General features: G+C 38.6%; 100 protein-coding genes (1 of these 100 running past the window's edge). 50 read left to right on the forward strand and 50 right to left on the reverse strand.

Going from position 1 to position 115,343, the window contains the following annotated elements; translation table 11 throughout:
- The first annotated feature begins 622 nt into the window (after positions 1 to 622).
- The 4 genes from LOS73_RS02230 to LOS73_RS02245 are packed head-to-tail and all read left to right on the forward strand — an operon-like array spanning position 623 to position 5,256.
- On the forward strand, positions 623 to 1,627 hold the full coding sequence (locus tag LOS73_RS02230; RefSeq protein ID WP_033015947.1) for an extracellular solute-binding protein: 1,005 nt from the start codon (positions 623 to 625) through the stop codon (positions 1,625 to 1,627).
- Positions 1,627 to 3,258, forward strand: coding sequence for an ABC transporter permease (locus tag LOS73_RS02235; RefSeq protein ID WP_033023849.1), 1,632 nt, complete (start codon positions 1,627 to 1,629; stop codon positions 3,256 to 3,258). Before LOS73_RS02230 ends, LOS73_RS02235 begins: the two co-directional genes overlap by 1 nt.
- Positions 3,259 to 4,308, forward strand: a complete 1,050-nt coding sequence (locus tag LOS73_RS02240; RefSeq protein ID WP_457934404.1) for an ABC transporter ATP-binding protein — start codon at positions 3,259 to 3,261, stop codon at positions 4,306 to 4,308. It abuts the gene before it with no gap.
- Positions 4,309 to 4,356: 48 nt separating this feature from the next.
- Entirely contained in the window at positions 4,357 to 5,256 is a 900-nt protein-coding gene (locus tag LOS73_RS02245; RefSeq protein ID WP_007378732.1) for a Dyp-type peroxidase, read from the forward strand.
- A gap of 13 nt (positions 5,257 to 5,269) precedes the next feature.
- Here the strand turns inward: LOS73_RS02245 and argR are convergent, their stop codons facing one another.
- On the reverse strand, positions 5,270 to 5,737 hold the full coding sequence (gene argR / locus LOS73_RS02250; protein WP_006794541.1) for a transcriptional regulator ArgR: 468 nt from the start codon (positions 5,735 to 5,737) through the stop codon (positions 5,270 to 5,272).
- Positions 5,738 to 5,962: 225 nt separating this feature from the next.
- On the opposite strand from argR, the gene mdh reads away from it, so the two are divergent.
- On the forward strand, positions 5,963 to 6,895 hold the full coding sequence (gene mdh, locus LOS73_RS02255; RefSeq protein WP_457934405.1) for a malate dehydrogenase: 933 nt from the start codon (positions 5,963 to 5,965) through the stop codon (positions 6,893 to 6,895).
- Between the two features lie 85 nt (positions 6,896 to 6,980).
- Here the strand turns inward: mdh and ispB are convergent, their stop codons facing one another.
- Complete coding sequence (gene ispB, locus LOS73_RS02260) at positions 6,981 to 7,952, reverse strand: octaprenyl diphosphate synthase (protein WP_033038669.1); 972 nt, start codon at positions 7,950 to 7,952, stop codon at positions 6,981 to 6,983.
- A 422-nt stretch (positions 7,953 to 8,374) separates the two neighbouring features.
- On the opposite strand from ispB, the gene rplU reads away from it, so the two are divergent.
- From rplU to LOS73_RS02285, 5 genes are all read left to right on the forward strand, one after another.
- A complete protein-coding gene (gene rplU, locus LOS73_RS02265; RefSeq protein ID WP_002957748.1) occupies positions 8,375 to 8,686 on the forward strand; it encodes a 50S ribosomal protein L21 in 312 nt (103 codons plus the stop codon).
- 16 nt (positions 8,687 to 8,702) lie between these two features.
- On the forward strand, positions 8,703 to 8,960 hold the full coding sequence (rpmA, locus tag LOS73_RS02270; protein WP_002957747.1) for a 50S ribosomal protein L27: 258 nt from the start codon (positions 8,703 to 8,705) through the stop codon (positions 8,958 to 8,960).
- Positions 8,961 to 9,101: 141 nt separating this feature from the next.
- On the forward strand, positions 9,102 to 10,259 hold the full coding sequence (cgtA, locus tag LOS73_RS02275) for an Obg family GTPase CgtA (protein ID WP_007378734.1): 1,158 nt from the start codon (positions 9,102 to 9,104) through the stop codon (positions 10,257 to 10,259).
- A gap of 72 nt (positions 10,260 to 10,331) precedes the next feature.
- Positions 10,332 to 10,823 (forward strand): type 3 dihydrofolate reductase, encoded by a 492-nt coding sequence (folA, locus tag LOS73_RS02280; RefSeq protein ID WP_007378735.1) that lies wholly within the window; start codon positions 10,332 to 10,334, stop codon positions 10,821 to 10,823.
- A gap of 78 nt (positions 10,824 to 10,901) precedes the next feature.
- Entirely contained in the window at positions 10,902 to 11,276 is a 375-nt protein-coding gene (locus LOS73_RS02285) for a DUF3718 domain-containing protein (protein WP_007378736.1), read from the forward strand.
- A gap of 342 nt (positions 11,277 to 11,618) precedes the next feature.
- On the opposite strand, the gene LOS73_RS02290 is transcribed toward LOS73_RS02285, so the two are convergent.
- The 3 genes from LOS73_RS02290 to coaBC form a co-directional block, all read right to left on the reverse strand.
- Complete coding sequence (locus LOS73_RS02290; protein ID WP_457934406.1) at positions 11,619 to 14,387, reverse strand: S9 family peptidase; 2,769 nt, start codon at positions 14,385 to 14,387, stop codon at positions 11,619 to 11,621.
- A 140-nt stretch (positions 14,388 to 14,527) separates the two neighbouring features.
- Entirely contained in the window at positions 14,528 to 15,115 is a 588-nt protein-coding gene (gene slmA / locus LOS73_RS02295; RefSeq protein ID WP_007378613.1) for a nucleoid occlusion factor SlmA, read from the reverse strand.
- Positions 15,116 to 15,226: 111 nt separating this feature from the next.
- Positions 15,227 to 16,420 carry a bifunctional phosphopantothenoylcysteine decarboxylase/phosphopantothenate--cysteine ligase CoaBC gene (gene coaBC / locus LOS73_RS02300; protein ID WP_033040877.1) on the reverse strand — a complete coding sequence of 398 codons (1,194 nt, stop codon included), beginning with the start codon at positions 16,418 to 16,420 and terminating at the stop codon, positions 15,227 to 15,229.
- Between the two features lie 142 nt (positions 16,421 to 16,562).
- On the opposite strand from coaBC, the gene radC reads away from it, so the two are divergent.
- The 3 genes from radC to rpmG all read left to right on the forward strand — a co-directional run bounded on the left by radC (position 16,563) and on the right by rpmG (position 17,912).
- A complete protein-coding gene (radC, locus tag LOS73_RS02305; RefSeq protein WP_457934407.1) occupies positions 16,563 to 17,237 on the forward strand; it encodes a RadC family protein in 675 nt (224 codons plus the stop codon).
- Positions 17,238 to 17,508: 271 nt separating this feature from the next.
- Positions 17,509 to 17,745: a 50S ribosomal protein L28 gene (gene rpmB / locus LOS73_RS02310; RefSeq protein ID WP_004335549.1), complete on the forward strand. Its 237-nt coding sequence runs from the start codon at positions 17,509 to 17,511 to the stop codon at positions 17,743 to 17,745.
- An 11-nt stretch (positions 17,746 to 17,756) separates the two neighbouring features.
- Positions 17,757 to 17,912, forward strand: coding sequence for a 50S ribosomal protein L33 (rpmG, locus tag LOS73_RS02315; RefSeq protein WP_004335545.1), 156 nt, complete (start codon positions 17,757 to 17,759; stop codon positions 17,910 to 17,912).
- 932 nt (positions 17,913 to 18,844) lie between these two features.
- On the opposite strand, the gene LOS73_RS02320 is transcribed toward rpmG, so the two are convergent.
- The gene (locus tag LOS73_RS02320) at positions 18,845 to 20,635 is read right to left on the reverse strand and encodes a S8 family peptidase (RefSeq protein WP_008138088.1); all 1,791 of its coding nucleotides are present in this window, start codon (positions 20,633 to 20,635) and stop codon (positions 18,845 to 18,847) included.
- A 308-nt stretch (positions 20,636 to 20,943) separates the two neighbouring features.
- On the opposite strand from LOS73_RS02320, the gene LOS73_RS02325 reads away from it, so the two are divergent.
- Positions 20,944 to 22,128 carry a BaiN/RdsA family NAD(P)/FAD-dependent oxidoreductase gene (locus tag LOS73_RS02325; RefSeq protein ID WP_008138090.1) on the forward strand — a complete coding sequence of 395 codons (1,185 nt, stop codon included), beginning with the start codon at positions 20,944 to 20,946 and terminating at the stop codon, positions 22,126 to 22,128.
- Positions 22,129 to 22,267: 139 nt separating this feature from the next.
- On the opposite strand, the gene LOS73_RS02330 is transcribed toward LOS73_RS02325, so the two are convergent.
- The 11 genes from LOS73_RS02330 to LOS73_RS02380 all read right to left on the reverse strand — a co-directional run bounded on the left by LOS73_RS02330 (position 22,268) and on the right by LOS73_RS02380 (position 33,151).
- Positions 22,268 to 22,579: a hypothetical protein gene (locus LOS73_RS02330; protein WP_457934408.1), complete on the reverse strand. Its 312-nt coding sequence runs from the start codon at positions 22,577 to 22,579 to the stop codon at positions 22,268 to 22,270.
- Between the two features lie 163 nt (positions 22,580 to 22,742).
- Positions 22,743 to 23,303, reverse strand: coding sequence for a hypothetical protein (locus LOS73_RS02335; RefSeq protein ID WP_457934409.1), 561 nt, complete (start codon positions 23,301 to 23,303; stop codon positions 22,743 to 22,745).
- 1 nt (position 23,304) lies between these two features.
- Positions 23,305 to 24,273 (reverse strand): AIR synthase related protein, encoded by a 969-nt coding sequence (locus LOS73_RS02340; protein WP_457934410.1) that lies wholly within the window; start codon positions 24,271 to 24,273, stop codon positions 23,305 to 23,307.
- A complete protein-coding gene (locus LOS73_RS02345; protein ID WP_457934411.1) occupies positions 24,274 to 25,155 on the reverse strand; it encodes a hypothetical protein in 882 nt (293 codons plus the stop codon).
- Position 25,156: 1 nt separating this feature from the next.
- The gene (locus LOS73_RS02350; RefSeq protein ID WP_457934412.1) at positions 25,157 to 26,053 is read right to left on the reverse strand and encodes an HTH domain-containing protein; all 897 of its coding nucleotides are present in this window, start codon (positions 26,051 to 26,053) and stop codon (positions 25,157 to 25,159) included.
- A 10-nt stretch (positions 26,054 to 26,063) separates the two neighbouring features.
- The gene (locus LOS73_RS02355; protein ID WP_457934413.1) at positions 26,064 to 27,020 is read right to left on the reverse strand and encodes a hypothetical protein; all 957 of its coding nucleotides are present in this window, start codon (positions 27,018 to 27,020) and stop codon (positions 26,064 to 26,066) included.
- Positions 27,013 to 29,133 carry a hypothetical protein gene (locus tag LOS73_RS02360; protein WP_457934414.1) on the reverse strand — a complete coding sequence of 707 codons (2,121 nt, stop codon included), beginning with the start codon at positions 29,131 to 29,133 and terminating at the stop codon, positions 27,013 to 27,015. Before LOS73_RS02360 ends, LOS73_RS02355 begins: the two co-directional genes overlap by 8 nt.
- Positions 29,134 to 29,253: 120 nt before the next feature.
- Entirely contained in the window at positions 29,254 to 29,637 is a 384-nt protein-coding gene (locus tag LOS73_RS02365; RefSeq protein WP_457934415.1) for an N-6 DNA methylase, read from the reverse strand.
- Between the two features lie 22 nt (positions 29,638 to 29,659).
- Entirely contained in the window at positions 29,660 to 30,859 is a 1,200-nt protein-coding gene (locus LOS73_RS02370) for an AGE family epimerase/isomerase (RefSeq protein WP_008135356.1), read from the reverse strand.
- Positions 30,856 to 31,833 carry a carbohydrate kinase family protein gene (locus LOS73_RS02375; protein ID WP_457934416.1) on the reverse strand — a complete coding sequence of 326 codons (978 nt, stop codon included), beginning with the start codon at positions 31,831 to 31,833 and terminating at the stop codon, positions 30,856 to 30,858. The genes LOS73_RS02370 and LOS73_RS02375 overlap by 4 nt, the downstream gene beginning before the upstream one ends.
- Positions 31,834 to 31,849: 16 nt before the next feature.
- Complete coding sequence (locus LOS73_RS02380; protein ID WP_008135360.1) at positions 31,850 to 33,151, reverse strand: MGH1-like glycoside hydrolase domain-containing protein; 1,302 nt, start codon at positions 33,149 to 33,151, stop codon at positions 31,850 to 31,852.
- A gap of 196 nt (positions 33,152 to 33,347) precedes the next feature.
- Between LOS73_RS02380 and LOS73_RS02385 the strand changes: the two genes are divergently transcribed.
- The 4 genes from LOS73_RS02385 to LOS73_RS02400 all read left to right on the forward strand — a co-directional run bounded on the left by LOS73_RS02385 (position 33,348) and on the right by LOS73_RS02400 (position 40,051).
- A complete protein-coding gene (locus tag LOS73_RS02385) occupies positions 33,348 to 35,789 on the forward strand; it encodes a TonB-dependent receptor (protein ID WP_457934417.1) in 2,442 nt (813 codons plus the stop codon).
- A 197-nt stretch (positions 35,790 to 35,986) separates the two neighbouring features.
- Positions 35,987 to 37,567 carry a sodium:solute symporter gene (locus tag LOS73_RS02390; protein ID WP_457934418.1) on the forward strand — a complete coding sequence of 527 codons (1,581 nt, stop codon included), beginning with the start codon at positions 35,987 to 35,989 and terminating at the stop codon, positions 37,565 to 37,567.
- Between the two features lie 10 nt (positions 37,568 to 37,577).
- Entirely contained in the window at positions 37,578 to 38,819 is a 1,242-nt protein-coding gene (locus LOS73_RS02395; protein WP_007378626.1) for a glycerate kinase type-2 family protein, read from the forward strand.
- A 74-nt stretch (positions 38,820 to 38,893) separates the two neighbouring features.
- Positions 38,894 to 40,051, forward strand: a complete 1,158-nt coding sequence (locus LOS73_RS02400) for an ROK family transcriptional regulator (RefSeq protein ID WP_002957728.1) — start codon at positions 38,894 to 38,896, stop codon at positions 40,049 to 40,051.
- A 294-nt stretch (positions 40,052 to 40,345) separates the two neighbouring features.
- Here the strand turns inward: LOS73_RS02400 and LOS73_RS02405 are convergent, their stop codons facing one another.
- Positions 40,346 to 41,272, reverse strand: a complete 927-nt coding sequence (locus LOS73_RS02405; protein WP_007376559.1) for a manganese-dependent inorganic pyrophosphatase — start codon at positions 41,270 to 41,272, stop codon at positions 40,346 to 40,348.
- A 119-nt stretch (positions 41,273 to 41,391) separates the two neighbouring features.
- Between LOS73_RS02405 and LOS73_RS02410 the strand changes: the two genes are divergently transcribed.
- A complete protein-coding gene (locus tag LOS73_RS02410; protein WP_096793796.1) occupies positions 41,392 to 41,907 on the forward strand; it encodes a hypothetical protein in 516 nt (171 codons plus the stop codon).
- Positions 41,907 to 42,716: a bifunctional DNA-formamidopyrimidine glycosylase/DNA-(apurinic or apyrimidinic site) lyase gene (mutM, locus tag LOS73_RS02415; protein ID WP_457934419.1), complete on the forward strand. Its 810-nt coding sequence runs from the start codon at positions 41,907 to 41,909 to the stop codon at positions 42,714 to 42,716. The genes LOS73_RS02410 and mutM overlap by 1 nt, the downstream gene beginning before the upstream one ends.
- A 311-nt stretch (positions 42,717 to 43,027) precedes the next feature.
- Here the strand turns inward: mutM and LOS73_RS02420 are convergent, their stop codons facing one another.
- The 7 genes from LOS73_RS02420 to lptD all read right to left on the reverse strand — a co-directional run bounded on the left by LOS73_RS02420 (position 43,028) and on the right by lptD (position 51,768).
- Positions 43,028 to 45,043 carry a methyl-accepting chemotaxis protein gene (locus LOS73_RS02420; RefSeq protein WP_033038973.1) on the reverse strand — a complete coding sequence of 672 codons (2,016 nt, stop codon included), beginning with the start codon at positions 45,041 to 45,043 and terminating at the stop codon, positions 43,028 to 43,030.
- Positions 45,044 to 45,180: 137 nt separating this feature from the next.
- Positions 45,181 to 45,999 carry a symmetrical bis(5'-nucleosyl)-tetraphosphatase gene (locus LOS73_RS02425; RefSeq protein WP_033038971.1) on the reverse strand — a complete coding sequence of 273 codons (819 nt, stop codon included), beginning with the start codon at positions 45,997 to 45,999 and terminating at the stop codon, positions 45,181 to 45,183.
- 16 nt (positions 46,000 to 46,015) lie between these two features.
- Complete coding sequence (gene apaG, locus LOS73_RS02430) at positions 46,016 to 46,405, reverse strand: Co2+/Mg2+ efflux protein ApaG (RefSeq protein ID WP_007376554.1); 390 nt, start codon at positions 46,403 to 46,405, stop codon at positions 46,016 to 46,018.
- Complete coding sequence (rsmA, locus tag LOS73_RS02435; RefSeq protein ID WP_007376553.1) at positions 46,389 to 47,195, reverse strand: 16S rRNA (adenine(1518)-N(6)/adenine(1519)-N(6))-dimethyltransferase RsmA; 807 nt, start codon at positions 47,193 to 47,195, stop codon at positions 46,389 to 46,391. Before rsmA ends, apaG begins: the two co-directional genes overlap by 17 nt.
- Entirely contained in the window at positions 47,192 to 48,184 is a 993-nt protein-coding gene (gene pdxA / locus LOS73_RS02440; RefSeq protein ID WP_033038969.1) for a 4-hydroxythreonine-4-phosphate dehydrogenase PdxA, read from the reverse strand. The genes rsmA and pdxA overlap by 4 nt, the downstream gene beginning before the upstream one ends.
- Before the next feature lie 2 nt (positions 48,185 to 48,186).
- Entirely contained in the window at positions 48,187 to 49,482 is a 1,296-nt protein-coding gene (gene surA, locus LOS73_RS02445; protein ID WP_457934420.1) for a peptidylprolyl isomerase SurA, read from the reverse strand.
- Positions 49,483 to 49,521: 39 nt separating this feature from the next.
- The gene (gene lptD / locus LOS73_RS02450) at positions 49,522 to 51,768 is read right to left on the reverse strand and encodes an LPS assembly protein LptD (protein WP_096793794.1); all 2,247 of its coding nucleotides are present in this window, start codon (positions 51,766 to 51,768) and stop codon (positions 49,522 to 49,524) included.
- Positions 51,769 to 51,880: 112 nt separating this feature from the next.
- Here lptD and LOS73_RS02455 point away from each other — a divergent pair, with 112 nt between their 5' ends.
- Genes LOS73_RS02455 through djlA form a run of 3 tightly spaced genes read left to right on the forward strand, consistent with a single transcriptional unit; the run spans position 51,881 to position 54,434 of the window.
- Positions 51,881 to 52,882 (forward strand): aminoglycoside phosphotransferase family protein, encoded by a 1,002-nt coding sequence (locus tag LOS73_RS02455; protein ID WP_033028346.1) that lies wholly within the window; start codon positions 51,881 to 51,883, stop codon positions 52,880 to 52,882.
- On the forward strand, positions 52,879 to 53,538 hold the full coding sequence (murU, locus tag LOS73_RS02460; RefSeq protein WP_457934421.1) for an N-acetylmuramate alpha-1-phosphate uridylyltransferase MurU: 660 nt from the start codon (positions 52,879 to 52,881) through the stop codon (positions 53,536 to 53,538). The genes LOS73_RS02455 and murU overlap by 4 nt, the downstream gene beginning before the upstream one ends.
- Positions 53,539 to 53,567: 29 nt before the next feature.
- Entirely contained in the window at positions 53,568 to 54,434 is an 867-nt protein-coding gene (gene djlA, locus LOS73_RS02465; protein WP_033028344.1) for a co-chaperone DjlA, read from the forward strand.
- Here the strand turns inward: djlA and LOS73_RS02470 are convergent.
- Together LOS73_RS02470 and rluA are read right to left on the reverse strand one after the other, a co-directional pair.
- Positions 54,417 to 55,352: a DUF3530 family protein gene (locus tag LOS73_RS02470; RefSeq protein ID WP_457934422.1), complete on the reverse strand. Its 936-nt coding sequence runs from the start codon at positions 55,350 to 55,352 to the stop codon at positions 54,417 to 54,419. The two genes, djlA and LOS73_RS02470, sit on opposite strands and share 18 nt — an antisense overlap.
- A gap of 88 nt (positions 55,353 to 55,440) precedes the next feature.
- Positions 55,441 to 56,094 (reverse strand): bifunctional tRNA pseudouridine(32) synthase/23S rRNA pseudouridine(746) synthase RluA, encoded by a 654-nt coding sequence (gene rluA, locus LOS73_RS02475; RefSeq protein ID WP_008136599.1) that lies wholly within the window; start codon positions 56,092 to 56,094, stop codon positions 55,441 to 55,443.
- Positions 56,095 to 56,224: 130 nt separating this feature from the next.
- On the opposite strand from rluA, the gene LOS73_RS02480 reads away from it, so the two are divergent.
- Genes LOS73_RS02480 through LOS73_RS02490 form a run of 3 tightly spaced genes read left to right on the forward strand, consistent with a single transcriptional unit; the run spans position 56,225 to position 57,595 of the window.
- Positions 56,225 to 56,452, forward strand: coding sequence for a ribbon-helix-helix domain-containing protein (locus LOS73_RS02480; RefSeq protein ID WP_457934423.1), 228 nt, complete (start codon positions 56,225 to 56,227; stop codon positions 56,450 to 56,452).
- Positions 56,452 to 56,739, forward strand: a complete 288-nt coding sequence (locus tag LOS73_RS02485) for a type II toxin-antitoxin system RelE/ParE family toxin (RefSeq protein ID WP_008136603.1) — start codon at positions 56,452 to 56,454, stop codon at positions 56,737 to 56,739. The genes LOS73_RS02480 and LOS73_RS02485 overlap by 1 nt, the downstream gene beginning before the upstream one ends.
- A 34-nt stretch (positions 56,740 to 56,773) precedes the next feature.
- Positions 56,774 to 57,595, forward strand: coding sequence for a hypothetical protein (locus LOS73_RS02490; protein ID WP_457934424.1), 822 nt, complete (start codon positions 56,774 to 56,776; stop codon positions 57,593 to 57,595).
- Between the two features lie 128 nt (positions 57,596 to 57,723).
- On the opposite strand, the gene rapA is transcribed toward LOS73_RS02490, so the two are convergent.
- Positions 57,724 to 60,618, reverse strand: a complete 2,895-nt coding sequence (rapA, locus tag LOS73_RS02495) for an RNA polymerase-associated protein RapA (RefSeq protein ID WP_457934425.1) — start codon at positions 60,616 to 60,618, stop codon at positions 57,724 to 57,726.
- Positions 60,619 to 60,923: 305 nt separating this feature from the next.
- Here rapA and LOS73_RS02500 point away from each other — a divergent pair, with 305 nt between their 5' ends.
- The 3 genes from LOS73_RS02500 to LOS73_RS02510 all read left to right on the forward strand — a co-directional run bounded on the left by LOS73_RS02500 (position 60,924) and on the right by LOS73_RS02510 (position 67,065).
- Entirely contained in the window at positions 60,924 to 62,321 is a 1,398-nt protein-coding gene (locus LOS73_RS02500) for a PhoH family protein (protein ID WP_007376543.1), read from the forward strand.
- Between the two features lie 66 nt (positions 62,322 to 62,387).
- Positions 62,388 to 66,182, forward strand: a complete 3,795-nt coding sequence (locus LOS73_RS02505) for an ATP-binding protein (protein ID WP_457934426.1) — start codon at positions 62,388 to 62,390, stop codon at positions 66,180 to 66,182.
- The gene (locus tag LOS73_RS02510; protein ID WP_007376541.1) at positions 66,166 to 67,065 is read left to right on the forward strand and encodes a diguanylate cyclase; all 900 of its coding nucleotides are present in this window, start codon (positions 66,166 to 66,168) and stop codon (positions 67,063 to 67,065) included. The genes LOS73_RS02505 and LOS73_RS02510 overlap by 17 nt, the downstream gene beginning before the upstream one ends.
- 363 nt (positions 67,066 to 67,428) lie before the next feature.
- Here the strand turns inward: LOS73_RS02510 and LOS73_RS02515 are convergent, their stop codons facing one another.
- A complete protein-coding gene (locus LOS73_RS02515; RefSeq protein ID WP_007376540.1) occupies positions 67,429 to 67,809 on the reverse strand; it encodes a DUF3192 domain-containing protein in 381 nt (126 codons plus the stop codon).
- 185 nt (positions 67,810 to 67,994) lie between these two features.
- Positions 67,995 to 68,939: a D-2-hydroxyacid dehydrogenase gene (locus LOS73_RS02520; protein WP_007376539.1), complete on the reverse strand. Its 945-nt coding sequence runs from the start codon at positions 68,937 to 68,939 to the stop codon at positions 67,995 to 67,997.
- Positions 68,940 to 69,328: 389 nt separating this feature from the next.
- Between LOS73_RS02520 and LOS73_RS02525 the strand changes: the two genes are divergently transcribed.
- The 5 genes from LOS73_RS02525 (at position 69,329) to LOS73_RS02545 (ending at position 76,715) form a co-directional block, all read left to right on the forward strand.
- Positions 69,329 to 70,462, forward strand: a complete 1,134-nt coding sequence (locus tag LOS73_RS02525) for a 1-acyl-sn-glycerol-3-phosphate acyltransferase (RefSeq protein WP_342865441.1) — start codon at positions 69,329 to 69,331, stop codon at positions 70,460 to 70,462.
- Positions 70,463 to 70,731: 269 nt separating this feature from the next.
- On the forward strand, positions 70,732 to 70,977 hold the full coding sequence (locus tag LOS73_RS02530) for a DUF1289 domain-containing protein (RefSeq protein ID WP_033028336.1): 246 nt from the start codon (positions 70,732 to 70,734) through the stop codon (positions 70,975 to 70,977).
- 605 nt (positions 70,978 to 71,582) lie between these two features.
- The gene (locus LOS73_RS02535; RefSeq protein ID WP_033023391.1) at positions 71,583 to 71,786 is read left to right on the forward strand and encodes a DUF3283 family protein; all 204 of its coding nucleotides are present in this window, start codon (positions 71,583 to 71,585) and stop codon (positions 71,784 to 71,786) included.
- Between the two features lie 2 nt (positions 71,787 to 71,788).
- Complete coding sequence (locus tag LOS73_RS02540) at positions 71,789 to 72,190, forward strand: GNAT family N-acetyltransferase (protein WP_149614631.1); 402 nt, start codon at positions 71,789 to 71,791, stop codon at positions 72,188 to 72,190.
- 22 nt (positions 72,191 to 72,212) lie between these two features.
- On the forward strand, positions 72,213 to 76,715 hold the full coding sequence (locus tag LOS73_RS02545; RefSeq protein WP_457934427.1) for an EAL domain-containing protein: 4,503 nt from the start codon (positions 72,213 to 72,215) through the stop codon (positions 76,713 to 76,715).
- A gap of 15 nt (positions 76,716 to 76,730) precedes the next feature.
- Here LOS73_RS02545 and LOS73_RS02550 read toward each other — a convergent pair whose 3' ends face one another.
- Positions 76,731 to 77,684, reverse strand: a complete 954-nt coding sequence (locus LOS73_RS02550) for an ion transporter (RefSeq protein ID WP_033015870.1) — start codon at positions 77,682 to 77,684, stop codon at positions 76,731 to 76,733.
- Positions 77,684 to 80,353 carry a bifunctional acetate--CoA ligase family protein/GNAT family N-acetyltransferase gene (locus LOS73_RS02555; RefSeq protein ID WP_457934429.1) on the reverse strand — a complete coding sequence of 890 codons (2,670 nt, stop codon included), beginning with the start codon at positions 80,351 to 80,353 and terminating at the stop codon, positions 77,684 to 77,686. Before LOS73_RS02555 ends, LOS73_RS02550 begins: the two co-directional genes overlap by 1 nt.
- A gap of 114 nt (positions 80,354 to 80,467) precedes the next feature.
- Between LOS73_RS02555 and LOS73_RS02560 the strand changes: the two genes are divergently transcribed.
- Complete coding sequence (locus LOS73_RS02560) at positions 80,468 to 81,184, forward strand: SIMPL domain-containing protein (RefSeq protein ID WP_457934430.1); 717 nt, start codon at positions 80,468 to 80,470, stop codon at positions 81,182 to 81,184.
- On the opposite strand, the gene LOS73_RS02565 is transcribed toward LOS73_RS02560, so the two are convergent.
- From LOS73_RS02565 to LOS73_RS02600, 8 genes are all read right to left on the reverse strand, one after another.
- The gene (locus tag LOS73_RS02565) at positions 81,181 to 81,849 is read right to left on the reverse strand and encodes a hypothetical protein (protein ID WP_007376530.1); all 669 of its coding nucleotides are present in this window, start codon (positions 81,847 to 81,849) and stop codon (positions 81,181 to 81,183) included. The two genes, LOS73_RS02560 and LOS73_RS02565, sit on opposite strands and share 4 nt — an antisense overlap.
- An 89-nt stretch (positions 81,850 to 81,938) precedes the next feature.
- Complete coding sequence (locus LOS73_RS02570; RefSeq protein WP_007376529.1) at positions 81,939 to 83,774, reverse strand: DUF885 domain-containing protein; 1,836 nt, start codon at positions 83,772 to 83,774, stop codon at positions 81,939 to 81,941.
- Positions 83,775 to 83,853: 79 nt separating this feature from the next.
- Positions 83,854 to 84,990: a radical SAM family heme chaperone HemW gene (hemW, locus tag LOS73_RS02575; RefSeq protein WP_457934431.1), complete on the reverse strand. Its 1,137-nt coding sequence runs from the start codon at positions 84,988 to 84,990 to the stop codon at positions 83,854 to 83,856.
- Positions 84,987 to 85,586, reverse strand: a complete 600-nt coding sequence (locus LOS73_RS02580; RefSeq protein ID WP_033028329.1) for an XTP/dITP diphosphatase — start codon at positions 85,584 to 85,586, stop codon at positions 84,987 to 84,989. The genes hemW and LOS73_RS02580 overlap by 4 nt, the downstream gene beginning before the upstream one ends.
- A gap of 4 nt (positions 85,587 to 85,590) precedes the next feature.
- Positions 85,591 to 86,034, reverse strand: coding sequence for a DUF4426 domain-containing protein (locus LOS73_RS02585; protein WP_457934433.1), 444 nt, complete (start codon positions 86,032 to 86,034; stop codon positions 85,591 to 85,593).
- A 60-nt stretch (positions 86,035 to 86,094) separates the two neighbouring features.
- A complete protein-coding gene (locus LOS73_RS02590) occupies positions 86,095 to 86,628 on the reverse strand; it encodes a YggT family protein (RefSeq protein ID WP_002962568.1) in 534 nt (177 codons plus the stop codon).
- A 27-nt stretch (positions 86,629 to 86,655) separates the two neighbouring features.
- On the reverse strand, positions 86,656 to 87,477 hold the full coding sequence (gene proC, locus LOS73_RS02595) for a pyrroline-5-carboxylate reductase (RefSeq protein WP_457934434.1): 822 nt from the start codon (positions 87,475 to 87,477) through the stop codon (positions 86,656 to 86,658).
- 17 nt (positions 87,478 to 87,494) lie between these two features.
- A complete protein-coding gene (locus LOS73_RS02600) occupies positions 87,495 to 88,208 on the reverse strand; it encodes a YggS family pyridoxal phosphate-dependent enzyme (protein WP_149614638.1) in 714 nt (237 codons plus the stop codon).
- A 2-nt stretch (positions 88,209 to 88,210) separates the two neighbouring features.
- Between LOS73_RS02600 and LOS73_RS02605 the strand changes: the two genes are divergently transcribed.
- Together LOS73_RS02605 and LOS73_RS02610 are read left to right on the forward strand one after the other, a co-directional pair.
- Complete coding sequence (locus LOS73_RS02605; protein ID WP_008136622.1) at positions 88,211 to 89,251, forward strand: type IV pilus twitching motility protein PilT; 1,041 nt, start codon at positions 88,211 to 88,213, stop codon at positions 89,249 to 89,251.
- 9 nt (positions 89,252 to 89,260) lie between these two features.
- Complete coding sequence (locus tag LOS73_RS02610) at positions 89,261 to 90,397, forward strand: PilT/PilU family type 4a pilus ATPase (protein WP_033040501.1); 1,137 nt, start codon at positions 89,261 to 89,263, stop codon at positions 90,395 to 90,397.
- 59 nt (positions 90,398 to 90,456) lie between these two features.
- Here the strand turns inward: LOS73_RS02610 and ruvX are convergent, their stop codons facing one another.
- The 6 genes from ruvX to LOS73_RS02640 all read right to left on the reverse strand — a co-directional run bounded on the left by ruvX (position 90,457) and on the right by LOS73_RS02640 (position 95,111).
- A complete protein-coding gene (ruvX, locus tag LOS73_RS02615; protein WP_457934435.1) occupies positions 90,457 to 90,906 on the reverse strand; it encodes a Holliday junction resolvase RuvX in 450 nt (149 codons plus the stop codon).
- A 35-nt stretch (positions 90,907 to 90,941) separates the two neighbouring features.
- The gene (locus tag LOS73_RS02620) at positions 90,942 to 91,499 is read right to left on the reverse strand and encodes a YqgE/AlgH family protein (RefSeq protein WP_007376520.1); all 558 of its coding nucleotides are present in this window, start codon (positions 91,497 to 91,499) and stop codon (positions 90,942 to 90,944) included.
- 155 nt (positions 91,500 to 91,654) lie between these two features.
- Positions 91,655 to 92,605 carry a glutathione synthase gene (gene gshB / locus LOS73_RS02625; protein ID WP_007376519.1) on the reverse strand — a complete coding sequence of 317 codons (951 nt, stop codon included), beginning with the start codon at positions 92,603 to 92,605 and terminating at the stop codon, positions 91,655 to 91,657.
- 54 nt (positions 92,606 to 92,659) lie between these two features.
- On the reverse strand, positions 92,660 to 93,394 hold the full coding sequence (gene rsmE / locus LOS73_RS02630) for a 16S rRNA (uracil(1498)-N(3))-methyltransferase (protein WP_457934436.1): 735 nt from the start codon (positions 93,392 to 93,394) through the stop codon (positions 92,660 to 92,662).
- A 76-nt stretch (positions 93,395 to 93,470) separates the two neighbouring features.
- Positions 93,471 to 93,947 carry a hypothetical protein gene (locus LOS73_RS02635; RefSeq protein ID WP_007376517.1) on the reverse strand — a complete coding sequence of 159 codons (477 nt, stop codon included), beginning with the start codon at positions 93,945 to 93,947 and terminating at the stop codon, positions 93,471 to 93,473.
- A 270-nt stretch (positions 93,948 to 94,217) separates the two neighbouring features.
- Positions 94,218 to 95,111: a DUF350 domain-containing protein gene (locus tag LOS73_RS02640; RefSeq protein WP_457934437.1), complete on the reverse strand. Its 894-nt coding sequence runs from the start codon at positions 95,109 to 95,111 to the stop codon at positions 94,218 to 94,220.
- A 78-nt stretch (positions 95,112 to 95,189) separates the two neighbouring features.
- Between LOS73_RS02640 and glnE the strand changes: the two genes are divergently transcribed.
- The gene (gene glnE / locus LOS73_RS02645) at positions 95,190 to 97,985 is read left to right on the forward strand and encodes a bifunctional [glutamate--ammonia ligase]-adenylyl-L-tyrosine phosphorylase/[glutamate--ammonia-ligase] adenylyltransferase (RefSeq protein ID WP_457934438.1); all 2,796 of its coding nucleotides are present in this window, start codon (positions 95,190 to 95,192) and stop codon (positions 97,983 to 97,985) included.
- Positions 97,986 to 98,028: 43 nt separating this feature from the next.
- Here the strand turns inward: glnE and LOS73_RS02650 are convergent, their stop codons facing one another.
- The 3 genes from LOS73_RS02650 to tolC form a co-directional block, all read right to left on the reverse strand.
- Complete coding sequence (locus tag LOS73_RS02650) at positions 98,029 to 98,601, reverse strand: toxin co-regulated pilus biosynthesis Q family protein (RefSeq protein WP_007376514.1); 573 nt, start codon at positions 98,599 to 98,601, stop codon at positions 98,029 to 98,031.
- A 39-nt stretch (positions 98,602 to 98,640) separates the two neighbouring features.
- Entirely contained in the window at positions 98,641 to 99,570 is a 930-nt protein-coding gene (lpxL, locus tag LOS73_RS02655) for an LpxL/LpxP family Kdo(2)-lipid IV(A) lauroyl/palmitoleoyl acyltransferase (protein WP_007376513.1), read from the reverse strand.
- A gap of 108 nt (positions 99,571 to 99,678) precedes the next feature.
- Positions 99,679 to 101,034, reverse strand: a complete 1,356-nt coding sequence (gene tolC, locus LOS73_RS02660; protein ID WP_033031395.1) for an outer membrane channel protein TolC — start codon at positions 101,032 to 101,034, stop codon at positions 99,679 to 99,681.
- A 149-nt stretch (positions 101,035 to 101,183) separates the two neighbouring features.
- Between tolC and LOS73_RS02665 the strand changes: the two genes are divergently transcribed.
- The 10 genes from LOS73_RS02665 (at position 101,184) to LOS73_RS02710 (ending at position 112,815) form a co-directional block, all read left to right on the forward strand.
- Positions 101,184 to 101,810 (forward strand): NUDIX domain-containing protein, encoded by a 627-nt coding sequence (locus LOS73_RS02665; RefSeq protein WP_033040848.1) that lies wholly within the window; start codon positions 101,184 to 101,186, stop codon positions 101,808 to 101,810.
- Positions 101,811 to 101,836: 26 nt separating this feature from the next.
- Positions 101,837 to 102,295 (forward strand): DUF1249 domain-containing protein, encoded by a 459-nt coding sequence (locus LOS73_RS02670; protein ID WP_007376510.1) that lies wholly within the window; start codon positions 101,837 to 101,839, stop codon positions 102,293 to 102,295.
- Positions 102,282 to 103,067: a metallophosphoesterase gene (locus LOS73_RS02675; RefSeq protein WP_149606888.1), complete on the forward strand. Its 786-nt coding sequence runs from the start codon at positions 102,282 to 102,284 to the stop codon at positions 103,065 to 103,067. The genes LOS73_RS02670 and LOS73_RS02675 overlap by 14 nt, the downstream gene beginning before the upstream one ends.
- Entirely contained in the window at positions 103,052 to 103,612 is a 561-nt protein-coding gene (locus LOS73_RS02680) for a YqiA/YcfP family alpha/beta fold hydrolase (RefSeq protein WP_457934439.1), read from the forward strand. Before LOS73_RS02675 ends, LOS73_RS02680 begins: the two co-directional genes overlap by 16 nt.
- A gap of 42 nt (positions 103,613 to 103,654) precedes the next feature.
- Positions 103,655 to 105,544 carry a DNA topoisomerase IV subunit B gene (gene parE / locus LOS73_RS02685; protein WP_008136372.1) on the forward strand — a complete coding sequence of 630 codons (1,890 nt, stop codon included), beginning with the start codon at positions 103,655 to 103,657 and terminating at the stop codon, positions 105,542 to 105,544.
- Positions 105,545 to 105,573: 29 nt separating this feature from the next.
- The gene (locus tag LOS73_RS02690) at positions 105,574 to 106,668 is read left to right on the forward strand and encodes a PQQ-dependent sugar dehydrogenase (RefSeq protein ID WP_033031388.1); all 1,095 of its coding nucleotides are present in this window, start codon (positions 105,574 to 105,576) and stop codon (positions 106,666 to 106,668) included.
- Between the two features lie 10 nt (positions 106,669 to 106,678).
- Positions 106,679 to 108,973 carry a DNA topoisomerase IV subunit A gene (parC, locus tag LOS73_RS02695; protein ID WP_007376505.1) on the forward strand — a complete coding sequence of 765 codons (2,295 nt, stop codon included), beginning with the start codon at positions 106,679 to 106,681 and terminating at the stop codon, positions 108,971 to 108,973.
- A 162-nt stretch (positions 108,974 to 109,135) separates the two neighbouring features.
- On the forward strand, positions 109,136 to 109,849 hold the full coding sequence (locus LOS73_RS02700; protein ID WP_007376504.1) for a 1-acylglycerol-3-phosphate O-acyltransferase: 714 nt from the start codon (positions 109,136 to 109,138) through the stop codon (positions 109,847 to 109,849).
- Entirely contained in the window at positions 109,849 to 110,184 is a 336-nt protein-coding gene (gene rraB, locus LOS73_RS02705; protein ID WP_007376503.1) for a ribonuclease E inhibitor RraB, read from the forward strand. The genes LOS73_RS02700 and rraB overlap by 1 nt, the downstream gene beginning before the upstream one ends.
- Before the next feature lie 1,446 nt (positions 110,185 to 111,630).
- Entirely contained in the window at positions 111,631 to 112,815 is a 1,185-nt protein-coding gene (locus tag LOS73_RS02710; RefSeq protein WP_033031384.1) for a polysaccharide lyase family 7 protein, read from the forward strand.
- 76 nt (positions 112,816 to 112,891) lie between these two features.
- Here LOS73_RS02710 and LOS73_RS02715 read toward each other — a convergent pair whose 3' ends face one another.
- Positions 112,892 to 113,863: a zinc transporter ZntB gene (locus tag LOS73_RS02715; RefSeq protein WP_033015796.1), complete on the reverse strand. Its 972-nt coding sequence runs from the start codon at positions 113,861 to 113,863 to the stop codon at positions 112,892 to 112,894.
- 291 nt (positions 113,864 to 114,154) lie between these two features.
- On the opposite strand from LOS73_RS02715, the gene LOS73_RS02720 reads away from it, so the two are divergent.
- Positions 114,155 to 114,577, forward strand: coding sequence for an ATP-dependent zinc protease family protein (locus LOS73_RS02720; protein ID WP_007376500.1), 423 nt, complete (start codon positions 114,155 to 114,157; stop codon positions 114,575 to 114,577).
- 71 nt (positions 114,578 to 114,648) lie between these two features.
- Positions 114,649 to 115,343, forward strand: the 5' portion of a protein-coding gene (rimK, locus tag LOS73_RS02725; RefSeq protein ID WP_033040841.1) for a 30S ribosomal protein S6--L-glutamate ligase. Its footprint extends 211 nt past the window's final position; 695 of the gene's 906 nt are visible here — the first part of the coding sequence; it begins with the start codon at positions 114,649 to 114,651; the stop codon falls past the right edge of the window.

Consider the following 115,343-nt stretch of genomic DNA (forward strand, 5'->3'; position numbering starts at 1 on the left):
CTATCCGGGCCTGTCTCCTTTAATTCCTGAACATCCTGTAAGGTAAATACTATTACCAAATCCTTCCATTGCACTTCCTAGTGCATCCGTGTATTAATCAATCCATTGTGTTGCCTAAAAGGCCTGTCCATCTATTCCTTAAACATCCTGTCAAACAACTTAAACCCTTGTTGTTATCCCTTTCGCACCTTCCTGATGCTATCCATTTTTACAACATTCCATTGTGTTACTCATACTGAGCCTGTCCTAAAATCCGTATTTCCTTGGTAACCTAATCATTGGTTGGTCGAATAAATAATTTGCTTGTATTTAATCGATAAGCATCACTGCTTGGTTGATGAGTAAATTATAGGTGAATGGAGCAACTTAAATAGGGCTGAAACTATATTTAATTAGTATTTATGCAATAGCTAAAGTTTATTAATTCTTTATTTTCAATTGGTTATTTAATTAATGCTTGTTTTATATGTTGCTTTTTACTCATTGGCTGTCACATCCGTGAGAGATGTCTTACATGACATTTCTGTTTTAGACACCTTTTACCTACTTACAGCTATTTAAGGTGTGCACTTTTTAACTGTTCACGGTAGAATTATTTGATAATAATTATTATTTAGGTGGAATAATGAAGACACTCGCTATCACTTTAGGATTAATAGTATCGGCGCCAGCCTTTGCAAACGACGTCGTTAATATTTACTCTTTTCGCCAACCGTTTTTAATACAGCCAATTTTGGATGATTTTACAAAACAAACCGGCATCCAAACGAATGTTGTTTTTGCTAAAAAAGGATTAATTGAACGTGTTAAGCGCGAGGGAAAACATAGCAAAGCCGACTTAGTACTAACTTCTAACTTTAGTGCACTTATTCAATTAGAAGATTTAAAGTTAACGCAAACTATTAAAAGTGACAGCGTAAATAATAATGTGCCTGCAGCATTTCGTGATGGCGAAGGCCAGTGGGTTGCGCTAACAAAGCGTGTGCGTAATGTTTATTCATCAAAAGAGCGAGTAGGTGCGTTACCAAACCTAACTTATGAAGAGTTGGCTGATCCTAAATATAAAGGTCAAATTTGCACTCGTTCGGGTAAGCATCCTTATAATTTGGGGCTTGTTGCATCAATGATAGCTCACCATGGTAAGGCTGATACTAAAACATGGCTTGAAGGCGTCAAAGCTAATTTAGCGCGCAAACCCCAAGGTAACGACCGTGCTCAAGTTAAAGCTGTTAAAGAAGGTTTGTGCAATTTAGCGTTAGGTAATAGTTATTACCTTGGAAAAATGTTGCAAGATAAAGAACAAAAAGGTTGGGCGGAAGCGGTAAATATTAATTTCCCGAACCAAATTAATCGTGGCTCGCACATAAATGTATCGGGTGCGGTTATTACTAAGTTCGCTAAAAATCCTGAAAATGCCTTGAAACTCATAGAGTATATGACCGACAATAAAGCACAAAACATGTATGCCTCACTAAATATGGAGTATCCAGTTAAGCCAGGTGTGCAATTATCCAGTTTGGTTGCGTCTTGGGGGAGCTTTAAGGAAGACAGCTTGCCACTCGATGAGATCAGTAAATATCGTCCGTTAGCGCTTAAGCTGATTGATGAGGTGAAGTTCGATCTTTAATGACTTATAAATTTAAGCTGTCTAAATGGCAGCTCTTTGCGTGGTCGACGGGTTTGATTCTGTCGGCCCCGTTGTTTTTTCTTCTTTTTGAATCTCTGCAAGGTAACTCTGAGGTGTTTTCTCATCTTTGGGATACAGTGCTTTGGGATTACATTACTAATACTGTGTTGCTGGTTTTAGGCGTTTGTGTGCTTAGCTGTGCTATTGCGCTGCCACTCGGTTGGCTTACTGCTTACTGTAGTTTTCCTGGTAAAAAGCAGTTTGAATGGGCACTTATGCTGCCCCTTGCTATGCCTACCTATATTATTGCCTATGTATACACTGATTTATTAGACTATGCGGGCCCTGTGCAAATAGCACTTAGAAAATGGTTTGGCTGGCAATCACCTAGTGACTATTGGTTTTTTGATATACGTACACTACCTGGCGCTATCGTTATGATTGCCTTGGTACTTTACCCGTATTTATTTTTAATTTTTAAAACAGCCCTTCGCGAACAGTCATTCAAATTAGTACAAGCTAGTCAATTAATGGGGCTATCTCCTAAACAAAGTTTTTTTAAAGTAAGTTTAGTGCTCTCTCGCGGCGCAATTGTTGCGGCTCTTGCACTCATTAGTATGGAAACTATGGCTGACTTTGCAACCGTCAGCTATTTTGCCGTGAGCACATTAACGACCGCCGTATATGACACATGGTTTGGTTATTATTCGCTTACAGCGGCCGCTAAAATATCGGGTGTAATGCTCTTACTTTTATTTTTGGCATTAATGGCAGAACGCTTTAGCCGCCGTAACCAAGCGGTATTTGAGCGCCAATCAAGTGTAAATAGCGAATCTCTCTATGTATTAAAAGGAAAGTCGGCTTGGCTAGCAACTGCATTTTGTGGCTTTATTTTACTTATCGCTTTTTTAATTCCCATTGCAGTACTCGTAAACTACGCAATTACCTACTTTGATAAAGCGTGGAACATTGAGTTTTTTAGCTATGCTTGGCAAAGTTTAAAAGTAGCAGGGATAGTGAGTGTAATAACCATTACGTTGAGTATTTTTGTGGTTTTTTATCAGCGTGTTGCAAAGCAAACGTATCCGCTTATTCCTGGGCGTTTAGCCAGTACGGGCTATGCATTGCCTGGTACAGTGCTCGCTATTGCTGTTTTATTACCACTTACATTATTAGAAAACACCATCAATGAAGCGCTCGAACCATATAATTTAGATATAGGTTTACTGCTTACAGGCAGTATTCTTACTATTATTATTGCTTACATTGTTAGGTTTTATGCCATCGCACACGGAGCGATAGAATCGAGTTTTTTACGCATTAGCCCATCACTCGATATGGCAAGTCAATCAATGGGTAAAAGCCAAGGGCAAACATTGCGTTTAATACATCTACCTTTATTACGCCGTGGACTACTTACGGCGGCATTACTGGTGTTTATTGAGTGCATGAAAGAGCTACCTGCGGCGTTATTGCTCAGACCGTTTAATTTTGAAAGCTTAGCAACTCATGTATTTCAGTATGTGAGTGACGAGCAGTTAGAGCTTGCTTCAATTTCGGCATTATTTATTGTTATTGTCGGGTTTATTCCTTTGTATTTTATTAATCGTTCTATGGAGCAACGTAGTTAAATGAGTAGTTTAATTTTACAAGGCGTGAGCTATCACTATAACGGTACAAAGGTTATTCATGATTTAGATTTAACAGTGGGCAAAGATGAAATTGTTTGTCTGCTCGGTGCAAGTGGTTGCGGTAAAACAACCACATTAAAAGCCATTGCAGGTTTAATTGAAGCCAAGCAAGGGTCTATTTTTATAGACGGTAAATTAGTGAGTGATGAGCAATCTTTTGTCTCACCTGAGCATCGTAACATCGGCATGATGTTTCAAGACTATGCATTGTTTCCGCATTTAACGGTGGCAAATAATATCGCATTTGGGCTTAGTAAAATGAGTAAAGCCCAAAAGCAGCAACGTGTTGATGAAATGCTTAAGCTTGTTCATTTAATTGGCTGTGCCGATAGATTTCCTCATCAGTTATCGGGTGGCCAACAGCAACGCGTCGCTATCGCTCGTGCATTAGCTTATAAACCTAGTTTGTTATTGCTTGATGAGCCTTTTTCAAACATCGACACACAAGTACGCTTTGAATTAATTGCCGATATACGTCGAATTATTAAGGCAACACAAGTCTCTGCTGTATTTGTTACGCACTCAAAAGAAGAGGCATTTGCCTTTTCCGATACACTTGCCATTATGCATCGCGGTAAAATTGCGCAACAAGGCACGCCAGAACAGCTTTTTGCAGCCCCAAGCTCAAAGGAGGTTGCAGAGTTTCTGGGTCAAGGCATATACTTAGAGGCAGAAGTATTAACGACAACTGAATATAATACACCGTTTGGCTTAGTTAAATCATATATTGGACATGAGCATAGAGCGAGTGTAGGGAAAATATATGTTCGTCCTCACCAGATTGAATTGGTAAGTGATAATCTATGTGACAGACACTGTGAACGAGCTACAATATTAAGTAGTCGCTTTATTGGTTCAGCGTATGTTTACACTGTCGTTATTGCTGAGCAAGAAGTTGAAGTTGCTGCACAATATGACCAATCATTTGAAAAAAATGAGCAGGTTATAATAAAAATAAAACCTCACACGGTGAACTTTTTCGAATCATAATTAATTTGTTATTCGCTGTGTTTTTATCTATAAAACTAAGGAATAACAATGGCGCAAGCGCAATCAGGGATTTGTGCTGAAGCAAACTTACACGGTTTGCACTTATTTTTTAATGTGTTTGATGGTCAAGATGAATCGTTACGCGTAAAACTAAAGCAAGTAAGCGCTATTGAAGAAGAATTTAGCGATCAGTTTTCAGAATCAATGCTCTCTTGTATGGTCGCTATTGGTGCGCAATATTGGCCACATATCCTTCCTGAGTACATTCCAAGCGAATTACAGAGCTTTCCTAATATAAATCACAGCGATCACCAAATGAGCGTGCAACCGTGTGATTTGTTTGTGCAAATTCGCTCTGACCGTGAAGACGTTAACCATTTATTTGCCCTGCAAGTATTAAAGTTATTTGCTCCTGATGTAGAGCTGGTAGAGCAGGTTCGTAATTTTCGCTTTTTAGATGGACGAGACTTTAATGGCTTTATTTATGGTGGCGATTCTGCTCATGGTAGAAAAAAGCGTGCGACGGCACTAATAAATAAACCGGGTAGCTTTGAAGATCAAGGAAGTTATATTCATGTACAACGTTATAAGCATGACTTAACTGTGTGGCAGCATTTATCATTAAGTGAGCAAGAGCAAATAATGGGTCGTACGCGCCTTGATAACACACTAATTACCCCCGCGATCGAAACCAGCCATGCTTCGCGTAGTGAACTAAAAGACGAAGATGGGCAACCGCTACTATTAAATCAAAGCATGCCTTATGGCGATGTGTATGAGCAGGGAATGTTATCAATTACATGTGCATGTACAGGAACCGCGTTCGAAAAAATACTTAAAAGCCGTTTAGGCGAAGGTGATTGTTACGACCACTGGCTTGATTTTACTCAAGCCGATATGGGTTCTGCTTTTTTTGCACCTTCGGTCGGATTTTTAAAACAGATTTAATTACGATTAATAATCAAACCGTATCAAATAAAATGCGAACGCGTTCAAGTGTCACGTCTATTTCAGATATTTTAGCCGGGGCGATAAAAATAGTGTCATCGCCGGCAATAGTTCCTAGTACGCCATCTGCTTTACCTAATGAATCTAATAAACGTGCAATAAGCTGAGCCGCACCTGGGCTGGTACGAATGATGATCATCATTTCGTTGTGCATAATGTCGATTACTAATTGGCGTAATGGGCTTTTAGCCGTAGGTACACCCATTTCAGCAGGTAAGCAGTAAACCATTTCTTGCTTGGCATTACGTGTGCGTACAGCGCCAAACTTACTTAACATGCGTGATACTTTACTTTGGCTTATATTGTCAAAGCCTTGCTCTTTTAACGCATCAACTATTTCGCCTTGAGAGCCAAAGTTTTCTTCTTTTAAAAGCGATTTAAATGCTTTTACCAGTGCTTCTTGTTTATCTTGTGGTTGCATAGTCTTTATTCATTTTTGTTATTTATGCTGCAAATTCTACACAATAATGAATAATTATGCAGCAGTTGTTTAGTTAACTTGCCAGTTTGATGCGTTAAATCACAAAAGTTTACGACTATGGTCGAAAATATACTTGAAATAGACAGGATAAATTTGTTTTTAGTCGCTAATTTCATTATCTTAAGAGCCACAAATATTTCCTACCTCAAATGACGGAGAATTCCAATGAAAGTTGCTGTATTAGGTGCTGCAGGCGGTATCGGCCAAGCGTTGTCTTTATTATTAAAAACAGGCTTACCAGCTGGCTCTGAATTATCACTTTATGATGTTGCACCAGTAGTACCAGGTGTTGCGGTTGACCTTTCTCACATCCCAACAGATGTTAAAGTTGCAGGCTTTGGCGCAGACGATTTAAATAAAGCGCTTGAAGGTTCTGACATCGTGCTTATACCAGCGGGTATGCCACGTAAACCAGGTATGGATCGTGCTGATTTATTCAATGTAAATGCTGGCATCATCAAAACGTTAGCAGAAGGCATTGTTGCCAGCTGTCCTAAAGCGTTAGTAGGTATTATTACTAACCCAGTAAACGGCACAGTTCCAATTGTTGCTGAAGTATTCAAAAAAGCAGGTACTTACGACGCTAAACGCGTATTCGGTATTACTACGCTTGACGTTATTCGTTCAGAAGCATTTGTTGCTGAACTTAAAGGCGTAGACGTAGCAACTGTAAAAGTACCAGTAATTGGTGGTCACTCAGGCACAACGATTCTGCCTCTACTTTCTCAAGTTGAAGGTGTTTCTTTCACAGATGAAGAAGTTGCTGCACTTACTCCACGTATCCAAAATGCGGGTACTGAAGTTGTAAATGCTAAAGCAGGCGGTGGTTCAGCTACGCTATCTATGGGTGCTGCTGCAGCTCGTTTTTGTATGTCTTTAGTTGAAGGCCTACAAGGTGAAGAAGTTGTAGATTACGCTTACGTTGCTGTTGAAAATGGCGATGCAGAGTACTTTGCACATCCAGTACGTTTAGGTAAAAACGGCGTAGAAGAAATTCTTTCTTACGGCGAACTAAGCGCATTTGAAACAAAAGCAAAAAATGACATGCTTGAAACATTGAAAAAAGACATCAAAGAAGGTGTTGATTTCATGGCGTAATAGCCGGTTTAAGCAACAAAAAAGCCTGCATTTGCAGGCTTTTTTATTGCTCAGAATTAATGTCACACTGTGTAACTAGTTAAAACTAGTGGTCGCGGTCAACCGCAATACGGGCAAGGCTTATAAGTGCTTGCTTATAGTCAGACTCAGCTAAAAAGTCTAAACAGGCAATGGCTTTTTCGGCCTCAAGCTCTGCTTTTTGCATTGTAAACTCAAGCGCATTAGTTTGTTTTAGTGCAGTTAAAATTTCTTCTAAATGCTCCATACCATTACTGTGCTCTATTGCATCACGAATAAGTTGCGTTTGCTGCTCGCTACCGTGTTGCATAGCATAAATAAGCGGAAGGGTTGGTTTGCCTTCAGCTAAATCATCGCCAATGTTTTTACCTAGCTGCTCAGCGTCTGCATTGTAATCGAGTACGTCATCTACTAGTTGAAACGCAGTACCTAAATGCATACCGTATAGGTTTAGTGCATCAAGTGTCGTTTGGTCTTGCTCTGTGATAATGGCAGCAAGGCCTGTAGCTGCTTCAAATAATTTAGCCGTTTTAGAGTAAATAACCTGCATATAGCTGGCTTCAGTCGTATCTGGGTCATTGCAGTTCATTAACTGTAATACTTCACCTTCAGCAATAATGTTTGTTGCATCGGCAAGTACTTGCATAATCTGCATTTTTCCAAGGCCAACCATAAGCTGAAATGAGCGAGTGTAAATAAAGTCACCAACTAATACGCTAGCAGCATTACCAAATTCAGCATTTGCTGTAGGCGTGCCACGTCGTAAGTTTGATTCATCTACAACATCATCATGCAATAGCGTTGCTGTATGGATAAACTCAACAATTGTTGCAAGTGTTATGTGATCTTTACCCTGATAACCGAGCGCCTTGGCTGCTAAAATTGCGAGCATTGGACGAACACGTTTGCCGCCACTGCTAACTATATATAAACCAAGCTGATTAACTAACGCCACATCTGAGCGCATTTGCGCATGTATAAGTTGATTGACGTCATTCATATCGCTTTCGATTAACGCCTGGATAGCTTTTATATCCATTGATCTCCGAGCCAATTTTTATGTGTGAACGGCGCAGATTGTACAACAAAAAATGCACTAGCTCGATATTTTGTGACGATTGATTGAAAAAACACTATTAAAGTACTGAATAAGAGCTTAATTGGTTGAGATAACTGATTAATAGATAACCAATATGCAGTCTGAGTCGCGCTTAGATATTATACAGCGAGAGCTCTATTTAAGCGCATTAACTTATTTCGCTTAACAGCTAAAAAGCACTTGGCAAAAGGGTCAATTAATATAAACTGGGGGAAATATTGAATTACTCTCAATGCAGCTACTTTTTATTCATTTTAATTACAAAATAGGCTTGCTAGTTATTTCGCGTTAGCGTAAACTTCGCGCCCTATCGAAGAATATTTTAGTTGCACCGATTTGAGGGTGCACAGACGGAGTTAATTATGTACGCGGTTTTCCAAAGTGGTGGTAAACAGCATCGTGTGACTGAAGGTCAAACGATTCGTCTTGAAAAATTAGACGTTGAAACTGGTGCGGCAGTAGAATTTGATTCAGTACTTTTAGTTGCTGATGGTGAGAAAATCGAGATCGGTGTACCGTTCGTAAACGGTGGCAAGATAACAGCTGAGGTTGTTTCACATGGTCGCGGTGAGAAGATTAAGGTTGTTAAATTTAGACGCCGTAAGCATTCTCGTAAGCAAATGGGCCATCGTCAATGGTTCACTGAAGTTAAAATCACTAGCATTAGCGCTTAATTAGAGGTACTTAGAAATGGCACATAAAAAAGCAGCTGGTAGTACTCGTAACGGTCGCGATTCAGAAAGCAAACGCCTAGGTGTTAAGCGTTTTGGTGGCGAATCAGTTCTAGCGGGTAGCATCATTGTTCGTCAGCGTGGAACTCGTTTCCACCCTGGTACAAACGTAGGTATCGGTAAAGACCACACTATCTTCGCAAAAGCAGATGGTAAAGTTCAGTTTGAACAGAAAGGTCCTTTAAACCGTAAATACGTAACTATCGTAACTGAGTAATCAGTAAGGTAGTTAAAAAACCCCGCTTTTGCGGGGTTTTTTGTTTTAAGAAAAAAATATATACCCAAGCCAAGCCTGCAATCAGCTTGGCTTCGGTATATAATAGTTAAATTAACAAGCCAATCCCTAAAGTGAGTAATCATGAAGTTTGTAGATGAAGTAGAAATTCGCGCAGAAGCTGGAGACGGTGGCAGCGGCATCGTGTCTTTCCGTCGTGAAAAATATGTTCCAGATGGTGGACCAGACGGCGGTGACGGTGGAGACGGTGGTAGTGTTTATCTACAAGCTGATGAAAACTTAAATACCCTCATTGATTATCAGTTTGAGCGTTTCCATAGAGCTGAACGTGGTACTAACGGTCGTAGCCGTAACTGTACAGGCCGAAAAGCCGATGACTTATTTGTTATGGTGCCTGTAGGCACACGTATCATGGATGTTGATACCCAAGAGGGACTTGGTGATTTAACGCAACATGGTCAACGTATTTTGGTTGCAAAAGGTGGTTTCCACGGCTTGGGGAATGCACGTTTTAAATCAAGTACTAACCGAGCACCTCGTCAAAAAACCTTGGGTACTGAAGGCGAAGTACGTAATTTAAAATTAGAGTTGCTACTATTAGCGGATGTAGGCTTACTAGGGCTTCCTAACGCAGGTAAATCTACGTTTATCCGTAGTGTATCAGCAGCAAGGCCTAAAGTAGCTGATTACCCGTTTACAACGCTTATTCCTAATTTGGGTGTAGTGCGTCCAGAAGCGAATAAATCATTTGTAATAGCTGACATACCAGGCTTAATTGAAGGTGCATCTGATGGTGCAGGCTTAGGCATCCGCTTCTTGAAGCATTTAGAGCGTTGTCGTGTGTTATTACACATTATCGATGTAATGCCGGTAGATGGTTCAAACCCTGTTGATAATGCATTCTCGATTATTAACGAGTTACATCAATACAGCCCTAAATTAGCTGAAAAGCCACGTTGGTTAGTTTTTAATAAAATAGACTTATTACCAGAGGACGAAGCAAAAGCGTTATGTGAAGCTATTGCAGAAGAACTGGGCGAAACTGAAAATATTTATCACATTTCAGCGATTAATAAACTCAATACTCAACCTTTAATTCACAACATAATGACACTGCTCGATAGCATGCCTAAAGAGAAGTTTGTACAGGTTGAAGATGAAGAGATTGAATTCAAGTGGGATACCTATCATGAAAAAGCCACTAAAGGTAAAGGCAATGATGATGATTGGGACGACTGGGATGAAGATGATTACGACGTAGAAGTTGTCTACGAGCGCTAATTAAATAGAATTTATAAAAAGGAGCTTATGCTCCTTTTTCTTTGTTTAAAAATAAAGTACTAGGTATTTAATATGATAATTTCAATGATTGCAGCAATGGCAAATAACCGTGTAATTGGCCTAGATAATAAAATGCCATGGCATTTACCTGCAGATCTTCAGCATTTTAAAAAAGTGACTACAGGTAAGCCTGTAATTATGGGTCGTAAAACTTTTGAATCTATCGGACGTCCTCTGCCTGGGCGACGTAATATTATTATTACTCGTAATCTTGGGTATCAAGCTGATGGAATTGAAACGGTAGCAACACCAGAGGCCGCATTGAATTTAGTTTCTGACGCTGAAGAAGTAATGATCATTGGTGGTGGAAATATTTATCAGCAGTTTTTAGAGCGTGCAGAGCGCTTATATTTAACGTTTATAGATTTAGATGTAGAAGGCGATACACAATTCCCAGATTATCAAAAAATTGCTAAATGGGAGCTTAAAGAAGAGTTAAGTATGCAGCCTGATAATAAAAACAAATCTAGTTATAAATTCGTAACTTTATATAAAATTCAATAACATTATTGCGAAAATCTACGTGTGTTGGTACAATATTAACCAATCAACATAGGTAAAAAGTACCATAAAGGGTTTTTCATGTTTAAATTACCAAAGCTAGTTATTGTTACTGCTATTGCAGTAGGTTCATTTTCGTATGTAGCGCCTGCAAACGCTGAAGATCAATTAGCTGTATCTATTTGCGAGTATATAGCAGCGGACGATAAAAACCGTTTACGTAGTAAACTTAAAAGTTCTCGTGTAAAAATTCGTAATATCTACGATGCAATACAATGTAATGGTAATAACTTATTACGCCATGCAGTTGCAAGCAACGCAGTAGGTACTGGTGAATACATTGTTAAAAACCTTTCAAAAAGTTCATTAGCTGATGGCGCAGATATCGCTTGGGCTGAAGGTAACCATGCTGGTTCACCACTTATTGCTGTAATTAAAGACCGTGCTGGTCTGTAATTAAAAAGCATTTAAAAGCCGCGTTTTATACGCGGTTTTTTTGTAGCTAAAAATCATGTAACTGTGATTTTTCAATAAAAAGCCGATATTACTATGTAATATCGGCTTTTTATTGAAAGGGTGATTATCTTATACCAATCTGCTTATATATGGGGTCTATTTAACGTTAAGAAAATTACGCTAGAACTAGGCAAAAATTTTTGTATCTAGTGTTCTAAATAAAAAACTTTTAACGACGTAATAGTGCAATTTAATTCGTTAAATTGATCAAAGATTTAAACAGGTTGGTATTATACCAACCTGTTTAGATATGAGGTCTATTTAACTCTATGCAGATTGGTACTACTCTTTAATAAAGGCCTCACCTTCAACCATCCATTTAGCAGCAGGTTTACCTTTTAAGTAATGATCAAAATACTGCATCATACGCACTGAAAAGTCGACCTGATTAGGAAACTTTTTCAAGTGATGCGGTTCACCTTCGTATTGTAAAAAGGTTGCATCTTTACCTGCACGACGAAGTGCTAAGTAGTACTGCACGCTTTCATGCCAAGGTACGGCATCATCTTTATCACCAGACATTATCAAAATAGGCGTATTCACCTTGTCTGCAAAAAATACAGGTGAATTTTCTATATAAAGTTCAGGGGCTTCAAATAAGTTTTTACCTATACGGCTTTGCCCTGTTTCGTATTGGAATTGACGAGCAAGCCCCGATTTTAATCGAATGCCGCTATAAGCACTGGTCATGTTTGATACTGGTGCACCTGATACAACCGCTTTGAACATATCTGTTTGGGTTATCATAAACGCACTTTGATAACCTGCCCATGAGTGCCCTTGTAAGCCAATTTTGTTTTTATCAGCTATACCTAAATCAATAAGCTTTTGGGTGGCGTTTATCATGGTTTGCGTTGACGATTTACCCGGGTGACCTATTTCAAAGCGAATATCAGGTAAAAATACCGCATAACCGTTTGAGGTAAACATAGGAAAATTAGGGCGATGGTTTAATTCCATTTTTGGAAAGTCATACATACGCTGGCTCATGTAACGGTAAAAATACACAACCACAGGTACTTTATCGCCTTTTTTATAGCCCGCTGGTTTTATTAGTACGCCTTGTAAGTCTTCGCCATCAAAACCTTTATAGCTTATTAGTTCTGGCTTTTCGCCCCATGCAAAATTACTAATTTGTGGGTTTAGCGTGGTCACTTGTTTTGGTGCGCTAAAGCTAAAATCAGTTTGGTAGTAATCAGGAAATTGGCTATAAGTTTGCGAGGTAAATAAGTACTTGTCAGCCTTTTTGGCTTTTTTAACCATATCAAAGCGTTTATTACCACTAAGTACTTTGGTTATTGTGTTAGTGGTTAAGTCGAGTTTTGCAACTTCGCTTTGTTTAGTTTGTAAGTTAATAGCAGAGACAAGTAATGTATCGTCTTTTTTAAAGCCCACTTGGGTTTTATCAAGCTTAATAACACGGTACTGCGTATTGCTTTGCTTACCATTAGTTAGGCGTTTAGCTTGCTGCGTTTTTACGTCAAATGCCCAAATATCGTATTTACTATAAGCAAGCACTTGGCTGCTATCGGTCATCCAGCCAGCAAAACCATAACCAGGCTGAGTAGACGGGTAGTCGTGTTTATCATCAGCAAAGGTTGCCTGAATCGCATTTGTAAGCGGTGTTACTTTATTATTTTTTAAATCTTTTAACTGTATTTGGCTGTCGCTAAAATAAGCTGCAAACTCACCATTAGGGGCAAGGCTCGGTCTAAACGGGTAGTTGTTAATAATTGGAGTTTGTTTACCGGTATTTATATTTACTGCAAAGTAATCAGCAAAAAAACCGCCGTACATTATTTTTTCTAGGTAGGGGATGTTAGATGAGCCAAGTAAAGATACATCTCGCTGAGGGTTTAGTGCAACCTCAGGCATATTAGTGGTACTGAGCTGTACCACTTTTTGCGAGTTAACGTGATATACCGCGCTGTAATGGCGGTTTTTATTAACTTCGTTCCATTGCTGTTCTTCACGCGGTTTTATTTGCGCATCGTTGTTGTGCCATACATCTAAACCTTTATGTTCACGTATGGTATCAAAGTCGTACAATGAGGCTTCGTCGGTATATTCTTTGGCTTTTACTTTAGCTGCTAATTTTGGATGGTTTTCAAAATATAAGCGCTCGCCATTTTCTGACCATTTAAGGGATGCTGTTTTACCTAGCGTCCATGCTTTATTAGGTGAATCTATAGTTGCAAGCTTCTCGTTTTTATATAGCTGTAAAGTGTAGCTTCGACGGCGCGTGTCATCATTTACATAGTTACCCAATGTAAATGCTGCAATATTGTCAGTTGGGTGCCACGCTATTTTATTTGCGATTACGCCCGGTTCATCAATTAATACACTGCTATTAAAGTCACTTAGCTCAATTAACGCTATTTGGTTGTTATTACCGTCGCTGTAACTTTGACTCACTAATAGCTGGCTGTTAGCTGAGTTAATAGCGTAGCTAAATACGTTTTCTATTGTATGGCTGCGTTTATCAGATAAATTTACGATAACAAGTGGATAGCTCTTATCTTTTTTATCGGGCGTGATAGCGTTGTCTTCTTCGTTTTTAGTGCTATCGGTTTTATCTTCTACTTTTGCGTCATCGTCTTTTTTATTTAAACGATAAGCAAGCCACATACCATCATCAGATAACGTGTAATCTTTTACATCAGCAAAGCTTTGTTGAGCACCTGATTGTGTGTTTACGAGTACCAGATTGTTTTTAAGTGTGTCTTTTTTTTTGGTTGTTTCTTTTTCAAGTAAGGTAGGTACTTGTGTAAAAGCGACCCAGTTAGCGGCCTTACTAATATGAGGCTTTGTACCGCGTTCTACTTCTGCGATGAGTGTATTGCTTTGTAGTGAGTAAACTTGGCCAGTTGCATTTCCACGATACGGCGTTGCACTAAAAGTGAGTACTTGGCCATTGTCAGATAGTTGCGTGCTTTTAGCTGATTTAAAACTAAATATGTCTTTAAATTGTAGCGATTCTTTGGCGTGTATGCCGGTGCTAGTTAAGCTGGCAATGAGTGCCGTGCTTAATAAGGTGAGTTTTGTTTTCATTATTGATTCTCGTATTATGACATTGTTTCATTGTAACGAGTTTGGTTCATAATTCGAGCGGATCAGATAAATGGCAGCTATATACGATAAAACGACCCGTAGGTCGTTTTATCGTATTTAATTTATTAATTTAGCAAACATTACAGCCAAATTTTTTGTAGCTCAAGCCATTGTTTTTCAAATTGAGTACTTGGTTTAACTTTAAAGTCGCTACGTACAAACTGATTCATTTTTCCTTCAACGTAAGCAAGTAAAAAGTTTGCAAGCGTAAGCTCATCACTTTGAAAGTTTTTACCTTCACGAAGCTTTCTCTCACGAAGTACTTGTTTAAACTGAGTTTCTAGTTTTTCAAAAAAACTTTGTACACGCTCACGTAATCGCTCTTGTTCACCTTGCAGAGCATCGCCAGTTAGAATACGTGTAATACCTGGGTTTTTTTCAGCAAATGTGAGTAGCAGCAATAAAATATTATATATACGTGCTTGGCTTTCTTTTTCGTTTTCTAAAATAAGGTTAATGCGCGATAAAAGAGTATCTTCAATAAACTCAATTAAGCCCTCAAACATACGTGCTTTGCTCGGAAAGTGGCGATATAGCGCAGCTTCAGATACACCTACCTCAGCAGCTAGCTTAGCTGTAGTGATTCGTTGCCCTGGGCTGGTTTCTAGCATTTGTGCGAGTGCTTGCAGTATTTGCTCTTTGCGATTACTTCTTTTTGTCGCAGGCATGAACATTCCTTTTTATTAGTTATTCTTAGTGGCGCAGTTAAGAACCCTAGTCATTTTTTGTTCAAATGAATGGCGTATGTTAATGTTTTATTCAGTTTGTTTCCAGCCTTTTTATAGATGTTTGGCCAGCTGTTCGATCACCTTGCGAGCTATTTCTGTTTTACTTGTTGGTGGTAATTCTAGTTGTTCATTATGCCAGTACAGTGTTAAAGCATTATGATCGGAATTAAACCCTAAGCCACTTTTTGACACGTCATTAGCGCAAATCATATCTAGGTTTTTGTTTTTTAGTTTACCTTTAGCGTAGTTTTCTACGTTTTGTGTTTCAGCGGCAAACCCTACTGTATAAGGGCGGTTTTGCTTAAGATTAGCAACAGCAGCAATTACGTCAGGGTTTTTAGTTAAAGTCAGTGTGAGTTCGTCGCCTTGCTTTTTCATTTTTTGAGTCGCAATATTTGCAGCTCGGTAATCTGCAACAGCAGCACAGCCAATAAAAGCATCTGATTGTGGCGCGTAAGCAAGTGATTCAGTTAATAACTGCTCAGCGCTTTCTATATTAATAAGATTTGCGCCAGTAGGGGCTTTTATAGTTACAGGGCCTGAAATTAAGTTAACCTTTGCGCCAAGTAATAAAGCCGCTTCTGCAAGTGCGTAGCCCATCTTCCCTGAGCTGTGATTTGATATAAAACGCACCGGATCGAGTGGCTCTCGCGTTGGACCTGCTGTTATTGTAATTGTTTTGCCAACAAGCAGTTGTGGGTGCTCTTTTGTAATACATAGCTGGACAAGTTCATGTGGCTCTAGCATGCGTCCTGCGCCAACATCGCCACAAGCTTGCTCGCCTTTGCCTGGCCCCCAAATAAGTACGTTACGTGCCTTTAGCGTTGCCAAGTTAGCCTGTGTGGCTGCGTGGGCATACATTTGTTGATTCATTGCTGGCGCAACAGCTACTTTTGCAGGTGTCGCCAGTAGCAGCGTAGTTAGTAAATCATCAGCAATACCAGCGACCATTTTGGCGATAATATTACACGTTGCAGGGGCAACTAAAATTAGATCAGCCCATTTTGCAAATTCAATATGGCCCATTGCAGCTTCGGCTGAAGGGTCTAATAATGAATCTGAGACAATTTCGCCGCTTACAGCTTGCATAGTCAATGGTGTAATAAAGTGCTTAGCGGATTCAGTCATGACTACTTTTACTTCACAACCAGAATCTTTTAATCGCCTTACTAGCTCAGCGCATTTATAAGCCGCAATACCACCGCTAATGCCAAGTACAATTTTTTTGTTCGTTAAAGTGATCATGGTTGTTTATCAGTCTTATTTAATATTGTGTCTAAAATAACAAATCTTTGCTTATTGAGCTAAGTTTTAATACTAAAATAACGGGCAAAATTTGAATTTTGCATTACATTTATAGAACACTTTTGCTCCTCAAGGATGAATAATGCAACTCACTGCACTACCTAATTCACTTCGCCCTCGTGAAAAGCTCATTGAAAAAGGGGCCAAAGCATTAAGTGATGCAGAGCTTCTAGCTATATTTTTACGTACTGGGTTACCGGGTATGAATGTTATTGAGCTGGCTCAACATTTATTGAATGAAAATAAAACACTGCATAATTTATTTAACGCCAGTATTGAAGAGTTTTGCTCTCAAAAGGGATTAGGAACTGCTAAGTATGTGCAGCTACAAGCTGTACTTGAGTTAAGTCAACGTTACATGCAGGAACGTTGCCAGCGAGACGCCGTATTTAATTCGCCAAATTCAGTCTACGATTACCTTATAATTCAAATGCGTGGTTTGCAGCAAGAAGTGTTTATGGTGTTATATCTCGATAGTCAAAATCGTTTAGTTAAAGACGAAATACTTTTTTATGGCACAATTAATTCTGCCAGTGTTTATCCGCGTGAAGTGGTAAAGGCTGCGCTAAAGAATAATGCGGCTGCTGTTATTTTTGCCCATAATCACCCAAGTGGCATTGCAGAGCCAAGCCAAGCAGATAAACTCATCACTAATAAATTACAACAAGCGCTGCAATTGGTCGACATAAGTGTGCTCGATCACATCATTGTTGGCGGTGAAACTTGTGTTTCGTTTGCTGAGCGAGGCCTAATTTAGCTCCTTAGATAGATAAATGTGCTAAAAATGAGCTGTTTAATACGTTTTGGCAAATTAGTTTAATTTAAATGCAGTTTTTACTTTCCCTAAGGGCATTCGATCTTTATAATTGGCCGCTATCAAATTTACATATGAGCTGGTTGGATAGATCAGTATTTGATCTTTGCCTGTAAAAGCTGTATAAAGAGCGCCCTTCGATTTATCTCTAGGGCAGAAATACACGGCCTTAGATTAAATTAAGCTCGAGCGAAGTTATTGGAGATATATAGACATGTCTAAAGTATGTCAAGTTACAGGTAAGCGTCCAGCGGTTGGTAATCACCGTTCACACGCGAGAAACGCGACTAGACGTCGTTTCCTACCTAACCTACAAACACACCGTTTTTGGGTTGAAAGTGAAAAACGTTTTGTAACATTACGCACTACTACTAAAGGTATGCGTATTATCGATAAAAAAGGCATCGACACGGTTCTTACAGAAATCCGTGCTCGCGGCGTTAAAGTTTAAGGATCTGAATCATGCGCGATAAAATCCGTTTAGTTTCAACTGCCGGTACTGGTTTTTTCTACACTACTGACAAAAACAAACGTAACATGCCTGAGAAGATGGAAATCAAAAAGTTTGATCCAAAGATTCGTAAACATGTTCTTTTTAAAGAAGCTAAAATTAAGTAATTTTAGTTCTTCTTTTAGAATGTAAAAACCCAGCCTAGGCTGGGTTTTTTGTTTTTGTGGTTAAGTAATTTAATATTGGTTTGAATAACTAACTAACCTGAACTCTGCTCGAGATAGATTTATTATCCAGAGTTCAGGTTAACTACATAGCTTTAATTTCTTAATTATACCAATTTTCTTGGGTATGTTGATCTTTGCGGATTAAAATTTGTTCAAACTAGGGGCTATTTAATCATGGCGCGAGATTTGTAACCTAGTGGGCTCGGTAACTGCTCCTGCGTTACTCTACTGGCTTACATCCATGTAAGAATAAGTAAAAACCGAGCAAAGCTTCTGCGTCCTGCTCACGCCCCTTACCTACATCCATGCAGGCAACAAAGAGTAAATAACCCCTAGGAAGAACCCTGTGGGCAGCGCCTGTTTGGCATTAATGCTACGTTATCGCCCATTTATGGGGAATAGCCACACTGCATAGGCTCTGCCTTGCTTAAATACCAAACAGGCTACTGCAAATTTAACCTTGAAAGAACAACATAACCTAATTAAGTGATCTACTTTGAGGTGAGAAAACCGTGTTGATAACAAGGCAAAAATTTCATTATTTAGTTGTCCTATATCAGAAATTTTTAACACAGTTAGCGTCAGATTTAATCCCCCAAATTGATTAAGTATTATTGCGGGTTGGTATTGCTCACCGTATTAAAAATGATTCATAGTCGAGTGTATGGATGTAGGAGATAAAGTAAGGCACTGAGTAATTAGTGATAACAACTATATGTCATACTTCACCTTGTTATTGCGCAATTATCTTATCGTTAAATAAACCCATATAAGCAGATTGGCATAATCCGAGTTGCTATAAATTGTTTTTAAATAAAAAAAGGCCAAGCTTTTCAGCTTGACCTTTGCTCTCAGGGAGTTGTTTCAATAAATTATGGCTGATATTGTCCGGTAAGAGTTAAGCCAGAGAATGTGCTGTAAGCGTTAACGCTTAAATGCCATGTTCCTGCTTGTGGGCTTGAGAATGTACATGTTTCAGCGTTACCATTTTTATATGGACGGCAGTCGTAACTTGATGCTGTTGGTTGGCTACCAAATTTAACAAATAAGTCAGCATCGCCAGTCCCACCTGATGTTGTTACGGTAAATGTAGACATACCGGCAGGTACATCTAGGGTGTAATGTTTCCATTGACCAGCATTAGCACTTACATCACTTACTGAGCCACCACCGGCTGCAGGTGGTGTTGTTGTCGTACCGCCACTTGCTGCAGCAACAGCGGCTGCTGCATCTACAATACCAGTACCACAGTTATTACATGAAGCTGGGAATGAACGCGTTGTCGATTTTAGAATATTTTCTATTTCATCAGGCGTAGCATTTGGTTTAGCTTGCTTAATAAGTGCTGCAACACCAGCAACATGAGGAGCTGCCATAGATGTACCTTGTGAAAAACCGTAGCTATCACTTGAAGGTGTTGACGAGCCTGTATTATAAGTTGATAGAACGCCTTCAGAGTCGTTTGCAAAACTTTGTGCGCCGCCAGGTGCTGCAACATCAATATTGCTACCGTAGTTTGAGTAATAAGCGCGACCGCCGTTGCGCCCAACCGATGCTACGTTTACTACACCGCTACAGTTACCTGGATTGTAGTTTGCTGAGTTGTCGTTATCGTTACCAGCTGCAATAACCACAACAGTGCCATTGCTACGTGCTGTGTTAATCGCATTTTGCGTTGTAGAACTACATGAACCGCTGCCACCTAAACTCATGTTAATTACATCTGCAGGGTTTGAGTTTGCAGGAACGCCTGAAACACTTCCACCTGATGCCCAAATAATGCCGTCAGCAATGTCAGATGTTAAACCACCACACTTACCAAGCACACGAACAGGAACTACTTTTGCATTATAAGCAACGCCAGCAACACCTTCACCATTATTAGTGACAGCAGCAACTGTGCCGGCAACATGCGTACCATGCCAGCTAGAGTTTTGTGCACCGTTAGAACCACATTCATTTGCTGCAACTGCATCGCCAGGATCGCGAGCATCGCTATCACGACCACCGCCATCATTTGCTACCGACAAGTTAGAAATCATATCGTAACCAGGGAGAATATTTGCATTCAAATCAGCATGAGGGCGGTAGCCTGTATCAAGCACCGCGACCACTACGCCACTACCTGTTGCTGTATCCCATGCTGCTGGCAAGTTTAGACCACCCGCTTGCTCGTAGTAATGCCATTGATCATCAAAGCGAGGATCATTAGGTGTCGAAAAAGGTTGCAACATTTGATCGACTTCAATGTATTCAACATTGCCAGAAGCAATAACGTCTTGCATAAACTCTTGCGCTTCGGCTGCATTTAGCTTCTTGTCTGCACGCATAACATGGTGATTATTAAGTGCCATTGCACGTACATATTTACCTTTTACCTTCCCTTTTTTAGACGAAAAGTTTTTAACAAAACGTTGAGCGCGTTGTTTCATATTTGATGAGTTAGCGCTCGCTGTTGAAAAAGTGGCTATTTCATTATTGTTATTTTTATATTTAATAATGAATTGGGTTTCAAAACCGCTTTGGATTTGTAGTTTTGCTGTGGTTTCAGCCATTGAAGGAGCAATTGCTTGAGCTGGATTTGCCATACTTGATGTTGCTGAAAAAAGCGTACTTACAGTTAAAGCTATAGCGCACTTTTGAAAAGTTTTTCTTGTTGTCATAATTTTTCCTAGATTTTATTAGTAATTTCGTGATTAATGCTCACGATGTAGGAACAAAGGTAAAGTATTTGTTAATAAAGTTAAAGTATTAATTTCGTTTTATGTATTTTGTTTGGTTATAACTAAGAACTTTAATGATTTTTTAATACTTTTGTCGTTGTTTTTAAGGTGTTTCGTGCTTTTTATGATTTGTTAATATTATTGGTTGTTTTTCTGGTTTGTTTTGTTGCGTTATTATTGATAATGATTGCGCGCTGTTTGTTGTTAAACTTTGCTATAATCGAAAAAAATTTTAACGAGATAAATAAATGACCCAAGTAGATGTAATAGTAATAGGTGCGGGAGCTGCAGGATTAATGTGTGCAGCGCAAGCAGGATACCGTGGCCGAAGCGTTACAGTACTTGATATGGGGAAAAAACCAGGTCGTAAAATTTTAATAAGTGGTGGTGGGCGTTGTAATTTTACAAATGAAAATGCAACCCCCGATAACTACTTATGCGCAAATGCTCATTTTGTTAAATCATGTTTAAGTCGCTATACACAGCATGACTTTATTGAGCTGGTGGACAGGCACGGATTAGCGTATCACCATAAAACACTAGGCCAGCTATTTTGCGATAACAATGCACAAGACATTGTTGATATTTTACTGACCGAATGTGAGTGGGCAGGGGTAAATATAAAACTACGCAATGAAGTGATCAGCGTATCAAAAACCGAAACCGGCTATAGCGTTACGACAGAGCAAGAAACCTTAAGCTGTGAGTCGCTAGTTATAGCATCAGGTGGCTTAACTATGCCAAAACTAGGGGCTACACCAATAGGTTATAAAATTGCAGAGCAGTTTGGCTTAAGCGTGTTACCAACTATGGCTGCACTTGTGCCGTTTACTTTGCATCAGCATGATAAAGAGCGTTTTGAAGGGCTCTCGGGAATTAGCATTCCATGTGAAGTTTCAAGCGAAGACGGCACCGTATTTAAAGAAAATATCCTCTTTACTCACCGAGGGTTATCGGGCCCAGCAATATTGCAAATAAGCTCATTTTGGCGAGCAGGGCAGGCTGTAACTATAAACCTATTACCTGAAATTGATTTAAGGCAGCAACTTGCTGATTGGCGAGAAACGCAAGCCCAAAAGTCGTTAAAAAACAGCCTTGCAACTATTTTACCTAAACGCTTTATAGAAATACTACACGAAAGCAAAGCGATACCAGATTGTAATATTAATCAGCTTACGCATGCTCAAATAGATGAGCTGGTAAATTACATTCACGCTTGGCAAATTAAACCCAATGGCACAGAAGGTTATAGAACAGCAGAAGTAACATTGGGCGGTGTAGATACCGACGAGTTGAGCTCAAAAACCTTTGAAGCTAAAAAAGCTAAAGGCCTATACTTTATAGGCGAAGTAACTGACGTAACGGGTTGGTTAGGGGGCTACAATTTTCAGTATGCGTGGAGCTGTGGATTTGCTTGTGGGCAGTACGCTTAGGTTAGTAGTTCAGAATGTAAACAGGCACTTTCAGAATTAAATAAGCACTAGCTTTTATTAAACAGATACAACTTTAGCTTGCCGTAATTAAAGAAGTTTTATTATCAATAGAATAGCTGCCGCAACGTACAGTTTTATGTTAATGCTGGAGTGTTGCGGTTTTCAGCGCATTAATTTGCTCAGGGTTAAAACCGTTTCGAAGTAGCTCAAAGTCACAATAATCTATGCTCGCCTTTCTTCCTTCGCCAATAACTTTGTAGGTACTGCCGTTTGCTGTTTTTATTAGGTTTGTCTTCGGATTTATTTCAACTAATTTTGAGGTGCATATATAATCACCTCTGCCAAATCTAAAAGATTTATCTTCAACACAGATGCCCCATAAAACTATACCGATATTATGATCGTCATCTTTGACTGTCACGATTTGCCAATCACAAACTATAGTATCCATAAGTCACCTCTACTCTATTTGTTGTAAAGTTTGATATTAGGAAATTTGTGGTTAAAAACATACTAAATACGTGGATCTAATCTTGAGTATTTTAATTAAAAACTTTGTAAACGACTAAAAAACTTAAAGTTTAAGTATCTTTTTTAACTTAACAACATGGAGCTTATGATTCATGTTGAAGATATTCTTGAAGTCGTTTAGCTAAATCAAGGGAGTTAATGTGTCGTTGTGTTGAAGGTTGAACCATTTTTTTCCATAACCCATTTCCATTTAGCAAAGATTCTCTAATCAAAGTAGATGAAACTTCTTTATCTTCTAGATTCTCCCATAGTACTTCTACTTTATAACCCGCTTGTGATAAGCGCTCTACTTTAGCTCTATTCCACGATTCTCTAATTGTCGTAAAGCAGACAGTATTAATATCAACAAACTGGTAAAGTTTTTCAGGCTCATCAATGGGGAATGGAATGAAATCAAATTTGGCTCTATCGATGTTCGCATCTAGTAATGCGTCTTTTATAATATTGATCCTTTCCAAATAGGTAAGTGGATTTGATGACAGAACACCTCTATTTGGAGAGTCCTTGCACTTTTTTAATTCTTCAATATCGTATTGAGTAATGCCAATCCAAAGAAAATCACAGGATTTTAATGCTGCTAGAGCATAATCTACATGCTCATTGTGAAATGGTTGAAACCTTCCATGAATTGATCCAACTTTCATATTAATCCCTAACTTTTATTATTTGATTTTTAGTGCTCACATGAGGTGAAGCCGTGCCTATATGTATTAACTTATCAAACCACTTACCTAATTCAGCACCTTGTTCAACTATCATTAAAATCGGACCATTTATTTCGCCACCAAATAGCACATCCAGCACTATATCATTTAACCTTTCGACTGAGGAAACACATGCTCCAAATGACTCAAGATTAGATTTCGCTGAACATCCTAAATAATGCTCGATGTTAGCAAAATCTAAATTTAGCGGACTAATAATTCTACCCAAATCTAATGATGCACAATACTGCTGACTTTCTAATAAAGAGGCTATGTGACCAATTAAACCAAACCCCGAAATGTCTGTTGAATACTTTACTAATTCAGATTGAATAAAATCTAACCATATAGAGTTACTTTCTAAAAGTAACTGTTCTGCACAAAGATTAGCATGACCAGTTCTATGCTTTTGAGTTGCCCAACAACCAATAGGTTTAGTTAAAAAAATATCGTAATTGCCGCCATTCAATCTAGCTTTCGGTTTTAACTCTTTGGCTGTGCCATTCATTGCTATTGTGACTGACGTCTGATCGGCCCTAAAAGTGTGGTAATTACAAGAATCTATTTCTCTGTCATTTAATGCTTCTTTCAAGTTATTAAATAATTTTTTTATCTCATTAATATCAAGGCTTGCGCTAACACCAATACTCACATTTGCTTGAATTGGGTTAACTCCAGATGCGAATAAATCATTGGCACAATGCAACACAGTCGCCTTTGCAAATAATGCAATATCACTTGTAAACGGAAACACGGTGTCAATCGAACTTACTAAGAATTCACCGTTAATTTTTACAATATTATTATCTGGTACTAAAAATGAGTAATCGCTCTCATCTAGTAGTGATTTAAGGCTATATGCAGGAACCTTGTTTCCACATCCAAAATAAGTTTGATCGTAATCTAGCATTTAGAGTCCAAACTTTTTCCAATCATCTTTGTCATAAATCCTATTTTTTTCACTCTGCTTCCATAAATCATTGAAGTAATTCTCAAATGCTCTGTAATAAAGACGTTTTCCATTATTATTCGTAGGACAGTGCAGATGCAATTGAGGCGCACATGTTCCTTTATCTTTATTTCCAAACGAATTAAATGAGCACAAACAATAATGTTCATTGAAAAACATTAATCTAAAAACAGGCATATCCTCTTGAATTTCAGCATCATAAAATCTAATTTCTAGTTTCTCTGTATTTTGATGGATTGTTTTAAGTCTGTTCAATGAAGTCTTTACATTGTCAGCATATTCATTTTGCTGCTTACCATCATTGATAGCCATTTCCACTAGTGCTTTATTATTTGGATTACAAAGTAATAACTGAACTCTATTTTGCCTTGAAGCTGAATTTATCGCCTCCGCAAATTCATCTTCAAGTTGAGTCAACTTATCAGCACCAGTACCTAATACCTTAAGGTTTCTTTTTGTCAGCTTTAAAGCTTTTTTGTAATTAATACCTTCAGTTATATTTACGTCGACCCCAACTATACCAACTTTTCTAAAATTGATAATTTCCCTAGCCAACACCCAAGCAGTAATAGCAAGAGCATAGCTTGTAACCAAAGCTGCAACTAAAATATCGACTTTATCAAAATATACAAAGAGCCAAGTTAATAATATAAAAATTGGAGTAAACCAAATCGCAATAATCGTACTTGAAAAACTTAAAGAAGTTTCTTTAAAGCCGTTTTTTAACTTATTGTATACTGCGCTAATTATCCAAAAAAGAATTTGAAAAATCACACTAGCTATTAGAGATAGAAAAATGCTTTTTATATCATTTTGATCCATATTAATATTTCCCTTTATTTAAAATTTTATCTATAAGTTCTACCGACCAATTTTCATAATCGTTCTTGTTTTTGATGACATCACTTATGTAAGTTAATTCATCATTAATGTGATAGCCTTTTTCACCAATTTCGTAATCTTCTTTAATCATTTCAACTAAATATACTAGTCCCAAATGCTGACTACTTACATCTCTTGTAGAATCGTAAAGTAAGCCAATTGGTGTCATAATAGAATTAAGTGAAACTGTAATTTCTTCTTCTAATTCTCGCTTAATAAATGGGTAAGCAGAATCTGGGTCAAAAGGGTCAAATAAAGAGTTAACTTCTTCATATGTAATATGCCCACCAAAAACAATAGACCTTTCTCCGTGTAACCTTGACTCAGGAGCTTTTGCAGATCTAGTGTGAGTTATGATTTTATCTTTAAATTTAATTATAAAAACAGAGATTAGTTGAATAACAGAATAATCATCTTCTGCTTTATGCCTAACCATAGGCGTACAATTATTTTTGAACCAATTAGAATTAATAGGAACTTCGTTTAAACCATTAATGGAGAGTATTTGGGATAAAAGATCTTTACTAAACACAGCTAAATATTCGTCCATTAGCTGGTTTTTTTTCTTTTTTGCTTCGTATTCTTTGTACTTTCCGGGGCTTTCAATTAGCCACTTTCTTAGACCAAATGTTCCTTTCTGTAACCTTATAAATTGTGATGCGCTTTCTAAATGATCTATGTTTTCAGCAAGCCTTGCTCTAATTGCTGTTTTAGGAGTTTTACCTGTAAAATCATATAAATTATTTGATTTTATTTCTCTTAAGATCGCTTCCGCAGTCAAAGGCTTTTGAACTTGATCTAAGACAATGTGTATTATATCCAGAAGGCTCTTTTCCATTTAACTCTCCTTAACTCATGTCTCGAATAAACTCCTTTCTCATCCACAGCCTATCCGACTTGGCGAAATTACCATCAAAGGTAAATGAAAAAGTTCTCTCAATCAATCGCTTAGTTTTTCTATTTTCCGTAAAAATAAAGTTATAACCTCTATTTATATCAGAAATAATAACAAACCAAAGCTGCCCATTCGTTGCGTATTCTTCTTGTATATATTTAGTCGCAGTGCCTGTTAAAAAATATGTTTCGATTAATTCATCGGAATCTAACATCTCAAGTTGTCCAATGAAGCAATCTTCACCTTCCCAATCATGAGTTTTTACGTCACTTAGAAGAACATCTTTGAAATCATTCAATAATTGATGTTCAATATGTGAGTAGTATTCCGTTATCAATTCTGCTGTAATAAATCCCAATTTCTCAATACCAGTTTGTGCAGCGATATCCCTATCCGTTGTTATAAATGCTTGTAAGTTTAAGGTGTTGGATACTATCGCTAGATAAAGTAACTTGGCAATTGACTCTGGAAGTTGATGAGCTTTATTTAGTTTGAAATACTGTTCCCATATCAATGTTGCACACGAACCTACATGTTCTATGTGTGCAGATTTACCTATTTTATCTTTCCAATATTTCTCAAATCCAAAATGATGATCATAGATCTCAATGATTTTTTCATCTTCAATAAAACTTTCAAAATGTTTAGGATTGGATACGTCAACTAATGCATATTTTAATTTACCAAAATAGGGCAACTTTTTTTCAAATAATTCATTAACTTCAAGTTTTATAGATTCAGGAATGGTTCCATTCATTTTGCCTGTATGACATGCAATTGATTCTCTACCACATAGTTTATGTAAAAAATTTAACGCCAAGGAGCAAGCGAGAACGTCTATGTCGATATAAGCAGATCCAGAGGTAACAATTATCGTTTCATTAATTTCTAGAAATTGTGTATTACTCATAATTATCAAATAGCTTATCCAATCCCAATTTGTCAGCGAAACTCTTGTTTCGTCTGTGTGCTCTTTTTGCAACATCAGATAATTTAATTACCTCAAGTCTCATATTTGCAATCACACTGCGATTATTCTTTTTTGTAGCCCGAATTGGAATGGAATCTCTATACCAAGAACCAGTAACTGATTCTTCATACTCATTCAAATCGGCTTCAGGGAATATTTTTTCACCAATTAAATAACAGTAAAAATTTTCAACTTTTACCTGACCATAATTAGCAATTAGTTGACAATACCTTGGCATCTGCTGAAGATAATCCGCTAGATCAGTTTCTGGTTCTTTAAATTCTATTACGATGCATTTACCCTCGTCAGCAAATAAAAAAACATCAGGTCTACGATCTGGCTTAAATCCGACCTCTTTCATTTCAACTAAAGCTTCGGGAGAAAGAAGTGGTCTACCGTCTTTGAGCTGCATCTTGGTAAATTGAGTTTCAGAGACCCCATCAAAATGAACAAACTCTTCGTCCAATATCCAAAGATCATTTACGCTTGAACTAGTTTTTTTTCTTTTAAATATGAGATCATGAATAATGCCTTCTCGATCTCTATTTTTTCCTTTAGGCAGCTCTTTAGATTGTACGTCAAGTTCATTATTAAGTATCTTGCTCAATAACTTTACTACCAGTCCTCTGCGAACTACATACTTTGAAAGCTCTTCTTTATTTTGAGCATCAATTAGTTCTGAAACTTGTTTCGACTTTGATTCTAACTTTTCCCTATAATCATCACTTGTGGGATCAAGACTTTTGATATCTTCCAAACACTTTCGAGTTGTATTGCTTTTGTCTGCAATAAACCGTGCTTCTTCTATTAATAGTTTGTTTGTAATTGAATCTTCATCATCGTTTAACGATACGCCTTTCAGGACCTTGTTCGCAAACTGTTGTGATACACCTAGTTCTTTAGCAAGTCTATGAACGTTTTGTTCAGCCGCTTTTTGTGCAGACATTACTTCTTTGAAGATTTTTTTTAGCTCATTGTTAGCGCGTTTTTTTATATCATCTATATAAACACAGGAGTCGTTATCAAAAAGATCACCGCTAATATTTGATACTTCATTTCTTGACTTTATACTGAATGAATCCACTGCGTGGTTAACGTTTTCTGGTTTATCTAAGTAAGGACCATAAAAAGCTGCTAACCGTTTATTCCCCTTACAGCCTTTGCTTTTTTTTAGAACTGGATTTTCTAATTCTTCAATAGGTATGTCTTTTGAGCATAAGAATGCTCCATGCCGTTCAATTTCATCTTCAGCAAAATCAAAAACTAGCCACTCAAATTTTTCAGGGGTCTTTGAATGATCAATATGCCAACAAATTTTACTATTTTTATCTAAACTAGCACTTTGATAATTTACTTCAAAAGTTCCTTGCTCACTCGGCTTGGGTAAGTCATCTGTTGTAATTAAAAGTGTTTCTGGCTCAGCCACAGTGTAACAATACTTTAACTCTATACAGGGAAAGGTAATTCCTTTTTTTTTCTCCAAATATGCCCTTAATGCAAAATGGGATTTAATTGTTGATACAAATTTTTGAAATGATAAAGATGAGTAGAACTTATTGTCTTGATTGTTTAATTTAGGGTTAAGGAATTTAACAGTTGTTTTCAATTGATTAGAATTCGAATTATTGCAGATGCTACTGGAAATAAATGACTGCTTATTACATTGGAAGCTTCTTAAATAATATGAACCTTCATTAATGAAATTACTTTCAATAATTATTTCACCAAATCTATGCAAATATTGCAGTCTTCCTGTGCCTCTATTTTTAAACCCTTTACTTTTGTCTAGTAAGTTACTAAATCTGGTAAATGCTTCATCATTGAATCCGTTCCCTGAGTCTTCAATTACCATGTAATCTAAACGCTTACCGCCTTCATTATCGTCACTATCATTAAAATGCAGTTCAATTGATATTTTTCTTTCAAGGTTATTAGGTAAATTTAGAATGGACTCTAGTGAGTTAGTAATTCCTTCTAACATAGGCGCTAAAGGGTTTGATGATGGACCAATCATCCTCATCATTTCTTCTAGTACAACTCCCGGTCTATTCATAAACTTATGATCCTTTTAATAAATTTATATCACAATAGTAAATATTTTTAGCTATTCTACCAACTAGCCTTGAAGTTTTGACAATAGATAATCAGTTAATTTTTGTTGTTTAGCTAGCTCTTATCTAATTATATCGGTATCTATTTGCTCATAAGTGGCTTCTTTACTTGATATATAGCTAGAAACTGAGAGTAGTGCAGAGTTTCGTTCAATACTGCCAATTTCAACCTCAGTATATATGTTAGTGTCTGGAGATCCAAAGTGATAGATGTTAGCTAAGTGTTCTAGGTTAATGAGTTTGTTGCACTTACCGTCAAATTCATAAAACGAGCTGGCATCAATAAATTTTATTCTGGTGTTATTTCCTCGGTTTTTTCTTAGCACGAGAATATACAAAGGAACGGTTCTTGACGTTATTAATTTAGGGGGGTAGTGGTACAGTGATTTTGGCCACCCATTAAGAAAAAAACCGCCAAACTGGCGGTTAAAAGGTCTACACAACACTGTAAAAGTTATAACTACATAGTTACTTTAATAGTTCGAGCACATCAAAGCAGGCACCCATTGTATGGTAATCAGTTTTACCTATTGGGCTTTTCATCGTGTCTATTTTTTTATTGTCAGCGGTTAAAATTCTAAACCAAGCACCGTATTTATGATCGACTAAATGCTGCCACGAATACTGCCAAATTTTGTCATACCATTGCTGATATTTTTCATCCCCTGTTGCTTGATAAAGATACGCTGCACAACACAGAGTTTCGGCTTGAACCCAAAAGTATTTATCGTCATCGCAAATAGTTTTATCAGGGGCAAAGCCGTAGCAAATACCGCCGTGTTTTTTATCCCACGCTACATTTATTGAGTTATCAAATAAGGCTTGAGCGCGTTCAATAAGCCATTTTTGTGGCTTATGCTTATTTAAAAACATAAGTAGTTTTGACCACTCTGTTTGATGGCCAGGTTGAAAGCCCCACGGACGAAATAAATTTTTAGGATCGTCTTTGTTGTACTCTAAATCGACTTGCCAATTTATATCGTAATGCTCCCAGATTAGTCCGCCCATTAAATTAGCTTGGCGATTAACCATGTTGTCGGCAAGTGTGAGCGCACGGTTTAAAAATATTTCGTCTTTTGTGGCTTCATAAGCGGCAATCAGTGCTTCACAAGTATGCATGTTGGCATTTTGGCCGCGGTATGAATCACATTTTGTGAAGTCGCTGTTATGCTGATCCTTATATAATCCGGCTTTTGCATCCCAAAAATGTGTTTCCATTGTTTGAAATGTATCGTTGAGATATTTACGTGCTTGCGTAACGCCTACGCGGTATGCCCAGCTGTACGCTAAAATAACAAATGCAAAGCCATAACAATGATTGGTGTTATCAAGCACGGTTGCTTGACCGTTTTCAACTTTTAATAACCAGTTATAGCCACCAGTTTGCTCAACAAGGTGATGCTTACGAATAAACTCAATCCCCGATTTAACACGATTAAGGTACTTTTCGTCATTAAAGGTTTGATACGCGCGTGCATAGTTAAATACAAAACGAGTAGAGCTTACTAAGTGGCGCGTGTGTTTATCAAATACCTCACCGTTATCAGAAAAGTTTTGGTAAAAACCACCGTGTTCATCGTCAATATTTGGCTCATAAAACGCTAACGTGTCGCTAATGTGCTGCGTTAAAAATTCACGGCTTTTAAAGTTATCAGGTGTGCTTTTCATAGTTTGCTCCTAAAATCGTGTAGAGACTTTTGGTTAGGTAGGGAGTTAAATGCCCCTTTGTAAGATGCGGCATGGGCACCACATAACGAAGCAAATTCAAAAATAGTTGTTAGTGTTTTGGGCGTGTTGCAAAGCTCGCTAAAAGAGCTGGGTGTTAGGTTTTGTAGGCCTAGCTGATACAGCAGTCCACCTACAAACGCATCCCCTGCAGCGGTAGCATCAACCATAGTAACCTTTTTAGGGTGAAGCGTTTGCTTGGCATTTTTTATATACCAATGCATAGGGTTGCCTGCATCGGTAACTACAAATAGCTCACAACCGTTATTAAGTGTTTGGGCAATAAACTCATTGCTCGATTGTTCACCCGCTAAGTATTCAAGCTCTTCTTTTGAGGCTTTAATAATTGAGCAGTCTTTTAATAACGGTAAAATATGCTCGCGAGGGTTGGCATCGCTTGGCCATAAATTGAGGCGCAAGTTAATATCAAAGCTTACAATTGAGTTATTTTGTTTTGCAAATTTAACACCGTAAGCGGTGGTGTTTCTGATGTTTTTGTTGGTTAATGTGTTTGAGCAAATATGAAAAATATCGCATTGCTCAAACCATTCGCGACTAAAGTCATCGTTACTAAAGTGCAAATCGGCGGTGTTATCACGGTAAAACTCAAACGTGCGATCGCCATCGTTATCGAGTGATACAAACGCAAGGGCTGTTTTTGCTTGGTTGGTAAAACGCATAAAGTCGGTTTTTACACCTTGCTCTTTTAATGCATTATGTAAAAAGTCGCCAAAGCTATCAGTGCTTAGCATTCCTGCAAAATAGGCATTACCGCCTAGCTTTGCAATGGCAACGCTTACGTTTGCAGGCGCACCGCCTGCAAACTTTGTAAACGCTTCGTGTTCGTTGCTGTTTTGGCTCAATTTATTTGAAAGTAAATCAACCAGTACTTCACCAAAGCATATTGTGTGTTTCATGATCTTGCCTTAGTTATTAGTCAAGTAGCCAATGTAATGCTATTGCAGCTGTCCATGAAAAATCTTTACCACCACAGCCAGCACCTGTTTCTGGGTTAAAATATTCGTAGTAGCCTGACTTAACAACTAGGTTGCGAGTGTCATCTTGAATTTTGTTAGCCGTTGTTACAAAGCCTGCTTCTTTAAGGCCTATGGCTATCATCCAGTTGATGTGTAACCAAATCGGGCCACGCCAGTAGCGTTGTGGCTCGTATTTTTCTTCTTTAGGGTGAGTAGATGCCACACTAAATTGGCTCGACTCAATAAAATCTTCGGTGGCTGTATTAATTATTTTAGTTTGCTCATCGCTTGTTAAACCTGCATATACAGTTAATAGCGCGGCTGATGTTTTAACTTTAGCCAAGCTGTTAGTTAATACATCTCTGCAATAAAAGTACTGGCTTTGTTCACACCATAAAGTGTTTATGGCTTGCTCTGTTATTTGTAAGCGCTGTGCTAAGTAATCAGTGCGAGCATCGTTTAAGTCAAGTTGTTCACCCATTTTGAGTAAATCTTTGGTTGCACGGTGTAAAATAGCAATAATACCTAGGTCATTCATTTTGTACGGGCTGGTCTCGTAAATCACTTTGCTGTCAAAGTTGTTACGTTTGAAAAAGTCTACAAGGTATAAAAAGCGGTCGTATTCACTTTTATGTGGACGCTGAGATGAATCTACATGGCTTGTATCACGGCGCGTATATTCCCAATCTACACATGGCACAGCATGAAGAGCGTCATCCCATGATGGGCTGTTATCCATGCCCGATTCCCACGGGTGGTAGGTCACTACTAAACCTGTTTTTTCAGGATCTCGGTCGTTGTACCACCATAAATGATAATCAACTACTTGTGAAAATAACGCTTTAACTTTTTGTTCTGCAAGTGCTTTATCTTTCGCACTGGCAAGCATTTCTTTCATTATGGTGGCGACTACTGGCGGCTGTGAAATAGACGTACTTTTAATTTTTTTATCCGAACCCCATACGTCAGGGCCAGGAAAATAAGTATCAGAATCTTTATGAAACAAGATGTGCGGCACCATGCCATTATCCCATTGGCCTGAAAATAACACATCAATTTCTTGCCATGCGCGGCTTTCGTCTGATTTCATCCAACCTAGCGCTGTAATGGCTGAATCCCAGTTCCACTGAAACGGGTATAGGCCATGTGTTGGTACTGTATAGCCACCTAAGTCGTTCGCTATAAGTGTTTTAGTAGCAAGGTCTGCAAGCGATGAAGCCGTTGCTGAGTCAATTTTACCGCTGTTCACAGTAGTCATATTGGGTGCTCTTTGTGTGTTATTTCCGATTTGGATAATATTAAAGCACTCATTATGGGTTGTAAATGTTTTTTTTCTGTGCTTAAATCCTGTTCGAAGTAACAAAAAACTAACATGTTTACTTGATTATTTCGGCTTTGCTTAGCCTCACTCTAAGTAAATACACACAGACAACCAGCACAATTGGAGAATACCCGTGAATAAAACAACGATCGCCTCTATTGTATCTTTATGCCTTGCACAGGGCGCTTATGCGGCAGAAGAAGCTGCACCAGATACAGCAAAAAAAGCTAACAACGTTGAGCGTATTATCGTCTCTGGTACCAGTAAAGGGCGTGTTATTTCAGACACTCCACAATCAGTAACATCTATTAGCGAAGACGAGCTGGTAAAGCTGTCTTCAAGTAGCCAAGCGGATGTGCTTCGCTATATTCCGGGTATTAAAGTAGAAGGCGGTGGCGGTGAAGTCGCTACTAATCTACAAGTAAGAGGCTTACCTTCATCGGGTCAGTTTCAGTTTACGCCACTGTCGTACGACGGTTCACCTAGTTTGAGTGTTTTTGGTTTAAACTCATCGGCGTTTGATGTGTATTACCGTAATGATTTGGGTATTGAGCGCGTAGAGTTTGTGCGTGGTGGTGTATCTAATTTATTTGGTCAAGGTTCTGTGGCCGGTATTATTAACTATATTTCTAAAACGGGCAGTGATGATCCGCAAAGTACCGTACAAATGGAGCTTTCTGACCAAGGGCGTACTCGCTTAGATTTTGCAACGAGCGGTCCACTTAACGAAGACGGCTTATATTATGCGCTTTCTGGCTTTTACCGTTACGACGAGGGCCCTTTAGATACAGGCCTTGAGACTAAAGGTACACAGTTGCGTGGTAATATTCGTAAAGAATTTGATGATGGCTCAGGCTCATTTACTGTTTATGGACAGTACATTGACGACCAAGCTCAGTTTTACTTACCTATTCCACTTGATGGCGACAGCCGCGAGCGCTTAAGTGGTAATGATGGTCGTGAAGTCGAATCACTGCAAACGGCGCAAGTATCTAACTTAACCTACGATACAGCAAATGGTCGTTATGAATCGCCAATCAGCGATGGTGTAGTTACTAAAGGTGGCTCTATTTCAGTGGTGTTTGAAAAAGAACTCGCTAACGATTTTGCCATTAATATGCGCAGTAAATACGCTAAATATCAACACGAATTTAATCTATTTTTAGACGGCGACGGTATTATTAATGTACCTGAAAGCCAAGACGACTTTTTAGCTAACCGAGGGCTAGGTGATGCAAGCGGTGCTGAGTTTTCTTATGTTAATTCAGGTGTCGCACTTGCAAGTGATGACTTACTATTTGCTAACCGCATTTTAGACCGTGACCGCCCAGCTGAAGATTTTTCTGCAGAATTTAATATCATCAAAAGCATTTTTGTAGGTGATTTTAGCCACGATATTACAGTCGGTACATTTTTCTCGCACAGTGAAGCCGACGACGACAACGTTATTACAACTTACTTAGGTGAGTTTAATAACAACCCTCGCTTAATCGACTTAACGTATACCGATGTCAATGGCGATGAGGTTCAGTACACTCAAAATGGTATTAGTGGCCCAGGCATTTCTTATACTAACCAAACCATTAGCGCTACCCGCAGAGCATTGTACGTAGCGGATCAAATGGAAAGCGACGATTGGATTTTTGACTTTGGTGTTCGCTACGAAGAAATTGAAGGCAAAATTAGTCGCGAAGGCAGCCAAGTAGTTCAGATTTCTGATGATCCAACGCTTGCACCTAACTTACAAGTTAACACTACGGGCAGTGGTGTAATGACTTACGGCGAAGTCGACACGTCTGAGTTTGCTGCATCGGGGGCGGCGTTATATCGCCTAACCGATAACTTAAATATATATGCCAATGCATCTCGCGGGTTTTTCTTCCCCGAAATTAGAGGTATTCAGTTTAACGATTTAGGCGAGCCTGCCAGCTACGAAGCCGAAATTGTTGAGCAAGGCGAGCTAGGTGTTAAGTTTTTTGATAACGACTTTAGCGGTAGCATTGCGTTATTTAGAACTGACTTAAAAGACAGACGCAGCGTAGACTTTGTAAATGATGGTAATGGGGGCGTATTAGAGCTGCCAGTTATGCAATCAACTAAAGCAACGGGTGTTGAGCTTACCGGTCGTTACGATATTACCGATGAGTGGGCTGTTGATGCCAACATGACCTATACCGATCACGAGTTTACTGAATTTGACTCAGACCCTTCTATTATTGGTAACGAATTACGTCGTAAACCAAAAATATTATTTAACTCATCTATTAGCTACACCGCAGATAACTGGGATGCATCGATTTACCATAACTTTACCGGTAAAAATTTTGCTAATGACTCAAACTCTGTGGAACTTGATTCATTCCACTTATTTAGATTTGATGCAGGCTATAACTGGCAAGTTGCACCAGAGCAAACAGTACGCTTAAGCGTTGGGGTATTTAACCTGTTTGATTCTGACGGTGTTACTGAAGGTTCACCTCGTCTAGGTAATAGCCAAACGGCAGATAACCCATATTTTGTAGGTCGCCCAATTCTCCCACGACGCGTTACTTTAAGAGTTAAATACGACTTTTAAATAAATGCTTTATGCCTATTAACCTACTTTGGGGTTAATAGGTTTTTTGCATTGTGATGTATTTTTCAGCTAAGTTAGCTACAGGTTTACCTTTTTGATTAGGTTCGTTTATTTAAAAAGGTAAGGGCAGGTAGCCATTTGGTATTTAATTTTTGAAAAGGCGCTGTGTTTTCATATTGTGAATACGCGAATTAATTATGAATATATTAGATTTTTCAATAGTTGCTCTTTATCTTGGTGCCTTATTGGTAATGGGATTTATGCTACGCGAACAAACCAATAAAAATGATTACTTTTTAGGGGGTAAAAGCTTAGGTTGGAAGCCTTTAGCTTTGTCGGTAATGGCCACTCAGCTTTCGGCTATTAGCTTTATTTCGGCTCCTGCATTTGTTGGTTTGCGTGAAGGTGGTGGTATGCAATGGCTCTCGTATGAGTTGGGTGTTCCGCTGGCGATGATTTTAATTTTAGCGACTATTTTACCCAAGCTTTATAAAAGCGGCATTGTCAGTATTTACGATTATCTAGAAATGCGCTTTGGCCGCTCAACCCGTGTGCTTATTAGTGTGGTGTTTCAATTTAGCCGTGCGTTTGCCACTGGCATTATGATTTACGCGGTATCGCTTATTTTACAAGGCACCATGGGAATAGAAGCATGGCAAGCAATTGTACTAACGGGAGTTATAACCGTTTTGTATTCACTGCAAGGTGGGATGAAAGCTGTAGTGTACGGTGATGCGATTCAAATGATCATCATTGTATTGGGTACTATTGCTTGTATAGGGTTTGGACTGTATCACTTAGGTGGGGTTGATACCTTTATTGTCAATGTTGATTCGAGCCGATTAGAAGCGATTAAGTTTGATTCATTTGGTTTTAGTGGTGATGGCTTTGGCTTTTTACCGATGATTTTTGGTGGTGTGGTACTTTACGCCTCTTACTACGGATGTGACCAAACGCAAGCACAGCGTGCGCTCAGTGCAAAAGATCCTAAAAACCTACGCTACATGATTTTAGCAAATGGTGTAGTGCGTTTTCCTATTACTATTTTATATTGTGTGTCGGGTTTAATTGTTGGCACATTGGCAATGAGTAACCCTGAATTTTTAGCAAAAATTCCAGCAGATAACCCTGATTGGATGATGCCTATATTTATTTTAGATTACCTCCCGCACGGCTTAATTGGTTTGTTAGTTGTCGCTATTTTGTCGGCAGCGATGTCGTCACTTAGCTCTGCAATTAATTCACTTTCGGCGGTAAGCATTGAAGATTACAGCCGTATATCTAATAAAGAGCTAGACCAACCATCTTACTTAAAGTTAGCTAAATACTTAGGTTTAGCATGGGGTGCAATTACCTTAGTACTATCACTTTTTGCCGGTGACATAGCGCCGACCATTATTGAAGCTATTAACAAAGTCGGCTCGCTATTTTATGGCCCAATACTGGCGGTATTTTTAGTTGCTGTATTAAGTAAACGCAGTGCTGCATTGCATGCCAATATTGGCTTAATTAGTGGTGTATTAATTAATTTGTTGGTGTCGGTATTTGCGCCTGATATTTTCTGGTTTTGGTGGAATTTTATCGGTTTTGTAAGCGCTGCGGTGATTATTTATGTTACGAGTCGTTTAATTCCAAGAGAGGTAAACGAAGTCACAAAAGTACAAAATGCCGAGACCGTATCAAACTCAATTTTAACTGGCAAAGATATCGTTATGCTACTTAGCATGTTTATTGTGATGATATTAATTTGTTTAGCTATCCCTTCAATTTTTTCGTGAGCTGTGACTAATGGATTCTAAAAAGTCGTTTTTAATTGATTTATTTACCACTGCGGTAAATGCCTGTAAACCAAGTGCTTGCATGAGTAAGTATTTAGAAAATATAGATGCAAGCAAAGGTTTGTGTGTAGTAGGGGCGGGTAAAGCCGCCGCTGAAATGGCCGCCGAAGTTAATCGCTTTTATGGTGATAAATGTTTTGGCGCAGTGGTAACGCGTTATGGCTACGAAAGTAGCGGTGATACTGGGCGAATTAAAGTGCTTAGTGCAAACCACCCAACACCAGACGATAACAGCTTAGCCGCTGGCAAAGAGTTATTAGAACTTGTAAAAAATAATCCGGCTGATATTCCTATTTTGTTTATTATTTCGGGGGGCGGTTCGTCGTTGATGTGCCTACCTGTTGATGATGTGCCTTTTTCACAAAAGCAAAAGCTTAATCAGTTTTTACTTAGAAGTGGTGCAAGCGTTGATGAAATAAATGTAGTGCGTAAGCAGTTGTCACTTGTTAAAGGCGGTAAGTTAGCGCAGGCCGCTAAGTCAGATTACGTTACGCTCATTATTTCAGATGTAGTAGGGGACAAACCAAGTGATATAGCATCAGGCCCTACTATTAGCGATGGCAGTACTAAAGCCGATGCACTGGCTATTTTACAAAAGTACAATTGGCCAGTAATGGCAGAGGTTGAAGCGCATTTATTAAAACCAGAGCAAGAACGAGTTGCTGATACCGTGGGTGAGTACTTTATTGTTGCAAATGCGCAGCATGCTATTGATAGCGCTATAAGTGTTGCACAGCACCAAGGCTGGGAAACCCAGGTACTAGGGTATGATATTCAAGGCGAGGCTAAAGAAGTTGCAAAGGAACATGCGGCTATCGCTCTTGAGCAAAAAGCCCAAGGCAAGCGCGTTATGTTGTTCTCTGGTGGCGAGCTTACAGTAACTGTTGCTGATGTTTATGGCGATGGCGGGCCCAATCAAGAATACTTAATGGCGTTGGCTGAGGTACTTAATGGCGAAGCGGGTATTTACGCACTTGCTTGTGATACCGATGGTGTTGATGGTAGTAAAGATGTAGCGGGTGCGTATATAAATAACAGTACGATTGCTCGCGCACAAGACGCTGGCGAAAACTTACGCGCACAGTTAGAAGGGCATAATAGTCATCAGTTTTTTAAAGCCATTGATGATTTAATTATTACTGGGCCAACTAACACAAATGTGAATGATTTTAGAGTGATAGTGATTGAGTAGGCGCAGTTTGCCCACTTGTTCTTTATAATGGTTTCACGTAATCTTGTGCTCCAATTTTGTTAGGGTTAATACCTATGTTTTCGTTAAACAACAGTAACTTATTACGCTCTGGTTTTGAGCTTGGAAAAGGCGAAAAACTATTTCAAGATATTGAGCGCGATATTATAAAAGTGGTGTTTTGGGAAAAGTGCGTAACTCAAAGTCATATTGTGAGCGCAACTCGTATTCCACAGCAAACTGTGTCGCGTTTACTTAAGTCGTTAACCCAACACGGTGTAATTGTACAAACTGATACGCTAATTCCTAATAAAAAAGGCAAACCTGGGTTTGGCATTGCCCTTAACCCCGATTACGGATTTACCTTTGGCTTAGCTATTTTGCTTGATGCTATTTCGCTTGCCGTAATGGATTTTACGGGAAAGGTGGTTTACACCCATATGCAGCTAATGTCGGATATGAGCATTAATAATGTGCTTAAATGTGCACAAAAGCTGGTGGAAGATATAAGCGCTGAGCGCGACATTCCGAGTGAAAAAGTACTGGGAATGGGCGTGGGTATCTCTGGCTTTTTTAGCTCAATGGATGGGAAAATGAATACCCACCATATGCTAGAAGAGTGGTCGCAGGTGGATATTATCGATATTGTGTCGCAGCATTTTCAACTCCCTACTTGGGTTGTTAACGATGCTACAGGTGCAGCCGCAGGTGAGGGTGTTGCTGGTATTGGACGCGAGTATAAAAACTTTGTTTATATGTTTGTGTCGGCCGCATTTGGTGGCGGTATTGTAAATAATGGTGACGTACTGCGCGGTACATACGGAAACGCAGGTGAGCTTGGCGACATGCTACCCCCTAAATTATATGCCCACCCTAATCTTGAATTACTAAAACGTATTTTGAAAAAAAATGGCGTAGCGGTTACTTCTATTTACGACCTGCATGACAACTTTGACCCTGATTGGCCTGGCGTTGAAGAGTGGTTGTTTAAGGTTCAAGACTCATTTGATTTAGTGGCAACCTGTTGCTCTGCTTTATTAGATGCTGAGGCGATTATTATTGGTGGCCATATTCCAAAAGAGTTGGCTGAAAAAGTTATTGCACGAACTGAGGTTTATGCACAATTTAGACGTGGCGCTAAACGCCCTATGCCAAAGCTGGTGGTATCTAATATTGATAATTTTCCGGTATCAATTGGCGCAGCCACATTGCCATTTAGAGAGTTGTGTTTGTAGCTTAATACCAATCCGCAACAATACTTAATCATTTTGCGGGGCTAAACGTGTCGCTACCTGCGTTAAAAAATTCTCATTTACGACTGCATGGATGCAGAAGGTAGAGCAATGCAGGAGCAATTGCCGAGAACAACTAAATATCGAATTTTTTGCCTAGCTATCAACACGTTTTTCCAGCCTCAAAATAGCTTATTTAATTAAGCGAATTGGTATAAGAAATACACATTTTAAAAACAAAAAAGCCGATATTGTTTTATACAATATCGGCTTTTTTAGTGCTATTTGTTAAAGTTATTAGGCTTTTGAAAACGCATCTTGCAGTGGTGGAACTACTTGCTTTTTACGGCTCAGTACACCATCTAACCATACTTTATCATTCTCTGGTTTTACACCGTAAGCCTGCTCAACTAAGTTTGCATCGTCAGATACAATTAGCATTTCTGAGCCTTCTTTCATTATGTCGGTAAGCAGTAAAAATACAGAGTGGCGGTTGCCCTCTACTTTTAACTTAGCAATATCGGCTGCAAGGTCTGCTTTAATATCGTCAAAAACAGCAAGGTCGATTACTTCTAGTTGGCCAATGCCTACTAGGTTACCGTTCATGTTGAAGTCTTTAAAGTCACGCATTACTAAATCACGTGCTGGTGTGTTTTCTACCGCAGATTTAACGCGGAACATATCCATACCAAGTTCTTTAAAGTCTTCTACGCCTGCAATTTCAGCTAGCGCTTCAACACATTTAATATCGGCAGTAGTACATGTTGGTGATTTAAATATGACTGTGTCGCTTAAAATTGCGCACAGCATAATACCAGCGATGTCTTTAGGGATTTCTACACTGTAAAAATCGTACATCATTTTAATAATGGTGTTCGAACAGCCAACAGGGCGAATCCAACATTCAAGCGGAGTCGATGATGTTAAGTCACCTAGTTTATGGTGATCTACCACACCAACAACGCGAGCTTGGTCGATATCATCGGGTGCTTGTGTTTTTTCTGTGTGATCCACAATGTAAACGTCTTCGCCAGCGTAGCTTAATTTTAGCTCTGGTGCTTCGAAGCCAAATTTATCAAGGATAAATTGAGTTTCTGGTGAAATTTCACCAAGACGTGTTGGAATTGCTGGCTCATCGATTTGGTTTTTTAAATAAGCCAGTGCAATTGCACCACAAATAGAATCTGAATCTGGGATTTTATGGCCCACTACATACATAGACATTGACGGAACTCCTTTAAATTTGCCGATATTCTAACAAAGTCTGCACGGTTTAACATATAGACAGTGCAATTAAGTTTTAGTTACACTTTAAAATCTTGAATTAAATAGGAAGTGTGCACATGCAACTTGGTCGCAAAGGTTGGAACAACGTTATTATTTTTTCAATGTTGATTATGATCTTCTTTTTAAATGGCTGGCATAAGCAACTTTTTAATTCAGCTGATGAGTCTTCGGTACAGCCTGTATTACCAATTCAAAGCTTTGTATTGACGCTGACATTTGTTGATCAAAAAATTGAGCGTATTGGAACTAGTTGGCGTACAACAATGTTACAAAAAGATGCGCCATTTATCTGGCAAGCTTCTGAGCAACAACTTAGTGATTTAATTAACCAATGGCAAAGCGCGCAGTTAATGGGTGTTAACGAATCTGTTGTTTTTAATCCTAATGCGCCTTTATATGTTGCTACTTTTGAATTAGCTGGTGAGAGTTTACCTTGGATTTATTTGCTTTATAAAGGTGATGGGCAATATTACTTACTCGAAAAGAGTAGCCAACGAATACTCGCACTCGATTTAAAAACTGCACAGCAGTTATTTCCTAGTTTTGATTTTTCACAAAGTGAGTCTAATTAATGCCTGAATTACCAGAGGTAGAAGTGAGCCGAATGGGCATCACTCCCCACGTACAAAACCAAGTTGCGGTTAAAGTTAATATTTATAATGCCAGTATGCGCTGGCCAGTGCCAGATGACGTGTATCAACTTGAAGGGCTAATTGTTACAAGTATTGAACGACGAGCTAAATATTTACTATTACATTGTGAGCTAGGCAGTACTATTTTACATTTGGGTATGTCAGGTAATTTACGTGTTGTAGATAAAAGTGAGCCGCTTAAAAAGCATGACCATGTAGAGTTTATTTTTGGTAACGGTAAAGCACTGCGCTTAAACGATCCTCGTCGCTTTGGTTGTTGCTTATGGCAAGAGCCAGGGCAAGTACATAAGCTACTCTCTAAGCTTGGTCCTGAGCCGCTTACCGATGATTTTTTTGCTAAACGTGTGTATGAACAATCGCGCAATAAAAAAGTACCCGTAAAGCAGTTTATTATGGATAACGCAGTGGTAGTTGGTGTTGGTAATATTTACGCGAATGAATCGTTATTTAAAGCGGGTATACATCCAAAGCGAGAAGCGGGAAAAGTTTCACAAAAGCGCTATCAAGCACTTATTCCTATTATAAAAGACACGCTTGCTGCGGCTATTATGCAAGGTGGTACTACGCTTAAGGACTTTGCACAAAGCGATGGTAAACCAGGGTATTTTGCACAAGAATTATTAGTATATGGGCGTAAAGGCAAGCCATGTATGACATGTGAAAGCGAACTGCAAGAAATACGGCTAGGGCAGCGCAGCACCGTTTTTTGCAGCCATTGCCAAAAGTAATAACACCAGCCTTCTTAATGAAGCGCATTGGCATAAGTAACCTGAACTCTGGATAATAAATCTATCTCGAGCAGTTATTTTAAGCGCTAACTGCGTTGAATTTACTTGCAATAGGCCAGCTATTGACGCGTAAATTCGCCTTGTTTTCACTAAAAATCTCTGGCTAGAGAAAATAAATTTAAATATCACTATGATTCAATACGTTAGTAAACTTCTTAACCAGAGCTCAGGTTAAGTACTTTATTTAAGTAAACAAAAACCCCGTTGATACTTGGTATCAACGGGGTTTTTGTTTGCGCTAATTGCGTTATTTAAACTTTAAACTCATCGACTGATAAACGAAGTTCTTCAGCAAGTTTTGCTACTTCTGAACTTGAGATGTTTGTTTGGCTTGCGCCTTCAGCGGTTTGTTCTGCAATGGCTACGATTGATTCTAAGCGTTCACTAATCTCTTGTGCTACTTGTTGTTGCTCTAATGCAGCAGTTGATATTTCTTCACTGACATCGTGAGCTTGAGATACCGCAAATGTAATAGAATCAAGCGCGCTACTAGCTAAGTCTGTTTGCTCAACACACGATACAGCACGTTGTTTACCTTTGCTCATTGCTGTTACCGCAGCTTCTGCGCCTGTTTGTAGAGATTCAATCATTGATTGAATTTCTTGAGTCGACTCTTGTGTTTTACTTGCTAAAGAGCGAACTTCATCGGCTACAACCGCAAAGCCTCGGCCATATTCACCAGCACGTGCAGCTTCAATTGCAGCATTAAGTGCTAATAAGTTTGTTTGGTCTGCAATACCGCGTATTACATCTAATATGCTACCAATTGATGCGCTATCTTGATGTAGTTTATTGATAACTTGAGAGGCGTCGTCTACTTCACGAGCAAGCTGCTCAATCGTCGCTTTATTGTTGTTAGAAATACCTTTAACGCGTTCGGCTTCTTTGTCAGCATTTTTAATTTCACTAAGCGCTTGTTGAGCACTGTTGCTAACTGTTTGCGATGTACTGCTCATTTCAGTGGTTGCAGTTGCTGCTTGTTCAACTTGTGCTTGTTGATTGCGAATTGCTTGACTTGATTCTGCAGTAATTGCAGACGTTTCTTCTGAAGCGGCGGCCAGTTGAGTCGAGCGAGAAATAATGCCTTTAATTAAGCTGCGCAAGCTATCAATTAAAGTATTACAACTTTTAGATAGTTCGCCAAACTCATCTTTAGCAGTGTCATCTAAGCGTTGTGTCATGTCGCCACTGGCAACAATATCTAAAATACGATTAACTTCAGCAAGCGGTTTGGTTATACGACTAACTGTAATAATGGCAATTGCTATCGCTAGAAGTGTTGCGATAACCATCCCTACCCATGTCCATAAATTAGCTGAATCTACATCGCTGCGCACACCTTTTTGTAACTCAAAGGCAACATTGCTTGCTTGTGCAACTAATTCATCAATTTGATTAAGTGCCATTTTCGTTGCTTGCTCTGATTCGGCAAGCTCTCTTTCGGTCAGTGTGATTGAGTCAATTAGGCGTTTTTTATTTGCAGCTAAACCACTATTACCTTTAATATTATTTTCGAGGGTATCTACATACTCTTTTAAGTTATTGAATAAATCACTGTGAGTTTGCTCTATAGCAGGTTTTATTAACGCTAGAGTGCGTGTTACTTCATCAAAATAGTAGCTTTGTTCGTTTTTAACAATATCAAGTGTATTGAGTGTTTTAACTGTCAGCATGTCGGTGCTATTACTTACAACCGACATAAAGTTATTCTCTAAATTATTAGCAGCTTGGAATGCGCGTGCATGATTTTGCTCAAAACCGTCTATGTCCAATATGTCGAGTACGACAGAATTTGCATCTTCAGCGTTAAGTTCAATAATTTCTAATTGAGACTTTAATGTTTTATTAAGTGCTAATTGTTTACCCTTATCTACAAGTAAGCTCTCTACAGTACTTAAAAAACTTAGGTAGGTTTGTTCTACATTTATACTGCTTTGGTTTAAAGCTGGATCATCTTTTACGACTGCTTGTAGTTCGCTATGAAGGCTATTAAACAGCTGTTTTTGTTCGAGTACTTGTTTTTTTATTGGCGCCAGTTCATTTGCAGATGAAGTGTAAAAACTCGCTTGAGCGGCTTTACTCATTAAAATGAATTCAGCTTGTAACTCAGAGCTTTTATTCAGAGCTGGAAGTGATAGTTGGTTCACTTTTTGAGTTGAGCGGTCAATATTTGCTATTTTTATTAAAGAATTGCCACCAATTATTAAAAGTAATAGCGTGATAAATATAAAACCACCCCAAATACGTTGGCTTACTGTTAGATTCATATAGGTTTCCACTCAAAAGTACTTCAGTTAGAACTTATCGGCGTTTGTACTGATAAGTTAAGTAATTAAAATCAATTACTTTAATTAATTTTAATTATTAGTCTATAAATCTAACAGATGTATTAGATTATTTCAGGTTATTTAGACAAAAGGTGGGATTTTTCTACAATTTTTTGTTTGCTAGGTAGTTTCATTAGCGTCATGCTGTTACCCCACACACACCCTGTATCTAAAGCGTGTACACATTTATGGTTTGTATTACCTTCAAGGGCAGCCCAGTGCCCAAAAATAATATCCTGTTTAATGTTTAATATATTTGGATGCATAAACCAAGGTGTTAACTCATTATTATTGATTGTTGCGCCTTTTGCACTAAGTTCTAGTTGATTATTACTTGTTAAAAAGCGCATTCGAGTAAAATAATTAACTATGTATCTAAATTTTTCAAAGTCGTCTAGATCATTATGCCATTTCACAGGGTGTGGCTTATACATTTGCTCAAAGAAGGTTTTTGCATTATTTGATTGGTAACAGCTTTGCGCAAACTGTGCATATTTTAACGCATTTTCAATTGACCAATCAGGGTTAAGACCAGCATGAGATATAAAGCTATTATATTTTTTTAAGTATAAGGCAAGAGGCTGAGTTTGAAGATATTCAATGTAATGGGTGAGTTTATGGCTATTGAATATTGGGCTAAGTTTGTCTTTTGGGTTAGTTGGTTTATTTAAGTAATAGCAGGCAATCATATGCAAATCATGATTGCCAAGTGTAATCGTTATGCTGTCTTGGTTTTGGTAAATGTAATCTAAGCAGGCTAAAGAGTCTGGTCCGCGAGCGACTATATCTCCTACTAAGTAGAGGTGATCTTTACTTGGGTTAAAATCTACCCGCTGTAGCAAGGTGCTAAATTCGCTAAAGCATCCTTGTAAATCACCTATTACGTAATCAGCCATACAATTTAGTTATCATTTAATGCAAAATATTAGGGCAAGCTAAACGAAACACGTTAATAGGTGCCTGAAACTCAGAACCAAATTCATTGCGTAAAGTATAATGCCCTTGCATAGTGCCTACTGGTGTATCAAGTATAGCTCCACTGGTATATTTGTAGCTTTCACCAGGGCCTATGGTTGGCATTTCGCCAACAACACCTTCACCTTCTACTTCAGTTTCTTTGCCATTTGCATCTGTAATCAACCAATAGCGGCTAAGTAACTTAGCGCTACACAGACTATGGTTTCGAATAGTTACCGAATAGGCAAATACGTATTTTTCGATCTCTGGTTGAGACTGACCTTCTACGTAAAATGTTTCTACAGATACCTTAACAGGCGATCCAATATTACTGCTTGTTGTCATAAATCCAATTAGCTATATCAATAAATTGTTGTAAAGATAAGCGCTCAGCGCGCAACGTTATGTCTATCCCAATGCTTGTAAGCTCTTCTGCTGTTAGTAAGTTGCCCAAGCTGTTGCGCAGTGTTTTACGGCGCTGATTGAAGGCTTCCAAGCACACAGTGTTTAGAATTTTAACGCTTTTAGCCGTGCGTTGTTCTGGCTTTTTAGGGATTAAACGAATAACTGCAGAATCAACCTTAGGTGCTGGCTTAAAGCACTCAGGTGGCACTTCTATCACTGGCATTGCATTACAGTAGTATTGAGTCATTACACTTAAACGGCCAAAGGTTTTACTACCAGGGCCTGCAACCATACGCTTTACGACTTCTTTTTGTAGCATAAAATGCATGTGTTCAATATTGTCTGCAAATTCAAAAAGATGAAACAGTAAAGGCGTAGAAATATTATAAGGTAAGTTGCCAAACACTTTTAATTTTTTGTCGTCTCTTACTAAGCTTGCAAAGTCAAACGTCATTGCATCGCCTTGGTTAACGGTTAATTTAGGGCCTAAAAATGGGTGCTCAATTAAACGTTGTGCTAAATCTTTATCTAGTTCAACAACCGTTAGGTGGCCACTAAGATCAGCGACAGGCTCTGTAATAGCGCCAAGTCCAGGGCCAATTTCTACTAAGTTGTCTTCTGGTTTAGGATCGATTGCAGAGACTATTTTATCGATGATCATTTCATCAAATAAAAAGTTTTGCCCAAAACGTTTACGGGCGCGGTGTCCTAAATGTACTTTATCGGTCATTGATTTTGTGCTTTTTCTTGGGCGAGCTTAATTGCTTCGCGGATCGCTAATTCAAAACTGCCAACGTCAGCTGTACCTGTACCGGCTAAATCTAGCGCAGTACCATGATCAACTGAAGTGCGGATAAATGGTAAACCTAATGTAATATTCACGGAATTACCAAATCCCTTGTATTTTAGCACAGGTAATCCCTGATCGTGATACATAGCAAGCACAGCATCAGCTTCAGATAGATATTTATCTTGGAATAACGTGTCCGCAGGTAATGGACCTATTAAATTCATACCTTGGCTTCTAAGTACATCGAGAGTAGGTGTGATTGTTTCAATCTCTTCACGTCCTAAGTGACCATCTTCTCCTGCATGCGGGTTTAAACCGCATACCAAAATACGTGGCTTTTCGATACCAAATTTAGTTTGTAAGTCGTGATTTAAAATACCAGCTACTTTAGTAAGACGTTCTTCGGTAATAGCACGCGATACATAAGCAAGTGGGATATGAGTTGTCACAAGTGCGACACGCAAGCCCTCAGTTGCCAGCATCATCACAACGTCAGCAGTATCTGATTGCTGTGCAAAGTATTCAGTATGGCCGCTAAAAGAGATACCAGCTTTGTTAATAATACCTTTATGGACAGGACCAGTTACAACAGCATCGAATGTACCATCCATGTTTTTTTCACTTGCGATACGCAAAGTGTCTAAAACGTATTGGCCATTACCGTCGTTTAATACCCCAAGTTCTACATCAACACCTAAATCAACTTGATGTATATAAACACTACCTGCAGGTGCTACTTTTGCGGAGGCATTTTCATCAAACTTAATTAAATTAATGGGCAAACCAAGATGTTTAGCACGTTCTTTAAGTAGTTTACCATCAGCTAGTACGACAAGCTGAGCATCCCACGCTTGCTGAGCAAGCGTAAGAAGTAAATCTGGGCCGATGCCTGCTGGCTCGCCCGGGGTAATCGCAATTCTTAAGGTCATATTTATTGGTCTGTAGGGAAAATTTCAACGTGAGCTTGCTCGCGCATTTCTTGTTGCCAGTTAAAACTTTCTTCTTTAAATTTACGATTGAATAACATGCCATGAGCACGATTGCGTTTAGCAAGCTCTGTTTTATCAGCTACACGTTTACCAAGTAACTGAACAATATGCCAACCAAATCGAGTTCTGAATGGCTCACTAATTTCATCTTGTTTAAGAGAAAGTAAAGTATCTCTAAAAGCTGGAACGTAAGTTGTTGGATCAGTCCAATCGTATTCGCCACCTTTGAGAGCTGAACCTGGATCTTCAGAATATTCTTTAGCTAGTTCACCAAAATCAGCGGTACCAGCACGTAAGTCTTTTGCAAAACCAGCAAGCATATTTCGTGCTTTTTCTTCGCTTAAGATAATAGAGGGTTTGATTAGTATATGACGTGAGCGCACTTCAGTTGTTTCTACAACTTGTAGTCCACGAATTTCTTGTACTTTAATTATATGAAATCCAGCGCCAGAGCGAAGAGGGCCAATAATAGCACCACTTTTTTTGCCTTTAACCGCTTCTGCAAATAATGATGGCATTTCATTAATACCCATCCAGCCTAGTTGTCCGCCTTCAAGTGCTTTTGAACCGCTTGATGACGAAATGGCAATACGTTTAAATTCTTGATCATCATTTAATAGTTCTATTACTTTATCTGCTCGTGTTTTTGCTGCAGATATTTCATCAGCAGTCGCATCATTAGGAATATCGATAAGAATGTGCCCGATATTATACTCTTCAGAGTTTTGTCCCTGACTTTCCATAATTTTTAGCAAATTATCAACTTCTTGATCGCTAATATAAATTCGGCGATCTACATTGGCGCGTGTAACTTGTTGAGTGGTTATTTCTTTACGGATTTCTTCACGGTATGCTTGAAAACTCTCGCCAGAACCTTCAATGGTTTTACGTAGATCAGCAATTGTACCGCCTTGTTCTTTTGCCATATTTGCTAGCGTTTGGTCTAGCTGGCTATCAGATATTTGTAATCCCATACGTTCAGCCATTTGCATCATCAATGTTTGGCTAACTAAGCGTTCTATTGCTTGTACACGTAAGGTTTCATCTTTAGGAAGTTGCTGCCCTTGCTCTTCGGCTTGTTTTTTAACACGATTTACAATGGTGTCTACTTCACTATTTAAAATAACGCCTTGGTTTACAACGCCAATCACCTTGTCGATTTCTACAGGGGCTGCTAATGCATTTTGGCAAAGGCTGATACTTAAAACTGTTGATACTAATAATTTTTTTAAAGTCATGTTCTCTTTACTACTCTTGCTAATAGTACTGTTGTGATACTAGTTACTAAGAAAATACGGTCTACGATAGCCAAAAATACCTTGTTGTAATAGTTTTTGTGCATCATAGCGGCTTTTACTACCCAGTCCTTTTAATACAAAATTAAAACCAATACTTGAGTCAAAAGTTGCTTGTTCTTGTCCTATTGACTGATTTAAGTCAGTTTCGATTTGGCGATGACCAGTAATTTGGAATGCCCAACAGCATGATTCATACTGTAATCCGCTCAATATTTCGATACTTCTGTTATTTTCAAGATCTCGATGATAGCTTGCAATAAATTGCCATTCGTCACTAATGGGAATACTTGTAAATACACCCGCTTGCTCGATTGTATTTCCTGAGACATCATTTGCATAGCGATGGTTCAATTGTACTAGCTGATTATTATCACCTTTGTAATCAAGTGTTACATTTGACTGAACCATTTGTTTACCATCTGTATCGTATTGAATACCTCCAGCAAGGTACCAACGTCGATGCCAATGTAACATGGTTTGGGCTGCAAATAGTGCATTATAATTAGTGTCTGAGTTTAAGCCTTGCTCTGTTGGTTTAGCTGAGTCACTTAAATAAAATATTTGTCCAGCGCTAAAGTTAAACACTTCTTCTTGTTTTTTATCAAACAAACGCGTTGTTGCACCCAATGTAAATTGGTTTGCAGCGGCAATACGGTCAACACCCGAAAATCGAGTGTCTCTAAATAAGCCATAGTAATCGTCTTGTAGCTTAGTTGTATCGAATAACCCAATATCAGATTGGTCTTTATTGGGGGTATATAAATACTGAACTTGAGGCTCCAAAGTTTGAATACCATCTTCAATAAAAGATGATGTATTACGTTCAAAATTTAGTTGAGAATATAAACGAACTTTAGGGATTGTACGTGACACGCTTTCGCTGTATTGCGTACCATCTAAATCACCATGTTGTTTATAATTTGTTTGCAATAAACTTACTTCAGATAAAAACGACCATGCATGTTGTTTGTAGTCAAAGCGTGCTTTAGGCTCTAAATGCACTCGCGTTGCTTGATCTATAATGGCTGAGTCGTTAGTAAAATGACTGATTTCGCCAGAAACTGTAAAATCAAAATTATCAATACGCCATGGGGCTGTTTGAGTAAAGTTGATTTGGGGTATAGCGGTATATGATTCTAAGTGATCACCGAGTACTTCAAAGTTTTGCACTTTAATATCTGTACGCCATGTCTCACCTAAGTGTGTTAGTGCGCCAGTTCGGTAAAGTTGGGTATCGGTTTTATTTGCATAGTTAGAATCAAGATCAGTAATGTAATTGTCATCACTTACGTTGGTAATATCTACATTAGCTCGCCAGCTCTCACCTAAATAACTTCTTTGTTGCCAATGAAACATATAACGTGAATCAAGAGTTGGCTCTGAATCGTCTTTATTTAAGTACTCTACACCGACCAAACCTTCATGTTGCTCAGTTAAGTACCGAAACTCTGTTTGCAGTTGCAAGCCTTTACGAGACATATAGCGCGGGGTAATAGTGGCATCAAAATTTGGCGCTATGTTCCAGTAATAAGGTGTAATTGTTTCAATACCATAGCGATCTGAGCTGGAAATATTAGGCTTTAGTAATCCTGATTTACGACGTTCATCGAGTGCAAATGTAAAATAAGGCAAATATAAAACAGGTGTATCAAGAATTCTTAGCACCGCATTGTGAGTTTCACCCCAGCCTTCCTCGCGGGATAAATTAATTTCGTCTGCTTCTATTTCCCATACAGGGCTTTGACCGGGACAAGCAGTAAAGCTTGCATTCATGAGCACTAAGCCAGAATCATTCACGGTCAGCTTTTCTGCACCACCTTTACCTTGTTGATCGGTTAAACTGTAATCTGCACCAAGTAGGCTAATTTCTGAGTTGCTTAAATCGGCGTTTAGCCCTTTGCTGCTTATTTGGCTAATTGTGTCACGATAAGTAATTGGTCCGGTTGCATTTAATAAACCACGCTGTTTATCTATCAACGCAGTTTGTGCGGACAAACTCATATTAACGGTGTTAATATCAACATTGCCGGTAAATTCAGCACTTTGAGTGCCGAGGAGCTCTACATCATCAGCTTTAATATCAACAGTACCAAGCTCAAGGCCTGGAAGTGGTTGCCAAGCTCTGGTTTGCATTGAAATGCCACAAAGGTTGTGCGTCAGTTCAGTTTCGGCAAGCGATGGTGCGCTAACTACGCTTAGCATCAATATGCCCCAGGTTTTGCTCATTTATTGACCTTAATGCTTTGTGATTAAATATAATTTACACATAATAAAGGAAAATAATGGCAAATACAGTAATTGACCTAATTAACTTAGTTAAAAATAGATATCTTATAAAATGACACGCTTTGATAATTTACAACAATTTATAAACACACACTTTAATACGCAGCCTACTTTGTTAAGTGCGATAACAGGAGATGCTAGTTTCCGTCGCTATTACCGTTTAACGTGCAGTAATGAGCATTTTATTGTGATGGATTCAGAACCCCAAAAAGTAAATAACGCGCCTTATATATCACTTAATAAGGTATTTACCGAGCAAGGCTTTTTACTTCCAAAAATAATTGCTAGCGACGAGCAGCAAGGCTTTTTTATACTAAGTGATTTAGGCAGTAAGCATTTGGCTGATATGCTAGATGATGAAAATCGTATTGAGTATTACAAAGCTTTAATAAGTTTAAGTGCTCAATGGGCAAAAACACCACCCTCAGCTGTTATGCAAGCTTACAATAAAGACTTTATAAAACTTGAGCTCGATATATTTAGTCAGTGGTTAGTAAACGACTTTATAGATGAATCCCCAACTGCAGCGTATCAAGCTATGTGGCAAACAAGCTGTGAGTTACTCACTCAGGCTATGCTTGTGCAGCCTACAGTAACCGTACACCGTGATTATCACAGTCGAAATATTATGAATAGTAATGGCCTGTGGGCGATTATAGATTATCAAGATGCGGTACGTGGTCCGCTTTGTTACGATTTAGTATCGCTGCTTCGAGATTGCTATTTTAAACTTCCGGCAAAAGAGCTAACAAGCTTGCTTGATTTTGCTTATAGCGAGTTCACTGCTCAAAATTTAATGGTTAATACCTCATTTGATGAGTTTAAATATTGGTTTGACTTAACCGGTATTCAGCGCCACTTAAAAGCAGCTGGTATATTTTGTCGATTATATTTACGCGACGGGAAAACAGGTTATTTAGATAATATTTTACCCACACTTGATTATATTATTGAAGTGGCTGCTAATTATCCCGAGCTTAAAGCATTGAGTGATTGGACTAAACATACCATAGTGCCAAAAGTGACTGAAAAGTTAGCAAAGGAGCGCACATGAAAGCGTTGATTTTAGCCGCAGGACGCGGACAGAGGATGATGCCGCTAACACAGAATATGCCAAAGCCAATGTTAAAAGTAGCAGAAAAACCACTTATTGAGCATCATATAAATAACCTCAAAGCTGCCGGAATTACCGATATTGTAATAAACCTCGCTTGGCAAGGTGATAAAATAAAAGATTACTTTAACGATGGCAGTCAATTTGGGGTAAACATACTTTACAGTCAAGAAGTTGAAGGTGGTCTTGAAACTGCTGGCGGTATTATTCAGGCGCTACCTCTACTTGGAGAGTCTTTCATTGTAGTTAATGGCGATGTATACACCGATTATGATGTAAGTGCGCTAATGCAGCTGCATTTGCAAGCGGGTGAGGCGCATATTGTGCTAATACAAAACCCACCACATAATCCAGATGGTGATTTTGCATTAAGTCATTTATCGCCAAAGAGTCAAAAGTATACATTCTCAGGGATCAGTCGGTATCAGGCTGATTTTTTCAAAGGGTTAACGCAAGGGAGGCGTCCTTTAGGGCCTATTTTACGTGAAAAGCTAAGTAAGCATGTAATCTCTACTGAGCTTTATATTGGTCAGTGGGATGATATAGGTACACCCGATCGTTTAAATGACTTAAACAAACGCCTTGCGGCGCATTAACTAAATTTTTTAAAAAGGCAGCATTATAAATGTGGGGAAAAATACTCGGTTTTTGTTTTGGCTTTATGTTTGGCAAAATTTTTGGTGCTATTTTAGGTTTATACCTTGGCCATTTATTTGATAAAAGCTTAAAAAGTAACTTTGATAAAGCGGGTGGCTTTTCAAGCTTGTTTAACGATGCAGATGTAAACGAGCGCCAAGCTTTGTTCTTTTCGAGCTGTTTTGCCGTAATGGGGCATATTGCTAAATCGAATGGCAGAGTTAGCGAAGTGCATATAAAAGCCGCCAACTTGTTTATGGATGAAATGGGTTTAAAAGGCGAAGAGCGCCGCGAAGCACAGCAGGCTTTTCAGTCGGGTAAAGAGGGCGACTTCTCACTTAAAGAAACCGTGCACGACTTTAAAGAACGCTTTGCTAAGCGAAACGACTTGATGCAATTGTTTTTAGAGATACAAATTCAAATGGCATTCTCTGATGGGGTGTTAGCCGAACAAGAAAAACAATTGTTAGCAGAGGTAAGTAAGCAGTTAGGCATTTCGAAAACGCATTTTGCATTTGTATTAAAACGCTATCAAGCAGAATTTAACTTTAGAAAGCAACAACAGCGCTTTAATCAACAGCAACAAAGCCAAGGGCAAAGTAGCAGCTACCGTGAAGGCTCGGGTCATCATGTCCCACCCAATAATAATATGAATCGTACACAGGCATTGGCGTTATTAGGGCTTAATGATGGTGTGACTGAGCGTGAGATAAAAGTAGCGTACCGTAAACTTATGTCCCAACATCACCCAGATAAATTGGTATCGCAAGGTTTACCAAAACACATGATGGAGCTTGCAGTTAAAAAGAGCCAAGATATTCAAGCGGCTTATGAATATTTAAAAAAGGCGGCGTAAAAAGCCGTCTATTTCTTTTGTAAGGCGTGCGTGTTGATCCGGTTGATCGCGCAGGCCAAACAGCTGGCGTTGGCGATAATCAAATTTAGCATTTCGGTTAACCCAGCGTTGGCGATTTTTAAGGCCCATTAAAATATCATTGCTGTCATTAGCATAGTAAATATCGAGTAAAGCTGGCGTAACAAGTGATGTTGTTTGGCTCAAATCTTTATTACGTTTAGTATTAGGTAAGTAACTGCTTAAACTTATAAATGCATCTACTCTCTGTTCTGGAAAGTCGGCATAGTGCTCAAGTAATACGCCAGCACTGGTACCTTGTGCAATAACCACTACGTTACCTGGCTCTTGCATTGCAGTTTGGTATAGCGCATTAAAGCGAGCAATCAGATTTATTTTATAATTGTCGAGTACTTCATTAGTCACTTTTTCTAGAGCATTAACATAATGAGGTTCTGCATTTTTCTTCATATCTGCAGTCGCAGGCTCTGTGCTTGTAGCTGCATCAGGTGTCGTTGTTTCTGCAGGCATTTCTGTTGATGAGTCTGGTATTTTGCTGGCTTGCCAGTCTATGTCGGGTACCGTCATTGCGTAAGTGGTATAGCCTAAGTTATTAAGTTCTTTTCGTAAAAAACTCATGCCAGCATTGTTTGTTGGCACTGATTGCCAGTCGGGTATAAGTAATACAACACCTCTAAAGTCGGCGCTCATATATTCGCTGTATAAACTCAAAAACTCGGTTTCACCTGCAAGTATTGATTTTATTTCGTCATTTGGAAGCAAGCGTTCAATATCGTTGTTTTCAATACTTGATAATGTAGGAGGGGCAATATGCTCTGCAGCTGTTACCTGTATGCTTAAAAATAGCGTACATATTAGTAATACGTTAAGTATACTTTTTAAAAACTGCGCAGATACCATAAGAAGCTCAAATAATGAATACTAATTAGGTATCGGCGTACTACGGTAAAAGTTTAGCACTATGGCTTAATAATCATTAATGCAATGATTAAAACTCAGGTTCGGCTTCAAATGTAAGTACTTGCTCAGTTGTAGGGTGCTTCAACTTCAGCATTTGTGCGTGTAATTGTAAGCGAGGAGCTGCGGCAAGTGCGTCTTTATGGGCATAGAGCCTATCACCTAAAATAGGATGTCCTAAACTTAGCATATGTACACGTAACTGATGTGAGCGCCCAGTTATTGGCGTTAGCTCTACACGGGTAGCATCGGCTTCGCGCTCAAGTATTTTAAAGTGCGTAAGCGATGGCTTACCATTTTCGTGATCAACCATTTGTTTAGGGCGATTAGGCCAATCACAAATAAGCGGCAGATCCACGGTTCCCGTATCGACCTCAAGCTGCCCAAATACACGTGCAATATAACGCTTAGCTGTTTCGCGTTCTTGAAACTGCATACTTAAATGCCTGTGCGCTGCTTTATTCATAGCAAGGCAAAGTATGCCTGATGTTGCCATATCTAAACGATGAACTATTTTAGCTGTTGGAAAAACACGATTAACACGGTTAATTAAGCTGTCGGCGTGTTTAGGATCTTTACCAGGGACTGTTAATAACTCGCTTGGCTTATTAACGATGAGCAAGTCGTCATCTTGATACAGTATTGTTAAATACGGATTCATTGGGGGATTGTAATTAACTAACACGGCCGACCTTAATGATTTTTAAGGGCGCTATTTTAGTGGAGCGAGACTGAAGGCTCAAGGGAAAAATTTATTGCGTGTTTTTTGTTCTGGTGTAAAATTACACCAACTATTGCAAGCAAGGTTTAATGTTATGGCTAGACAAAGTATTTCGCTTACTGAGAAAAATGATTTATGGCTGCGTAATCACGTTGAAAACGTGGGTGATTACGCAAATAAAAGTGAACTGGTAAACGACCTGATCAGGCGTGCTCGAAGAGCTGAGGTAATAAATAATAAGCTTGTAAAGTCTGAGCAAAGTGGCTTTAGCACTCAATCTGCAGATGAAATGCTAGCAGAATTCAAATCAAGCACGAAGTAATGCGTACATACAAGCTTTCAAACGATGCTAAAGAAGATTTACGTCGCATTTACCAGTACGGCTGTGATGAATATTCACAACAGCAAGCAGATAATTATTTTTATGCTTTTTTTACTATGTTTGAAAAACTAGCAGCAAACCCTTATTTCTACCAATCAGTTGAGCATATACGTAAGGGTTATCGGCGAGCAGTCTGTGGTTCAGACAGTATTTATTACAGGGTTACCGAAGAAAATGTAGAAATTATGGCTATTTTGGGTGGACAAAATACACAAGAGTGGTTGTGAAAATTTAATCTGGATACCAAGCAAAGGAGGTTTCATGTATGGAAATATAGAGTTTTATTGCAGTCGATGTGGTGAATTAAATAGTCATGAGCCCGATTCTAATAATGACTTACCTCTTGCTATTGACGGGGAGGTTGAGCACCAATTAGAAATCCTTAATTGCACTAACTGTGACAATCCTTTTCAGGTGCATGTAAGTAAAGATCCTAACTCTTTAAATTTTGATTATCACCTAAATGATGGTTATAAGCTAGGAGAAGGAGAAAGTGAGTATCAAGCTGTATTTAAAAGTGCCGTATTTAACTTAGAGCAATTAACCTATCATCTTTTATCAGAAAACTATGTCAATAATACTTATTTTAATAGACTGTTTTATACTCAATGTATCATTACGTTGGAGACTTACTTTGGTGATGCATTAAGGTGTCATGTACTCAGTTCAGATGAGTATATAAAAAAGTTCATTCTTACTTCGGAAAAGCTTAAAAATGAGACGTACTCTCTTAAGCTTATTATTCAAAAACCTAATTTATTAGAAGATATAGTCACCAGTAGATTATCAGAAATTCTTTATCATAATCTCGGGGTAGTTAGTAAAATATATATGAATGTATTAGATATTGATCTTCAAAAGCTGATAGTAAATGAAAGGAGATATTTTGAGACTGCAATACTTATCAGGCATGATTGTGTTCATCGAAGTGGAAAGACAAAAGGTGGAAAAGCTCATTATATTTCAAGGGATGATATCCAAAAGCTTGCAATCTCAGTCAGCCAATTGATTTTAAATTTACATGATGCAATGCAATATCTCGACGTGAACATAAGCGAAAATATTGGAGGTATTAGCTTCTAGTTAATATAGATTGTGAGTCTAGTGACGGAATAGTTACTGTGTTTTAGATGTATTTTTATGAAAAAAAGTGCGATATAAATACCGCACTTTTATTTAACTTACGCTTATTAGCAGTCTTTTCTGAAACCTTAGTGCGAAACAACAATTAAGCGAATGGCATCAAGTTGTAACTGCGTTTTTTCAATATACGTAGTTAGGTCGTTGCGTTGCTTATCGTAAAACGTTATTTCTTCTTGGCGAATATTCGGGTTAATTTGCTTAAGGGCAACAAGTCGCTCTTGCTCTTCACTGAGTGATGTTTGCATTTTAACAAGCGACGCTGCACGAATAACTTCAAGTTTTTCTTGTGCCATATCTTTAGCTGTTGTGATCATAGGGTGAACAGCGCTTTGCAGTGCTCCCGCAAGTTTACTGGCTGTTTGGCGGCCAACGGCTGATAGCTGCTGATTAAAGCCTTCAAAAGCCACATTCTCACCTAAGTTATTGCCTGCTTTATCAAGCAATATACGAATTGGTGTAGGCGGTAAAAAGCGACCAACTTGCAATACTTTTGGTGCCATTGCTTCTGCAACAAAAATAAGCTCAACAAAAAAGGTACCAGGCGGTAACTTTTTGTTTTTAAGTAAAGCCACCGATGCGCTACCAAAGTCGTCGTCACAAATCATATCCATGGTGCCTTGCACCATAGGGTGATCCCAACTAATAAAGTGTACGTCTTCTTGCGAAAGAGCTGTGTCGCGATCAAAGGTAACCGTCATGCCATCGTCTTTAAGCGATGGGAATGAGGCGCTTAACATATGCTCAGTTGGCTTTAAGATAATGGTGTTTTCGCCTTTATCTTCTTGGCTTACGCCAAATGTATCAAACACGTTGATCATGTAGCTTGGCAACTCAAACTGGTTATCGAGTTTTTCGATATCAGCTACAAGTGAATCGGCAGCACCTTGACCCGATGAATGTAGCTCTAGTAAACGATCTCGTCCGCTTTCCATTTTTTTACGCAGTACCGCATTTTGTTGTGCTACTTGCTCAAGTAATGGATCGAGTTCGTCTTCATCGCAGTTATGCGCAGAAATATATTCAAGTAAGTCATCACGGAACTCTTTATAAAGCATTTGACCCGTTGTTGATGTAGATTCGAATGCATCTAGACCTTCGTTGTACCAACGTAGCAATACTTCTTGAGCGGTGTTTTCAAAATATGGCACATGAATGTTCACATCTTGCGTTTGACCTATACGGTCTAATCGACCAATACGTTGCTCTAGTAAATCAGGGTTCAGTGGTAAATCAAACAGTACTAAGTGATGCGAGAACTGGAAATTACGACCTTCTGAGCCAATTTCTGAACACAGTAATATTTGTGCATTATCGTACTCGTCTGCAAAAAATGCAGCAGCGCGGTCACGCTCAATAATAGACATACCTTCGTGGAATACCGACGCTTTAATAGCTTCACGTTCACGCAGTATTTGCTCAAGGCTGATAGCTGTTTCAGCTTTAGCACATATAAGCAGTACTTTTTCGCGCTTAAGTGTTTTAAGGGTGTCGATTAACCAATCTACACGTGGATCGAATAAACCCCAGCTTGCGCTTTCGCCTTCAAACTCTTGGAATATTTTTTCAGGAAACAGAGCACGGTGTGCACTTAGTTCAGGGTTTTGAATGCCGCCCATGTTACCAAGAACCGACATAGCCGTTTTATACTGTTTTGGCAGTGCCATTGGGTAGGCGTGTAATTTACGGCTTGGGTAGCCGTCAATGCCGCTGCGGCTATTTCTGAATAATATACGACCTGTGCCGTGGCGATCGAGTAGCATGTTAAGTATTTCTTTACGCGCTGGTAAATCACCTTGCTGTGCTTTTTCAAGAATATCAGTAATGTCGGTTTCTTTTAATAACTCAATTAGCGTGGCTTTGGCTGCGTCGTCCAGAGCTTGCTCTTGCAGTAATTGATTTGCCGCTTGCGCTACGTCTTTATAATTTGCTTCTTCTTCTTTAAACACGTCGTAGTCGTAAAAACGATCCGGATCGAGTAATTGTAAACGCGCAAAGTGACTGCTGTGACCAAGTTGATCAGGCGTTGCTGTAAGCAAAATAAGGCCAGGAATATCTTGGCTAAGCTCTGCCATACGTTGGTACTCTGAGCTTGGCTTGCCGTTATTGATGCTTAGATGATGGGCTTCATCTATTACTAAAAGATCCCAATCAGCAAGTGTTGCTTGTTCAAACCAACGTTTTTTCTTGGTTAAAAACTCAAGGCTGGTAAGTACTAGTTGCTCTGTATCAAACACGTTTGGAGAATCTGCAAACGCTTCGTCGCAGCGCTCTTCATCAAAAATAGAAAAACGTAAGTTAAAGCGGCGTAGCATTTCTACTAACCATTGGTGCTGTAAGTTTTCAGGAACCACAATAAGTACGCGACTCGCACGGCCACTAATAATTTGTTGATGTAGTATCATGCCCGCTTCAATTGTTTTACCAAGGCCTACTTCATCTGATAAAAGTACGCGTGGTGCAAAACGTTTACCCACTTCTTGGGCAATATAAAGCTGGTGCGGAATAAGATTAGCACGCTGACCAATTAAGCCTTTAATAGGCGATTGCTCACGTTCAAATTTATGTAACCACGTTTGGTAGCGAAGTGTGTAGCGATCAAAACGATCTACTTGGCCTGCAAATAAACGATCTTGTGGTTTATTAAACTTAATAAAATGATCTAAAAAGGTTTCTTTAAGTTTAGCCGTTTCGCCATTATCAACACGGGTGCCGTGATAACAAAGTAACTCGCCTTGTACTTCAATAGACTCTACTTCTAATTCCCATTCTTCAACGCTTTTGATCACATCGCCAGGATTAAATGCCACACGGGTAACAGGTGCTTCTGCACTAGAATAAACACGGTTTTCACCACTGGCAGGAAATAATATGCTGACCTGACGGCCTTCAATGGCAACAACGGTGCCTAATCCTAAATCTGACTCTGTATCACTGATCCAACGCTGACCTAAGGAAAAATTCATGTATGTCTCGTCTATGATGAAAAAGGCGGCTATGTTACCTGTAAGCTAACACCACTGCAAGGCGCTATTTGGCTCACTTTTAATTAATTTTGTAAGTGTTAATTATTACTATTAAAACAACTTGTTTATGGCTGCTTTTTTTATAAATTAAAACTAATTATGGTTTGTAATAAAACGGACTTTTATGACAAATAGACTAAACTTACATTATGCCTTGGCAATTAAGTATTGCAGGTTTAAGTTTTGCCCGTTTTACTTAGTTATTTTGGTATAGCATAAAAATCATAAAACGTAAGGAAAGTGCTATGGAAAAAGCTTCGAACCTTGAAAGTAAAATGTATGTGCTAGATACCAACGTACTACTTCACGAACCTCTCGCTTATTTGTCTTTTCAAGAACATGACGTTGTTATCCCAATGACGGTGCTTGAAGAGCTTGACCACATAAAAGACAGAAAACACGATGTAAGTCGTGATGCGCGCGTCGCTATTCGTGGATTAGATGAAGTTCTTAAAAATGCAACGCCTGAACAAATGCTACAAGGCGTAGCGCTGCCGAGTAACAAAAAGGCAAAAGCGAGCTCTGCAGGTACCCTCATTATTGTAAACGACCATTTATTTGCCGACTCCATTTCTGGTTTACCAGGTAACGAAAACGACCATCGTATTATTAATTGCGCCGTGTACTTACAAAAGCAGCACAGTGATTCAAAGGTTATATTGGTTACAAAAGACATAAACATGCGCCTAAAAGCCAAAGGCGCCGGGCTTAAATATGTTGAGGATTACCGCACCGACCAACTTATTGACGATATAAGCCTGCTTACTAGTGGTTATAAAAAAATTGAAGGGGATTTTTGGGAGCATGTAGGGGAGTGTAATACGCAGCAGCACGGACGTGATACGTTTCATCATGTGCCTAAAAACTTAATACCTGATGTATTTTGTAATGAATATTTACTTGATGGAGGGGATCAGTTTGCGGCACGTGTTAAATGCTACGATGACGAGCACATAACGCTAAAAGATATTGGCGTTGAGCGTTTAATGCATCAACAAGCATGGGGCGTTAAACCTAAAAACATTTATCAAGGTATGGCGCTTGATGCACTACTCGATACAAGTATTGAACTTGTTATTTTAACCGGCCCTGCGGGGTGTGGTAAAACCTTGTTAGCGCTTGCCAGCGCCCTTGAAATGGTCATCGAAAAAGGTATTTACGATAAAGTAATAGTCACCCGTAATACCCCTGAAATAGCAGAGTCCATTGGTTTTTTACCCGGCACAGAAGAGGAGAAAATGGCGCCATGGCTTGCAGCCATTACCGATACGCTGGAGGTATTGCACAAAGGCGACGAAAATCCAATATCGAGTCGAAACTACATTATGGAGAAGGCTAATGTGCAGTTTAAATCGGTTAACTTTATGCGTGGGCGTAGCATTCAAAATGCGGTGGTAATTTTAGATGAGAGCCAAAATTTAACGGCATCTCAACTTAAAACGATTATTACTCGCTGCGGCGAAGGTACTAAATTAATTTGTACGGGTAACTTGGCGCAAATAGACAGTAACTACCTAACACCGGTGACTTCGGGCTTAACGTACATAGTAGAGCGTTTTAAAAACTTTGAGGGCAGTGCAACGATAAACCTTAACGGGGTTGTACGTAGTCGCTTAGCGTCATTTGCAGAAGAAAATTTATAACTTGCGCTTAACAAATTGGCTCGATAGTCTATCGATTGATTTTCGAGCCATAACGCAGGCAGTACGTTGAATTTTTTACCTCTTAAACATTATTATCGTTCTTTATTTGTTGCGCTTTTGGTTCCATTAGTTGTAGCTCTTTTATTATGCTTACATTTATATAATATTAAGCTTGAACGCATTGTTGAAAAGCGCGAAGCCGATTTTATCAATGTATCTGCACAAGTAAGTCATGGCATGCAAGCGGCAAGTGACTTACTTACTACGATGTTTACACTGTACGAACTGCCTCCTTATAATCAATTAAATAGCACTCTTCTTGAAGGTATTAGCCAGTATGATGGTTACTACTATCGTCATTTTATAAACCAAGGCACTGAAATTGTTGGTAAAGGAGATTTTTCACTTTCTGCTCGTGAGCTTTTACAGTGGCAGCAATTAGTCGCGTTAGGCCCTTCTTTTAATACGACGCTTTCGCTGATGCAGTCACTTTCAGCAGTCGCTTATGTGGATGAGCGTGGTATTGCATATGTGGTAAGGCGTAATAAAAGTAAAAGCTTTTTATTAACCGAAATTTTAGACGGGCAATTTAAACCCGAGTTTTCTCCAAATAACCTTTCATCAAGCCCAATAATTAATATAGATGGTAAAGCTTATTTTGCTATAGGCCGTCAGCGAGAACTTGGTTCAAGCGATTACATTATTTTAATTTACGATGTGCAGGCAATGTCTACTTGGCTAAAAAAAGTATCACCTAACCACGGTGAATATGTATTTATGAATCAGTTCCATCACATTATTGCCAGCTCAAAAAATCTAATTGACGAAGCCATCGATCTAAAAACCTATTGGCCAAACATCGCAGCTCCGGATAATAAACTGACGATATTAACCAGTAACACTAATTATTTTATGCAACCAATGGGCAATTTGCCTATTCATGCTGCATTTCACGAACCTAAATCAAATTTAGTAAACTCTATTCGTTACGAAGTATTATTAGAATTTATATTTTTAACACTATTTTTAAGCATTATGTTTGGTGTGTTTTTTTGGTTAAGCCAGCGTATTTTTATAAAACCGATGACGCATTTAATGCACTATTTAGAGCAAAATGATACACAACAAAATAAACAATTAGATTATCAAATTCCTCTTAATTGGCAGCCTTGGTTTTCGAAAGTAAAACGCGTATTTGCTAAAAATAAGCAGCTGGTGGAATCACTGCAAAATGCTAATAAAGATCTTGATGAGCAAGTGCAGCTGCAATCCGAAAAGCTAAAGCGTAGCTATGAAGCAAAAGAACGCCACCTAGCATTACTCAACACGATGCTTAACAGTGTGCCCGATTTAATTTATTTTAAAAATATTGATGGTTTGTTTTTAGGGTGTAATAAGGCATTTGAAGCGTATATAGGTAAAGAGCAAACAGCGTTAGTGGGTAAACGCATGGAGGAAATTAGCAATGATGATGAACAAATTAGCGTTTTAGAAAAGCAAGTTTTACAAAACCGTCACGATGTACAACAACGAATAGACACAGAGAATAAGTCCTATCAATTAACCATAGCTCCTTTTTATAATGAGCATCAACATTTGTTGGGTACAATGGGAATAGGACGAGATATAACTGAGCAACAACAAACGTTGTACGCTTTAAAAGCTTCAGAATCTAAATTTAGAAGTGCGATTGAATTTGCTGCTAATAGCGTTGTGCTTCTGTCGCTTGAGCATACGATTGTACAAGTTAATAAAGCGACCAGAAAATTATTTATAGAACATCCTGTTTTAGTAGGAGAGCAGCTTAAAATGCTCTTTGACGACAGCCAATGGCAAGAAATAAAAATCACTTTAGGAAAGTTACTCGACGACAAGAAAAAGGTATACCATTTAACCTTAGCGCAAGGGAAATTAGCCAATTGGTTACAATTGAGTGTATCACTTGTGTGGGATGAAAAACGTGATCCTTCTTATTATGTTATTCATTTACAGGATGTAAGCGCACTAACTAAAGCTAAGCATGATGCTGAGCGAGCAACCCTTGCTAAAAGCCGTTTTATTGCTAATTTAAGCCATGAAATACGCACTCCACTTAACGCGGTATTGGGCCTACTTGATATGTTAATAGATCAGGGGCTTACCCAAAAGCAACTACAACAAACAGGCCAGGCTAAACACGCTGCGCAAAGTTTATTATTGATGCTTAACCGAATGCTGGATTTTGCACGCGTAGAAAGTGCGCAAGCTGAACTTAAGTTAGCGCCATTTAATATTGTAGAGCTAATTGATATTTGCGATAGCTTAACGGCGCCGCTGTGTGAAAATAAAAATGTTGAGTTTATTATTGATGTAGACCCTTTAATTGCTCCTGTTTTTATATGCGATAGTATCCGCTTACAGCAAATTTTAGGTAATCTACTAACGAATGCGGTTAAGTTTACAAGCTCAGGCTCTATTGTACTAAAAATGGATTTAGTACAAAGCGTAAGTATTGAACAACAGCTTATCTGTTTTCGTGTGATAGATACTGGCTGCGGGATTGATAAAGCTGATCAAAGGCGTTTATTTGATGCTTTCACGCAAGGCGATGAATCATCAACAAGGATCCACCAAGGCGTTGGATTAGGACTCGCTATTGTTAAGCATGCGGTATCACTAATGGGTGGTGAAATTGCATTAAATAGTGAGAAAGGTCATGGTTGTGAGTTTTATTTTAGTATTTTGTTACAGGTGGATACAACAAAAAGTAGCGTATTACCAGCAAATGCATTAGCCGTTATATCTGAGCAAAGCTATGAGCTACAACGTGTTGTGGGCGCTTTACCGAAGTTAATAAGTATTGACCTAAAGGAAGCGTTAGAATATCCCATAAAGTTAACCGAAACTGAAAACTTAATTATAGATGCTGATGATTTACCTAAATTACTAAGTGTGCAAGCAATCAACGATTCATTATCTTCAAAAGCAATTTCAGTGGTTATCATCAACCATCAACACACATTAAATTTGTCAACAAGTCAGCTGCTATCAGTTCAACATGTTAAAGCATCAGCACTTGCTCAACGCTTGCTTAATTTGGATGTTGCCTCGCAGCCTAATATAAACAGTGAAATAGTAGTAACGAATGAACAGGTGTATAAAAGGGGGATAGCGGGATTATTAGTGTTAGCAATTGATGACAACCAATTAAACTTAGACATTATTAGCAGTGTGTTGCATCAAGCTAAAGCTAATGTTGTTACAGCTATGAGTGCCGTTGAGGGAATAGAACTATTACGCGTTTTAAAGCCTGATTTAATTTTAATGGATGTACAAATGCCGCATATTGACGGCTGTCAAGCAACGGCTTTAATTCGCCAACAGTTTGACACTAAGCAATTACCTATTTTTGCATTAACCGCTCATTGCGAACCAGCTGATGTTGAGCGCTCATTAAAATGCGGTATGAATAAACACTTAACAAAGCCTGTAGTGGCTGACGTACTCATTGATGCAATTGCAGACTTAGGGCTCTCCAAACCTAGCTTTTTTGAAGAATCATTTGCATTAACGCAGTTCAGTTTTGATGAGGCATTACTCAAAACCATGATTGATAAGTTTGCTAATTTGTGCCAAACCCAGCTCACCCAAATAGAAGGAAGTACCAATAGAAATGATTTGGTACGCTTAGTGCATAGTATAAAAGGTGTGGCAGGCAATTTAGGCTTCAAGCGGTTATCACTTTGTGCCCAACAATGTGAACATCAGTTTAAGACAACCAATGAGTCTGTTGAAATTTCGTTAAAAGAGCTTATTATGCAGCTAGAGCAGGTAATTGTTTTTATAAAAGGCTTGGGAGCAATGGATGTCGAAAAAAGCTAAGGTATTAATTGTTGACGACGATCCTCTTAACCGTTTAGTGCTCGAAAAAACACTCAAAGGTGAGCATGATGTGTTTTTAGTTGAAAGCGGTGAAAAAGCACTGACTTTTGTGAAAACAACACAGGTTGATTTGATCATTCTCGACGTTGTAATGCCGGGTATTGATGGCTACGAAGTACTTGTGCAATTAAAAGAAAACCCAATCACACAGTCTATCCCCATTATTTTCATATCAGCTAATCAAAGCCATGAAGATGAATCTAAAGGTTTAGAGCTGGGGGCTATGGATTATATAATTAAGCCATTTAGTGCTTCAATTGTTAGGGTGAGAGTACGTAATCAGTTACTCATTAAACAAAAAAATGACTTGCTTGAGATGTTAGCTTCAATTGATGGCCTAACAGAAATACCTAATAGACGTTATCTTGATGAAAATTTATCTCGTGAATGGCGCAGAAGTAAACGAGGTAGCACACCCCTGTCGGTATTACTGATGGATATAGATCACTTTAAACGTTATAACGATTGTTATGGGCATCGTGCCGGTGATGAGTGCTTAAAAAAAGTGGCGCAAGTACTTGTTGCTCAGTGTAAACGCGGTGGTGATTTTGTAGCTCGTTATGGCGGAGAAGAATTTGCTGCCGTGTTACCTGGTGTTAATAAACACGAGGCTATTCAATTTGCTAACACGTTACGAAATGCTGTAAACGCACTGAAGATAGAACATAAAGCGTCACTTAATGCTGAACATATAACTATTAGTATCGGAGTAGCAACGACTGAAAGTGGTAAAGTGTATGCTGAGCAAACACTTTTAGAAGAGGCTGACTTAGGTTTGTATGCAGCGAAAGATGCTGGGCGTAATCAAATTATTGCACGCTAATTGAGCTTTGTTCTCCTAAGTGACCTGTATTGCGTATAATAAACTACTTTTACTTCTTATCTTATAACAACTAACACCAGCGTGCTGAGTGGACTTACAATAGGAAAAAGTTGGTTTGTATATGCCATACCAACTTGCATAAATCTTTGATCAATTTAACGAATTAAATTGCACTATAACGTCGTTAAAATTTTTTATTTAGAACAACACGCCCTAAATACAAAAACTTTTGCCTAGTTCTAGCGTAATTTTCTTAACGTTAAATAGACCCCATATATAAGCAGATTGGTATCACACTCCTACAAATAACCTAACCTAAGTTCCATCAATAAAGGCGGCAATAACAATGTAGTGACGGTTTTTTTAATTATTTATCATTCCCAAAGCACTTTCGCCCATACCGACTAATTTGTCATTTTTAAATATCAGTGGAGTACATTCATCTTTCGTTGTTTTTCCGTCAGAATGAAGGCTATGCGTTACGTAAAACAGTATTTGATAAACATCATCACCTTTTTTTAATAATTCAGTGAAGTCAGGTGTTTTTAATTTAGTTAACACGGATTGATAGCTACTATCCATTGCAAGCTCTGAAATGGCTTCACGATTATTTTTATTCTTAGTTTCCCAACTAGATGAATTTTTACCAGCCCAATGTGTTTCTGTTTCGCCATCTGACACTGCAATAACACAGCCTGTTAAAAATGGAGCGATTAAAGCTGCAGCTAAAAGTGATTTTTTCATTTTTATTTACCTTAATAAAGTTTTTAATTTGTTATTAGCTGTATTAAAGCAAAGGGTATACCATAATTATAAGTTGTTATTAATCATTGCCTTAAGTTGTCTTGGCTGTTTTTATCTAGCAAAATATTAAATGTGTTAGTAAAAACAGCCATTTTTTAGTTTTTTTGATTACTACAATAAAATCACTACACCAAGCGGTTACGTGATTCACCATTATTAAATGCAGTAATATTTAAACTTACTTCATTAATTAAGCGTACGATAGATTCAGTACTTGCCCATGCAATGTGTGGAGTGAGTAATAAATTATTGCCTTTGTAATTAGCAAGTGGATTTGAAAGCTCGGCAGGCTCTTTAGTTAGTACATCAACACCTGCGCCTGCAATTAGGTTTTGCTCAAGTGCTTTAGCTAGGTCGGCTTCGTTAATAATGCCACCACGTGCGGTATTAATAATAATGCTACTTGGCTTCATCATTTTAAGCTCATTAAGCGAAATTAAATCACGTGTTTCATCTGTTAGCGGGCAGTGTACGCTGATTATATCTGCTGTTTTAATGGCGTCTTCAAAAGGCGTACGACCATCTCGACATTTAACCCCTTTACGCTCTGCTACAATAACATTAGCGCCAAATGCCTCAGCCACTTTCGCAACACCCTTGCCTAACGTACCACCGCCTATAATGGCAAATGTTTTACCTTGTAGGTCGTTAAAGCTGTAATCGAGTATGCAAAACATGTCACTTTTTTGCCACGCGCCTTGCTGGCAATCCGCCTGATAGCGGTGTGTGTTACCCAGTAAATTAGTAATTAAAGAAAACGTATGTTGAACAACAGAAGGTGTTGAATAGCCAGCTACATTAGTTACGGCAATACCAAATTCTTTAGCGGCTTCTAAATCAACATTATTAGTACCAGTTGCGCTAACGCAGATTAGTTTAAGCTGAGTCAGTTGACTAATCGTGTCGCGATTTAAAACTGCTTTATTAGTGATTAATACATCAGCATCTTGGCAATGTTCAATAACTTGCTCTGGGCTAGTAAGTTCATAAGTCGTTAATTTACCAAGTTGTTCAATACAAGTAAGAGATGTTTTAGCTAATGTAGCGTTATCAAGAATAGTAATGTTCATTATGAGCCCTAAAATAAGTGGATCTGAAAGAGTTAAAATCGTAAAAAAGAGGCTTACGATCCATCAAAAATCTAAAATATGGGCTTAAGGTACTACGAAAGAAAGGCTTTGTTAATGGTATTACTACCAAATGATTAGAGGGCTATGTAGTAGTGGTCAGCCCACTAACAGTCTAAGAATATGGTATTTTACTGGATTGGTTAGCTAAATTTGTTGCACTAATACTAGGTTTCATGGTCGAACTTTATGTAAAGTAAAGAGCATGATCCACTTAAGTAATAAAAGCCGTTTATTGGTTATTTCGCATTTTAGATTGGCTGAGTTATAATCGGATATAGACATAAACGGTGCGCTTTAGCGTGCCGTTTTTTAACATTGTAGATGTAGTAATGAGTGAATTAGAAGATAAATACGCAGATATACGCCCATACAACGACGACGAAGTTGCGGCTTCGCTTACGCGTTTAATCAACGATAATGCGTTTATTGATGTAATAGCAAAATACAACTTACCGCGTTTTTTATCGGCAGTGCCTTTTATTGCACGTCCACTGGTAAGAAGCCAGCTGCGTAAAAAATGGGGGCAGGTAAAAACTGTTGAAGACGTACAGAACGAGGTTGCACAATACCTTGATAAGCTAGTAAAACGCACCACGTCAAAAGTTACTTTTTCAGGTCTCGATGAATTAGACCCTAAACAAGCTTATTTATTTATCTCTAACCATCGCGACATAGTACTGGATCCAGCATTAGTCAATTGGGGTTTGTTTCAACACAAAATGAAAACAGTGCGTATTGCCATTGGCGATAATTTATTACAAATACCTTATATCACTGAACTTATGCGCTTAAATAAAAGTTTCATTGTCAAGCGCTCTGCTAAAGCACCAAAAGAAATGTTAAAAGCATTAACCCAGTTATCGTCATATATCTATGACTCTTTAATCGGTGGAAACTCTATTTGGATTGCACAAAAAGAGGGGCGTGCGAAAGATGGATTTGATCAAACGGATCCTGCGCTTCTAAAAATGCTGCAACTTAATGGGCGCAAGCAAAAGAAAGAATTTGGTGATTATATAAAAGAGTTAAAAATAGTCCCTGTTTCTATATCTTATCAATACGAGCCGTGTGCTATTTCTAAAGCTAAAGAGTTATATCATAAGCAACTCCACGGTGAATATATTAAGTCTGCTGGTGAAGATATTGCCAGTATCGTCGAAGGCTTTAGTACCGCCAAGGGACATGTTCATTTAGCGTTTGGACGGCCTATTGAATCCAATTGTGATAGCGCAGAAGCGTTGGCAAAAACGATTGATCAGCAAATAGTGGATTCATTTTATTTACACCCCGGAAATTATATTGCTGGTGGCTGTAAAAAAGCAGTAATTGACTCACCAGATACAGCCACCTTCGAACAGCGAATGGCTAATGTACCTGAAGAGCTTAAACCGCTTGTACTTGCAATGTACGCTAAGCCTTTTCATCGTAAGAGTGAGATTAATATTAAAAGTTGTGAGCACTAAGCGGGGTCTGCTTACCTTTTTAGATTAAACATACGCTGCCCTTTGAGTTCGCTATTGGGCGACTTACTCTTTGTTGCCCTGTATTTACTTTGCCCACGAGATTGCAGACCTCGCGCCGTGATTCAATTGCGTCTAAATAGAACCTTTATGCTCAAAGGTCACAGGTGAGTTTAATAACCTTTGAAAAGTGACTGTTTATTTGTCACTTTTTTTTTGCTTAAAAAAAACGCTATACTAAAAGTCTGACCTTCTTAAGTGGTATTAATACAATGCAACAAATTGAAATATTTGATATTCCAAGCCCTTGCAAAGGTATTTGTCTAGTGAATAATAGAGGGTATTGCAAGGGATGCTACCGCAGTCGCGATGAGCGTTTTACTTGGAACTCACTAAGTAATGCCCAAAAAAAGAAAGTGCTTAGTTTATGTCAACAACGCTACAAGCGTTACCTGCAAAAAGATCAAAAAAATTCAGCGTTAAATAGTAAAACCGAACAGCAAGGATTTGATTTTTAATTCTTATCTGCCTTTTGGCACATATAATGCCAGTGCTGCATAGAATTTGAACAATTTAGCGCTGAAAATAGCTGCTTGGGATAGATTTATTATCCAAAGCTTCGATTAATTAGCCAGTCACTAAAGTACTATTTACGGCCACAAAGCTACTGTTACGACTATTAATCTATAATCGATACCTCATAACTAATTCCATCTAAAGCTTGCTTTTCTATGTGCCAATTGTGTTCTTGGAACACACAAAACGGTTGTTATACCAACCTGCATAAATCTTTGATCAATTTAACGAATTAAATTGCACTATAACGTCGTTAAAAATTTTTTATTTAGAACAACTAGATACAAAAACTTTTGCCTAGTTCTAGCGTAATTTTCTTAACGTTAAATAGACCCCATACATAAGCAGATTGGTATTAAAATACGACGGGATAAAAATAAATTAATCAACAATAATAAGATGCTAAAATGTTGTGGCTGCTATTTTAAATTACTACAGAAGTAAATAAAATACGCGGCGTATAATGCAATATGGCCACCTTATTGGTTGGTTTATAGCATTATTGCTATTTAAGCTGGTAATTTATTGGAATGAATTAGGAAATACTATGAGCTTTAACTTATGTCTGTTACCACGTGAAGAAAAATACCAAATTCAGCTCGATTATGAAGCGTCATTTTGGGCGTATCAAATTAAACGCAATAAAAAAACGCGTGAACAAGTGTATAACACTATTCATAGCCGTCCGGTTGCTGAGCAAATGTTTTTAAAACAGCAATTTGAACAGTATTTGTCAATGATGCTAAGTTAGGTATGTATAAGGTTGAAATATTAGAACAAGTTAAAAGTCCACTTGTTAATAAATTTTATAAGCAATACAGCGTAAGGGGGCGTGCTAATAAGCAAGATCAACTTTGGGTTGTTTATAATAAAACAGATATTGTTGCTGCGTGCCGCTTACAACATAAAGCCGAATTTTTATTTTTGTCGACCGTTTTTGTCGCTCCTCAGCATAGATCTAAAGGTTTAGCAAAGCTATTAATAACAACACTCTTAGAGAAGCAAAATAAAGTTGTTTATACCTTTGCCTACAAAACACTAGTTGATTTATACCGCACTGTTGGTTTTAACCAAGTGTTAACATATACTCTTGCTTTACAAGTACTTTTCGATACTTATAAACACCGCAATGTAGTCGCCTTAAAATACCCATAGCATCAAATAATATGGAATAAGCATGAGCAGATGTGTTAACTGGATCATATGTAGTTTAATAGCTTTTACTGCTATTTTAAGCTCTCAAGTAGGCGCACAAGTGAAGCGTTTATCTCCAAACGAAGGTTTGTCACAGAGCTACGTTAACACTATGCTTATTGATAATAGCGGTTACTTATGGCTTTCGACAGAAGCGGGATTGAATCGTTATGATGGTTATCAGGTTATTCCTATTAATGGCCCTAATGGCGAATTAGAAGAAGCTATTATTGACCGTATTTACCAAGACCCTCAAGGCCATATTTGGATTGCATCATTGCTTGCGGGCTTGTTTAGGTACGACCCTGCAACTAACTCATACAAACAATTTCTAGAAAAACCCACTAGCGAAGAACAAATTATTAACGAGTCTGCTTTTAGCATGCTAGCGATTGATGAAAAAACACTGTGGATTGGACGAGGTAGAGACTTTGCAAAGTTAGACATTGAAAGTGGTGTAGTAACTTCTATTTTTGAGCTTTCACATGAATATAAGAACACTTTAGTTAGGGAGCTTTTTCACTACAATGGCTATATTTTTATTGGCACTAGCCACGGTGCTTATGTATTTGATATCGCGACGGAACAAATACGTCCACTACAGCATTTAAAGGGCGAGCCTGAACATATTTACCAAAATAATGTGAAAGCGTTCGCTTTAGACGAAAGTAATCAACTTCTCGTTGGTGCTGTAAAGGGGTTGTATCAAGTAGATATCAGTAATTTATCGAAGATGTTTGAGCGCCCCGACCTACCATTTAAAAATAAGGCTTTGTTGGCAGATTTAAATATTTGGCAAATTGTTAACGCTCATGGAAAAGTAGATTTAGCTACAGATAAAGGATTGTTTAAGTTTGACTTAACCAGTGGCGAATTGATTAAAAATACGCGTATAACGCAAAGTAAATATACGCTTGCTGATACTAGTATTATTGATATGGTAAAAGATAAATCAGGTGGCACATGGGTGGCGACCAAAACAGATGGCGCATTTTATTTATCAAACGATAATTATAATTTTAGTAATGTTGATGGCAGTTTATTAGGTGGTGATGGATTGTCGCATCATTCGGTGTGGGGCATTACCGAATACAATGATAAGTTATGGTTAGCCACGCACAATGGCATAACCGAGGTCGATTTAAAAGCCAATACAGGAAAGGTCTACTTAAAAGACTATAAAGTAGATTTACTAACAACCGAATTTACTGTTTATGAAATAATGCCTTATAAAAATAAATTGTGGCTTTACAGTAACCGAGGGCTGTTTGTTTTTGATCCAATTACACATGATGTTAGTAAACCAATAACAAAAAATCCTGCTAACCAAGATAAAATAAAAGGCTGGGTGCATGGTGTTACACTTATGCCAAATGGCGATTTATATTATGTGCACTCAGATCATGGCGTGTTTATTTATAACATTGATACGCAAATAGTGACTCGTTTAGGTGGTGAATTTGCACAATTTCAACCCTTCCTAGCCCATGGTTTTTTACCACCACTTTCTAGTAAACCCGATTCACCATTGTTTTTTAATGCGGGAATTTTATATCAAGTAAACCCTGAAAATTTTGCATTGAAAATGATTTATAAAGTACCCAAACAGCATGAAAATGTTGCTATTAGTGTGTTGTCGTATGTTATAGATAACAACAATATTTTATGGATATCATTGTCTAATTTTGGCCTAATAGGACTTGATGCTTTAACTTATCAGCTAGTACATACAATTGATTTGGAAAAAAATAAATTGGGCACTTTACTCTATGACATGGTGCTAGATGATGACGGTATGATTTGGATGAGTAGCCACAAAGGTATCTGGCGGTTAAACCCAAAAACATTACATTTTCAACAGTTTACTGTATCTGAAGGGCTGCTTTCGGCTGAATTTAATAGCAACGCAATGGCACGCCTAAAAGATGGCCGTATTGCATATGGTGGCTTAAAAGGTCTCACCTATTTCCAGCCAATGGAAAATAAAAATACTCAGGTGCTAATTGATCATGTCAATATTACACGAGTCAATTTGATGTCGCGTGATTTATCGTTTGATTTAAAGCAGCCACTAAATGAAGTTATTCTGAACCATGATGACATAGGACTTGAAGTTGCTTTTTCTGCTATGGCATTTAGTAATCAAGAGCGTATTATTTATGAGTATCAATTAGGCAATGGCCAGAAAACGTATACTCGCAATAATAATCGCGTTTTATTCCCTAAACTTAATCCGGGTAACTACCAATTAAAAGTGTGGGCGAAAGATCCACTTACAGGCAAATACACAGCACCTGCAACTTTAAAAATAAGAGTAAAATACCCGCTTTGGCGAGCGCCTTATTTTATGGTGCTATATGCAATGTTACTCGTTGCATTTGTAACAATGTGGGTGATGCGACGCAATAAAATTCAACGGATTCTATTAGCAGCAAATAAAGAGAGCAAAGAAAGTGAAGCCCGCTTAAAAATAGCGTTAGAAGGCAGTGAATCTGGGGTATGGGATTGGCAGTCAAGTAACCCCTCCATTTATCAGCCTCGGTTAAAAAATGAACTTGGCTACGATAATGAAACAGTGAGTTTGGATGATTATTTAGCTAAAATTCACCCGCAAGATAAACAATTATTTCGCTTAGAATGGTTAGAATTTTTATCTACTGATAAAGGTTACTTTAACTGTACCTACCGCCTGCGCCACGCAAAAGGCTATTGGCGGTGGTATAAAGATTTTGGCAAAGTTGTAGAGTGGGACGAAAAAAACCCGCAAAAAGTGGCGGGGACCTACACTAATATGACCCGTGAGATGGTGTTTGAAGAGCATGCATTGTTGTTTACCGCAGCATTTGAGCAAACCCGTGATTGGGTGCTTATACTCGATAAAAACTTTAATATCCGTGCCTCAAATAAATCACTTCAAACAGCCTTTAACTTCTCTGCTGAGTCGCTTTCTAGTCGCTCTCTAAATTTAGGAATTTCACGCAGCAATCGTTTTGGCTATTTACGGATTATACAAAAACTATTAGTTGGCGAGCATTTCACTTGCGAAGATACTGTAGTGCTTGCAAATGGTGAGTCTCATTATGTATTAGTGAAAATAAGTGCAGTGGCCGATAACGAGCAACGATTAAATAGTTATGTTGTTATATTAACGGATATAAGCGCTCAAAAATCAGCTGAAAATGAACTTCATTTGCTCGCTAATTACGATGTATTAACGGGATTACCAAACCGTACGTTGTTTAACGATCGTGTTGGGCATGCGTTAGAACAAGCAAAAAAGCACAGCTGTAAAGTTGCACTGTTATACATAAATATTAAGCGCTTTAAGTACTTTAATGATTCCTTAGGGCACGAAGCGGGTGATGAATTAATTAAAAAAGTCGCAGAGAGATTAAAATGTGCATTACGCCCATCAGATAGTGTCGCACGTTTTAGTGGTGATGAATTTGTTGCGCTCGTAGAGGATGTTCATAAAATAGAAGAGGTTTTACTTATATGCGTAAAACTAATGGATTGCGTAAACCAAAATATTAGTGTTAGCGGACAGGTCGTTAATATTAATTTAAGTATTGGTGTTGCTATATCTCCTGATGATGCAAAAGAAAGCGCTACATTATTAAAAGCGGCTAACATTGCGCTTTACCATGCTAAAGATTCACTTGAAAGTAGCTATCAATTCTATAAACAAGAAATGAATCAGCATGTACAAAAAACACTTCACCTGGAGTCACAACTTACTAAAGCTTATCAAGAACATGAATTTTGTAATTATTACCAACCCATTGTTAACGCAAAAACTTATATTACAGAAGGGTTTGAAGTGTTATTACGCTGGCCTGAAAATAATCTTATCCAAACTCAAGAATTTTCTTTAGCGGCTGAAGGCATTGGTTTAATAACAAAGATAATGCTGCAAACATTGGCGCGTGCTTTAGAGGATTTGAAAGAGTGGCGTAAGGTATCGCCGAAGCTTTATTTATCAATAAATTTATCGGCACTTGATTTTGAGTTTATAGAGTTAGTGCCAGAGATCAGAAAAGCCCTAAGTAATGCCAATATACCCTCAGACGCGATTGTATTTGAAATTACCGAGTCGATACTTATGCGTGATTCAAAACAAGCATTGCACAGCATGGAGATGCTTAAAAGTTTGGGCTGCAAGCTTTATATGGATGATTTCGGTACTGGTTATGCTTCATTGACTTATCTAAAACGTTTTCCTATCGACGTACTAAAAATTGATAAGAGCTTTGTACAAGACATAGGCATAGATTCTGACGACGAAGCCATTATTCAATCAATACTTGCCCTTGCACACAGTTTAGGTAAAGAATGTGTAGCAGAGGGGGTTGAAAGCTCACATCAGCTCGCCTTTTTAAAAGAAAGAGGATGTAGGCATTTCCAAGGCTACTTATTTAGTAAACCTGTACCAAATAACGAAGTACTACCACTTATTAATCGCGATTGGAGTGATATGTTCAATTGATAATATTGTACTTATTTAAGGCCTTTTACCGCAGTGCCTGCAAAATAAATGGCCATTGTGCTCATTTAACTGTGTTTTAATAGCCTTATTAGCTTCTAGTTTACTCAAGCCTAACTTATAGCGTAGCTCTTCTAGGTGTTCTTGTTGAGTATCATTAAGAGTACCATTTTGAATTTGTTCATGTACGGCATCTTCAAAAAACTGGCGGCGTTTACGTATTTGTTCTGAAAAACTAGACGCGAGTAAACCGGTAGGTATAGCAACCATTCCCATGCTCAGTAGTGTGATAACCCCGCCGAAAAACTTACCTAATGGCGTTATAGGTACTACATCGCCATAACCAACGGTTGTTAATGTTGCCATTGCCCACCACATAGCAGCGGGAATCGAGCCAAATTTATCGGGTTGTATGTCGTGCTCAATTAAGTAAATTCCGCATGAAGCTAAAATAAGCACCACTGCCATAATAAAAAAAGCAGCCATTAGTGAACTACCTTCATCGTTAAAGGCTTTTAAAAGTAGCTGCATGGCGCGTGAGTAGCGTGTGAGTTTAAATACTCTTAATAGTCGAAGCACACGTAAAAAACGTAAATCGAGAGGAAATAAAAACATCATTAAGCTCGGCAAAATCGCGATTAAATCAACAATTGCCAAAGGGGAGAAAAAATAACTAAGCCGACGTTTGGTATTAGATCCTTTTATTGCAGCATATTGTGTTTTATCTACGCAAGCCCAAAGTCTGGCTAAGTACTCAATAGCAAAAATAGCGACTGAGACAATTTCTAAAACTAAGAATTCGTTGTAATACTGCTCTACCACACTTGGGATTGATTCAATAACAATGGCTACAACGTTGATCATTATTAAGCTAATGAGTGCAATATCAAGAATATGCCCTGCTCGGCGGTACTGGCCTGTGCCTTCAAACAGGCAAGCCAATTTTTGTCTTAAAGTCTGCGAATTATTCATTATGTAAGTTTGAGTACCATGTTAATACTGCCCTCTTCAAAGTCGCGGCTAATTTTAAAACCTAGCTTACGGGCAAGCTCAATCATCTCTGTATTCTCAGGTAAGGTTATGCCTTCAATCGACTCCACACTTTGGCGTTTGCAGTGATTAATTGCAGCGCTCATTAGTATACGACCAAGCCCTAAGCCTTGGCAGTCTGAGCGTACTACAATAGCAAATTCAGCATGTAGGTTATCGGGATCCATAATGACGCGAGATACACCCAAAGTGCGGGTTTTACCTTCAAAGCGTTGGCAAACAATAAACGCCATTTCACGGTCGTAATCAATTTGGGTCATTTTAGCGAGTTGATCGTGGTTAAACTGTGGAAGCTCGCCAAAAAAGCGTTTATATCTGTCTTCTTTATTAAGTGACTCGTCAAATACTTTATGAGCTTGTTCATCTTCTGGTTTTATCGGTCTGAGCGTAGCTTGGGTGTTATTCTTAAGTGTTACCACTTCAACAAGCTCAATAGGGTAGGGACGAATAGATAACCGCTTACGATTGCTCTGAGCTTGATAGCGATTAAGTGTCATAGTGGCATCGAGCACTAAAAACTGCCCATTACTGGCAAGAATAGGATTTAGTTCCATTGAGCTAATGTCAGGTTGATCAATAACTAACTGAGAAATACGCGTTAGCAGTGCACACAAACGATACTTATCAACTTTTTCGGGGAGTATGCGCTCCTTTAATACGCCTTTGTCGTGCGCTGCAGCAATTAAATACTTTGCCAAGTTCATATTTAGTGGAGGCAGTGCAACGGCGGCTTGTGCATATTCAAGGCCGGTTCCTGCTTCACCTAATAATATAACTGGGCCAAAATTGGGCTCGGTTTTAATCGCAATTCGCAGCTCATTTGCCCCTGCTCGCGGCGCCATTTTTTGTAATGAAAACCCCTCAATAACAGCATCCGGATAAGTGTTTTTAATACGGATAAGCATCGCAAAAGCAGTTTGTTCAACCTCGTTGGCGTCGTTTAAGTTAAGCACCACACCACCGACTTCAGACTTCGAGGCAATACTTGGACTAATAAGTTTTAACGCGACTGGAAAACCAAGCTCAATGGCTTGCTCTTTGGCTTCTGTTGGGGTGTAAGCGACCTCAGTTTGAATGCATTTAATACCATAGTGGTTTAATATTTGGCTTGCCTGATGAGTAGGTAAGTAGCTTTGTCCGTCATCTAAAAACTCATTAATAAGCGCTTTAGCGGCCACTTTATTTATTTTAGCGTCATCAGTGTTCGACTCAGGTGTTTGCGTTAAATGCTTTTGGTTACGGCGATACGTTACCAAGTGCATAAACGCGCCTACAGAACCCTCTGGTGTTCTATAAGTGGGTATTGCGTTGTTTGAGCACACTTTTCTGGCGGCGTAAGATGCGTCTTCACCCATAAAGTTAGTTATAACGTAAGGGCGCGCCATTTTGGGTAATGTTTGTAAGGTTTCTACAATAATGTTGGCGTAGTCTTCGCTGGGCGCAAGCGCTGAGGGAGTATGGATAATCAGTAAGTTTTTAACTTCTTTTGCGTGCAGTAAAATTTCTAATGCTTGCTTATAACGCGCAGGTGCAGAGTCGCCAAAAATATCCACAGGGTTTGAGGTGGTTTCTGATTGCGGAATGACTTTATTTAGCGCATTTCGGGTTTCAATGCTTAGTTCTGCTAATTTACCGGAACTTTGAATAAGTTCATCAACGGCCATAACACCTGGGCCACCACCATTAGTTAAAATTGTCAGTTGTTCTACTTTTAATAATTTTGGATGCATGGCGAGTGTTTGTGTCGCTGCAAATAGCTCTCGTAAATCATTTACACGCAGCATACCCGCTCGTTGGAATAACGCATCGTAAACAGCATCAGAGCTTTGCTTTGCGCCGGTGTGAATTTCGGCTGCAAGTGCGCCCGCAGTTGTTTTACCTGTTTTAATCGCAATTACAGGCTTACTAAAGGCGGCGGCCCTTGCTGCTGATATAAAGCCACGAATATCTTCAATGTTATCTATGTAGAGTAAAATAGCTTTGGTTTTAGCATCACGACCTAAAAAGTCGAGTAGTTCATTAAAGTTTATATCAAGGCAATCGCCTACTGATACAAAATATGAAAAGCCAATTTCTTTGTTTTTAGCCCAATCTAAAATGGTTGAGCATACTGCTGCTGATTGCGATACAAATGCAATTTTACCTGGGCTTGCCACGGTATGTGAAAAGCTCGCATTTAAACCAATATGAGGGATCAGCAAGCCTAAGCAATTGGGTCCAAGCAAAGTAACTTGTTTGGCTTGAGCGCATGCTTTAAGCGCGCTTTTTTGTTCCCCAGATAGCCCATCGGCAATAACAATAGCCGTTTTACAGCCAAGCTCTCCAAGCTGCTCAATAATATCAATTAAGGTATTTTTGTTAGTACAAATAACAGCAAGGTCGGGTACTTTTGGTAAGTCAGCAATAGAGGGGTAAGCAAGTACGCCATGTACTGCGCTATGGCTTGGAGTAACGGGCATTATCGGCCCTTTAAAACCGCCTTGAAGTAAGTTGCGCATAACCACAAAACCAGCCCGAGTTGATACGTTAGAGGCGCCAATAACGGCCACTGAGCTTGGGTTAAAAAATTGGGTTATACGCTTAAGGCTCATGGTTTTTCCTAGGCTGATTAAATTTTGCGTTATTTATAGTCTCAATGTACCCTGTTTACTGTGTTATTTCGAGCGTATCGATGCTTATTATTGATATCAATCAAGGAGATTATTGTGAATAAAACCCCCGGTTTTTACATTGTTATAGCGGCTATCTGTTTAAGTATAGGCCTAATTAGCTTGGGGTTTATTTTAAAAAGTACCGCTCTGGGTGTGAAAGAGATGGAACGTACTGTGCAGGTTAAGGGATTGGCCGAGCGAGAAGTAATCGCCGATACGGTAATTTGGCCTCTGCAATTTAGTGATGCCGACAATGATCTTGAAGAATTAGTCAGCCGAGTTGAGAAAAAAAATGATGCGGTAACTGCTTTTTTAAAACTCCATGGTTTTGACGACGATGAAATAACAATAGGCAGCCAGTCAGTTATTGATAAACAATCACGTGAATACAGTAATGAAAATCAAAAGTTTAGATACATAATACGCTCAAATATTATTGTTTATTCAAATGCACCAGATAAAGTACAAAACGCCCTGAGTAAAGTAAGCCAGCTTGCTAAACAAAATATCGCAATAGTGCAGGATAGTTACGAAACAAAAGTTGAATACATTTTTACAGGCCTCAATGATGTAAAACCTGCGATGGTGCAAGAAGCAACTGAAAAAGCGCGTGAAGTCGCTAATAAATTTGCTAAAGACTCTAATTCAAAATTAGGCAAAATAAAAACAGCTCGCCAAGGGCAATTTAGTATCAGTAATCGCGATTCAAACACTCCACAAATCAAAAAAATACGCGTTGTTACTAGTGTTGAATATTATTTAGATGACTAAATTGCTCTAATTAAATGCGCCACCTGTGCGGTTGAACGCTGCAAGTAAGCAGCACTAAGTAAAATGCTAGTTTCGTTAAGGCCTGCGCCTTTTAATGTATTTGCCAGTTGCTGTTTAGCCATTGGGTTTTGTTTTTGCTCTATTTCCATGAGTGCTAATAACGCTGAAAACTCATGTTTAACCGGCGTGCTTGGCTTATTCGCATACGCAATGTAACAAGCTACGGGTGTTAGGCCGCGATCGTTTGGCTGGGCAAGCGCTTTTACTAAATCATCGTTAGATTCAAACAGCATTAAAGAGCGCACATAATTAAAAGGTAATTTTTGATCGTCGGCGTGTTTAAATACATTATGCAGCGCGTTATTGCCCCGCACGTCTTGCGCTAAAAAGCCTTTATTAACTTTAAGTGCTGGGGTAAAAAAGGTTAACGTATCTGTTGTTGTCAATTGGTTTATAAACGCGGCTGGAGGTGCATTGGTAGTTAAAATACGCGTTGCCACATTTTGCATAAAGTCGTATTTAATGCTCATACGCTGAGTGCTTTCATATAAATGATTTAGCTGCAATGTCTGTTGGGCTGGGCTTAACTGTTTAAAGTCGTTATCAAGCTCATCTAGCTGATGCTTTGAAATACGTGCGTTAAGTAGTTGTATGCTTAAATCCATTATTATTTCCAAAGTCTTTTTTGCTACTATAAAACAAAAAAGGTCGCAAATGCGACCTTTCATCTTTAAAGCAATTGTTTAAATTGGTTTTAAGCTTTTTTGCTTGCTACCCATTCATTAACAAAGTTTTCTAGTACATTAAGTGGTACAGGACCATTTTTAAGGACAACGTCGTGGAACTGGCGAATATCAAACTTATCACCCAGTTGCTTTTTAGCGTCTTCACGAAGTTCTAAAATCTTAAGCATACCTACTTTATAAGCCGTTGCTTGTGAAGGCATTACAATGTGACGCTCAACCATTTTAACACCGTCAGATGTTGCATTAGGCGTGTTATTTACGTAGTAATCAATACCTTCTTGGCGAGTCCACTTCATTGCGTGAATACCCGTATCAACCACTAGACGACATGCGCGCCACAGCTCCATTGAAAGGCGACCAAAATCTGAGTAAGGGTCTGAGTACATGCCCATTTCTTTAGGAATGAATTCTGAGTATAAACCCCAACCTTCAATATACGCAGTGTAGCCACCAAATTTACGAAACTTAGGCACGCCTTCTAGTTCTTGCGAAATAGCTATTTGCATGTGGTGACCCGGAATACCTTCGTGGTATGCCAGCGCTTCCATTTGATACGTTGGCATAGCTTCCATATCGTAAAGATTCGCGTAGTAAATACCTGGGCGTGAGCCATCAGGAGCTGGCTGTTGGTAAAATGCTTTGCCCGCTGCTTTTTCACGGAATGCTTCAACTGCTTTTACTTTTAAATCAGCTTTTGGTTTAACAATGAATAGCTCATCTAAACGTGTTTTCATTGTATCGATAAGCCCTGTTGCTTCATCAAGGTAGCGTTGTTTACCTTGTGCATCATTAGGGTAGTAAAATTGTTTGTCAGTTTTCATAAACTGCATAAAGGCTTTTAAGTCGCCTTTAAAGCCAACTTTATCTTTAATTTCACGCATTTCATCATGAATACGTGTTACTTCAGACAGGCCAATTGCATGAATTTCTTTAGCCGTTAAATCTGTAGTTGTAGTGCGCTTAAGTGCGTTGTTATAAAACGCTTCGCCATCAGGTAATTTCCATGCGCCATCACGGTTATCTGCACGTTTTTCTAACTGTGCTAGGTAGTTAATTAGCTTAGAGTAAGATGGTTTAACAGCCGATTTTAATGCATCTGATGCATCGCTGATTAACGAGTCTTTCTCGTTTTGGCTAATTTCAAGCACTGCTACTTTACGTTTAAAATCAGCAAGCAATGTAGAATCATCGCCTTTTTCGAATGGGGCACCGTGAATAATGTTTTTACTTGAATCAATAACATGCGGGAACACAAATTTAGGAGCGATAATGCCTTTTTCTGCACGTACATTTAAATCAGTAATAAGCTGATCAATAACCTCAGTAACACCATTTAAACGTGAAATGTAGTCTTTAGCTTCTTTTGCATTACTAATTGAGTGCTGATTAATTAAAAACGCAGGGATCATAGAATGCGTACCAAACATTTGGTTCACAGGGTAATTATGGTAACGCCATTTAAAGTCGGCAATTGAACTTTCAAGATCTTGTTTTTTTAAGTCGTAACTTACTTTTGTTGCATCATCTAATAAATCACGATTAATTGCTTTTAATGCAACTAGGTCAGCTTTTGTTTGTGCTAAATCTTTAAGCTTTCTTTCTTCGCTGCCATCGTCCCACTTATCGTAATCTTGCTTAATACCCATATATGTTTGATATACAGGACTGCTCATTACATCGCGATTAAATGTATCTTCAAAAAATGCATTCGCTTTGTCGATTTCACTTTGTTGTGATTGAACTGCTTGTGCAACAGAGGCTGGAGTTGATTGTTGTGTTGTTTGCTGGCAACCAGCAAGCAGTGCAACGCTTACAGCCGCTGCAATAAAAGTAAGTTTACGCATTGTTTTCCCTTTTGTTGTTAGAAACCCATTAGGGTGTTTTATATTTATTCGCTTTATATTGTCGTGTAGTGCCTTAGCGCTACACGAACAATTCTAGTAGGTCATTTAAAAAGCGATGACCTTTTAAGGTTACCTGCCAATGACTGTCTGTTTGAGTCAATAAACCTTTATTAAGTGCTTGGTTTAGTGCGCTTTGTTGACTTTGCAGTGGCAGTGTTGTTAGTTTATTAAAATCATTAATTGGGCAAGGCTCAACAAGGCGAAAGCGATTCATAAAAAATTCAAATGCTAAATCGTCTTGCTCTACATGCCAGCTTTTGTACATATACGGTTTAATTAAATCCATATAACCGCGCGGGTGCTTAACCTTTTCGGTGCGCGTTATAAGCCCTGTATTTTCATCAGTAACCTTACCATGTGCGCCGCAGCCAATACCAAGATAATCGCCAAAACGCCAATAATTCAAGTTATGTTGGCATTGATAGCCCGGTTTTGCATAACCCGATATTTCGTATTGTACGTAACCGGCTTGTTTGAGTAATTCTATTCCTTGTTCTTGAATGTCCCACAGTGTTTCGTCTTGTGGCAAGGTAGGGGGTTTTGAAGCAAACTGCGTATTGGGTTCAATAGTTAGTTGATACCAAGATATATGTGGTGGATCGAGCGCTATAATTTGCTCTAAATCACTCAGTGCATCGTCAAGTGTTTGCCCTGGTAAGCCATGCATTAAATCAAGGTTAAAGCTATTTAAACCGGCTTCTTTAGCCTGCTGCGCAGCATAATTAGCCTCGTCGCTGCCATGAATCCGACCAAGTGCTTTTAACTTGTCGTTTTGCATGCTTTGTACACCAATAGAAATACGGTTAATGCCTGCTTTTACGTAATCTTTAAAGCGACCTGTTTCTACTGTACCAGGGTTGGCTTCAAGGGTAATTTCGCAGTGTTCTTCAAGCCCAATTAGGTTGTCGACTTCATTTAATAATCGGGTATAAGCTGCACCAGTTAATAAGCTTGGCGTGCCGCCACCAATAAAAATACTGTGAATTTTACGCCCTTGTACTAAGTGCAAATCAGCTTTTAAGTCATCAATTAAGTGTTGAACATATTCAGCTTCAGGTATTTCACCTTTTTGTCCGTGGCTATTAAAATCGCAGTACGGGCATTTTTGCACGCACCAAGGCACATGCACATATAAGCTCAGTGGTGGAAGGTTCACAGGCCGCCTTTTTGCTGTAGTTCTAGTAATAATTTTTGCAGCGCTTGTCCGCGATGACTCACTGCATTTTTTTGCTCTTTTGTAAGCTCAGCACTGGTGCAATTTTGTTCTGCTACAAAAAACACTGGATCGTAACCAAATCCACCGTTGCCATTTTGAGTGAGCGTAATTTCGCCCTCCCAGCTAGCACTACAAATAAGCGGAGTCGGGTCGTCTGCGTGGCGCATTAACACCAGTACACACCAAAAACGTGCACTTCGGATAGGATTATTACCCAAGTCTACGAGTAACTTATCAATGTTATCTTGATCACTGGCACCTGTGCCTGCAAAGCGAGCAGAATACACACCGGGCGCACCATTTAAGCCATCAACTTCTAAACCGGAGTCATCGGCAATAGCTGGCATGCCGGTAATTTTAGCGGCATGGCGCGCTTTAATAATAGCATTTTCAACAAAGGTAGTACCGGTTTCGGCAACTTCACCTACGTTAAAGTCGCTCTGTGGAACTACATTAATATTCAGAGAGCTTAGCATGTTAGCTAGCTCTTTTACTTTGCCAGGGTTACCTGTAGCAAGTACTAAAGTTTTGGTCATGTTATTAATCTACGTAAAATTTTTGCTGAAACTGTAATTTTTGAAATTGATTACTTTGCTGTATTTCAATCTCAAAGCGTAAAATCTCTTCGTTGGTGTAATCAACTTGGGCAAGGTAATAAATTGAATCACCTTCTTTTACTTCTTTAAAAGTAAGCGTTTGTTTGTTGCCAAGTAGGTTTCTAGCTGTGCCAGTAAGCTTTGCTGTTTGGGCTGTATTTTCGGCATCATTTTTTAAAACAGAAATATTCACAATGCCTTTGTATCCGCTTCGCTCAAGGCCATACGCTTTTGCTATTTTTGGCTGAATAAAAGTAGAAGGAAAAGCAATGTAATGCACTTGCCATGGGCCAAGCTCTTTGTATTGTGCGCCTTGCATTTCTTCGCTTTTCGCGTTAAATGCAAATGCTAAACAAGCAATAAAACAAAACTTAATTAAACGGTTCATTATGTATTCCTCAAAACATATAAAAAAGAGGCCTTTGGGCCTCTAATTAAAAAATCCATATTAGACTAAAAAATCCATAAGCAGCATTTGCAAAAACTGAATACCAATAATAAGTACTAAAACTGATAAATCTAAGCCACCCATTGATGGCAATATTTTACGAATTGGTTTTAGCATTGGTTCAGTAAGCTGATGGAAAACCGCTTCTATAGGGTTATAACCTTGGCTAACCCAACTTAAAATAGCGCGAATAATAAGTACCCAAAATACTAAATTAAGGCCTTCTTTTAGTACCGTTATAAGTGCTTGAATAAGTACAGGCTGTATTGCCCACGCATTATATATAACAAGCATTAAAGTACTGATTTTGGCTACAGCGACTATAAATGCCAGCAACAGAGAAGCTAAATCAAGCCCACCAAATCCAGGAATGATTTTACGCAGTGGTTTTACTGCAAACGAAGTGGCTTTAACCACAAACTGGCTCATTGGGTTGTAAAAGTCGGCTTTTGCCCACTGCAGCCAAAAGCGCAGTAATACCACCATTAAAAACAAATCAAACAAGGTACTGATTAAAAATTGCATGGCATTCATAGTGTAACCTTCAATAAAAAAGTAGTTTTAAAGTTCTTTTTCCATTTGCTCTGCACGCGCAATACAGGCATCCATTGCATCGCCAACGGTTTTAGTTAAGCCTTCATCTTTTAAGTGCTCAACAGCTGCGTGAGTAGTACCGCCTTTAGATGTTACGTTCGAACGTAGTTGCGAAATACTAATATCAGGCTGGCTAAGTGCCATTTCGGCGGCGCCAAGGGCTGTTTGTTGCACTAAACGACGAGCGTCTTCGTCGTTAAAGCCCAGTGCTTTGGCTTTTTCTTCAATGGCTTCCATAAACAAGAAAAAGTAAGCAGGTGATGAGCCGGTGACAGCAATAATATCGTTTATTTGTGACTCTTCTTCAACCCATACCGCAATGCCAGTGCATTCAAAAACTTGTTGTACAAATTCGTGTTCGCTTTGTGTTTCGCCCGCACCATATAAACCTGATACTCCGCGACCTAATAAAGACGGTGTATTTGGCATGCAACGTACCATTTTAACGTCTTTACCTAGCATTTCGCGCAAACGTTTTACGGTTAAGCCCGCAGCAACAGAAATAAACAGTTTATTGCTAAAGTCTATGCCTGACTCTTGAAACGATTTACATAAATCGCCCATCATTTGTGGTTTAACAGACAAAACAATTACATCAGCATCGCGCAGGGCTTCGTTATTGTCACTGGTGGTTTGCACCTTGAAATCAAATGCTACCTTTGCAAGCTTTTCTTGGTTGCGGTTAGTTGCAATAATATTACTTGCGTTAAAACCGTTTTTTACCATGCCACCAATAATGGCGTAACTCATATTACCTGTGCCTATAAATGCGATTTTTTTATCTGACATAAATCTGTTATCACCTTTTAAGTTCGTGTTCCAAAAATGTCTGTGCCGATCCTCACCATGGTTGAACCTGCACTAATGGCAGCTTCAACATCGTTACTCATACCCATCGACAAAGTATCTACTTGAGGATATTGGGTCTTTAGTTTATCAAAGCAAGTTTGCAATTGCTCAAAAGATTGAATTTGTGTATCCAGTTTGTCGCTTTTAGCAGGAATTGCCATTAAACCTCGAAGTGTTAGGTGCTCACATTGGTTTATATAATCGGCAAGTTCATCTATTTCATCGCGGTGGCAACCTGACTTTGCTTCCTCATTACTTATATTTACTTGAATAAGTACATTTAGAGGCGCTTTATCGCCTGGGCGCTGGGAGTTTAATCGTTTCGCTATCTTTAGGCGATCAACGCTTTGCACCCAGTCAAAATTGGCAGCCACTAAGGCACTTTTATTGGATTGAATAGGGCCAATGAAATGCCAAATGATGTCGCTATATGACTGTAGTTGAGCTATTTTATCTATAGCCTCTTGAACATAAGATTCACCAAATTCGCGCTGGCCGTGTTTGTAAGCTGCAATTATATCTTCGCTTGGTTTCGTTTTAGACACTGCCAGCAAGGTTATTTCGTTGTTATTTCGCTGTGCATTTTTTGCTGCCATTGCAATTCTAGCGTAGGCGGATGTGAGTCGTTCTGCTATTGTAACCATATATTTATCAGTTAGTTGTGGAGTCATAAATGGATATTACCGAATTATTAGCGTTTAGTGTGCAACATAAAGCATCCGATTTACACCTATCGTCGGGTGTTTCACCTATGATACGCGTAGACGGTGATGTTCGTCGCATTAATATACCTGCATTAGAAGATAAAGACGTAAACAGTCTGGTTTACGATATTATGAACGACAATCAACGCAAGGACTACGAACAAAACCTCGAAGTGGATTTTTCGTTTGAAGTACCTAATTTAGCACGCTTTCGTGTGAATGCGTTTAATTCTAATCGCGGACCAGCAGCAGTGTTTCGTACCATACCAAGTGAAGTGTTAACGCTTGATGATTTAGGTGCGCCAGAAATTTTTAAAAAGATATCTGATACTCCTCGAGGACTAGTTCTGGTTACAGGGCCTACGGGCTCGGGTAAATCAACGACACTTGCCGCGATGGTAGATTATATAAATCAAAATAAACATCATCATATTTTAACAATTGAAGATCCAATTGAATTTGTTCACGATAATAAATTAAGTCTAATTAACCAGCGAGAAGTGCATCGCGATACACATAGTTTCTCAAATGCGTTACGTAGTGCTCTGCGTGAAGACCCTGATGTGATATTAGTCGGTGAGCTACGTGATTTAGAAACAATTCGTCTTGCAATGACCGCAGCCGAAACCGGGCACTTGGTATTTGGTACGCTACACACCACTTCAGCACCAAAAACGATTGACCGTATTATCGATGTATTTCCTGGTGAAGAAAAAGCAATGATCCGTTCAATGTTGTCTGAATCATTACGCGCAGTAATTTCACAAACATTACTTAAAAAAGTGGGTGGTGGGCGAGTCGCTGCACATGAAATTATGATTGCAGTGCCTGCTATTCGTAACTTAATTCGTGAAGATAAAGTAGCGCAAATGTATTCATCTATCCAAACTGGCGCATCCGTGGGTATGCAAACAATGGATCAGTGTTTAACAAACTTAGTTAATCACGGTATTGTTAGTAACGTTGCAGCTAAAGAAAAAGCACAAGACAAAACACAATTTGGCGGTTAAGGAACTATTATGACGTTATCTTTAAATCATTTTTTACTGTTAATGATTGAGAAAAAAGGCTCTGATTTATTTGTATCAAGTAGGTTACCTGTAAGCGCTAAAATAAATGGCGAACTTATCCACTTAGGTGATGAAAAGTTAACTGATGAAGAAGCGCTCGAGCTTGTTGAGTCTGCTATGAGCGAAAAGCAAAAAGCGGAGTATCACGCAACTAAAGAATGCAACTTTGCGATTGCAACTGATGAAGGGCGTTTTCGTATTTCTGCCTTTTGGCAGCGTGATAGAGCCGGTATGGTTATTCGTCGAATAGTTACGCAAATACCTGATGTAGAAGAGTTAGGTCTGCCTTCTACGCTCACGGATGTAATTATGTCTAAGCGTGGGCTTGTGTTATTTGTGGGTGGTACAGGGACGGGTAAATCAACGTCTTTAGCGGCGCTTATTGGTTATAGAAATCGTCATCAACGTGGTCACATTTTAACAATTGAAGATCCTATTGAGTTTGTTCACGAACATCGTAAAAGTATTATTACTCAGCGCGAAGTAGGGCTTGATACAGAAAGTTTTGAATCAGCACTCAAAAGCTCGTTGCGCCAAGCACCCGATGTAATTTTGATTGGTGAAATACGCTCACAAGAAACCATGGAATATGCACTTAGCTTTGCTGAAACAGGTCATTTATGTGTTGCTACACTACACGCTAATAATGCTAACCAAGCTATTGATCGAATAATGCATTTAGTACCTAAAGAAAAGCACGATAAGCTTAAATACGATTTAGCGCTAAATTTGCGCGCTATTATTGCTCAACAGTTATTACCTACTTCTGATGGTGAAGGTCGTGTTGCAGCAATCGAAATACTACTTAACTCGCCGATGATTGCAGAGCTCATTAAAAATGGTGATATTGGTGGTATTAAAGAGGCGATGGCAAAATCGAAAGAAATGGGCATGCAAACTTTTGATCAAGCATTATTTGAACTTTATAAACAACAATCAATTAACTATGCTGATGCGCTGCACCATGCTGACTCGCCGAATGATTTACGTTTGATGATTAAACTACGTAATAATGAACAACAAGGAGCTGGTTTTTTACAAGGTGTAACGATAGATGGTTTAGATGGAAAAGACAGTAATTACTAAATGCTAAATGAAAAATATAAAAGCGCCAAGTTGGCGCTTTTATATTTTATACGGCCTTATTATTCACCGTAACTAGATTCAAAAAAACTTTCTAAAATAATAACCGCAGACATATTATCTACATTACCTTTACCCAAGTTTTTATAGCCGCCTTGCTCGAATAAACGAGCTTTAGCATCGGCTGTTGTTAAGCGCTCGTCTTGCGTTTGCACAGGAATGCCGTAATGGTTATGCAGCCTGTTAGCAAACTTTTTAGCTTTAAAGGTTACTTCTTGTGAAGTCCCATCCATATTTAGCGGTAAACCAACAACCATTAAGTCAGGCTGCCACTCGGCTACTTGTACGGCGATATGGTCCCAGTTAGGAATGCCATCTTGTGCTTTTACAGCCTTAAGGCTAGACGCACTGCCGGTTAACTCTTGCCCAATAGCAATACCAATACTTTTGGTGCCAAAGTCAAAGCCCATTACAGTGCGTTCGCCTTGCGGCTTAAGCGATTTTTTTGTCATGTTTGTCTTGTTTAAGTTTTAAATAATTAAAATTACTATGCGTGACCGGCTTCAGGGCTTAGTTGGCTTATATCAAAGCCCAGCATTGAAACCGCTTTTTCCCATCGTTTTTCAACGGGCGTATTAAAAATGATCTTCGGATCAGCTTCTATAATTAACCAACTATTATCAAGCAGTTCTTGCTCTAGTTGACCTTGCTCCCAACCTGAATAACCTAAGGTAATGATAAACTGCTCGGGTGCTTGTGCGGTTGTTAAACTTGCGAGTACATCTTTAGATGTAGTGATCATAATGTCACTACTGAGCTTTTGACTTGAGGTGTAACCCAGTTTTGGAGAATGCAGTACAAAGCCTCGATCGGTTTTAACCGGGCCACCTGCATATACAGCAACTTGTGCAGCTTGCTGGGTTTTATCATTATCTATTTCTATTTTGTCCAGTAGTTCGCCAACGGTAACATTAATAGGTTGGTTGATCACCAAGCCCATAGCCCCATCTTCATTGTGCTCACAAATATAGGTAACGGCACGTTTAAAAAAAGGGTCTTGCATCGACGGCATCGCGATTAAAAAATGATTTTCTAATGACTGCATAGATTTCACCCTTTTAAGTTAGTGGACTTTGAGTATGGCATATACCTATGTTTTTAAAACTAAATAAGCTTATGTATATCATTAAAAATTAATGCAGCAGTTACTGCATTAATTTTTAATGCGAAAAAAGCTATAAGTAACGATTAGGTATGTGCTTATTTACCTAGTTTTTTCTCAATTGCGTCAAATAAAATACCCGTAATTGAAATATCATAAGCAGCTTCAATTTCGCGCACGCACGTTGGTGCAGTGACGTTAATTTCAGTTAATTTATCGCCAATAATATCTAAGCCTACAAATATTAAGCCTTTTTCTTTAAGCGTTGGTGCAACAGCTTGCGCTATTTTTAAATCTGATTCGCTAAGAGGACGCGCTTCGCCTCGACCGCCTACAGCTAAGTTACCGCGTGTTTCACCATTTTGCGGTATACGCGCTAAACAATACGGAATGACTTCGCCATCAATAACCAATACGCGCTTGTCGCCTTGTTTGATCTCAGGAATATAATTTTGCACCATAGCAAAGCGACTGCCGTGTTCGGTTAACGTTTCACAAATTACACCAATATTAGCGTCGTCTTCTCTAATGCGGAAAATAGATGCGCCACCCATGCCATCAAGTGGTTTTAAAATAATGTCTTTATGCTCGGCTAAAAACTCACGAATTTGTTTTTGACTACGTGTAACCAGGGTATCTGGCGTATGTTCGCTAAACCATGCTGTAAATAGCTTTTCATTAGCATCGCGAAGGCTTTGTGGCTTGTTAATTATTAACGTACCTTCTTGTTCTGCACGCTCTAAAATATACGTCGCGTAAATGTATTCAGTATCAAAAGGAGGGTCTTTACGCATTAAAATTACATCAAGGTCGGCAAGGGCTATAGTGGCTTTTTCTTCAAGCTCGTACCATTTTTCTGCATTGTTGAATACTTGCGCTTTAGACGCCGTAGCGTAAGATTTACCTTTACGAAGAGATAAATCATCCATCTCCATATAATAAATTTCGTAGCCGCGTTCTTGCGCTTGCATCATCATTGCAAAACCGGTGTCTTTTTTGATGTTAAATCCACTAATAGGATCTGAAATAATACCTAACTTAATTGCCATGCGCTGTGCCTTACTATAAATGTTACTGTTTATATGAGGGTGCTTTTAGTTATTTCAATTAGCTAAATCGCCAAATTGAAGCTGTAATGCACTTAAGACCGTTAAAGCGGCCGTTTCCGTTCGTAAAACACGCGGGCCTAAACGAATATCTACAAAATCTAGTTGCTTAGTTAGTGCCATTTCATCATCGGTAAAACCACCTTCAGGACCGACTAAAAAGCGCACGCCATCTTTAGGTACTGTAATGGTTTTAATGCCGTGCTCAGCACGAGGGTGGAGTGTGAGCTTAATTGCATTGGTTTGTTGTGCAAGCCATTGTTTTAAATCAATCGGTGGATTAATGATTGGTATAAAGTTACGTCCTGACTGCTCAGCTGCTGCAATTGCGATTTTTTGCCATTGTTGGTGTTTTTTCTCAAGGCGATCACCCATTAGTTTTACGCCACAGCGCTGACTAAAAATAGGCGTAATTTCGGTAATCCCTAGTTCAACTGATTTTTGAATCGTAAAATCCATTTTATCGCCACGTGAAACACACTGACCTAAATGAATTTTTAAGGGTGATTCAACATCATGAGCATTAAATTCATATGGCATTACTACAACTGTTTTTTTAGTTACTTCAATTATTTCACTAAGGTATTCGCCGCCTTCGCCATTAAAAATAGACACATTTTCGCCTACTTTCATACGAAGTACACGGCCAACGTGGCCTGCAGCGTCTTCATCTAACGAAACGGGGGTATTTAAAATAATGTTAGATTTTTGATAAATATGAGGAACTCGCATGTAATGTCACTTATAGGTTAGCGCATAAAAGTTATATACCGCTATGGTAAGTAAGCTGTGAGCTTGGTGCAATTATTTATTTTCTATTAAGTTGTTCTGTTAACTCAACTAGGTTCAAAGGAGTTTCCGCTATATCGGTGTGGCAAGATAGATGATTTGAGTGGCTTTGGTCTGTTAGTGGGCAAAAGTTAAAACCATTTTCATCTTGGCTAACTAAAATGCGATTTTTATGCAAAGAGTTATAGATAAATCGCTGTGCATCATCGGCCAGTAAGTAGTCGACTTTATTTAGTAAAATACCTTCGATACTGTGATGCTCATGCAAGTAGCTGGCAAGTTCAGAAACGCTTATTTCGTTTTCAAAATCGCAATAGCAATAGTCTTTTATAAGCTCATCAAACATCATTTTTACTAATTGGCGCATATTAGAACCCGCGATGACTAAGGGGCTCGATGTATTTCGTCGTTCACTATTAAAATAATGCTCAGCAAATGATCGGCTAAACTCTTTATCTATGTCTATTAATAAATAGTTAGTCACTTGGAATGGCATAAGTCCCCATCGTATTTAGGTCAGTGTATACAAACTTAATTAAAAGTAGATCGTTTATAGCTGTTTAATTTAAAGAACTCACTGAAAAATAACTTGAGCCAAAAATAGTCAATTTATCTTACACAGCTGAGTTCAACATTAACGATGTTGAATTCACGTGCAGTAAGCCCACTATTGATGTGTAAATTCACCTTATTTTTCCAAGCGCTAAATAAATTTTAATATCATAGCAATCTAGTACGCTGGCCAACCTTTTCAGTCAAAGGGAGGCTAAATAGAAAACATGCTAATTAGCAAGTAGCCAATAGCACAAAAAACAGCAAATTCAATACAAGCAATCCCTATGTTATCTTGATGATCAACCTCAAGCGCTGTATCAATATTAGGTAAGGATATAACTTTTATTACAAAAGTAAGCGCATACAGTAATATCCACATTACACCGCAGTGCATGACGAGAGTGAATAAATTTTCTACCATTTTACCATTTTGAAATTCAGCACTGGATAAACCAGCATACACAGCGAGTGCTAAACCAATCGACTTACCAGCATAGCGTATCCCTATCGAGGTGTTCTCTAAATTAAAGTTGCTCTGTAATGAAGCTCCTTGATTCGCTTTTGCAAAGCGGTACTCGCGGATTTTACTATCAAAAGCGAACATACCTTGCAGGACAAAAAAACTAACAAAAGCAATTAGCAAGTTACTTAGACCTTGTGTATGGGTCCATGTATAAAGCCCTAAAGTCATAATGCAGTTAGCGATTAACATACCTGAATCGACTAATGCAGCACATACGTTTTGTTTTAATATAGCGGCTTCTTCATTAAAACGATGGAGAATCCATTTTCGATGAATTAAGTGTCCCGCTTTGATAAAAATAAACAGTAGAATAATTAGTGCAATCACTTTTAAAGGGTTGGATTGCGCAGTACTTACGCTAATTTCATCAAACAAAAAAGCCATAGTTGCAATAACAACTGATATTTCAGAGGCAAAACTAATCCCCATTGCAAAGTTATCGTGCTGCGCAAGTTCATCTTTAAGCGCTTGTTTTGCTTTAATTTGAGTTACGACTCGTAGGCAAAATATAGTTATGCAAATAACCGCAAAACTAATAGCAATCGCAACAAAACTAGTGTTAGATAATGACAAATAAGACATGGTATTCCTAAGTAGAGTTAACCTTTCTAGGTTTTAATCATTCTAGTACGGTTACTGATGATATAAAAGAGAGTATTGATGAGTAACGTAAAGCAACTTCCTATTCAATTACAAAAACTTGGCTTAATGCGCTTTGAGCAGTTGTACCCAGAGCAAAATAAAGAGCCCGTTATTGTAAAGTTACTCGGATTAAGTGACTTTGCGTGGCGTAGTTTAAGATCCCAGCCAGACTTAAAAGAGTGGCTAACATGCAAAGACGAAATACAAAGCCGAATTATTAACTCTCCTTTTGAAAATAGAAATTTAGCTGAGATAGATGAAAATGAATGCCATAAGATACTTCGTCAGTTTCGAGAGAAGTACTGGCTTAAGGTCGCATTTTTAGATCTATGCTGTAATCACCCAATTGCTGATAGCATAAAATACATTAGTCAGCTTGCTGATATATTGATAGAAAGTGCGAATCAATGGGCGCATACGCACGTTGCTAAAATTAATGGCGAACCTTTAGATGAGGGTAACCGAGCAATGCCATTAATGGTACTTGGTATGGGTAAGCTAGGGGGGCAAGAACTTAATTACTCATCAGACATAGATCTTATTTTTGCTTATCCCCGCAGTGTTAAAACACAAGGTGGACGTCGAAACTTAGAGGCGCAAATATTTTATACAAAGGTGGCACAAAAGCTAATTGCAGCGCTAAATCAAACGACCGGTGACGGGCAAGTATTTAGGGTTGATATGCGACTTCGCCCGTTTGGTGAAAGTGGCCCACTTGTTATGAGCTTTAACGCAATTGAAGACTATTACCAAGAGCAAGGACGAGATTGGGAACGTTATGCCATGTTAAAAGGGCGTTTAATTGGCACACCTAATCAGTATTGGGATGAATTTAATCAGCTTTTAAAGCCATTTGTATATCGTCGCTATATTGATTTCTCAGTGATTGAATCACTACGAAAAATGAAGTTAATGATTGCCCAAGAAGTGCGGCGAAAAGGTTTAACTAATAATATCAAACTAGGTGGTGGTGGTATTCGAGAGGTTGAGTTTATTGTTCAAGCGTTGCAAATGGTAAGAGGTGGACGAGAAGCTAACTTACAAACGCAATCATTACTTAAAGCGTTAAAGGAGTTAACGGTTAACCAAGTTATTAATGAGCTTGAAGCGCAAGGTCTTGAGAATAATTATCTTTATTTACGTAAAGTTGAACAGTACTTGCAAATATTCGACGATCAGCAAACACAAACATTGCCGGATGATGAGTTAAACCAGCAACGCCTAAATACTTTATTAGAACAGGATGATTTTGGCGCAACATTGGTTGAAATAGATCACGTCATGCAGCAAATACATAACGAATTTACACAGGTGATTGGTGAAGAAACTGAGCCTTTAGATACAAGTGAAGGGGCATTTGTGAGTGCATGGGATCATGGTGATATTAGTTTTTTAAATGAGCCAAAAGATGATTGGCAATTACCATTAAAAGATTTTAAACAACGTATATCAAAGGCAAAAATAGGTAATCGGGGGCGCGATATTCTCGATAAATTAATGCCAGCTTTACTAAAACAGTTAAATAATTTTAACGCCAGTGGTGCAGCATTTTCTATGGTTTGCCAAATACTAAATAAAATTATTTCGCGTACTGCGTACTTGGAATTATTATACGAAAACCCAGGAACATTAAAGCAGCTGGTACTATTGTGTTGCCATAGCAAATGGATAGGAGAACATATATCTCGCTATCCTATCTTACTTGACGAGCTTATTGATCCTGCAGTTTTGTATAAGCCGACCCCTTTAACTGCTTATAAATATGAAATAAGGCAATATTTCTTACGCATTGAACATGATGATTTAGAACTACAAATGGAATCTCTAAGGCAGTTCAAACAAACACATCAATTACGTATCGCAGCAGCTGATGCTACTGGAGTAATTGATGTTATGAAAGTAAGCGATCACTTAACAGCACTGGCCGAAGCGATTGTTGATCAAGCTGTTAATATTGCATGGCATAATACGGTTAAGCGTTTTGGCATGCCGCCGGGCACTGACGATGAAAATAAAGGGTTTGCCGTAATTGCTTACGGTAAAACAGGGGGATTTGAAGTGGGTTACGATTCAGATCTTGATTTAGTTTTTGTACATAACCACGACGGTTCTAGTCAAACTGATGGCGATAAGCCAATTGATTCAAGGCAGTTTTATCTAAAACTCGCACAACGCCTAATGCATTTATTTAATACACGTACCGCATCGGGGATTTTATATGAGCTTGATACACGCTTACGACCTGAAGGTGCATCAGGGTTGCTAGCGATCAACCTTGAAAGCTTTAATCATTATCAGCAAACTCAAGCATGGACGTGGGAACATCAAGCACTTGTTCGTGCTCGCTTAATTTTAGGTCAAGATGAGCTAGTTGAACGCTTTCTAGAAATTAGAAAAAATATACTGAGTCAACAACGCGATGCTACAACACTAAAAGATGATGTTATAAAAATGCGTGAAAAAATGCGTGATCATCTAGCAAAAGGAAATACTGATCAATTTGACTTAAAGCAAGATATTGGTGGTATGGCTGATATTGAATTTATTACGCAATATATAGTGCTCAAACATGCTCATAAATTTGAAAAGCTAATAGTTTATTCTGACAACGTAAGAATTTTAACTGAGGCTGCTAAAATTGGTTGTATTACTGAAGAGCAAAAGCAGCAGTTGGTCAAAGCATATATTGATTATCGTTCTTGCTACCATGTACTGAGCTTAGATCAGCAAGGTAAATTAGTATCACGAGAAGCATTCCAGAATGATATTACTCATGTAACACATATTTGGAATAGCATTTTTGCGTTAAGTTAAATTTAAAAATCCAAGCTAAAGCTTGGGTTTTTATTTTAAGTGGTTAAATGTTTAATTTTAAGCAGTTAGCACGTACAAATTCAGACGGTTTTTCAGTAATTATTGCGGCACGTTGCTTGTGGCAAAAATAAGTGTAGACCTCATATTCAAAGTCATCATTAATAGCTCTGCCTACTTGATATAATGCAGAGGTGAAATTACTGTCGACTCTAAAATGATCTTTTACTACGTAGTCTTTACTTAAATACCAATAAAGCGCAAGACCCTCATTATCAGCATATTGAGAAAGTGCTTTTTTTAACGTTGTTCCACTTTCAAAACGTCTGGGCTCAATTCCGCCCGTCCAGCTAGTTGGCATAGGATCAACCGTTCGGCCTCGCTCCGCTAACACGCGATCAAGAGTCTGATCTGGCTTTTTGAGTTGGAGTACAAATTGATCTCGCTCTTTATTGCTTTGAACTTGATTACGGATGGATGAATAAAAGCGAGATAGCCCTTCAGCTGCCGCATTTTTAGAATCTCTAATATCAAATGTTGGCCCATCACTGAATAAAAAATAGATAGCCAGTATAATTAATACTGCAGCAAATGATAAATGTTTAACCCAAAACCACATAATCTCTACTCACTTTTTGTATTTAGTGTTATTCCACTGCTACTTCTTATAAAAAGAAGGGGTATTTTTGTCTGGTCTCGTTTTAAAACGGCGATGGAGCCACATATATTGCTCAGGCGCCGCGTTAATTGAACGCTCCATACGTTGATTTACACGTATTACATCCGCTTTATCGTCACCACTTGGGAAATCTTCAAGCTCAGGTAGTATTTCTAAGTGATACTTACCATTGTCGTCACGACGCGTGATTAAGCTCATTGTTTCGCAGTTTTTACTACCAGCAAACATCAGTGTGCCTGTTGTGGTTGCTGTATCGGGTACTGCGTAAAAAGGAACAAACTCACAACGGTTACGACCGTAATCTTGATCAGGCAAGTAATAACAAACTTTTTTATTTTTTAATGCTTTTAATAGACCTTTTACGTCCTTACGACCAATTAAATATTCGTTAGAGCGGAGGCGTCCATTGGTTGTAAAGTATTCCATCAATGGGTTGTTATGAGGACGATAAAACCCAACTCCTTGGCACGCTAATCCCATTATGCGACTAGCCATTTCAAGATGTAAAACATGAGGAATAAGTAATAATACGCCTTTGCCAGAAGCTTGCACCCGCTCAAAGTGTTCGAGCCCTTTAAAGGACCCTAATGCTTTTTGAGCACGCCATTGCGGCCACCACCAAGCCATACCGGTCTCGACCATCGCAATTCCTGTATTTTCCATATTTTTGAGCACTAGGTCTTTTTGATCTGCTTCGCTCATATCAGGAAAGCATAGTTTAATGTTTACCTGTGCAATATGGCGACGGCGTTTCATGAATTTATAAACTAAACGCCCCAGCTGTTTACCCATGGCTAATTGTAGTTTTTGTGGCAACCAAGAGAGTAAATATAAGAATAAAACGCCAATCCACGTTAGCCAGTATCGAGGACCTAAAAAAGATGCTTTAAAAGGAGATGAGGTAACCACAAAAAACTCTCTATAAATAAAAATGCTAGTTTAACGCTAAGCGCTATAAAATACAAAAAGCCAGCAATGTCGCTGGCTTTTCTAGTTTTACATTACAAAAAGTGTAATTTAAGCGGCTTTTAACCCTTGGTTTATTGCCACTAAATCTTCACTTGTTAATGTTCCTGCTGCTTGTTTTAAGCGAAGGGTAGAGAGTACATACCTATAACGCACATCAGCAAGGTTACGCTTTGCATTGTATAAGTTTTGTGTACTAACCAGTACGTCAACAATAGTTCGTGTGCCTACTTCAAAACCTGCTTCAGTTGCTTTAAGCGCACTTTGGGCCGAAACAACCGCTTGCTCTAGTGCTTTGTAAGTTGCAATGTCTGAAACAACTTGGTTGTAGGATGTAATAACAGTGCGTGTTATAGCACGGTAATTTGTTTCATAATCTTGACTTGCAGCTACGTAAAATGCACGGGCTTGATTAGTTGCTGCAACCGTTGCACCACCCGAGTAGAGTGGGACGCTGAAGTTAATACCGACCGAGGATAAATCTTCACGCGGGCGGTTATTGAAACTCAAATTGTTTGTTGTTGTATCAGTTAGAGTATCACCATAGCTGGCGTTTAGAGTTAGTTTTGGGTAATGCCCCGCTTTAGCTAGCTCAATTTGATCTCTTGCAATATCAACGGTTACTTTGGATACTTGTAAACTAATATTTTTATTTTCAGCGACTTTAACAAAATCTGAAGAAAGTTTAGCTGGCTTAGTTGTAGAGAAAGTATCGGTATTTAAAAAATCTAATTTTGCATGGTACTTACCCGTGATTTCACGAAGTTGCTCACGGGCTGTTTCTACTGCATTGCTTGCAATAATCTCTTGAGCTACTGAATTATCAAACTGTGCTTGTGCTTCGTGTACGTCTGTAATAGCTGTTAAGCCTACCGCATAGCGTTGTTTTGTTTGTTCAAGTTGGCGTTCAATAGCACGTTTTTCGGCTTCTATAAACTCAAGATTGTCAACCGCACTTAATACGTTAAAATAACCTTCAGCAACGCGTACAATTAAGTTTTGCTTAGCTGCATCGTATTGCGCGCTTGCTTGCAGAGCTTGTTTATCTGCAATATCTAATGAGTTCCAAGCGCCTAAATCAAATAAAGTTTGACTTAAACTTAAGCCTCGAGAAAACTCATCGTTATCAGTATTAAACTGATTAATAGCCGACAAATCTTCAGATTGTCTATAAGTGGTTGAATCAGTTTTTTTGTAACCCATGCTTAAACCAATTTGAGGTAATAATGCACTCATAGCACGATCACTTTCGTAAGATTGTGCATCTGCTTGGGCTTTTGCCTTTAAAACGGTAGGATCATTAGCTGTCGCTATTTCAAAAACGTTTAGTAAATCTTCAGCATTAGCTGCTGTTGAGCCTAGTGCACATGATAAACTAATCAGTGCCGCAAGAATGTTCTTTTTCATATGGGTTCAGTCCTTAGACAATTTTTATACTAAAAGCATGTTAACCTGTTTTACTTAATAAAAAAAAAAAAATTTGTAAAACCGCATGTTCAAATGTAACAGAATATATTAACGCATTTTAATCGTTTAGATATACAGGAAGTCGATGCATGGTAAATAAAAGTTTGGTTAAATTTACACATAAAGATGTGAAAATAAAACCAGTAATAAATCTCTATAAAGGTTTTTTTCAGGTGAACTTATATCAGTTCGAACACGCATTATTTGCAGGTGGAAAATCAAAAACTATTCGTCGCGAAATATTAGAACGCGGTGATGCTATTGCTGTATTGCCGTACGACCCAATATCAGACACCATCCTTTTAATTGAGCAAATACGTATTGGCGCTATTAAAAGCAAGGACTCGCCATGGCTGCTAGAATGTATTGCTGGCATGACCGATGGTAGTGATGATTATGAAGCAGTCGTTAAAAAAGAAGCATTTGAAGAGGCTGGGCTTGAGTTAGATGAGTTGGAGTTTATGCTTTCATACTTATCAAGCCCTGGTGGCACAACTGAACGCCTACATTTGTATTTAGCACGCGCTGATTTAAGCCAAATAGAGTCGGGTGTTTATGGGCTGGAAACGGAAGGTGAAGACATAAAAACCCATATATTAACGGTTGATGATGCCTTAATTCGCCTCAATAACGGTGAAATGGATAATGCAGCAACGGTTATCTGTATGCAATGGCTTGCACTTAATCGCGAAAAGATGGCAAGTAAATGGGCATAAATTCTTACTAATATTATGGTGGTACTTTGACAGCACGATTAGCAACAAAACGATATATTCAAAGCCTCCCAAAGTATTTAACGCTTTGCGAGCATAATTATGTGCGACTATTAAAATTACTGCCTAGCGAGCGCAATATAGGAAGCATTCGTGAAGTAAAACTTGGCAACAGTGAGTTTGCTACAAAAATTGATGGTAGTGCAAAATACACTATGGATATTTCAATTAAGCAGTTAACAGGAATGGTTAAAGGCATAGCACCGCTTTACTTAACGGTTAGATTGTATCATGACGCTAAAGTAGCTGAGATTATTCATCACGATTATCATCAAAGGATAAAGCCATCTTATGGGTATCCTAACCCTAAAATGCATCAAAAAGATGAAAAATACCAACTTAACGCTTTTTTATATGATTGGCTTGTTGCCTGTGTTGAACACGGACAAGCGACCCTTAATTGGGATGTAAATAATGGCTTGGTTTGATGATAAACATACATTTAATAAATCGGTGCTGCGCATAGCGCATGTAACCGATTGCCATTTATTTGCCGATAAAGACGGTGAGTACTTTGGAGTAAACACTGCATCGCATTTTGAACAAGCACTAGCACACATGGCTCAAAAACCACTTGATTGTGTGATATTTGGTGGTGATTTAACACAAGATCACAGCTTTGGGTCTTACCTATTGTTTAGTGAACTGATACATAAAAGTGCATTAACATGTCCCGTATTCTGGTTGCCAGGTAATCACGATGAGATAACAATGCTTAACCGTATAAGTGGTGGGCAAATAAATAGTGCCAAACACATAGCGGCAAGCGGCATTGAGTTACTACTTATTAATTCGAAAGGTCCTACACCTGCTGGGTGGGTGACTGGCGCGCATTTAGATGAAACAACGGAGTGTTTGGTTCAATCAAGCAGTAAAAAGATCATATTTTGTCATCATAATCCGTTACCAATAAATGGCTACCTTGATAAGCACATGCTCGAAAATGGGCCTCAATTATTAAATGTACTGGTAAATAGTGGTAATATTATTGGGGTTTTCCATGGTCACGTTCATAATGAATATGAGCAAAGTTATAGAGAGTTAAGCGTGTTTGCAACACCGGCGAGTTCTACGCAGTTTAAAAAATACAGTGCGCAGTGGCAACAGCAAAACTGCGGCCCAGCTTATAGAATGCTTTATATAGATACAGAAAAAGATAAAATAGGCATGAAAACGGAAGTAGTATGGCTAAACGGGTAATTTATATTCATGGTTTTAATAGCTCACATAAGTCATATAAAGCTGTGCGCTTTGGCGAGCTTATGGCACACTATGACGTTGATTATTGTGTACCGTGCCTAAACCATGAGCCTATACAAGCTATCATTAAGCTTGAGCAATTACTAACACCTAATACAGTATTATTAGGGAGCTCGTTAGGTGGTTTTTTTGCCACATATTTATCGCAGCGTTATCAAATTCCTGCAGTGGTTATTAATCCAGCGGTAGCACCATACAATTTATTACAAGCGTTACTTGGGCCAAACTATAATCCTTACCAAGATTATCATTATGATTTAAATAGCAGTCATATAAATGCCTTAAAAATACTGTCTGTAGATAAGCTAAAATACCCTGAGTTGCTGTATTTATTACAGCAAACCGGCGATGAAGTGCTTAATTTTCAACATGCAATAAACTATTATTCACAATGCAAACAACGGGTAGAGTTTGGTGGCGATCATAGCTATACAGGTTTTGATAACACCTTTACCAGTATTGTAGATTTTCTTAAAATCACGTAAAACTAGCTAAGCATAGCCTTAGCGCATATAAAGATAAAAACTATGAGTGATCAAAATTATAACGCCGAAGCCATTGAAGTACTTAATGGATTAGATCCGGTAAAAAGACGCCCAGGGATGTACACCGATACCGTACGCCCGAATCATTTAGGCCAAGAGGTTATCGATAACAGTGTCGATGAAGCTATGGCTGGTCATGCCACACGTATCGACGTAATACTCCACGAAGATAACTCACTTGAAGTGAGCGATGACGGTCGTGGTATGCCTATTGATATCCACCCTGAGGAAGGTATTCCTGGGGTTGAGTTAATTTTCACTAAATTACACGCAGGTGGTAAGTTTTCTAATAAAAACTATCAATTTTCGGGTGGTTTACATGGTGTGGGTATTTCTGTAGTGAATGCGCTATCTACGCGCGTAGAAGTAACCGTAAGGCGTGACGCCCAGCAATACAGAATGGCATTTGAAAATGGCGATAAAGTAGAAGACTTGAGTGTCATAGGCACCGTCGGTAAACGCAATACGGGTACTACAGTGCGTTTTTGGGCTGATGTTAGCTACTTTGATTCACCAAACTATTCAATTACCAAGCTTAATCATTTATTAAAAGCCAAAGCGGTTTTATGCCCAGGTCTGCGTATTAAGTTTGTTAATAAGCAAACGAAAGAAACTCAAGAATGGTTTTACGAAACGGGTTTAAAAGATTACCTAATTGAAGCCGTTAAAGGTTTTGAAACATTACCACAAGACCCGTTTGTAGGTGAGTTTAAAAGCTCTATTGAAGGCGCTGATTGGGCTGTTGTATGGCTACCTGAGGGTGGAGAATCAATAGCTGAAAGTTACGTAAATCTTATTCCTACCGCGCAAGGTGGTACACATGTAAATGGTCTGCGCCAAGGTTTACTTGAAGCAATGCGTGAATTTTGTGAGTTTAGAAACTTACTCCCGCGTGGTGTAAAGCTAACGCCTGATGACATTTGGGAACGTTGTAGTTATGTATTGTCAGTTAAAATGCAAGATCCACAATTTGCAGGGCAAACCAAAGAAAAACTTTCATCACGTTCATGTGCCGCATTTGTATCGGGTGTTGTAAAAGATTCGTTTAGTTTATGGCTAAATGAACATACCGATACTGCAGAATTATTAGCTGAACTATGTATTTCAAACGCGCAAAGCCGTTTGCGTGCAGCTAAAAAAGTGGTACGTAAACGAGTTACTGCAGGCCCTGCATTACCAGGTAAACTAACCGATTGTAGCGCTGCCGATAACGATCGTACCGAATTGTTTTTAGTGGAAGGTGACTCTGCTGGTGGTTCTGCTAAACAAGCGCGAGACCGTGAGTTTCAGGCAATTATGCCGCTACGTGGTAAAATTTTGAATACGTGGGAAGTCGAATCAGGCCAAATATTAGCATCACAAGAAGTACACGATATTTCAGTGGCACTGGGAATTGATCCAGAATCAACCGATATGTCGGGACTGCGCTACAATAAAATTTGTATATTGGCCGATGCAGACTCGGATGGACTACACATTGCAACACTATTGTGTGCATTGTTTGTTCGCCATTTTCCAGAGTTAGTAAAAACAGGGCATGTGTATGTTGCAATGCCGCCATTATTTAGAATAGATATTGGTAAAGAAGTTTATTACGCACTAGATGAAGGCGAAAAAACCGCTATTTTAGCGCGTATAGAAGCAGAGAAGAAACGCGGAAAAGTAAACGTGCAACGATTCAAAGGTCTGGGTGAAATGAACCCACTGCAATTGCGCGAAACAACCATGGATCCAAATACACGACGTTTAGTACAGCTTACGCTTGATGAAGAAATAGAAACCATGGAAATGATGGATATGCTGCTTGCTAAAAAACGATCGCCGGATCGTCGTCAATGGTTAGAAGATCATGGTAACAAGGCGCAAGTTTGATCGCCTGTGTTTAATACTGGGAGATATGAATGAATAAACTACTAGGAAGTTTGCTATTACTTGGGCTAACTACTGCTCCTGCAATGGCTAAAAATATACTCGATAAGCTCACCGTAGCACCGGGATTTGAAATAAGTTTATTTGCAAATGATGTAGAAAATGCGCGTCAAATAGCTGTTTCAAAAAAAGGTATTGTGTATGTTGGCTCTCGTAAAGCGGGCAATGTATACGCGCTTATTGATCATAATAGCGATGGCGTAGCAGATAAAAAAATTGTTGTTGCTAAAGGCTTAAACATGCCCTCCGGCATAGCGATTAAAGATGGCGATTTATATGTAGGCGAAGTGCATCGTATTATTCGCTTTAAAAATATTGATACCCAATTAAAAGAGCCAAAGTTTGATGTGGTTTATGGCGCATTACCGAGTGAGCGTCATCATGGTTGGAAATTTTTACGTTTTGCACCAACGGGAGAATTAATCATTCCAGTGGGTGTGCCGTGTAATATTTGTGCTGAAGATGAGCGTTTTGGCCGTATTTTTGCGCTTAATGTAGAAACAAAACAAATAAAAACAATAGCCAAGGGCGTTAGAAACACAGTGGGTTTTGATTTTCATCCAGCGACTCAAGCCCTATGGTTTAGTGATAACGGTCGCGACATGATGGGCGATGATATTCCACCTGATGAATTAAACCGCGCAACGCAAGAAGGTGAGCATTTTGGTTTTCCGTATGTTCATGCCGGTGCGATTATTGACCCTGAGTTTGGTGAAGGTAAAAACATTGCCGATTACACGTCGCCAGCACTTGCGCTTCCTGCGCATGTAGCGCCACTAGGTATTCATTTTTATAACGCTAAGCAATTTCCAGCAAGTTATAAGCACCAATTATTTGTTGCTGAACATGGCTCATGGAACCGTTCTAAAAAGGTAGGTTATAAAGTAGGGCTAGCAACAATTGAAGTAGGTCGCGTAACTAAATATACGCCATTTATTACTGGCTTTATGAAAGACGAAACAACATTTGGACGCCCTGTTGCATTTGCAGAATTAGGTGACGGCAGTCTGTTAGTAAGCGATGATTACGCCAATGTAATCTACCGTGTAAGCTATAAGAAAAACTAGGTAAGCTTTAATGAGTGATACAGATACCTTGCTAATGCAAGGAATTGAGCAACAAACAATGGGGCGTTTTACCGAAGACGCCTATTTAAATTATTCCATGTACGTGATCATGGACCGCGCCTTACCGCATGTAGGTGATGGTTTAAAACCAGTACAGCGTCGTATTATTTATGCGATGAGCGAACTGGGTTTGTCGGCTAATGCCAAGTACAAAAAATCAGCTCGTACTGTGGGTGACGTACTCGGTAAGTACCATCCACACGGCGACAGTGCATGTTACGAAGCGATGGTATTAATGGCGCAGCCGTTTTCTTACCGCTACCCTTTGGTAGATGGACAAGGAAACTGGGGCGCGGCAGATGACCCTAAATCGTTTGCAGCAATGCGTTATACCGAAGCGCGTTTATCTAAGTTTTCAGAAGTACTATTAAAAGAGCTTGGCCAAGGCACCGTCGATTGGACACCAAACTTTGATGGCACAATGGATGAACCAGTAGTACTGCCTTCTCGCTTACCGCATATTTTACTCAACGGTATAACGGGTATTGCCGTAGGTATGGCAACCGATATTCCGCCACATAACGTACGTGAAGTGGCTAGTGCATGTTGTTTATTACTTGATAAACCAAAAACAGAGCTTGAAGAATTACTTGAGCTTGTACATGCACCAGATTACCCAACAGATGCTGAAATAATTACCCCAAAAGCCGATATTCATAAAATATATAAAACCGGTCGTGGGTCAATCAAAATGCGTGCGGTTTACACCGAAGAGCATGGCGATATCGTTATTACAGCGCTGCCGCATCAATGTTCTGGTGGTAAAGTACTTGAGCAAATTGCAGCGCAAATGAACGCTAAAAAATTACCAATGATTGCCGATTTACGTGACGAATCAGATCACGAAAATCCAACACGCATTGTAATTATTCCACGCTCAAACCGCATTAAAGCTGAGCCATTGATGGCGCATTTATTTGCAACCACCGATCTTGAAAAAAATTACCGCGTAAATTTAAATATGCTAGGCCTAGATGGCCGCCCGCAAGTTAAAGACTTGCGCTGTATTTTAAGTGAGTGGCTAACATTTAGACGCGAAACAGTGCGCCGTCGTTTGCAGTATCGCTTAGATAAAGTATTAGCGCGTTTGCATATTTTAGAAGGTTTATTAGCCGCCTTTTTAAATATTGATGAAGTGATTGAAATCATCCGCAGTGAAGATAAACCAAAGCCTGTACTAATGGAGCGCTTTGATTTAACTGATACACAAGCAGAAGCTATTTTAGAATTAAAACTTCGTCATTTAGCAAAACTTGAAGAGTTTAAAATTCGCGGTGAGCAAGATGAACTAGCCAAAGAGCGTGATAAATTAGCGCAAATACTTGGCTCAGAACGTCGTATGTCGACACTGCTTAAAAAAGAAATTCAAGAAGCCGCTGAAATGTACGGTGACGATCGTCGCTCGCCAGTGATTGAGCGCTCAGAAGCGAAAGCACTTAACGAAAAAGATTTAATTCCATCAGAGTCAGTCACTGTTGTGCTATCAGATAAAGGCTGGGCACGCGTTGGTAAAGGCCATGATTTAGATGTACAAGGCTTAAATTATCGTTCAGGTGATGGCTTTAGAGCCTCGGCTCGGGGTAAGAGCAATCAACCGGCTGTATTTTTAGATTCAGCAGGGCGGGCATTTGCAACCGATGCGCACAGTCTGCCTTCGGCGCGTAGCCAAGGCGAACCAATGACAGGTCGTTTTAACTTAACACCAGGTGCTAATTTTGAGCACGTGGTAATGAGTGAAGACGAGCAAGTCTTACTTATGGCGTCAGATGCAGGTTACGGCTTTATTACCGACTTTAAAGATTTAGTGAGTAAAAATAAAAATGGTAAAGCGCTGGTAAGTGTTCCTAAAGGTGGCATATTACTTTCTCCTATTAGGGTGAACGATGTTGCTAGCGATTACTGTATGGCTATTTCTAACGAAGGTCGAATGCTTTTATTCCCACTGCGAGACTTACCAAAATTAGGTAAGGGTAAAGGTAATAAAATCATTTCTATACCAGGTGCTAAAGTACAAGCCCGTGAAGAGTTTGTAAAAGTGCTAGCTGTTGTGCCATTAGGAAGCAGTGTTACGCTTCATGCTGGTAAGCGTAAACTAACACTTAAACCAAGTGATTTAGAGCATTATCATGGTGAGCGAGGTCGTCGTGGTAATAAGTTACCACGTGGCTTACAGCGTGTTGACGAAGCCGTTGTTGAGCTAACTCCTCAAGATGATGAGCCAATAGAAGCCATTAACGAAGAGTAATCAATTACTTTTTGTATAATTAGAAACGGTCTGCATTTGCAGGCCGTTTTTGTTTTAAAATAAAGCACTTAAAGTTTTTCAGCGTACACTTGTGCGCTATTGTCTCGTTTGTGTCACAAAATAACGCTATAATAGTTGTAACTGATTTTTGGAGAAGCCGATTTGCTCGCTGTTATACGTATTTTTATTATGCTGCTATTTATACTATTGAGTTGTTTTTTTGGCTTACTATTGTCGTTAGTAAGGCCATTTCATCCCAATAACGTACACATTATAGCGGGCTGGTTTGGCTCAATGGCTAAAATGATTGGTGTTAAATTAGTTTTAACACGTCATAAAGATGCTGTTGATATTGGTCCTGCCGTTTATGTTGCTAATCATCAAAATAGCTACGATTTATTTACAGTGCCAGCAATGGTGCCCAAAAACTGCGTAAGTTTAGGCAAAAAGAGCTTAAAGTGGATTCCATTTTTTGGTCAGCTTTATTGGCTTTCGGGTAATATTTTAATTGATCGGGCAAATCGTTCAAAAGCAGCAGGTACAATCTCGAAAGCTGCTGAAAAAATAAAGAAAGATGGGTTGTCTGTTTGGGTATTTGCCGAAGGCACACGCAGTTATGGAAGAGGGTTGCTACCGTTCAAAACAGGGGCTTTTCATACTGCTATGAGTGCTGAAGTACCGATAGTCCCAGTGTGTATGAATACAACACATAAAACCATTAAGCTAAATCGTTGGGATAATGGTACAATCTACATTGAAATGTTAGCGCCTATATCACTTGATGAAAGTATTAGCGCGCGCGAGCACGCCCAAAATGTACACAATATTATGGCTGCTAAAATAACTGAATTAGATGCTCAAGTGAGAGATAAATAATGGAAAACTGGCGTGAAATAAGTGAAGACATTGTATCTTCATTACTCGAAGACGGATCTGATCCTGAAATACTTTATGAAGTAGAGCACCACTTTGTGTGTGAAGATTTCCCTAAATTGGAACAAGCAGCCCTTGCTGCGTTCAAATTGGGTTACGATGTTGAAGAGCCTGCAGAGCTTGAGCTTGAAGATGGCAGTAAAATTTGGAGTTTTGACATCGTTGTTGAAGCTGAACTTGATGTAGACGTGATAATGGAAGACGTTGATAAATTAGCGCAATTAGCCGTCGAATGTGAAGTAGAATATGACGGTTGGGGCACTTACTTTCAAGAGTAATTAGCTGCATAACCATAAATAAAAGGCGAGCATTATAGATGCTTGCCTTTTTTAATGTCTTTTGAAAGTGAGTATTATCGAGGTGTATGATACCAATCCGCAATAGTGCTTAATCAATTTGAGGGATTAAATCTGACGCTAATTGTGTTAAAAATATCTGATATACGACTACATGGTTACAGAAGGTAGAGTCATGTAAGAACAATTAGTTATAACAACTAAATAACTAATTTTTTGTTTGTTATCGACATGGTTTTTACCTAAAAAACAGGTCACTTAATTAAGTGAATTGGTATAAATTCAATGCAGTTAGCGCTGAAAATAACTGCTTGAGATAGATTTATTATCCAGAGTTCAAGGTGATTTAGTAAAAGCTCCAGCATTACCCTACTGTCTTACATCTACACAAAATGAGTAGAAGCCGAGCAAAGCTTCTGTGTCCAGAACATACACCTTAACTATAGTCATATAGACAAAAAACAAAGAGTCAATCGGCCTAGGGCGAACTCAAAGGGCTGATAATGTGTGGTATTTATGTTGTGTTATCGCCTATTTAGGGGAAATAATCACACACCATAGGCTCTGCCTAAAAAATACATTGCTGTATATTTAACCTCGAAAGATAAATAAGTTTTAATACCTCACTAAAATAGGTGAAATGTATGAAAGTGATAACTGAATTTTTTATTTTCTTAATAAACTTCATGTACAGGTTAAGGCTTGCTTAAGTGTATTAGTATCTATTTTTTAAAGCATTGACCGTTCGAGCCACATGAATAATTCACTTGCTGCGTTAACTCCCCATTTGAACCTGTATTTTTTACCTTGTTATTAAACCATTTACCCATTGCTTAATTTATTAATGCAACGGGTACGAAGTTTCATGTTTAGAGCATTTTCTATGTTGCCATTGTTAAGTGATTTTTTATCTTATATTTACTTTAAGTAAGTATGCTTAATTGGTCAACCAATGTTAGCGTTGTATTTATAAAAAAGACTAGACCAGTATTTTTGTTTATGCAAATTTTTAAATTGTATTTTTTTTGGTATACCAATTTTTTGTGTTTTTAATGCTTATTCATTATTTTAAAAAATTTAAACTCCATCCTTTTTATATTTTAATTAATATTAGTTACTGTTTTAAATCATTTTTAGTGTGTATTTAATCTGAAATAGAAATGGTATTAATACTTATTACCTATTTAATTAATTATTGCAAATTTATTACAAGATATATAACTTGTGTCTCGCCACACTGGCAATATCAATTGGTAATTTATTTTTGTAAGTCCAGTTATTGGTTTTTATCTAAAATTAAATTACCAGTTACACAAACACAAACACAAGTTGAAACCTGTTTACAGGCGGTGATCTAGGTTCGGTGGAAATGCCACTAAACTAGGCAGTTAGATTATTTTCATGTGCAGGTTCGGAGAAATGAAGATAATGATTAATCAAAAATCCCTATTTATTTTTGCAATAATGACTACAAGCTCAAGTTTTTTGCAAGCAGCAACGATTAATAATGCTGGTTTTGAAGACGGCTGGAGTAATTGGAATGAAGTCGAACCAGCAGCTATTTCGGGAAGTGCTTACAAAGGATCCAAATCCTTAAAAATTCAAGGTAGCCCTGGTCGTGTACATCAAGTTGTTGATATAGAAAGAAACACTCAATACACATTAAGTGCGTACGTACTAGGCAAAGGTGAAATTGGAGTCAATGATCTGAATGGTTTGTTTAAAAGCGAGAAGTTTGATGTTTCTTCGTGGACTAAAGTATCTAAAACCTTTACTTCTGCGAATACGGATTCATTACAAGTTTTTGCTAAACATAATAATAGTTCGAATGATGTACGTTTTGATGATTTTACGCTAAGCAGTGGCGGCTCTGGTGGGGGTGACACTGGTGGGGGTGACACTGGCGGCGGTGATACTGGTGGCGGAAGTAATATTCCAAGCAGTATTACAAGTGGTAGTATTTTTGATTTAGAGGGGGATAATCCTAATCCATTGGTTAACGATAGCACATTAGTATTTGTGCCATTAGAAGCGCAACATATTACGCCTAATGGAAATGGTTGGCGTCATGAGTATAAAGTTAAATCTAATTTACGTGTTGCGATGACTGACACTTACGAAGTATTTGAAGCTAATGTTAAAGTTGAAATGTCCGATGGTGGAAAAACTATTGTTGCCCAACACCATGCAAGTGATACAGGCACTATTATGAAAGTGTATGTGTCTGATTCGTCAGAGTCAGGTTTTGATGATAGTACTGCAAATAATGGTGTTTTTGACGTGTATGTACGTTTGCGTAACACCAGTGGTAATGAAGAAAAGTTTGCACTAGGTACTATAACCAGTGGTGGTTCATTTAATTTAAAAGTTGTGAATAATTACGGTGATGTTGATGTAACCGCACTTGGCAGTACTTTTGGTATTCCGGTCGAAGATGATTCCGAATCTTACTTCAAATTTGGTAACTACCTACAATCGCAAGACCCATATACATTAGATAATTGTGGTGAATCGGGTAATTCAAACTCCTTTAAAGAGTGCTTTAAAGATTTAGGTATTACTAAATCTAAAATCACAATGACAAATGTTAGCTATACTCGAGTAACTAAATAATTAAGTATTATTTATAAAGCCACTTTAATTCAAAGTAGAGTGGCTTTTATACTCGTTGATAGTATATGAATTTAATTTATAACCATTTTTTGTTTTTAAAGTAAATGCCAATACTGCCCGTTAATACGATTAAAAAAACCACAAATAACGTAAATGCATATGGACTCTCTGTGCCAGGTATGCCCCCTACGTTCACACCTAATAAGCCAGTTAAAAACCCCAGAGGTAAGAATAAAGCAGCGACAACCGACATGACGTACATGCGCTGATTTAATTGCTCAGACACTTGGTTTGTGATTGTTTGTTGAATAATTTGTGCCCGTTCTATGGCACTATCTAGCTCTTCTAGATAGCGAATAAGCAAATTTGTCGTTTCATTTAACTTTGCTTTATCGTCATCAAATAACCATGGATAGTGGTTGTTCACCATACTGCTTAATGCTTCTTTTTGCGGCCTTAAGTAGCGCTTTAAGGCGATTGTTTGGCGACGCAGTTGCGATAACCCTTGGTTATCAAAAGGTTTACTTGGTTCGTCTATTTCTTCTTCAAAATCATCTAATGTTTCATCAAGCGAATCAATGACGCTTTGCATTCGTGATGTCAATTTTTGTGCTATTGCGCATACTAATTCCGATATGTTGCATGGGCCGGTATTACTACTAAACGATGTTAAAATATCTTGAATTGATAATAATCGACGTTTACGTGTCGTAATTACAATATCTTCATTAATGAAAAAGCGAATTGATACCATATCTTCAGGGCTTTGCGCCGGATTTAAATTCACCCCGCGTAAAAATAGCATGTGACCATTTGTGGCAGATGTAATACGTGGGCGAGTCTCATCTGCGGTTAACGACTCTAGCTCGTAATCTGTTAAAAAATCACAATTTTTAAGCCATGTAACGACTTCTGTTTGACTGTAATCCATGTGTACCCAGAGCTTACCCTGTCCAGGTTTCCAATTATGTAGCTCATCAGTGTTTGAAATGGGGCGTGCACCACCTCGTTCGTCAAGAACTAGGGCGTGGAGTAAACCATTAATCATATTAGTTTCTCATAATAGTGTATTTTTAATACTGTTAACTATAGTGTATCTACTTAATCAAAATAGACTTATCTTTATTTTTAATAAGTTAGTTTTTAAATTAATAAAGCATAAATTTGGTGTGAATTAAATTGCTAGCAAACCAAGATAGTTAACTGTGCAGTAGAAAAATATAGTGAAGTTTGCGGTCGATATTTATCAATCAAATTCACTTGTCGACGGGATAAATTTATTTTGTTGGTGTTTTTTTACCTGTAGCGTATAAGTCACTTTTTTATTAAGGGCACATTTATGACGACAAAGATCACTATTGGTTGGCGTGAGTGGTTGAGCTTACCTGAACTGGGTATTGAGCGAATAAAAGCTAAAATTGATACAGGCGCTCGTACATCATGTATTCATGCTATTAACATTGAAGAGTACGAAGTTGATGGAGAAAAATGGGTTAAGTTTACAGCCCAGCCATTGCAAGATGATGAACAAACGAAAATCACTTGTAATGCAAAGGTTAAAAAAATAAAAAACGTAACAAGCTCAAGTGGACAAAAAGAATTACGTTATTTTATAGAAACAACATTGCATGCGGGTAAGCATAGCTGGCCTATAGAGATGACTTTAACCAGTCGAGCAACAATGAAGTTTAGAATGTTATTAGGGCGTACAGCCATGGAAAATCGTGTCATTGTTGACACGGCTTTATCTCATTTATTATAAAAGTATTGAATTTTATGTCTGAAAATCAGCCATAAATAATTAATGCATACAATTTAGTTAAGGTTTTAACTATGAAAATCGGTATTTTATCTCGTAACAAAAAATTATATTCAACACGTCGTTTAATCGAAGCGGCAGAAGAGCGTGGCCATGAAGTTAAAGTAATCGACGCACTACGCTGTTATATGAATATAAATTCAGAGCAACCAGAAATTCACTATCGCGGTGAAAATTTAAAAGAATTTGACGCAATCGTCCCGCGTATTGGTGCATCGGTTACATTTTATGGTTGCTCGGTACTTCGTCAGTTTGAAATGATGGGTGTCTACCCTGTAAACGAATCCGTGGCAATTTCTCGTTCGCGCGACAAATTGCGCTCGCTTCAGTTACTTTCGCGCAAAGGCGTTGGTATGCCAGTAACAGGTTTTGCTAGCAAACCAGATGATGTAAAAGACTTACTAGAAATGGTAGGCGGTGCACCTGTTGTAATTAAATTACTTGAAGGTACACAGGGCATTGGTGTTGTACTTGCTGAGACGCGTAAAGCGGCTGAAAGTGTTATTGAAGCATTTATGGGCTTAAAAGCTAATATTATGGTTCAGGAATATATTAAAGAGGCAGGTGGTGCAGATATTCGTTGTTTCGTATTGGGCGATAAAGTAATTGCAGCAATGAAGCGCCAAGCACAAGAAGGTGAGTTCCGTTCTAATCTTCACCGTGGTGGTAGCGCGACATTAGTACGTATTACTCCTGAGGAGCGTAAAAC

It is taken from the genome of Pseudoalteromonas sp. SCSIO 43210, from assembly GCF_054133285.1.

Coding starts and splice junctions, on each gene's coding strand:
- LOS73_RS02235 (WP_033023849.1), top strand. CDS start 1,627: ATGACTTATAAATTTAAGCTGTCTAAATGGCAGCTCTTTGCGTGGTCG.
- LOS73_RS02240 (WP_457934404.1), top strand. CDS start 3,259: ATGAGTAGTTTAATTTTACAAGGCGTGAGCTATCACTATAACGGTACA.
- LOS73_RS02245 (WP_007378732.1), top strand. CDS start 4,357: ATGGCGCAAGCGCAATCAGGGATTTGTGCTGAAGCAAACTTACACGGT.
- argR (WP_006794541.1), bottom strand. CDS start 5,737: ATGCAACCACAAGATAAACAAGAAGCACTGGTAAAAGCATTTAAATCG.
- mdh (WP_457934405.1), top strand. CDS start 5,963: ATGAAAGTTGCTGTATTAGGTGCTGCAGGCGGTATCGGCCAAGCGTTG.
- ispB (WP_033038669.1), bottom strand. CDS start 7,952: ATGGATATAAAAGCTATCCAGGCGTTAATCGAAAGCGATATGAATGAC.
- rplU (WP_002957748.1), top strand. CDS start 8,375: ATGTACGCGGTTTTCCAAAGTGGTGGTAAACAGCATCGTGTGACTGAA.
- rpmA (WP_002957747.1), top strand. CDS start 8,703: ATGGCACATAAAAAAGCAGCTGGTAGTACTCGTAACGGTCGCGATTCA.
- cgtA (WP_007378734.1), top strand. CDS start 9,102: ATGAAGTTTGTAGATGAAGTAGAAATTCGCGCAGAAGCTGGAGACGGT.
- folA (WP_007378735.1), top strand. CDS start 10,332: ATGATAATTTCAATGATTGCAGCAATGGCAAATAACCGTGTAATTGGC.
- LOS73_RS02285 (WP_007378736.1), top strand. CDS start 10,902: ATGTTTAAATTACCAAAGCTAGTTATTGTTACTGCTATTGCAGTAGGT.
- LOS73_RS02290 (WP_457934406.1), bottom strand. CDS start 14,387: ATGAAAACAAAACTCACCTTATTAAGCACGGCACTCATTGCCAGCTTA.
- slmA (WP_007378613.1), bottom strand. CDS start 15,115: ATGCCTGCGACAAAAAGAAGTAATCGCAAAGAGCAAATACTGCAAGCA.
- coaBC (WP_033040877.1), bottom strand. CDS start 16,420: ATGATCACTTTAACGAACAAAAAAATTGTACTTGGCATTAGCGGTGGT.
- radC (WP_457934407.1), top strand. CDS start 16,563: ATGCAACTCACTGCACTACCTAATTCACTTCGCCCTCGTGAAAAGCTC.
- rpmB (WP_004335549.1), top strand. CDS start 17,509: ATGTCTAAAGTATGTCAAGTTACAGGTAAGCGTCCAGCGGTTGGTAAT.
- rpmG (WP_004335545.1), top strand. CDS start 17,757: ATGCGCGATAAAATCCGTTTAGTTTCAACTGCCGGTACTGGTTTTTTC.
- LOS73_RS02320 (WP_008138088.1), bottom strand. CDS start 20,635: ATGACAACAAGAAAAACTTTTCAAAAGTGCGCTATAGCTTTAACTGTA.
- LOS73_RS02325 (WP_008138090.1), top strand. CDS start 20,944: ATGACCCAAGTAGATGTAATAGTAATAGGTGCGGGAGCTGCAGGATTA.
- LOS73_RS02330 (WP_457934408.1), bottom strand. CDS start 22,579: ATGGATACTATAGTTTGTGATTGGCAAATCGTGACAGTCAAAGATGAC.
- LOS73_RS02335 (WP_457934409.1), bottom strand. CDS start 23,303: ATGAAAGTTGGATCAATTCATGGAAGGTTTCAACCATTTCACAATGAG.
- LOS73_RS02340 (WP_457934410.1), bottom strand. CDS start 24,273: ATGCTAGATTACGATCAAACTTATTTTGGATGTGGAAACAAGGTTCCT.
- LOS73_RS02345 (WP_457934411.1), bottom strand. CDS start 25,155: ATGGATCAAAATGATATAAAAAGCATTTTTCTATCTCTAATAGCTAGT.
- LOS73_RS02350 (WP_457934412.1), bottom strand. CDS start 26,053: ATGGAAAAGAGCCTTCTGGATATAATACACATTGTCTTAGATCAAGTT.
- LOS73_RS02355 (WP_457934413.1), bottom strand. CDS start 27,020: ATGAGTAATACACAATTTCTAGAAATTAATGAAACGATAATTGTTACC.
- LOS73_RS02360 (WP_457934414.1), bottom strand. CDS start 29,133: ATGAATAGACCGGGAGTTGTACTAGAAGAAATGATGAGGATGATTGGT.
- LOS73_RS02370 (WP_008135356.1), bottom strand. CDS start 30,859: ATGAAAAGCACACCTGATAACTTTAAAAGCCGTGAATTTTTAACGCAG.
- LOS73_RS02375 (WP_457934416.1), bottom strand. CDS start 31,833: ATGAAACACACAATATGCTTTGGTGAAGTACTGGTTGATTTACTTTCA.
- LOS73_RS02380 (WP_008135360.1), bottom strand. CDS start 33,151: ATGACTACTGTGAACAGCGGTAAAATTGACTCAGCAACGGCTTCATCG.
- LOS73_RS02390 (WP_457934418.1), top strand. CDS start 35,987: ATGAATATATTAGATTTTTCAATAGTTGCTCTTTATCTTGGTGCCTTA.
- LOS73_RS02395 (WP_007378626.1), top strand. CDS start 37,578: ATGGATTCTAAAAAGTCGTTTTTAATTGATTTATTTACCACTGCGGTA.
- LOS73_RS02400 (WP_002957728.1), top strand. CDS start 38,894: ATGTTTTCGTTAAACAACAGTAACTTATTACGCTCTGGTTTTGAGCTT.
- LOS73_RS02405 (WP_007376559.1), bottom strand. CDS start 41,272: ATGTCTATGTATGTAGTGGGCCATAAAATCCCAGATTCAGATTCTATT.
- LOS73_RS02410 (WP_096793796.1), top strand. CDS start 41,392: ATGCAACTTGGTCGCAAAGGTTGGAACAACGTTATTATTTTTTCAATG.
- mutM (WP_457934419.1), top strand. CDS start 41,907: ATGCCTGAATTACCAGAGGTAGAAGTGAGCCGAATGGGCATCACTCCC.
- LOS73_RS02420 (WP_033038973.1), bottom strand. CDS start 45,043: ATGAATCTAACAGTAAGCCAACGTATTTGGGGTGGTTTTATATTTATC.
- LOS73_RS02425 (WP_033038971.1), bottom strand. CDS start 45,999: ATGGCTGATTACGTAATAGGTGATTTACAAGGATGCTTTAGCGAATTT.
- apaG (WP_007376554.1), bottom strand. CDS start 46,405: ATGACAACAAGCAGTAATATTGGATCGCCTGTTAAGGTATCTGTAGAA.
- rsmA (WP_007376553.1), bottom strand. CDS start 47,195: ATGACCGATAAAGTACATTTAGGACACCGCGCCCGTAAACGTTTTGGG.
- pdxA (WP_033038969.1), bottom strand. CDS start 48,184: ATGACCTTAAGAATTGCGATTACCCCGGGCGAGCCAGCAGGCATCGGC.
- surA (WP_457934420.1), bottom strand. CDS start 49,482: ATGACTTTAAAAAAATTATTAGTATCAACAGTTTTAAGTATCAGCCTT.
- lptD (WP_096793794.1), bottom strand. CDS start 51,768: ATGAGCAAAACCTGGGGCATATTGATGCTAAGCGTAGTTAGCGCACCA.
- LOS73_RS02455 (WP_033028346.1), top strand. CDS start 51,881: ATGACACGCTTTGATAATTTACAACAATTTATAAACACACACTTTAAT.
- murU (WP_457934421.1), top strand. CDS start 52,879: ATGAAAGCGTTGATTTTAGCCGCAGGACGCGGACAGAGGATGATGCCG.
- djlA (WP_033028344.1), top strand. CDS start 53,568: ATGTGGGGAAAAATACTCGGTTTTTGTTTTGGCTTTATGTTTGGCAAA.
- LOS73_RS02470 (WP_457934422.1), bottom strand. CDS start 55,352: ATGGTATCTGCGCAGTTTTTAAAAAGTATACTTAACGTATTACTAATA.
- LOS73_RS02480 (WP_457934423.1), top strand. CDS start 56,225: ATGGCTAGACAAAGTATTTCGCTTACTGAGAAAAATGATTTATGGCTG.
- LOS73_RS02485 (WP_008136603.1), top strand. CDS start 56,452: ATGCGTACATACAAGCTTTCAAACGATGCTAAAGAAGATTTACGTCGC.
- LOS73_RS02490 (WP_457934424.1), top strand. CDS start 56,774: ATGTATGGAAATATAGAGTTTTATTGCAGTCGATGTGGTGAATTAAAT.
- rapA (WP_457934425.1), bottom strand. CDS start 60,618: ATGAATTTTTCCTTAGGTCAGCGTTGGATCAGTGATACAGAGTCAGAT.
- LOS73_RS02500 (WP_007376543.1), top strand. CDS start 60,924: ATGGAAAAAGCTTCGAACCTTGAAAGTAAAATGTATGTGCTAGATACC.
- LOS73_RS02510 (WP_007376541.1), top strand. CDS start 66,166: ATGTCGAAAAAAGCTAAGGTATTAATTGTTGACGACGATCCTCTTAAC.
- LOS73_RS02515 (WP_007376540.1), bottom strand. CDS start 67,809: ATGAAAAAATCACTTTTAGCTGCAGCTTTAATCGCTCCATTTTTAACA.
- LOS73_RS02520 (WP_007376539.1), bottom strand. CDS start 68,939: ATGAACATTACTATTCTTGATAACGCTACATTAGCTAAAACATCTCTT.
- LOS73_RS02525 (WP_342865441.1), top strand. CDS start 69,329: ATGAGTGAATTAGAAGATAAATACGCAGATATACGCCCATACAACGAC.
- LOS73_RS02530 (WP_033028336.1), top strand. CDS start 70,732: ATGCAACAAATTGAAATATTTGATATTCCAAGCCCTTGCAAAGGTATT.
- LOS73_RS02535 (WP_033023391.1), top strand. CDS start 71,583: ATGAGCTTTAACTTATGTCTGTTACCACGTGAAGAAAAATACCAAATT.
- LOS73_RS02540 (WP_149614631.1), top strand. CDS start 71,789: ATGTATAAGGTTGAAATATTAGAACAAGTTAAAAGTCCACTTGTTAAT.
- LOS73_RS02545 (WP_457934427.1), top strand. CDS start 72,213: ATGAGCAGATGTGTTAACTGGATCATATGTAGTTTAATAGCTTTTACT.
- LOS73_RS02550 (WP_033015870.1), bottom strand. CDS start 77,684: ATGAATAATTCGCAGACTTTAAGACAAAAATTGGCTTGCCTGTTTGAA.
- LOS73_RS02555 (WP_457934429.1), bottom strand. CDS start 80,353: ATGAGCCTTAAGCGTATAACCCAATTTTTTAACCCAAGCTCAGTGGCC.
- LOS73_RS02565 (WP_007376530.1), bottom strand. CDS start 81,849: ATGGATTTAAGCATACAACTACTTAACGCACGTATTTCAAAGCATCAG.
- LOS73_RS02570 (WP_007376529.1), bottom strand. CDS start 83,774: ATGCGTAAACTTACTTTTATTGCAGCGGCTGTAAGCGTTGCACTGCTT.
- LOS73_RS02580 (WP_033028329.1), bottom strand. CDS start 85,586: ATGACCAAAACTTTAGTACTTGCTACAGGTAACCCTGGCAAAGTAAAA.
- LOS73_RS02585 (WP_457934433.1), bottom strand. CDS start 86,034: ATGAACCGTTTAATTAAGTTTTGTTTTATTGCTTGTTTAGCATTTGCA.
- LOS73_RS02590 (WP_002962568.1), bottom strand. CDS start 86,628: ATGAATGCCATGCAATTTTTAATCAGTACCTTGTTTGATTTGTTTTTA.
- proC (WP_457934434.1), bottom strand. CDS start 87,477: ATGTCAGATAAAAAAATCGCATTTATAGGCACAGGTAATATGAGTTAC.
- LOS73_RS02600 (WP_149614638.1), bottom strand. CDS start 88,208: ATGACTCCACAACTAACTGATAAATATATGGTTACAATAGCAGAACGA.
- LOS73_RS02605 (WP_008136622.1), top strand. CDS start 88,211: ATGGATATTACCGAATTATTAGCGTTTAGTGTGCAACATAAAGCATCC.
- LOS73_RS02610 (WP_033040501.1), top strand. CDS start 89,261: ATGACGTTATCTTTAAATCATTTTTTACTGTTAATGATTGAGAAAAAA.
- ruvX (WP_457934435.1), bottom strand. CDS start 90,906: ATGACAAAAAAATCGCTTAAGCCGCAAGGCGAACGCACTGTAATGGGC.
- LOS73_RS02620 (WP_007376520.1), bottom strand. CDS start 91,499: ATGCAGTCATTAGAAAATCATTTTTTAATCGCGATGCCGTCGATGCAA.
- gshB (WP_007376519.1), bottom strand. CDS start 92,605: ATGGCAATTAAGTTAGGTATTATTTCAGATCCTATTAGTGGATTTAAC.
- rsmE (WP_457934436.1), bottom strand. CDS start 93,394: ATGCGAGTTCCTCATATTTATCAAAAATCTAACATTATTTTAAATACC.
- LOS73_RS02635 (WP_007376517.1), bottom strand. CDS start 93,947: ATGCCATTCCAAGTGACTAACTATTTATTAATAGACATAGATAAAGAG.
- LOS73_RS02640 (WP_457934437.1), bottom strand. CDS start 95,111: ATGTCTTATTTGTCATTATCTAACACTAGTTTTGTTGCGATTGCTATT.
- glnE (WP_457934438.1), top strand. CDS start 95,190: ATGAGTAACGTAAAGCAACTTCCTATTCAATTACAAAAACTTGGCTTA.
- LOS73_RS02650 (WP_007376514.1), bottom strand. CDS start 98,601: ATGTGGTTTTGGGTTAAACATTTATCATTTGCTGCAGTATTAATTATA.
- tolC (WP_033031395.1), bottom strand. CDS start 101,034: ATGAAAAAGAACATTCTTGCGGCACTGATTAGTTTATCATGTGCACTA.
- LOS73_RS02665 (WP_033040848.1), top strand. CDS start 101,184: ATGGTAAATAAAAGTTTGGTTAAATTTACACATAAAGATGTGAAAATA.
- LOS73_RS02675 (WP_149606888.1), top strand. CDS start 102,282: ATGGCTTGGTTTGATGATAAACATACATTTAATAAATCGGTGCTGCGC.
- LOS73_RS02680 (WP_457934439.1), top strand. CDS start 103,052: ATGGCTAAACGGGTAATTTATATTCATGGTTTTAATAGCTCACATAAG.
- parE (WP_008136372.1), top strand. CDS start 103,655: ATGAGTGATCAAAATTATAACGCCGAAGCCATTGAAGTACTTAATGGA.
- LOS73_RS02690 (WP_033031388.1), top strand. CDS start 105,574: ATGAATAAACTACTAGGAAGTTTGCTATTACTTGGGCTAACTACTGCT.
- parC (WP_007376505.1), top strand. CDS start 106,679: ATGAGTGATACAGATACCTTGCTAATGCAAGGAATTGAGCAACAAACA.
- rraB (WP_007376503.1), top strand. CDS start 109,849: ATGGAAAACTGGCGTGAAATAAGTGAAGACATTGTATCTTCATTACTC.
- LOS73_RS02710 (WP_033031384.1), top strand. CDS start 111,631: ATGATTAATCAAAAATCCCTATTTATTTTTGCAATAATGACTACAAGC.
- LOS73_RS02715 (WP_033015796.1), bottom strand. CDS start 113,863: ATGATTAATGGTTTACTCCACGCCCTAGTTCTTGACGAACGAGGTGGT.
- LOS73_RS02720 (WP_007376500.1), top strand. CDS start 114,155: ATGACGACAAAGATCACTATTGGTTGGCGTGAGTGGTTGAGCTTACCT.